67 protein-coding genes, 3 tRNA genes, 1 rRNA gene and 1 pseudogene (1 of these 72 only partly in view) are annotated in these 101,117 nt (G+C 30.7%); 47 read left to right on the forward strand and 25 right to left on the reverse strand.

All coding sequences use genetic code 11. The features are described 5' to 3' along the window. Window positions 1–76, reverse strand: partial view of a TonB-dependent receptor gene (locus HALO113_RS02870; RefSeq protein ID WP_159777587.1) — the start only. 2,300 nt of this gene lie to the left of the window's left edge; 76 of the gene's 2,376 nt are visible here — the first part of the coding sequence; the start codon lies at window positions 74–76; the stop codon falls past the left edge of the window. 260 nt (window positions 77–336) lie between these two features. Between HALO113_RS02870 and HALO113_RS02875 the strand changes: the two genes are divergently transcribed. After that, on the forward strand, window positions 337–1,359 hold the full coding sequence (locus tag HALO113_RS02875; protein WP_159777588.1) for a sensor histidine kinase: 1,023 nt from the start codon (window positions 337–339) through the stop codon (window positions 1,357–1,359). Further along, window positions 1,356–2,078, forward strand: a complete 723-nt coding sequence (locus HALO113_RS02880; RefSeq protein ID WP_159777589.1) for a LytTR family DNA-binding domain-containing protein — start codon at window positions 1,356–1,358, stop codon at window positions 2,076–2,078. The genes HALO113_RS02875 and HALO113_RS02880 overlap by 4 nt, the downstream gene beginning before the upstream one ends. Window positions 2,079–2,326: 248 nt before the next feature. Here the strand turns inward: HALO113_RS02880 and HALO113_RS02885 are convergent, their stop codons facing one another. Both HALO113_RS02885 and HALO113_RS02890 read right to left on the reverse strand, forming a co-directional pair. Beyond that, on the reverse strand, window positions 2,327–2,782 hold the full coding sequence (locus HALO113_RS02885) for a hypothetical protein (RefSeq protein WP_159777590.1): 456 nt from the start codon (window positions 2,780–2,782) through the stop codon (window positions 2,327–2,329). 191 nt (window positions 2,783–2,973) lie between these two features. After that, on the reverse strand, window positions 2,974–3,357 hold the full coding sequence (locus HALO113_RS02890) for a hypothetical protein (RefSeq protein ID WP_159777591.1): 384 nt from the start codon (window positions 3,355–3,357) through the stop codon (window positions 2,974–2,976). A 196-nt stretch (window positions 3,358–3,553) separates the two neighbouring features. Here HALO113_RS02890 and HALO113_RS02895 point away from each other — a divergent pair, with 196 nt between their 5' ends. From HALO113_RS02895 to HALO113_RS02915, 5 genes are all read left to right on the forward strand, one after another. Beyond that, window positions 3,554–4,543, forward strand: coding sequence for a hypothetical protein (locus HALO113_RS02895; RefSeq protein ID WP_159777592.1), 990 nt, complete (start codon window positions 3,554–3,556; stop codon window positions 4,541–4,543). Window positions 4,544–4,547: 4 nt separating this feature from the next. Beyond that, window positions 4,548–4,874 (forward strand): hypothetical protein, encoded by a 327-nt coding sequence (locus tag HALO113_RS02900; RefSeq protein WP_159777593.1) that lies wholly within the window; start codon window positions 4,548–4,550, stop codon window positions 4,872–4,874. A 143-nt stretch (window positions 4,875–5,017) separates the two neighbouring features. Continuing rightward, a complete protein-coding gene (locus HALO113_RS02905) occupies window positions 5,018–6,661 on the forward strand; it encodes an acyl-CoA carboxylase subunit beta (protein ID WP_159777594.1) in 1,644 nt (547 codons plus the stop codon). Window positions 6,662–6,740: 79 nt separating this feature from the next. After that, window positions 6,741–8,408: a pseudouridine synthase gene (locus HALO113_RS02910; protein ID WP_159777595.1), complete on the forward strand. Its 1,668-nt coding sequence runs from the start codon at window positions 6,741–6,743 to the stop codon at window positions 8,406–8,408. 37 nt (window positions 8,409–8,445) lie between these two features. Continuing rightward, window positions 8,446–10,068 (forward strand): M1 family metallopeptidase, encoded by a 1,623-nt coding sequence (locus HALO113_RS02915; RefSeq protein ID WP_159779544.1) that lies wholly within the window; start codon window positions 8,446–8,448, stop codon window positions 10,066–10,068. A gap of 4 nt (window positions 10,069–10,072) precedes the next feature. Here the strand turns inward: HALO113_RS02915 and HALO113_RS02920 are convergent, their stop codons facing one another. Continuing rightward, the gene (locus HALO113_RS02920) at window positions 10,073–11,146 is read right to left on the reverse strand and encodes an AMP-binding protein (protein ID WP_236554582.1); all 1,074 of its coding nucleotides are present in this window, start codon (window positions 11,144–11,146) and stop codon (window positions 10,073–10,075) included. A gap of 1 nt (window position 11,147) precedes the next feature. Further along, complete coding sequence (locus HALO113_RS02925) at window positions 11,148–12,044, reverse strand: CPBP family intramembrane glutamic endopeptidase (RefSeq protein ID WP_159777596.1); 897 nt, start codon at window positions 12,042–12,044, stop codon at window positions 11,148–11,150. A gap of 86 nt (window positions 12,045–12,130) precedes the next feature. Between HALO113_RS02925 and arsC the strand changes: the two genes are divergently transcribed. From arsC to rrf, 4 genes are all read left to right on the forward strand, one after another. Continuing rightward, window positions 12,131–12,472, forward strand: coding sequence for an arsenate reductase (glutaredoxin) (gene arsC / locus HALO113_RS02930; protein WP_159777597.1), 342 nt, complete (start codon window positions 12,131–12,133; stop codon window positions 12,470–12,472). A gap of 82 nt (window positions 12,473–12,554) precedes the next feature. Then, window positions 12,555–15,023, forward strand: a complete 2,469-nt coding sequence (locus HALO113_RS02935; RefSeq protein WP_159777598.1) for a TonB-dependent receptor domain-containing protein — start codon at window positions 12,555–12,557, stop codon at window positions 15,021–15,023. A 138-nt stretch (window positions 15,024–15,161) separates the two neighbouring features. After that, window positions 15,162–15,235 (forward strand) — tRNA-Arg (locus HALO113_RS02940). Window positions 15,236–17,374: 2,139 nt separating this feature from the next. Next, window positions 17,375–17,484: ribosomal RNA gene (gene rrf / locus HALO113_RS02945) — 5S ribosomal RNA — on the forward strand. Window positions 17,485–17,552: 68 nt separating this feature from the next. Here the strand turns inward: rrf and nth are convergent. After that, window positions 17,553–18,188, reverse strand: coding sequence for an endonuclease III (gene nth / locus HALO113_RS02950; RefSeq protein WP_159777600.1), 636 nt, complete (start codon window positions 18,186–18,188; stop codon window positions 17,553–17,555). Between the two features lie 72 nt (window positions 18,189–18,260). Then, entirely contained in the window at window positions 18,261–19,400 is a 1,140-nt protein-coding gene (locus tag HALO113_RS02955) for an acyl-CoA dehydrogenase (RefSeq protein WP_159777601.1), read from the reverse strand. Between the two features lie 91 nt (window positions 19,401–19,491). On the opposite strand from HALO113_RS02955, the gene HALO113_RS02960 reads away from it, so the two are divergent. Beyond that, on the forward strand, window positions 19,492–20,559 hold the full coding sequence (locus HALO113_RS02960; RefSeq protein ID WP_159777602.1) for an anhydro-N-acetylmuramic acid kinase: 1,068 nt from the start codon (window positions 19,492–19,494) through the stop codon (window positions 20,557–20,559). Here the strand turns inward: HALO113_RS02960 and HALO113_RS02965 are convergent. After that, complete coding sequence (locus HALO113_RS02965) at window positions 20,552–21,400, reverse strand: alpha/beta hydrolase (protein WP_159777603.1); 849 nt, start codon at window positions 21,398–21,400, stop codon at window positions 20,552–20,554. The two genes, HALO113_RS02960 and HALO113_RS02965, sit on opposite strands and share 8 nt — an antisense overlap. A 39-nt stretch (window positions 21,401–21,439) precedes the next feature. Then, the gene (locus tag HALO113_RS02970; RefSeq protein WP_159777604.1) at window positions 21,440–22,033 is read right to left on the reverse strand and encodes a TetR/AcrR family transcriptional regulator; all 594 of its coding nucleotides are present in this window, start codon (window positions 22,031–22,033) and stop codon (window positions 21,440–21,442) included. Between the two features lie 174 nt (window positions 22,034–22,207). Between HALO113_RS02970 and HALO113_RS02975 the strand changes: the two genes are divergently transcribed. The 8 genes from HALO113_RS02975 to HALO113_RS03010 all read left to right on the forward strand — a co-directional run bounded on the left by HALO113_RS02975 (window position 22,208) and on the right by HALO113_RS03010 (window position 28,819). Next, entirely contained in the window at window positions 22,208–23,434 is a 1,227-nt protein-coding gene (locus HALO113_RS02975; RefSeq protein ID WP_159777605.1) for a Glu/Leu/Phe/Val dehydrogenase dimerization domain-containing protein, read from the forward strand. A gap of 29 nt (window positions 23,435–23,463) precedes the next feature. Further along, window positions 23,464–24,828 carry a sodium:proton antiporter NhaD gene (nhaD, locus tag HALO113_RS02980; RefSeq protein ID WP_159777606.1) on the forward strand — a complete coding sequence of 455 codons (1,365 nt, stop codon included), beginning with the start codon at window positions 23,464–23,466 and terminating at the stop codon, window positions 24,826–24,828. A 47-nt stretch (window positions 24,829–24,875) separates the two neighbouring features. Next, a complete protein-coding gene (locus HALO113_RS02985; protein WP_159777607.1) occupies window positions 24,876–25,580 on the forward strand; it encodes a MotA/TolQ/ExbB proton channel family protein in 705 nt (234 codons plus the stop codon). Then, entirely contained in the window at window positions 25,580–25,975 is a 396-nt protein-coding gene (locus HALO113_RS02990) for a biopolymer transporter ExbD (protein ID WP_130733986.1), read from the forward strand. Before HALO113_RS02985 ends, HALO113_RS02990 begins: the two co-directional genes overlap by 1 nt. A 156-nt stretch (window positions 25,976–26,131) precedes the next feature. Continuing rightward, window positions 26,132–26,941, forward strand: a complete 810-nt coding sequence (locus HALO113_RS02995; protein WP_159777608.1) for an energy transducer TonB — start codon at window positions 26,132–26,134, stop codon at window positions 26,939–26,941. 130 nt (window positions 26,942–27,071) lie between these two features. Then, entirely contained in the window at window positions 27,072–28,286 is a 1,215-nt protein-coding gene (locus HALO113_RS03000; RefSeq protein ID WP_159777609.1) for a folylpolyglutamate synthase/dihydrofolate synthase family protein, read from the forward strand. 128 nt (window positions 28,287–28,414) lie between these two features. Beyond that, window positions 28,415–28,489, forward strand: a tRNA-Val gene (locus HALO113_RS03005). 245 nt (window positions 28,490–28,734) lie between these two features. Next, window positions 28,735–28,819, forward strand: a tRNA-Ser gene (locus HALO113_RS03010). Between the two features lie 147 nt (window positions 28,820–28,966). Here HALO113_RS03010 and HALO113_RS03015 read toward each other — a convergent pair. Both HALO113_RS03015 and HALO113_RS03020 read right to left on the reverse strand, forming a co-directional pair. Next, window positions 28,967–29,608 carry a DUF6266 family protein gene (locus tag HALO113_RS03015; RefSeq protein WP_159777610.1) on the reverse strand — a complete coding sequence of 214 codons (642 nt, stop codon included), beginning with the start codon at window positions 29,606–29,608 and terminating at the stop codon, window positions 28,967–28,969. Between the two features lie 1,138 nt (window positions 29,609–30,746). Beyond that, complete coding sequence (locus tag HALO113_RS03020; RefSeq protein WP_159777611.1) at window positions 30,747–32,540, reverse strand: DUF6119 family protein; 1,794 nt, start codon at window positions 32,538–32,540, stop codon at window positions 30,747–30,749. Between the two features lie 140 nt (window positions 32,541–32,680). On the opposite strand from HALO113_RS03020, the gene HALO113_RS03025 reads away from it, so the two are divergent. After that, on the forward strand, window positions 32,681–32,899 hold the full coding sequence (locus HALO113_RS03025; RefSeq protein WP_112112673.1) for a helix-turn-helix domain-containing protein: 219 nt from the start codon (window positions 32,681–32,683) through the stop codon (window positions 32,897–32,899). 15 nt (window positions 32,900–32,914) lie between these two features. Next, window positions 32,915–34,528: a hypothetical protein gene (locus HALO113_RS03030; protein ID WP_159777612.1), complete on the forward strand. Its 1,614-nt coding sequence runs from the start codon at window positions 32,915–32,917 to the stop codon at window positions 34,526–34,528. Here the strand turns inward: HALO113_RS03030 and dcm are convergent. From dcm to HALO113_RS03070, 8 genes are all read right to left on the reverse strand, one after another. After that, a complete protein-coding gene (gene dcm, locus HALO113_RS03035; RefSeq protein WP_159777613.1) occupies window positions 34,508–35,689 on the reverse strand; it encodes a DNA (cytosine-5-)-methyltransferase in 1,182 nt (393 codons plus the stop codon). The genes HALO113_RS03030 and dcm overlap by 21 nt on opposite strands. After that, window positions 35,670–37,664 carry an Eco57I restriction-modification methylase domain-containing protein gene (locus tag HALO113_RS03040; RefSeq protein ID WP_159777614.1) on the reverse strand — a complete coding sequence of 665 codons (1,995 nt, stop codon included), beginning with the start codon at window positions 37,662–37,664 and terminating at the stop codon, window positions 35,670–35,672. Before HALO113_RS03040 ends, dcm begins: the two co-directional genes overlap by 20 nt. Then, on the reverse strand, window positions 37,661–38,038 hold the full coding sequence (locus HALO113_RS03045) for a helix-turn-helix domain-containing protein (RefSeq protein WP_201297562.1): 378 nt from the start codon (window positions 38,036–38,038) through the stop codon (window positions 37,661–37,663). The genes HALO113_RS03040 and HALO113_RS03045 overlap by 4 nt, the downstream gene beginning before the upstream one ends. 69 nt (window positions 38,039–38,107) lie before the next feature. Further along, window positions 38,108–38,992, reverse strand: a complete 885-nt coding sequence (locus HALO113_RS03050; protein ID WP_159777615.1) for a hypothetical protein — start codon at window positions 38,990–38,992, stop codon at window positions 38,108–38,110. Window positions 38,993–39,015: 23 nt separating this feature from the next. Next, a complete protein-coding gene (locus tag HALO113_RS03055) occupies window positions 39,016–39,288 on the reverse strand; it encodes a helix-turn-helix domain-containing protein (RefSeq protein ID WP_159777616.1) in 273 nt (90 codons plus the stop codon). A 2-nt stretch (window positions 39,289–39,290) separates the two neighbouring features. Continuing rightward, the gene (locus HALO113_RS03060) at window positions 39,291–39,587 is read right to left on the reverse strand and encodes a helix-turn-helix domain-containing protein (protein ID WP_159777617.1); all 297 of its coding nucleotides are present in this window, start codon (window positions 39,585–39,587) and stop codon (window positions 39,291–39,293) included. Window positions 39,588–39,681: 94 nt separating this feature from the next. Beyond that, window positions 39,682–41,103 (reverse strand): hypothetical protein, encoded by a 1,422-nt coding sequence (locus HALO113_RS03065; protein WP_159777618.1) that lies wholly within the window; start codon window positions 41,101–41,103, stop codon window positions 39,682–39,684. 37 nt (window positions 41,104–41,140) lie between these two features. Further along, window positions 41,141–42,442, reverse strand: coding sequence for a site-specific integrase (locus tag HALO113_RS03070; protein ID WP_159777619.1), 1,302 nt, complete (start codon window positions 42,440–42,442; stop codon window positions 41,141–41,143). A 482-nt stretch (window positions 42,443–42,924) separates the two neighbouring features. Between HALO113_RS03070 and HALO113_RS03075 the strand changes: the two genes are divergently transcribed. Together HALO113_RS03075 and HALO113_RS03080 are read left to right on the forward strand one after the other, a co-directional pair. Continuing rightward, entirely contained in the window at window positions 42,925–43,605 is a 681-nt protein-coding gene (locus HALO113_RS03075; protein WP_370519302.1) for a phage integrase SAM-like domain and Arm DNA-binding domain-containing protein, read from the forward strand. A gap of 159 nt (window positions 43,606–43,764) precedes the next feature. Continuing rightward, window positions 43,765–44,106 (forward strand): site-specific integrase, encoded by a 342-nt coding sequence (locus tag HALO113_RS03080; RefSeq protein WP_370519303.1) that lies wholly within the window; start codon window positions 43,765–43,767, stop codon window positions 44,104–44,106. 23 nt (window positions 44,107–44,129) lie between these two features. On the opposite strand, the gene HALO113_RS03085 is transcribed toward HALO113_RS03080, so the two are convergent. Then, window positions 44,130–44,495, reverse strand: a complete 366-nt coding sequence (locus tag HALO113_RS03085; RefSeq protein ID WP_159777620.1) for a helix-turn-helix domain-containing protein — start codon at window positions 44,493–44,495, stop codon at window positions 44,130–44,132. A 119-nt stretch (window positions 44,496–44,614) separates the two neighbouring features. Between HALO113_RS03085 and HALO113_RS03090 the strand changes: the two genes are divergently transcribed. The 15 genes and pseudogenes from HALO113_RS03090 to HALO113_RS03160 all read left to right on the forward strand — a co-directional run bounded on the left by HALO113_RS03090 (window position 44,615) and on the right by HALO113_RS03160 (window position 56,937). Continuing rightward, window positions 44,615–45,664, forward strand: coding sequence for an NADP-dependent oxidoreductase (locus HALO113_RS03090; RefSeq protein ID WP_159777621.1), 1,050 nt, complete (start codon window positions 44,615–44,617; stop codon window positions 45,662–45,664). A gap of 14 nt (window positions 45,665–45,678) precedes the next feature. Beyond that, window positions 45,679–46,119, forward strand: a complete 441-nt coding sequence (locus HALO113_RS03095) for a nuclear transport factor 2 family protein (protein WP_159777622.1) — start codon at window positions 45,679–45,681, stop codon at window positions 46,117–46,119. A gap of 127 nt (window positions 46,120–46,246) precedes the next feature. After that, complete coding sequence (locus HALO113_RS03100; protein ID WP_159777623.1) at window positions 46,247–47,200, forward strand: bifunctional helix-turn-helix transcriptional regulator/GNAT family N-acetyltransferase; 954 nt, start codon at window positions 46,247–46,249, stop codon at window positions 47,198–47,200. A gap of 2 nt (window positions 47,201–47,202) precedes the next feature. Next, a complete protein-coding gene (locus HALO113_RS03105; RefSeq protein WP_159777624.1) occupies window positions 47,203–47,616 on the forward strand; it encodes a DUF2000 domain-containing protein in 414 nt (137 codons plus the stop codon). Window positions 47,617–47,666: 50 nt separating this feature from the next. Further along, window positions 47,667–48,389 (forward strand): AraC family transcriptional regulator, encoded by a 723-nt coding sequence (locus HALO113_RS03110; protein ID WP_159777625.1) that lies wholly within the window; start codon window positions 47,667–47,669, stop codon window positions 48,387–48,389. A 194-nt stretch (window positions 48,390–48,583) separates the two neighbouring features. Then, the gene (locus tag HALO113_RS03115) at window positions 48,584–49,528 is read left to right on the forward strand and encodes an NAD(P)-dependent alcohol dehydrogenase (RefSeq protein ID WP_159777626.1); all 945 of its coding nucleotides are present in this window, start codon (window positions 48,584–48,586) and stop codon (window positions 49,526–49,528) included. A gap of 16 nt (window positions 49,529–49,544) precedes the next feature. After that, window positions 49,545–50,294: a pirin family protein gene (locus tag HALO113_RS03120; protein WP_159777627.1), complete on the forward strand. Its 750-nt coding sequence runs from the start codon at window positions 49,545–49,547 to the stop codon at window positions 50,292–50,294. A 97-nt stretch (window positions 50,295–50,391) separates the two neighbouring features. Then, window positions 50,392–50,931, forward strand: coding sequence for an SRPBCC family protein (locus HALO113_RS03125; protein WP_159777628.1), 540 nt, complete (start codon window positions 50,392–50,394; stop codon window positions 50,929–50,931). Window positions 50,932–50,972: 41 nt separating this feature from the next. Next, entirely contained in the window at window positions 50,973–51,743 is a 771-nt protein-coding gene (locus tag HALO113_RS03130; protein WP_159777629.1) for an SDR family oxidoreductase, read from the forward strand. A 100-nt stretch (window positions 51,744–51,843) separates the two neighbouring features. Beyond that, on the forward strand, window positions 51,844–52,737 hold the full coding sequence (locus tag HALO113_RS03135; RefSeq protein ID WP_159777630.1) for an NAD(P)H-binding protein: 894 nt from the start codon (window positions 51,844–51,846) through the stop codon (window positions 52,735–52,737). Window positions 52,738–52,760: 23 nt separating this feature from the next. Further along, window positions 52,761–53,843 (forward strand): alkene reductase, encoded by a 1,083-nt coding sequence (locus HALO113_RS03140; RefSeq protein ID WP_159777631.1) that lies wholly within the window; start codon window positions 52,761–52,763, stop codon window positions 53,841–53,843. Between the two features lie 41 nt (window positions 53,844–53,884). Next, window positions 53,885–54,790: an alpha/beta hydrolase fold domain-containing protein gene (locus tag HALO113_RS03145; protein ID WP_159777632.1), complete on the forward strand. Its 906-nt coding sequence runs from the start codon at window positions 53,885–53,887 to the stop codon at window positions 54,788–54,790. 85 nt (window positions 54,791–54,875) lie between these two features. After that, on the forward strand, window positions 54,876–55,724 hold the full coding sequence (locus HALO113_RS03150; protein WP_159777633.1) for an RteC domain-containing protein: 849 nt from the start codon (window positions 54,876–54,878) through the stop codon (window positions 55,722–55,724). Window positions 55,725–55,813: 89 nt separating this feature from the next. Then, a pseudogene (locus tag HALO113_RS03155) lies at window positions 55,814–56,085 on the forward strand (helix-turn-helix domain-containing protein). Window positions 56,086–56,757: 672 nt separating this feature from the next. Beyond that, entirely contained in the window at window positions 56,758–56,937 is a 180-nt protein-coding gene (locus HALO113_RS03160; protein WP_236554583.1) for a hypothetical protein, read from the forward strand. 160 nt (window positions 56,938–57,097) lie between these two features. On the opposite strand, the gene HALO113_RS03165 is transcribed toward HALO113_RS03160, so the two are convergent. Genes HALO113_RS03165 through HALO113_RS03175 form a run of 3 tightly spaced genes read right to left on the reverse strand, consistent with a single transcriptional unit; the run spans window position 57,098 to window position 58,924 of the window. After that, on the reverse strand, window positions 57,098–57,823 hold the full coding sequence (locus tag HALO113_RS03165) for a thioesterase II family protein (RefSeq protein ID WP_159777634.1): 726 nt from the start codon (window positions 57,821–57,823) through the stop codon (window positions 57,098–57,100). Window positions 57,824–57,826: 3 nt separating this feature from the next. After that, on the reverse strand, window positions 57,827–58,492 hold the full coding sequence (locus HALO113_RS03170) for a 4'-phosphopantetheinyl transferase superfamily protein (protein ID WP_159777635.1): 666 nt from the start codon (window positions 58,490–58,492) through the stop codon (window positions 57,827–57,829). Window positions 58,493–58,504: 12 nt separating this feature from the next. Further along, window positions 58,505–58,924, reverse strand: coding sequence for a hypothetical protein (locus HALO113_RS03175; RefSeq protein ID WP_159777636.1), 420 nt, complete (start codon window positions 58,922–58,924; stop codon window positions 58,505–58,507). Window positions 58,925–60,041: 1,117 nt separating this feature from the next. Here HALO113_RS03175 and lgt point away from each other — a divergent pair. The 8 genes from lgt to HALO113_RS03215 all read left to right on the forward strand — a co-directional run bounded on the left by lgt (window position 60,042) and on the right by HALO113_RS03215 (window position 98,848). After that, a complete protein-coding gene (lgt, locus tag HALO113_RS03180) occupies window positions 60,042–60,878 on the forward strand; it encodes a prolipoprotein diacylglyceryl transferase (protein ID WP_159777637.1) in 837 nt (278 codons plus the stop codon). Window positions 60,879–61,399: 521 nt separating this feature from the next. Then, complete coding sequence (locus tag HALO113_RS03185; protein ID WP_159777638.1) at window positions 61,400–67,954, forward strand: type I polyketide synthase; 6,555 nt, start codon at window positions 61,400–61,402, stop codon at window positions 67,952–67,954. 44 nt (window positions 67,955–67,998) lie between these two features. Continuing rightward, complete coding sequence (locus HALO113_RS03190; protein WP_159777639.1) at window positions 67,999–76,677, forward strand: type I polyketide synthase; 8,679 nt, start codon at window positions 67,999–68,001, stop codon at window positions 76,675–76,677. 14 nt (window positions 76,678–76,691) lie between these two features. Continuing rightward, a complete protein-coding gene (locus HALO113_RS03195) occupies window positions 76,692–86,486 on the forward strand; it encodes a non-ribosomal peptide synthetase (RefSeq protein WP_159777640.1) in 9,795 nt (3,264 codons plus the stop codon). Window positions 86,487–86,492: 6 nt separating this feature from the next. Beyond that, complete coding sequence (locus HALO113_RS03200) at window positions 86,493–91,013, forward strand: type I polyketide synthase (protein ID WP_159777641.1); 4,521 nt, start codon at window positions 86,493–86,495, stop codon at window positions 91,011–91,013. A 1-nt stretch (window position 91,014) separates the two neighbouring features. Then, window positions 91,015–96,687 (forward strand): non-ribosomal peptide synthetase, encoded by a 5,673-nt coding sequence (locus HALO113_RS03205; protein WP_159777642.1) that lies wholly within the window; start codon window positions 91,015–91,017, stop codon window positions 96,685–96,687. Then, a complete protein-coding gene (locus tag HALO113_RS03210; RefSeq protein WP_159777643.1) occupies window positions 96,688–97,959 on the forward strand; it encodes an MFS transporter in 1,272 nt (423 codons plus the stop codon). A gap of 148 nt (window positions 97,960–98,107) precedes the next feature. After that, entirely contained in the window at window positions 98,108–98,848 is a 741-nt protein-coding gene (locus HALO113_RS03215) for a thioesterase II family protein (RefSeq protein ID WP_159777644.1), read from the forward strand. A gap of 367 nt (window positions 98,849–99,215) precedes the next feature. Here the strand turns inward: HALO113_RS03215 and HALO113_RS03220 are convergent, their stop codons facing one another. Together HALO113_RS03220 and HALO113_RS03225 are read right to left on the reverse strand one after the other, a co-directional pair. Next, a complete protein-coding gene (locus HALO113_RS03220; RefSeq protein ID WP_159777645.1) occupies window positions 99,216–100,160 on the reverse strand; it encodes a TauD/TfdA family dioxygenase in 945 nt (314 codons plus the stop codon). 18 nt (window positions 100,161–100,178) lie between these two features. Continuing rightward, complete coding sequence (locus HALO113_RS03225; protein ID WP_159777646.1) at window positions 100,179–100,733, reverse strand: DUF6817 domain-containing protein; 555 nt, start codon at window positions 100,731–100,733, stop codon at window positions 100,179–100,181. Window positions 100,734–101,117: the final 384 nt, after the last annotated feature.

The raw sequence follows: 101,117 nt of genomic DNA on the forward strand, positions 1-101,117 counted from the left end.
TTACTTTTTCCTGAGCATTTGATTGTAGTAGAAAAGCAAAAAAGAATAATAAACACACCTTGACTTTGTCTTTCATATTTAACCGAATTAGATTTTGACTTATTTTTCAGCTAAACTATGTTTTTAGATATTTCAAATTATTTCTTTTATACCAAATGAATTATCTTTTATACCAAATTACCTATTTGTTATCTACATAAAAAAAGTTGAGTGATCCGTTTATTATTAAAGTTTGGTATAATAAGTTGGTTATTTTGTATAAATTAAAATTATCTTTAACACGATCCTCTAAATTTGTATTTCAAATACAAAAAACTTGATATAACTCTACTCTTTATGAATGAAAACTTTATATTTCAATTTTTAAACTTAAAAAAGTATAGGATTTACAGACATTTTTTACTCATCATCTTCTTTTGTTTAGCTCTTTTTAATAGCGAAGCTGAGTATATAGAACCTTATGAAACTTATAGTAGAATCATTTCTATTGTAATGTTTTTATTATTAGTGTATGGAAACATGTATTTTTTAGTACCGAAATTTTTATTCAAAAATCTTTATATAAAATATACTTTATCAATTGCTGCAATAATTATTATTGCCACTTTGATTCATAGGAGTAGCAGATATATTTATACTGAAGAGGTTCTTCTGAATAGTTCTCAACAAGATATAAACCTTTTTTCATTTTCATTTGTAATAATAGTGGTAATTGCAGCTTCAGCGTCTGTAAAATTATTTCAAAAATGGGTATCAAATATTCAGCTAATAAGTGAATTAAAGCAAGCTAAAACAAATGCCGAATTAGAACAATTAAAAAATCAGATAAATCCTCATTTTCTGTTTAACATGTTAAATAATGCCAATGTATTAACAAAAAAAGATCCAGATAAAGCATCGCAAGTATTAATGAAACTGAGTGACTTACTGCGTTATCAATTATATGATAGCGCTAGAAATAAAGTTTTATTAACTTCTGACATTCATTTTTTAGAAGACTTTTTAAATTTGGAAAAAGTTAGAAGGGATAATTTTGATTTTTTAATTTCAAAAGAAGGAGAATTAAATGGTATTCAAATACCTCCACTACTTTTCATTTCATTTGTAGAAAATGCTGTTAAACATAATAATGATACCTCTAAATCTTCTTTTGTAAATTTGTATTTTAATGTTCAAAATAACGAACTTTACTTTAAATGTGAAAATTCTAAGCCTTTGCTCAAAGCGGTTACAAAAACAGGTGGTTTAGGATTAACAAATATTAAAAGAAGATTGGAACTATTATATGGTTCTTCTCATCAATTAAGAATTGTAGAAAGTAATGATTTATTTCAAGTAACTTTAACTATAAAATTATGAATTGTATAATTGTAGATGATGAGCCTTTAGCAAGAGAAGCCATGCAAATGCTAATAGAACAATATGGTGAACTTAATTTAATGGGTTCATTCAATAGTGCTCTTTCGGCAAGCAAGTATATAGAATTTAACACTGTACACTTAATTTTTCTTGATATTCAAATGCCTGGGGTAAATGGAATTGAATTTGCTAGAACAATTAATAAAGAAACTTTTGTAATTTTTACGACGGCTTTTTCAGAATTTGCATTAGATAGTTATGAAGTAGATGCTATAGATTATTTAATAAAGCCTGTTAAATTTGAGCGTTTTAAAAAAGCAATTGATAAAGCTTTAACCTATTCAAAATTATTTGATTCTGAGTTAAGCAATAATGCCATTGAAAATTTTACTGAAGAATATTTTTTTGTAAAAGCAGATAGAAAAATGTTTAAAGTCTATTTTAATGATATTCAATATATTGAAGGATTAAAAGATTATGTAGTAATTCATACAGAAAGTCAAAAAATTATCACGGCTATGAATATTAAAACAATAAGTGATTATTTACCTAAAAAATTATTTGTTAGAGTAAGTAAATCATATATAATAAACTCAAAATCCATTGAATCTGTCGATAACAACACCGTTTATATAGGTAAGAATGAAATTCCGATTGGTAATGTTTACAGAGATTCTTTCTTTGAAAATTTTGTAACAAAAAGAATTGTAAGTAGATAAGAATAACTAAAAAATATTCCATTGTTTCTGTATATTTTATGAATAAATAGTTAGTGTTTAACGGAATGATTTTTCTAATATTCTTTGTTTCTTTTTTCAAATTATAAAGTAAACTTAAATCTAAAGCCAATTCATCTACTTGATTTTCCTCTAATGGTTTTTCTCTTATAAAACCTAACAGTGAAGCAGCAATACCAAACAACTCATAAGTATATTTATCATATAAATATTTTCCTAAAGCATAGTTTTTAAATGGGTCTAAAACTCAAGAAAAATAGCCATTTGGAAAACCAGCAAAAGCCATGTAAGAATCTTTCACTGGAATAATTTTTTATTATACATTTTTTATCATAATATAAAAAAGGATTTCCGTTAATTTTTTCTAATATATCTATTTCATATTGTTCAATTTGCAAGTCTTTATCACAAACGTCTGTAAAGTTGCTATTTATAATCTTCTTTTTAAAGTTTTCGATTCCAATAAAAAATTCAGTTGGAATTGAAAGATGACCAATCTGTTTCTTATTTTCAAATGTTTTATTATCAATTTCTGAAATATCATACCCTTCAATTTCGTCCAATTCATAAAACATTTCTGCATGAGAACTAGTATATTCAGCGTGATTTAAATCATCAATCGTTAGTAATATCGTTTTATTAAAATTATTTTTTTTATATTCTATATACTTGCAAGATTTCTTCAAAACTTGAATACTTTTCTATCTGATAATTTGGAAATAAACTAGGTTCAGTAAGAAATGTAACTTTGATTGGTACTTTTTTAATCAATGTTTTATTTTCAAATATAACCAAAGTTTTTAAGTTCTTGAAACTTTATAATTACTATTGAAATAACAAAAATTATTATTAGTCTTGATGCAAAAGAAAAAACACATTACTGAAAGGAATAAACAATTGCACCTGAAGTAGAAGTAAATTCTTGAGATTTAACAATTTCATCGTTTACTTGAATTTCAATTTTAACTGTCTGTATCGTATTGGTTCCATAGCCTAGCGTTAAAACATCTCCTGCATTTACCGTTTTTGTCAATGTTTTTGTATAGGGTAAGACAGGATTAGGAACATCAGTATTTCCTCCTGTTTCATTTTTATATTGGACTAAAGTAGCAGCGTTAGTTGTGGTACTAGTTACTTTATAAGTTATAGAAACTTGTTTTGGATAGGAATTTCCAGAAGAAGATGAACTATCCTCTTTACTGCAAGAAAAGAAAAATGAAACAATAACTGTAATAAGAGCCATTTTTTTTAGTGTTTTCATATAAAGATTTTATTTTGTTTTTACGAATTAAAAAATGTAATGATTAGAATTACTTTCTGGTTTCAAAAATATTTACAACCTAACTAGAATACAATACTTTACAATAGGTAATATTAACTACCTGATTTCAGGTAAAATCAAATAAGAATTCAATTAACAAATTCATTTTTATATTTTTATACTCTAAATAATTGGTATGAGAAAGATATTTTATTTTATACTAGCGAATGCTTTTATTATTTCAATTAATGCGCAGAGATTTAATACTCTAAATGATGATAAGCATTTTATAGATAGTTTAACAATTTTAATACAATCTTCATCGGTTGATAGTATAAAATGTTTAAATAGCTTTAAACTAGCTGATTTGTATAGAAGGAATGGAGATATCCAGCATTTTTATGAATATTTGAAAATAGGCAAAAAAAATATTTCCAAAAGTCAATACTTAAAAGCATCATCACAATATTATTTTTCACTGAAATATTTAGTTAATGGAGATGTTAAGTCATATAAAAATAGTATTATTTCTACTCTACAAAAAATCAAGAAATTTAAGATAAAAGAAAGTTATGAATTACAAGTAATAATTTTGCAAAATCTTTCCATAATTAATAGGATGGAAGATAATGAAAAGGAATCGTTAAGAATTCTTGTTGAAGATGCAATTCCAATCGCATATAAATCGCAAAATGATGAATTAATTGGAGAAGTTGAAAAACATATTGGTATAGCCCTAATGAATAATGAAGAACGAAGTAAAGCAGATGAATATTTTAAGAAAGCGAATAAAAATTTTTCTAACGTAACAAAAAAATCTCCAGTTTTTAAAGAATCTACAATTGAGTTAAATTCAATTGCTGCAGAGAATTGTTTTTATATGAAAAAAATAAAAGAAGGAAAACAATATCTTGATAAAGCACAATCAATTCTAAAAAAATATCCTACATCAAATCTTAATAATTTATACTATTATTCAGAAGGTCTATTATATTTTATACAAAATGACTATCCAAAAGCATTATTAAGTTATAACATGGGAATTAAAAACTCTATTAATACAAATGATTTTCAATCACTTAATAGATTAAAATTTGTTAAATACCAAACTCTTTTTGAACTTAAACGATATAAAGATGCATTTTTTATTATCTTTAGTATTAAAATAGAGTATAAAAGTAAATAAATAGATGAAAAAAGGTAAAAATAATATCGATACAGGTAAATTATTGAAGGATTTTATCTCAAAAAATAAGATTAATAAGTCGGCATTAGGAAAAGAAATCCATAGAGACGCAGTTTCTATTTTAAAATATACCCAAAACAGTAGTATTCAAACAGGTATTTTAATTGAATTATGCCATGCTTTACAACATAATTTTTTTCAGGATATAGCGAATCAATTACCCACCACTTTTACAGTCAAAGAACATAAAAAAGAAGAAATCGAAGCTTTAAAAGAAACCATAAAAGTATTGCAAATTCAAAACGATTTATTAATGAAGTTGAAAGCTTAAAAGAAAAAATATCCAAAATAATAAGCTTCTTTAGATTTTCAAATTTCGACTTTCGACTTTCGACTTTTGACTTTTGACTTTTGACTTTCAACTTTTCTTTTCGTACTTTAGCGAACCAATAAAAAAACAACAACAAAACACCCATGGATTTACAGTTCAATAAAAACGAAGACCATAATAAATTACTCCTTTCCGATTTAAAACAACGCTTTGCCAAAGTAAAATTAGGCGGTGGCCAAAAACGTATCGATAAATTACATGAAGAAGGTAAAATGACCGCTCGTGAACGTATCGATTATTTATTAGATGATAAAGCAAAAAGCATCGAAATAGGTGCTTTTGTAGGTGATGGTATGTATGAAGAACATGGGGGTTGTCCTTCTGGTGGTGTGGTGGTTAAAATAGGTTATATCCAAGGAAAACAATGCATCGTGGTGGCAAATGATGCCACTGTTAAAGCGGGTGCTTGGTTCCCAATAACTGGTAAAAAGAATTTAAGAGCGCAAGAAATTGCCATTGAAAATAGATTACCCATCATTTATTTAGTAGATTCTGCTGGGGTGTATTTACCCATGCAAGACGAAATCTTTCCAGATAAAGAACACTTCGGTCGTATTTTTCGTAATAACGCTATCATGAGCAGTATGGGAATTACGCAAATCGCTGCTGTAATGGGAAGTTGCGTGGCAGGTGGTGCCTATTTACCTATCATGAGTGATGAAGCTTTAATTGTAGATAAAACAGGTAGTATTTTCCTTGCGGGAAGTTACTTAGTAAAAGCAGCCATTGGAGAAAGCATAGACAATGAAACTTTAGGTGGTGCCACTACACACTGTGAAATTTCGGGTGTGACCGATTTTAAAGCGAAAGACGATGCTGCTGCTTTAGACCGAATTAAAAGTGTGGTAGGCAAAATGGGCGATTTTGAAAAAGCAGGTTTCAATCGTATAAAACCTGAAAAACCAGCTCTTGATCCTAAGGAAATATATGGTATTTTACCCAAAGCACGTAACGAACAATACGATATGATGGAAATCATCAATCGTTTAGTAGATAATTCTGAGTTTGATGAATACAAAGCCGGTTACGGCCAAACTATCATTACTGGTTATGCTCGTATCGACGGTTGGGCTGTAGGTATTGTGGCTAACCAACGTAAAATAGTAAAAACCACTGGTGCGAAAACAAAACCAAGTGAGATGCAGTTTGGTGGCGTAATCTATTCCGATTCTGCTGATAAAGCCACTCGTTTTATTGCCAATTGCAATCAAAAGAAAATTCCTTTAGTCTTTTTACAAGATGTAACGGGTTTTATGGTAGGAAGTAAATCAGAACATGGTGGTATTATTAAAGATGGTGCCAAAATGGTAAATGCAGTTTCGAATTCGGTGGTACCCAAATTTACAGTGGTCGTTGGTAATTCATATGGTGCTGGTAATTACGCCATGTGCGGAAAAGCTTATGATCCACGTTTAATTTTTGCATGGCCAAGTGCTGAACTAGCGGTAATGGGTGGTGCTCAAGCTGCCAAAGTGTTGCTGCAAATTGAAGCCGCTTCCCTTAAAAAACAAGGTAAAATTGTAGATGAAAAAGTGGAACAAGAATTATTTGATAAAATTAAAGCGCGTTACGATGCTCAAGTATCGCCTTATTATGCAGCCGCGCGTTTATGGACCGATGCCATTATTGATCCTTTAGACACTCGTACCTGGATTTCCATGGGTATTGAAGCAGCCAACCACGCTCCTATTGAAAAACCGTTTAATTTAGGGGTGATTCAGGTTTAAATTATAATTTTGTCATCCCGAACTTGATTCGGGATCTTTTTAAGATGCTGAAACAAGTTCAGCATGACAACTCAAATATATGCTATTTAATAAATTTCAACCTTTCAAAACTAATATTTCTGGTATTTCTTTACCAGCAAAATTTACGTTTCCTTTTTATTACGAACCGCATGAATTGAGTATTCTAGCTGCAAAAGAGTTGCAAGAATATTTAACTTCTCAAACTGATTTTGAACATAATTTTGGATTACAAGAGGACCAAACGGGTTTAGTCATTGGAAAAATGTTTGGGGTTTTGGTCTGTCAAGATAAAGCAGGAAATTTAGGGTATTTATGGGCTTTTTCAGGAAAATTGGCCGAAAATAATCATCTCAACTATTTTGTACCACCTGTTTTTGACATGCTACAACAAGATGGTTTTTTCAAAAAAGAAGAAGAAGTTTTAAATGCTATCAATCGAGAAATTGAAAGTTTAAAAAAAGACAACAACTATCTTTTCGCTAAGGAACATTGGGCTACGACCCAAAAAAAAGCAACTGAGGATCTTCAAAATCAAAAAGAAAGAATCAAGGATTTAAAAATGGCTAGAGATATAAAGAGACAAAATTTTGCTACAAACGCTACTCCAACTGAAATTGAAGCATTTGAGCATGAACTTTCTGAAGAAAGCAAAAAAGAAAGTATTTTACTCAAAAAAATGACCAAATACTGGAATTATCAGTTAGAAGATGCTAAAAAGGAAATGCAAGTTTTTTCAGATAAAATTACAGAATTGAAAGAGCTTCGTAAACAAAAATCGGGTGAATTACAACAGCAATTATTTGATCAATATGCCTTTCTAAATCAAAACAAAAAACTAAAAAGTATTGGTGCAATATTCGATAATAATCCGCCAGCAGGTTCAGGGGAATGTGCGGCTCCAAAATTATTACAATATGCTTTTGAAAATGATTTAACGCCTATCGCTATGGCTGAATTTTGGTGGGGTCAATCTCCAAAATCGGAAGTACGCAAACACCAACAGTTTTATCCTGCTTGTAGAAGCAAATGCGAACCTATTTTGGAACATATGCTAGAAGGCATTGTTATGGATGACAACCCTTTTTTAGAAAATCCTGCCGAAGGAAAAGAGATAGAAGTCGTTTTTGAGGATACGTATTTAGCAGTAATCAATAAACCCGCTGAATTTCTTTCAGTTCCTGGAAAAAATGTAAAAGATTCGGTATACCAAAGAGTAAAAGAGTTATATCCAGAAGCTACTGGTCCTTTAATTGTGCATCGTTTAGATATGTCTACTTCTGGCTTACTTTTAATTGCGAAATCAGAAGCCGTCTATAAAGAATTACAATCGCAATTTATCAAACGTACGGTTCAAAAAAGATATGTCGCACTTTTGGATGGTATTGTAGCTACCGATGAAGGGTATATTGATTTGCCGCTACGTGTAGATTTAGACAATAGACCCAATCAATTGGTGTGTTATGAGCATGGAAAACCCGCGCAAACCAAATACAAAGTTATCGAACGAAAAGAAGGAAAAACGCGCATTCACTTCTTCCCTATTTCTGGACGTACCCATCAATTACGGGTACATGCTTCACATCGTTTAGGGTTAAATTGTCCTATCATTGGCGATGATTTATATGGTACTAAATCCAACAGATTGCATTTACACGCAGAAGAAATAACATTTTGGCATCCTATTTTAAAAGAAAATATTACTATTTTTGAAGAAGCAGAATTTTAATTACACTGCTACTTACACTACAACCTATCAAGAAAAAATGAAAAATCTACTTATCATAAGCTTATTTTTATTGGTTTACCAAAACACCACAGCACAAAACTTTACTCGCAGAGACTCTTTGCATGGAGGACTCCGTTTTGAAAGAAATTGCTTTGATGTGCAACGCTATGATTTGAATATTAAAATAAACCCAGACGAAAAAAGTATAGTGGGCTATAACGACATTACTTTTAAAGTAGTGGAATCTACTAAGAAAATACAATTGGATTTATTTGATAACATGAAAGTGGATTCTATTGTATGGAATAATAAAAAACTAACTTACAAAAGAGATTATGATGCTGTTTTTGTAAGTTTCCCCAATGAATTAACAAAAAACACCACTGAAAAAGTACGTTTTTACTATTCTGGAAATCCTAAAATCGCTAAAAATGCTCCTTGGGATGGCGGATTTGTATTTAAGAAAGACAGTAATGACAAACCGTTTATTGCAGTGGCTGTACAAGGTACTGGTGCTAGTTTATGGTATCCTGTAAAAGATTCACAAACAGACGAACCCGATTTAGGTGCTTCTATTAAAGTGGCTGTACCCAATGGTTTAATGAACGTATCCAATGGTCGTTTTATCAAAAAAGAAGCGGTTGGAAATGATTATACTCGTTGGGATTGGGAAGTTAAAAACCCAATCAACAACTACACCATTACCGTTAATATTGCCGATTATATTCACATTCATGATGAAATTGAAAACTTAGACTTAGACTACTATGTTTTAAGAGAAAATAAAGACAAAGCCATCGCTCATTTTGATGCAGATGTTAAACCAATGATGGCTTGTTTTCAGGAAAAATTTGGACAATATCCCTTTTGGGAAGATGGTTATAAATTAGTAGAAACGCCTTATTTAGGTATGGAACACCAAAGTGCTGTCGCGTATGGTAATAAATACAAAAAGGGATATTTGGGTAGAGACTTGTCTGGAACAGGTGAAGGAATGAATTTTGATTTTATTATTATTCATGAAACTGGTCATGAATGGTTTGGAAATAGTGTGACCAGTAAAGACATTGCCGACATGTGGATACATGAAGGTTTTACAACTTATAGCGAGACTGTTTTTATTGAATGTCAAAAAGGCTATGAAGCCGCAATGAAATACATTAATGGTCAATCTAAGAATGTACAAAATGACAAACCTATTATTGGTCAGTTTGGCGTAAATAATGAAGGAAGTGGAGACATGTACTATAAAGGAGCTTTACTTCTAAATACTTTACGTCATGTGGTAGATAATGATAACAAATGGTGGTCTATTTTATTAAAATATTCTAACACTTTTAAAAAGAAGATTATAGACACAAAAACCGTAATCGATTTCTTCAATAAAGAAACAGGTCGAAATTTAACTCCAATTTTCAATCAATATTTAAATTATACTACTATTCCTAAATTAGAAATTAAAGGGTATAAAAAACAATTTCAATACCGTTGGGTAACAGAAGAACTCCATTTTGTTATGCCTGTAGATATAATGATAGGTGATAAAAAAGTGCGTTTAAATGCAACCAATGAATGGCAAAAAGCAGGAGAATTTATCAAAGACTATAGTGACATCAAAGTATTAAAAAACCATTTTTTTATTACTACAAATGCAAACTAATAAACTAATTCTGCTTTATCATTTTTAAGGTTTCTATTCGGTTGAGTTTTCCTGTTTCTGTTGTTACAAATTTTGGAATAAAATAAATCGCTTTGGGTTTTTCAAATTTGTTTAAGTTATCAAAAACAGTATCAGGAATACTTTTCTCTTTAGATTCAATCACCAATATTACTTTCTGGCCAAGTTTTTCATCAGACTCACTGGCAATAAAAAAGCGTTCCTTAATAAAACTTTGCAATTTGATTTCAATTTGCTCAGGAAATAATTTTATACCACCACTATTTATTACACTATCAAAACGACCTAACCATATAAACTCTTTTTCATTTACAAGGGTAACAATATCATTTGTAACAATTGGATCAGCTAAAATTTTAGGTGCTTGAATAACTAAACAATCTCTATCGTCTTTAGAAATTGAAATATTAGGTAAGGTTTTAAATGTTTCGGTTCCTATTTTCCTAGCCGCTACATGAGTTATCGTTTCTGTCATTCCATAGGTTTCAAAAGCATTTATTTTTTTCTTTTTTAACTTTTCAGCTAAGGCTTTAGAAACAGGTGCGCCTCCAATAATTATCTTTTTTATATGTCTTAATTTTTCCAAAGAATTTTCCACTTGCAAAGGAACCATAGCAGCAAAATCATACACTTTATCATTATTCAATAAAGGATTGCCATCTACAGTAGTAATATCTAATTCTAAACCAAGTATTAAGGCTCTTACTAACATCATTTTCCCAGCTATATATTTAGCTGACAAACACAATAATGCTGTGTCTCCTGGATCTAAATTAAAAAAATCTCCTGTGGCAAGAGCGGATTGAATCATGGCTCTTTTTTCTAAACGAATAATTTTTGGCACACCAGTAGTTCCAGAAGTTTCTACTTCAATATAGGAATTATCATCTAACCATTCTAATAAAAAACTACCAATATGTTTTTCATAGTCTTCTCCTTCTTTTATAAAACTATACACTACACGACATAAATCTTCATAATTTAAATGATAGCCATTTAATTTAAATCGATTATGCACATTCTTGTGTGTTATTTGATCCAATAATAAAGTATTTTCCATCTTACAGTTCATTTAAATCTATAGTACCTGTTAACTTCTCTTTCCAGTTAGTCCATTTGTAGACTTTAGAAAATAGGAATAATAAAATGGGGAATATAACAAAGATAGGCAAGATTATTTCAAAAGAACCAGAAGGTTCAGAAATATCTTTAAAAATAGAATGCGTTTGAAAAGCAGTCCAATCTGCCGTGACTAACAAAGCTCCAATTAGATTATTTGCAGCATGAAAACCTAAAGCCAACTCTAGACCTTCATCCATAATTGTCATAATTCCAAGAAAAAGACCTGTACCAATATAATATATCATGATGATAGGACCTATTTTTCCTACTTCAGGATTCGCAATATGCATCAACCCAAATAAAACAGCTGGAATTAATAAAGAAATCAATCGGTTTTTAGTTACCACAGCTAAACCTTGCATTAAATTGCCTCTAAAAAGATACTCTTCAAAACTGGTTTGTAAAGGAATTAAAATAAGAGCCAAAACCAAAAAAACAAAAAACTTCTCTGGTTTAAAATTGAATACAAAATTTTCTGGCTGGGCATAATAAGCCACAAAAGTTAGTATTACTGTAATAGTTGTCCAAAGAAAAAAAGAAAACAATATACGTTTAAAATCGACTTTATTTCGAGAAGTCGTTAAACTAGTAATCGATTGTCTTTGCACAATCTTTACCCAAAACCATACAACAAAAAGACCAATAGATAATGGCGAAATCATTAAAATAAATGTTCCGTTTACGCCTATTTGTGATATAGTTTGACGAATGACATCATTGGTATCCACTCCCATACTAAATAGATAATTTATTACCATCAATCCCAATAAACCCATGGGTAAAATAAAATACAATATGGGATGTGCTTTAAACTTTTTAACTTGCGCTAGAAACATATTACTTTCTTTGTTATTATTGGGTTAAAGTTACATATTTTGTAACAAAATATAATATCATTTTCTTTGTAGAAAAAAATACAATCATGATTACAATTTATCACAACCCAAGATGTACCAAATCTAGAGAAGGTTTATGCGAAATTGAAACGTTAAATGAACCCTTCCAAATTAGAAAATATTTAGAGGAACCGTTTACAAAAGAAGAACTAATTAGTGTAATTAATAAATTAGGAATTACACCTCTTGAATTAGTAAGAACCAAGGAAAATATTTGGATAGAAAACTACAAAGGTAAAAACCTAACAGACAACGAAATAATTGATGCATTACTTTTACATCCTAAACTGATTGAAAGACCCATAGTGGTTAAAAATAACAAAGCGGTAATTGCAAGACCTAAAGAAGTCATTAACAAAATCCTATGAAATATTTAACAAACAATTGGGAAATGTAGGTTAAACCTAAGTATAAATTTGCTGTCTTATATGGAAATTAATTAATTCAATCATGTTTAAAAGACTACATTTTTTCTCCTTACTACTAGTAACCACCCTGGTTTTTTCCCAAAAACCAGATGTAAAAAAAATTACAATTTCTGGAAAAATTTTTGAAAAAGGTACCTCATTACCTTTAGAATACGCAACGGTTGTTTTTCAAGATGTAAATAATCCAGAAAAACTAAATGGCGGTGTAACCGATTTAAATGGTAATTTTTCTTTTGAAGTACAAGCAGGTACCTATAATGTTCGTTTTGAATACATCTCATTCAAAACCATCGAATTTAAAAATAAAACATACAATACAAATACCGATTTTGGTACCCTATATTTAGAAGCAGATATCGCACAATTAAAAAGTGTAGAAGTTGTTGCGGAACGTTCCACTGTAGAAATAAAGTTAGATAAAAAAGTGTACAACGTGGGCAAAGACATGATTGTAAAAGGAGGAACGGTAAGCGATGTTTTAGACAACGTTCCTTCAGTTACCGTAGATACAGAAGGAAATGTTGCTTTAAGAGGAAATGAAAACGTGCGTATTTTAATTGATGGAAAACCATCTGGTTTAGCAGGTATCAATATTGCAGATGCTTTAAAACTCTTACCTGCAGATGCTGTTGAAAAAGTAGAAGTAATCACAAATCCATCGGCTCGATATGATGCAGAAGGTGGAGGTGGAATAATAAATATTGTTTTACGAAAAGGAAAAGCTCAAGGATTAAACGGTTCTTTTGTTGTTTCTGCAGGTGATCCAGAAAGTTATAGTGCTAATTCTAGTTTAAACTTTAGAAGTGAAAAATTTAACCTATTTTCAAATATAGGTTACAATTATAGAACCAGTTTAGGTAATTCGTTAACAGATGCTCATTATTTAAGTCCTTCTGCAAATCCAAATAGTATTTTTATCGATGAAAGAAGAACAAATGAACGCTTAAATAAAGGATATAATTCTAATTTTGGTATCGAATTATTTTTGGACAAAACGGCTACATGGACAAACTCGCTAACTATTCAAAATAGCCGAGGTGAAAATCCTGAAGAGGTATTCTTTTATAATTATGACACCAATAGAAACGCAACCTTTACTAGAAATCGTTTTAATGATGAAAGAAGTAAAGATTTGACCTTTGAATATGCAACTAATTTCACTAAAAACTTTAAAAAAGAAGATCATAAATTAACCATCGATATGGCTTTCTCTCAAAATAGAGAAAAAGAAAATTCAATTATTTATGATCAAATTATAGACAACCCAACCAGCTTATTTGTTGAAAGGACATTAAACCCTCAAGATCAAAAAAGAAATCTTTTTCAAACCGATTATGTTTTACCTCTAGGGAAAAATGCTCGTTTTGAAGCAGGTTACAGAGGTAGTTTTCAGAAAAACCTAACCGATTTTGAGATTGATTCTCTAGGTGTTTCTGGTAACTGGATTAGAAATGAAAGATATTCTAATTTATTAGAATACAAAGAAAACATCAATGCTTTTTATGTACAATATGGTTCCAAAATAAATAAATTATCTTATTTCCTTGGACTACGATTTGAAGACAGCAATATTGAAGTAAATTCGATATCGGCAAATGATTACAATACAAAAAAATACAACAACTTCTTCCCTACTGCTACTTTCAATTATGAATTTTCAGAAAGCAGCAACGTAAGTTTAAGCTATAGTAGAAGAATCAACAGACCAAGAGGTCGCTTTTTAAATCCTTTTTCAAGTTACTCTAGTAAAATTAATATTTTTAGAGGAAATCCAGATATTAACCCAGCTTATACAAATTCAATTGATCTTGGTTACTTAAAAAGATGGAACAAGTTAACTTTTAACACCTCAGCTTATGTTAATTTAACCGATGATTCTTTCCAATTTATAAGAAGAGAATCGGGAGTATTTGTAGATGGTGTACCTGTTATCGAATCGACTCCTATTAACTTAGCTACAGAAATTAGAGCCGGATTTGAATTTAATATTAATTATTCTCCTTACAAATGGTGGAAAATAAATACCAATTTTAATTTATTTAGAAACGAAACCAAAGGAGATTATACTTATACCAATTATTTAGATGAAGTGATAGTTCAAAATTTTGATAATACAGCTACAAGTTGGTTTTCAAGAATTTCTTCTAAAATTACCTTACCTTATAAAATAGATTGGCAGGCCAATGCAACTTATATGGCACCCCAAAATAATGCACAAGGAAAAACCAAATCGATGACTGGAGTAAACTTAGCATTTAGTAAAGATGTTTTAAAAGACAAAGGAACAGTTGCTTTAAATGTGAGTGATTTGTTTAATTCGAGAAAAAGACGTTCCGAAACTAATTTAGAAAGTGTAAGCAGTTATTCTGAATTTCAATGGAGACAAAGACAAATTACTCTTTCTTTCACTTACCGATTCAACAAAAAGAAAAATGAAAGAGACAATCAAAGAAGACAAGATGATGGTGGTGGAGATGAATTTATGGGATAAATAAAAAACAATGCAGTTCTTTTAAAAGTAAATCACACAGGTTGAGATACTTAAAAAAAGAACTGCATTTCTTTTATTATTTTTTCTTTTTTTGATTTGCAAATTAATTTAATATAGCTATATTTGCACCCTCAAATAGGCCTCGTGGCGCAACTGAATAGCGCATCTGATTACGGCTCAGAAGGTTACAGGTTTGAATCCTGTCGAGGTCACAAATAAAAACCCTTAACTCTTGAATATCAAGATTTAAGGGTTTTTTAATTTTTAGTTTAACCGACATTTAGCCGTTAATTATTCAACTTTGTTTTTTAAAGCCAAATACGCTTTCAATAGCCTTGTGCCCTATTCTACACAAATTATCTTATAACAAGTAAATAAAAAAGATTTTTTACCCATTACGGAAAACCGTAAAACCGGTTGAGAAAGATTATTTACTTTTCCCAAGAATTTATTCGACTACTATTTATAACCTTGTACGTATAAATACGTACTAAAAACAGTACAAAATACGTATTTATACGTATAGGAATTTTAAAAGTGATAGGGTAAATTTGGAGAAGTGAACTTCATATTAAATCAAAATAGTAGATTGACGTTATTTCGTAGCGAGTATATAGACATTGTGCATCATAATACAATAAACAGCACTTAAATGAATGAACATCAAAAAATATTGTCTTGTTGGCATAAATTAGAACATTTTAGCCCTGCATCAGCACCAAAGACATTGGAAGATAGTATTGAATTATTAACCGACAATGAATATTGGAAAATCCCTCTTAAATCTAAAGACCAAAATAAAACGATTGAGTATTCTATTTTTTTAGGTGTTTTTGACTCTAAAGATGTCAATGACTTTGTAAATGAATATTTCAAAATAAAAGAAAAAGATGAAAATTTTAGAAGTTCAAAAATTTGCTATGCTTCCTTAAAATTGGATGAAAATGGAAAATACATAAATGATTCTTTCGGAATCTCTACTCTTCCTTGGGCATTAAGTCAACTTGAAAAAGATAAAATCAAAAATAATAATTGGGAAAAAGATTTTGATGATATTAAAAATGAATTACTTGAATACATTGAATTAACTTTTAAAGAGACAATTACTAACTCATATGGTGAAATTGAAAAAATATCAAGAATTTTAAATATTAGTCAACTTATACAATTTCAAGACAAGGTTGAAAAAGAATGTAATTGGAGCATAAAACCTAAGAAAGATATATATGTTAAACGAATAGAAAAATTCAAACCTAAAAACAATAAAGATAGTAAACCAACAAGTGATATTCTCAATAGTTTTTATATAAAAGACTTAGAAAAAATCATTACTAATTATAGTGACAAATCAATCCCAAAAGCATTTAAACAATATATAGACGGAAGCTTAAACCACCATTCTGAAAGAATTGATGTATCAAAAAATATTGAGAAATTAAAAGATACTTTATCGCCAAGAAATATTCCTGATGGTTGTTGGCCATCAGAATATACTTTAAGTTTAATGCAGCAATTTGCGGTAAATTCGATTTTTAACGAATTGAAAAATGAGAATCAATCTGGATTATTCTCTGTAAATGGTCCTCCTGGCACTGGGAAAACAACATTATTAAGAGATATTATTGCTCCCATAATTGTGAGTAGAGCGAAAGAATTATTTAAAATATCAAACCCTTCAGATGCTTTTGAAAAGGTAGGACAAATTGAAATTAACGAAAATTATTCGCCTTGGATTTACAAACCTGTAAAATCAATTTCTAACGGAGGTATTGTAATAGCATCTTCTAATAATGGTGCTGTCGAAAACATTTCAAAAGAATTACCTTTAAAAAAAGAAGTTTCAGAAATCTATCAAAATGATATTTCCTATTTTAAAGAAGTAGCAGAAAATTGTATAAACGAAAATAATTGGGGGATTATTTCGGCTGTTTTGGGTAATAAAGAAAACAGAAACAATTTAGTTTGTTCATTATGGTTTAATAATGATTTTAAAGATTTACAGAAAACTTTAAGGGAAAATAAATTAGCAGATAATTTAGAATGGGAAAAAATCAAGAAAATATTTGAAAACAAATTATCTGAAATAACAACCGAAAAAAATCGTTTAGAACTATTTAGTAAAGAATACAATGATTTTGTTTTAACTAATGAAAATTTAAATACATTAAATCAAAATTTAAAGCATATTGAAAAGGATTACAATACATTAAAAAAGGATTTAGAAAATCAAAAAACAAAAATTAAAATTCTTAGTCAAAAGAAATCAGAAACTTTAACTGNGTAATTAGCAATTAGTAACCTGTATTTAGTTAAACTAACTACTAATCACTAAGAACTAGCTACTAAAAGCTTAAGGTGATTATTGCGTCGGGGCTCACCTCTTCCCATTCCGAACAGAGAAGTTAAGCCCGACTGCGCAGATGGTACTGCAATCTTGTGGGAGAGTATGTCGTCGCCTTTCTTTTGAAAACCCTTATCAATTCGATAAGGGTTTTTTGTTTTTATATAGTTTTTAAAATAGAATTCTTTTTACAGATTTGAAATGTTTTTGAAATACGCACAATCTTTATATATTGGACAACTAATACATTTTGGATTTGTAGGTCTACAAATGGTTCTGCCTAAAAAAGAGAAAGCCATACCAATATCATTCCACATTGCATAAGGAAGTCTTTTCATAAGGATTTTTTCAATTTTATTGGCATCTTTATATTCTGGAGTTAATCCAAATCGAGACACTACTCGTAAAACATGTAAGTCAACTATAATTCCTTCTGGCTTTTGATGGGTTTCTCTCAAGATAACATTGGCTGATTTTCGACCAATACCTTTTAATTTAACCAGTTCATCTAGTCTTTTAGGAATAGGTTTGTCTTTTAAAGCACTAGCCGTATCTAAAATCCATTTGATTTTATTAGCATAATTCTTTACACTTGAGAAATAAAGTACGAGATCGGTAAACGTCATCTTAGATAGACTTTGGAAATCTGGATATATCTTAAAGAAAGGCTTGCAAATAATATTTATATTGGCATCCGAATCTTGAGCAGCAAGAATAACCATTATTACAAGTTGATAACTATTTTGAAAATGTAAAGGATGTTTTTTATCTTTATATGTATCAATAAGAGGTTGTAATTCTTTTTGCCAATCTGTAAATAACATTTTTTTCTAAAATTAATAAAAAAAAGAGTTCAATATATACTATTGAACTCTTATAAATTAAGTTGTTGTTTTTTATTTTGTTAAACCTCTTGAAATAACAATTCTTTGAATTTCAGAAGTTCCTTCATAAATTTGAGTGATTTTAGCATCTCTCATCATTCTTTCTACATGATATTCACTAACATATCCATTACCACCATGAATTTGTACTGCTTCAATTGTTGTATTCATTGCAGTTTCTGAAGCAAATAATTTAGCCATAGCTCCAGAATGTGAAATATCTTCTCCATTGTCTTTTTCAGAAGCAGCTTTAAAGCATAACATTCTCGCAGCAGTAATTTGAACATGCATGTCTGCTAATTTAAATGCAATTGCTTGATGTTGCATGATAGGTTTTTTGAATGCTACTCTTTCTTGAGCATATTTTAAAGCCAATTCATAAGCACCTTGAGCAATTCCTAATGCTTGTGATGCAATACCAATACGACCACCATTTAGTACAGCCATCGCAAAATTGAATCCAAAACCATCAGCTCCAATTCTGTTTTCTTTTGGGACTTTAACATCGGAAAACATTAATGAATGTGTATCAGATCCTCTAATTCCCATTTTCTTTTCTTTTGGACCAATTGAAAATCCTTCCCAGCCTTTCTCAACTAAAAAGGCGTTAATACCTTTATGTCCTTTTTCTACATCAGTTTGAGCAATAACAATATAAGTTGATGCTGTTCCACCATTGGTAATCCAATTTTTTGTACCATTTAACAAATAAAAATCTCCTTTATCAATTGCGGTTGTTTTTTGTGATGTAGCATCAGATCCAGCTTCTGGTTCCGACAAACAAAAAGCTCCAATTACTTCTCCTTTAGCAAGAGGTACTAAATATTTTTGTTTTTGTTCTTCACTACAATATTTTTCAATTCCAGCACAAACCAAAGAATTATTTACAGACATGATAACCGCAGCTGAAGCATCAATTTTAGCAATTTCTTCCATTGCTAAAACATACGAAATGCTATCAAGACCTGCTCCTCCGTATTTTGGGTCAACCATCATACCAAGAAAACCAAGTTCTGCCATTTTTTTTACTTGTTCCGTTGGGAAAATTGAATGTTCATCTCTTTCAATGACACCAGGCAATAATTCTGTTTGAGCAAAATCTCTCGCAGCCTGTTGTATCATTATTTGTTCTTCGGTTAGCTTAAAATCCATTTTATTGAATACTATTTAATTATTTTTAAAATCCGTACCAAATGTAGGTATTTATTGCTTATTTTTCAATAACTATTTGTAATTTTAACCCATGTTTAAAGAAAACTACAACGTTATAGGTGTTATGTCAGGAACTTCGCTAGATGGAGTAGATTTAGCCTATATTAATTTTGAGAAAAAGGATGATTGGTCTTTCAAAATATTGTTTTCAGAAACGGTTCATTACTCTTCAGAATGGGTTAATAAATTAAAAAATGGCTTCTATCTTAATAAAAATGAATTAATTTCTTTAAATGAATCCTATACTGGTTTATTAGCTACTATTATTTTAGAATTCATTGAAAAGTATAGTTTAGTTAACATAGATGCTATTTGTAGCCACGGACATACGATTTTACATCAGCCAGAGAATGGTTTTACTTTACAAATTGGAAATTTACCTAAATTAGGAAGTTTGTTAAATTACCCTATAGTATGCGATTTTCGAGTACAAGATGTGGTCTTAGGCGGTCAAGGCGCTCCTTTAGTGCCAATTGGAGATCAGTTATTGTTTTCAAATTATGATTATTGCCTGAATTTAGGAGGATTTTCTAATATGTCTTTTGAATATAATGGCAATAGAATTGCATATGATATTTCACCTGTTAATACAGTATTGAATTATTATGTGAACCAATTAGGGTTGGAATACGATAATAAGGGTAAAATTGCTAAATCAGGTCTTTTAGACATTGATTTACTTGAAAAATTGAATCAGATCTCATTTTACAAAGAACCTTTTCCGAAATCACTAGGAATGGAATTTGTTCATAAATGTATATTTCCAATTATTGATAGCTTTAGTTTACCAATTGAAGCTATTTTGAGAACTTTTGTAGAACATATTGCTTTACAAATAGCACACAATTGTAACAGTAATTCTAAAACAATTTTAATTACGGGTGGTGGTGCGTATCATGAATTTTTAATTGAAAGAATTCAGTATTATTTGCCAAAAGTTGTTTTAGTTGTACCCGATAAACAGTTAATTGAATTTAAAGAAGCTCTTATTTTTGGATTTCTTGGTGTGTTAAAATTAAGAAATGAAAATAATACATTAGCTTCAGTAACTGGAGCTATTCGCGACCATAGTTCAGGTGTGATTTATAATGTTAATTAAGAATAAAATCGAGTACTTTTTGTTCTAAATTTTTACTTTTTAAATTGTGACCTAATCCTTCGGTTAAAATTAATTGACTTTTGTTCCAATTTTTGTTCAATTGAATCGAATAATTCGGATTGGTGTCTTTATCTTCTTTATCATGAATAATTAAGCAGTCTTTATCCAAGTTTGTTGCAAATTTTGAAGCAGAAAAATAGCTAGGCTCGTGTCCCAATCTTTTGGTAAAAGAATGACTAATAATTTCAATTGCTTTTTGTGATAAGCCGAGGATAGATTGGTAAAAGTCAAAAAAATCTTTAGCTTCGCCTGGAGCTCCCATAATTACCACTTTTTTAATGTTAGTTGCATTGTTTTTATAATGATTCAACCAATAAGTAGTTGCAAAACCACCAATAGAATGGCTTACCATATATTCAATTTCTTGGTTATGAAGTATCATTTGATTGATAGCTTTTCCATATAATACGACATGAAGCATTTTTCCTGTGGATAATCCATGAGCGGGAGCATCAAATGCATATACAGTAAAATCATTTTCTATTAGATTCTCAATGTACGATTTCCATCGAAACGAGTGGCTCGCCCAACCATGAATAAATACAATTTTTTTACTACCTTTTCCCCATTTATAGGTTTGTAATTTTTCATTTTCAACAGTTAAGATTTCATTTTTACCCTTCTCTAAAAATTGTAATTGATGTGATTTTACTGTTTTAGCCATTGGATTGCAAAATAATAGGAACCCTTGTTTTTCGAGTTTTTTAGGACTAATGTATGCTAATACATTAAAATAATAACCAACGCTTTTTTGAATAATTTTTTTAATTTTTTTTCTCATAATTAAGATACCAATCGGTATTTTTTTGTTTAAATTTTTTTATAATAAAATGTCTTTTTCTATCCACGTTTTAAGATGTGTAACCACATTTTTAATGTCTTTTTCGGATTGTGTTAATTTGCTCATCATTATACCTCCTTCTAATGAAGCTATTATGACAGAAGCTACTAGTGCTTCATCGGTATTTAACTGAACTTGTTGGTGTTTTTTTCCATTTGTTAGAATGGTCTTAATGGTTTCTTTAAAAACGGTAAGAGTATTTTGGGCTTTGTATTTCAAATCGTAATTAGTGTCATCTACTTCTATAGAAACATTTAATAAAGGACAGCCACCTGCAAAATTTTCATTAATAATATAGTTTTCAAAATGATTTAAAAAAATGAAAAGTTTGTCTTTCGTATTTTTTGCTTCCCTAATTTTTGTTTTTAAATTGGTAAAGATGAAACGAACCATCTTTTCATAAGCTTGTATTTCTAAATTGTCTTTGTTTTCAAAATGCCTATAAATCGCTCCTTTTGTATATCCAGTTGCATTGGTTATATCACTAATAGAAGTAGATTTATAACCTTTAGTGTTAAAGAGTATAGAAGATTCTCTTAAAATTTTTTCTTTCGTTTGTTCTGGCTTCCTCATGTTCAAAGATACCAATTGGTATCTAAAAATAAAAATAAATTGTTGTAAATTTTTAAAAGCAGTAAAATAATGTGAATAAATTGTTAAATAATAAGCTCTTTGAAAATATTACTTTAAAAATGCCTTTTAAAAAAAAGTAAAAACTTAAATTTGTCTACCAATTTTAATATCATAATGAAAGAATTACTTAAAAAATTTGAAAATAAAGAACCAGAAATAGTATTCAATTGGAAAGATCCAGAAACAGAGGCAGAAGGATGGACAGTTATTAACTCATTAAGAGGTGGTGCTGCAGGTGGCGGAACGCGTATGAGAAAAGGTTTAGATATGAATGAAGTGCTTTCTTTAGCAAAAACCATGGAAGTGAAATTTTCAGTATCAGGACCTGCTATTGGTGGCGCAAAATCTGGAATTAATTTTGATCCAAATGATCCACGTAAAAAAGGAGTTTTAGAAAGATGGTATAAAGCAGTTTCTCCATTGTTGAAAAATTATTATGGAACGGGAGGAGATTTAAATGTAGATGAAATTCATGAAGTAATTCCAATGACAGAAGACTGTGGAGTATGGCATCCTCAAGAGGGCGTTTTCAACGGTCATTTTAAGCCAACAGAAGCTGATAAAATCAATAGAATTGGACAATTACGTCAAGGGGTTATAAAAGTTATAGAAAATCCGAGTTTCTCTCCTGATGTGAATCGTAAATATACTGTTGCGGATATGATTACGGGTTATGGTGTTGCTGAAGCAGTAAGACATTATTATTCTATTTTTGGTGGTGATGTGAAAGGTAAGAAAGCTATTGTTCAAGGATTTGGTAATGTAGGTTCCGCTGCGGCTTTTTATTTGGCCGATATGGGAGCAAAAGTAGTTGGTATTATTGATAGAGATGGCGGATTAATTAACGAAAATGGTTTTACATTTGAAGAAATTAAATCACTTTTCTTAAATAAAGATGGTAATAAATTAGTGGCGCAAAATATGATTCCTTTTGAGGAAATAAATGAAAAAATATGGTCTATTGAAGCGCATATTTTTGCTCCATGTGCTGCTTCAAGATTGGTAACTAAATCGCAAGTAGATCGAATGATTGCTTCTGGATTAGAAGTGATATCAAGTGGTGCCAATGTGCCTTTTGCAGATAAAGAAATTTTCTTTGGAGCAATTATGGAAGAAACAGATTCTAAAGTAAGTTTAATTCCTGATTTTATTGCAAATTGTGGAATGGCTAGAGTTTTTGCTTATTTCATGGAGAAAAAAGTACAAATGACGGACGACGCTATTTTTTCAGATACTTCAACAGTAATTAAAAATGCTTTACAAAAAGTATATAATCTTAGTCCAGATAAGAAAAATATAAGCGCTCGTGCTTTTGAAATTGCCCTAAAACAACTTATCTAAAACAAAACCCGAATTTAACTTAATAAAAAATGGAAATTTTACTAATAGTAATATTTGTTCTTGGTTATCTAGCTATAGCTATGGAACATTCTTTAAAAATCGATAAATTAATTCCTGCTTTAGCAATGATGGCTCTGTTATGGGCAATAATTGCAGTTACTCATATGGATGTTTTTGAAGTGGATACGGTGTCTAAAACATTAGTTCCTCATCATTTAGAAGGAATTCTATTGCATCACCTAGGGAAAACTGCAGAAATTTTGATCTTTTTAATGGGAGCGATGACTATCGTTGAAATAATCGATTATTTTAATGGTTTTTCTACAATAAAAACATATATAAAAACCACAAATAAAGTCAAATTGTTATGGCTGTTTACCACTTTAGGATTCGTTTTGTCAGCGATCATAGATAATTTAACTGCTACTATTGTTTTACTTACTATCCTACAAAAAATTATTAAAGATAGAGAGATTCGACTTTGGTTTGCTGGATTAATTGTTATTGCAGCTAATGCTGGAGGAGCATGGTCTCCAATTGGAGATGTAACAACAACTATGTTGTGGATAGCAAATAAAGTTTCTGCTTCTCAATTAGTAGTGCATGTTTTAATTCCTTCTATTTTATGTTATGCTGTACCCACATTCATCGCTTCTAGGATGAAAATTTTTAAAGGGTATGTTGATCAAGATACAGATGGAGATTTAGAGCAATCGAAATTAAGTCCAATCATGTTTTATTTAGGATTAGGAGCTATATTATTTGTACCTATCTTTAAAACTTTTACACATTTACCACCATATGTGGGTATGATGCTATCTTTAGCAGTTGTTGCTGCTTTTGCTGAATATTTTAGTCATACAAAATTCTCTATAGGTGCTGCAACTGCTGGTGATGGTACTGCGTCTCATCATAGTCCAGTACATAAATCGTTATCAAAAATTGAAATGCCAAGTATTTTATTTTTCTTAGGTATATTAATGGCAGTAGCTGCACTCGAATCTTTAGGGATGCTTTTTAATTTCGCTGGAGTTTTAGAAACATCAATGCCTTGGTTAGGAACAGAACTAGAATCCACTAAAATTTCTGATTTGGTTGTAATGTTATTAGGAATGGGATCTGCGGTTATAGATAATGTGCCTCTTGTAGCGGCAAGTATAGGAATGTTTTCAATTGGAACAGATGAGCCTGCTTGGCATTTTATTGCTTATGCAGCTGGAACTGGAGGAAGTATTCTTATTATTGGTTCTGCAGCGGGTGTGGTAGCTATGGGAATGGAAAAGATTGATTTTTTCTGGTATTTGAAAAAAATTGGATGGTTAGCATTAATAGGTTTTTTATCTGGATTTGCAGGATTTATTTTACTAAGAGATTTTCTTTTAAATGTCCATTAATATAATTTTTAAATAAATTTGTCGTTATCCATTATAAATTAATTTGTATGAGTATATTCCTTCAAGTAGATAGTTTAGCTGTAGCCAATCAAGCATTAGTAGAAGATCAACCAGTAGAAAAAACACTTTCCATAATAGATTTATTAACGAGTGGAGGAATAGGTGGTATTTCTATAATGATTGTGTTATTTATATTGTTATTTTTTGCCTTATTTCTTTATTTTGAAAGATTAATGGCAATTAATAAAGCGAGTAAGATAGATGCAAGTTTTATGAATAATATCAAAATGAATATCACTGCTGGAAAAATTGATGCGGCTAAAATGTTGTGCGCACAGACAAATTCTCCAGTAGCTCGATTGATCGAAAAAGGAATTTCCAGAATAGGGAAGCCTTTAGAGGATATTAATACTGCCATTGAAAATGCTGGAAATTTAGAATTGTACAAACTGGAAAAAAATACAGGTATGTTAGCTACAATTTCTGGTGCTGGACCCATGATTGGTTTCTTAGGAACGGTTGTTGGTATGATTCTTGCTTTTCATAAAATGGCAAGCGGTGGTGGACAAATTGAAGTGGGGTCGCTTGCAGAAGGTATCTACACCGCAATGACCACTACAGTAGTAGGATTAATAGTAGGTATTATTGCTTACATTGGTTACAATCACTTAGTAGTAAAAACAAATAAAGTGGTGAATCAGATGGAAGCTAACGCGGTAGATTTCTTGGATTTATTAAATGAACCCGTATAATGAAATTAGGTAAAAATAAAAATAAAGTTTCAACGGAATTCAACATGTCGTCTATGACAGACATCGTGTTTTTGTTGTTGATCTTTTTTATGTTAACCTCTACTATGGTTACTACGAATGCCTTAGATTTGGTTTTGCCAAAAGGAAAAGGAAAAACTGATAGTAACAAAAATATTTCGGTTAGTATCGATAAAGATTTAACTTTTTTTATTGATAAAGATAAGGTAGAAGAAACACAATTGGAAAATCAATTATTGGCTATCCTAGAAAATAATGAAAACAAAGCCATAGTGTTGCGTGCCGAAAAATCGGTTCCTCATGAAAAAGTAGTATACGTAATGGATATTGCGTATAGGAATGGGATAAAAATGGTAGTCGCAGTTAATCCAAAATAATTTTTTGGAGCTGTTTCCTGCTATTCGTTGCAATCTTTTATTTTTTCTACTTTAAGTGATTGGTTGAAGAAAAAATAAAAGGATTTCCACTGCTATCAGGGCTAGGAAAATAGGAAGTAATACAAGTAGTGTCGTATAAAACATAAATGCTGAGAAATGAAATTTCTTGAAACACCAGAAGAAAAAAAATCGTTTGCAATTACCAGTGTGATTTTTGCAATACTACTTTTATTATGTATTTTTCTAGGGTTAACCTATATGGATCCACCACCCGAAAATGGTATTGCTATTAATTTTGGAACTAGCAATGTAGGTCAAGGAGAAATTCAACCTACAGAACCCATACAATCGGCTCCGCAACCTACAGTAAGTGAACCAGTAAAAGCGGTAGAAGAAGAGATTTTAACCCAAGATGAAGATGCACCTGTGGTAGTAACTCCCAAAAAAGAAACTCCCAAACCACCTAAAGAAACGCCCAAAGAGACTCCAAAACCAAAAGTTGAAACACCTAAGCCTTCTCAACAAACCAATAATGCTTTAAGCAGTATTTTAAATGGTCCAAAATCGGAAGGTACTGCACAAGGAGGTCATGGTGATGACGGTTTGCCTGGTGATAAAGGTGATCCAAATGGTAGTATTTATGCAAATAGTTTTTATGGTAACGGTTCAGGTAACGGAACAGGTTCAGGTAACGGAACAGGTTGGGGGTTAGCAGGTAGAAAATTATCTGGAAATAGTAAAAGACAACAAGACTGTAACGAAGAAGGGAAAGTGGTTGTTAAAATCTGGGTAAATAGAAGCGGAAATGTTATTAAAGCAGAAAGAAGTCAGGGAACTACAAATACTAATCCTTGTTTGGTAAATCCAGCTTTAGAAACTGCCAAAAGTTTTAAATGGCAAGCCGATGCCAATGCTCCTGAAACACAAATTGGTTTTGTGGTAGTCAATTTTAAATTAGGAGAATAATTCCAAAAAGCCCTAAATTGTATATATTAGCCCCGATAGAAATAAAAATCCTAGGTTTACCTAGAGATTATAATGTATAGCGGGAAAATGGAAACCAAAAACACTGAATCATTCGCTTCAGAATTTCAAAATGACGTATCAAGAAACTACCGAATGGCTTTTCAAACAGTTGCCGATGTTTCAACAACAAGGTGCAGCCGCGTATAAAAAGGATTTGTCGAATACGCTTTTATTAGTGCATCATCTAGGAAATCCTGAAAACCAATTTCAATCCATACATGTGGCAGGAACCAATGGAAAAGGTTCTACGTCCTCATTGTTGGCTTCGGTATTGCAAGAAGCGGGCTATAAAGTGGGTTTGTATACCTCACCCCATTTAAAAGACTATAGAGAACGCATTCGAATCAACGGAAAGAAAATCAAAAAAGAGTTTGTTGTCGATTTTGTATCTAAAAACAAAGCCTTTTTTGAAGTACACCAACTCAGTTTTTTTGAAATGACGGTCGGTTTAGCTTTTGATTATTTTGCGAAAGAAAAAGTAGACGTCGCGGTAATAGAAGTTGGTATGGGTGGTCGTCTCGATTCTACCAATGTAATTACGCCTTTGGTTTCTATAATTACCAACATCGGTTTGGATCATACACAATTTTTAGGAAATACTTTAGCAGCTATTGCTACTGAAAAAGCAGGAATTATAAAAAAGAATGTACCTGTAGTTATCAGTGAATATGTATCTGAAACTAAAAATGTCTTTTTAGAGAAGGCAAAAATGGAAACAGCACCTATTTATTTTGCACAAGACCAAGAATGGGAAGAACTACCTAGTGTTTTGTTAGGGGAATATCAAAAAGCAAATAAAAAAGGAGTTTTAGAGGTTTTAAGAGTAATAAAAGAACGTTTTGATATTAGTGAGCAACATATTCGAAATGGGTTTTTAAAAGTGATTCAAAATACTGGATTATTGGGTAGATGGCAAGTTTTAGGACAGCAACCTAAAATAGTTTGTGATACGGCACACAATAGTCATGGTTTGTCAATTGTAATGAATCAAATTAAAAGAGAAAACTATAAAGACTTATATGTTGTTTTAGGTGTTGTAAATGATAAAGATTTAGATTCTATATTGCCATTGTTTCCTAAAAAAGCGAAATATTTTTTTTGTAAACCCAATTTAGATAGAGGATTGGACGCTTCTATTTTGCAACAGAAAGCCCAAGTTTTTGGATTAAATGGAGAGGTATGTATTTCAGTTTCAGTTGCTTTTGAAAAAGCTAAGACTGAAGCGACTTTAGAAGATTTCATCTATGTTGGAGGTAGTACATTTGTGGTTGCAGAAATAGTATAAAAAAATAATAAAAAAGATTTGCAAATAATAAAAACTGTCTTATATTTGCACCCGCAAACAAGTTCAACGAACACCTTTAGTAAATAAAGTCTGGGAGTTAATAAAAGAATAACAATTGCAATTTATTGGGGCGATTAGCTCAGCTGGTTCAGAGCACCTCGTTTACACCGAGGGGGTCGGGGGTTCGAACCCCTCATCGCCCACAAAAATTAAATCCTACAGAAATGTAGGATTTTTTATTTATATCTGTTTTCTACTTATTTTGTTTGGTTTTAAATTTAAAGAATTATGAAAAGGCTTCTTTAAAATTGTTAAAATAAAATAGTTTGATAGAGAGGTAGTTATGTTTTTGTGAAAAAAAAGATTAAAATTTTTTTAAAATTCTTTTTGAAACTCGAAAAAGGTTTCTATATTTGCACTCGCAATCAGGAAATGATAGCAACTTATTGGAGAAATGGCAGAGTGGTCGAATGCGGCAGTCTTGAAAACTGTTGACTGTAACAGGTCCGGGGGTTCGAATCCCTCTTTCTCCGCAGAATTAAAACCCTAACGATTGATTATCAATTATTTAGGGTTTTTTATTTGCTAAATATCCCCACATTATCCCCACAATCATTATATTTTGAGCATAAAAAAACCACCCTTTTACAGGTGGTTTTTGAAATAAGTATCTATTAATATTATGAAGCCGTACCAGAGCCGATATAGATACTATTTGATAATTGTGTTTCTTCTGCGTTCATAAACGAAATAAACAACTGTAAATCATCTCCAGCATAGCTATTAGGGATAATCACCGTTTGAGATAAATCTGCCCTTGTAGCTCCTTCTGTTAAGTAAACACTTTCTCCTTTTAATGGATTGTAAGCAACTACCATAACTTTATCTGTTGCCAAAGCATTTCCATCAGTTGAATTATCATCCCAACTAAACTGAACTTGTCCAGGCGTAGTTAAATCAAATACTGGGTTTAATGCTCCTGCAAGATTACCTCTTGACAATAATGCTAAAGAATAATCAATTTCAAAATCAGGAGATACTCCGATAATTGCATTATTCAGGATGAACGACATCGCACTATTAAACTGCGATTTCTTTACAGCATAATTTTTATAACCAATCTTAATGAAATTTAAGTTAGGTTGTAAAAACCTCAACACTAATGCAAATTTTGTTCTTTGATTTACTTGCAATAGCGTTCTCGGATTGGCTACACTTTGAGGTTTAGCTCTAATATAATCAATTCCTTTCCATCTTGCACCAACTACGTTGGCTACCTTACCCGATACTCCCCCAAGAATACCTCTACCAATTTTACCCATTTTTATATAATTTTAAGATTAAAAATTCAATTTTGTGGACTTGGTACGGCTTTGGTATTGATTTTAACTATAACAAATTTATTATTTAAGTATGATTTAGTTTTAAATTTAAACTATATTGTGAAATTTTGTTTCTATTTAGCACTTATTGTTTGTTATTGATTTTCATTTTTAAAATAATCGTTGGTTTATCAGAAAAAAAATCCAAGTATGCCTAAACTTTCAATTCAAAAATTAACATTCGGATAAAACATCAATTTGAGCTGTTTTTTTTGAAAGAATGCTTATCGGAAATGTTCTTTTGAAATCAAGAGTTGTGGCATTCTTTCAAAAAAAATTGCATCCATAGGGGTTTGGGGAAATGGAAGATTTCCCCAACTGAACTTACCGAGTGCGTTGGCAGTAGCGAAACAAGGGTATCGTTTTTTATTTGCTTATCGGGATTTTTCTGATTGCTTTTATAGTTGGCTTGATGCTTCAAACATTCCTTTGAAAATGTATTTTCATTTTAAATGCAAATGTTGTTTAATATCGAATAGCATCAAGACAGCTTAAAAGCAATTTACTACTATCGTTCTGGCAAATAAAAAACGATACTCTTGTGGGCAAATTTGATTTTTGAGGATGCCTGATTGTTCTTGTGAAATGGATTGCTTCTATTTATTGAAAACGTTGTTCAGATACGATATGGCATCTTCAAAAAACAATGAAAACTCTGTTCCTATTTCGGGTGGGTGCGTTGGCTGTGGCGGCTATTTTACATAATGAGCTTATAGTTTCGGTGTGGCTGGGGTTCAGCCATACTGAACTATAATGGCTTATTATGTAACATAGCTTGGGAGTGGTTTTGGCTTTCGAGCGTTGGGAAACAGCTCTTTACTTTTTTTATTGAACAAAAAAAACAATAATAAAATCTAATAAAAAAAGTAATGTGCTGTTATTGCGTTGGGAAAAGCCAAAACCACAGGAGCGTTGGCAGAGCATTGGCTTGGGTGGGTGCAAAAAGGTCAGCGATAGCGTTCCTATTTATTTATTATTATCATTAACGAAATGAAGCAAACAAAGATGTGAGTTTAGGAATACTTGGACTAAACGAGGATTTTGTGCAGATGAATGAGGTAATGGTCATAACTTCGATTTACAGTTTTTCAATTTCTACAATTTTTATTGGGAATGTCAACATATTCATTTCTCTTACACATTGAATTAATGAGTACTTTGCAATGTTTGACTGAACTTTATCAACATTATTTTTTATTTGTGGTATTCTTTTTAATTCTGATTTAAAAGCCATAACGAATTGAATGTTTTTCCCACCTGTTTTAAATTTAGCTTTAAAACTATCTTTGTCGATAAGCTTATCTAAATTTACGTCTTTACTGTTGTAAGCATCAATTATTGACAAAATAAAATCCTCACTACCAGAGTTTCTTTCATTCATAAATCTGCTTGCTGATATTTGAATTTGATTACTCAAATCCCTAATCTTTGCATCAAATCCATTTTTAACGTGAATAAAATATATTGTATTATCATCTTCATACATAATATCACATAGTTCAATATTCTGACCTATTGCTTTATCTAAAACCCAATAGTTATTTTGCAAATGATATTTTCTGTTATAAGCATCTTCATCTTCAGTATCATCCCACTTTTCAGTTATTATTCCAGAATTTAAATAATTATTATCAATCATTCTTGAACATATTTCATTTATTGTATTTGTGAAATTATTCTCGACTTTAAACCATTTTGCATCAATTTGAAAGATCGGTCTATTTTCAACATTAATTTCACAAACAATATGATCTAAAAACATTGCGTGAGTTATAAAATCTTTTTTTCGCATTCCATATAAATGCAAACCAGAGATTACTTTTTTAAATTCTATTAAATTTAAGTTTTCTAAACTTTCGTAAACTAATTTCAATCCATCGTAATATAAACTTTTCCTATTTTGGAAATGATGACCTTTACGTGTTCCTTTAAATTTAAATATATAGAATTCAGCTTCGTAAAATTCTTGTATTTTTGAAGGATGTACAAATTCTATATCTAATTTTTTAGGTGCTTGACCTCTCGCAGCAGAAAATAAATCCATCATATTTTCATACAACTGCAATAAAAGTTCTTCTCTGTAAATGCTTGAAATTACTCCTTTATCCTTAACCTCAACAAAAGATGTTAGAGATTTTTTGGTTTCCGATTTAGAAATTTCATTTATTTTTTTAAAAAGCAGATGTAAAGATTTGAAAGGTATTCTATGCTTAATGTTGAAATATGAACCTATTTCGATGGTAGTAATTCTATTTTCAAACTCAATAAAGTCAAAAACGCTGTCTTTTATTTCTTGCTTTAATACAATGTTTATTTTTGAGGGAATATTTGTGAAATTTAAAATATCAACCAGTTTTAAACCATCTTTAAATATATCTTTCCTTTTCGTAAGTTTACCTGAAATCCCCCTTGTTTCAATTGAAATTACATCTTCATTCAAATCTGTGATAAATTCAAAGAAATCTAATCCAAATCTATGATTTTGAAAACGAATAATTACTCTACTTCCGCCACCACCAACTATTGCATAAATATTATCTTCTACACTTGCAAACATTGCAAAAGAGAGTTGCTGAACTTTAAATACTAAATTATTTGATAAACTTTCTGGTATAAATTTTTTCCAAAAAGCATCCTTTTCCTCTTCATTGTATACATAGGTAAAATAATCAACGCCATCTATTAGTACCGGAACAATCTTCTTATTATAATTTTCAATATCCTTTACTTTTATTCGATGCTCATTGATGATATAATTAATGATTTGCTCATTGTTTTGAAGGTTATGCTTTTTAAATTCATAAAATGATTTATCTATTTGAAATATTTTGATTTCATATTCAGCATTTTCAGAGTTATTAATTTCTTCCATAAAATCTCATTATTTATATCATTCGTTAAATATATAAAATTTAAAATCATTTACTGTTTGAACAAAACAAATATGCTAATTATAGTATGTAGTTTATAAACTATTGATTATTTAGATTTGTGCATACTAAAATTAGCAAAATGAATAAATCAGATATTTTAGAAAAGTTTGGAGAGAAAATAAAAGAGTATAGAAAACAAAAAGGTTTTTCTCAAGAACAATTAGCAGAAAAAGCAAATCTACATAGAACTTATATTGGTATGATTGAACGTGCTGAAAAAAACATCACTTTGCTAAATATCGAGAAAATTGCAAATGCTTTAGATGTAAAAATAACTGATTTAATTAATCAACAATAACCAAACGAATATTTTATGAGAAAAGAAATACTAATCACAAACTATTATCCTGAAAAGTTAAAAGAAGCGAGAGAATTGTCCGGATTATCAATAGAGGATGTTGAAAACGAAGGTTTAGTTGATGCAGAACAGTTAAGTTTATTTGAAACTGACAACCCAATAACACCTATTGATATTTTTCTTTTAGGACTTTTATTAAATCTTTATGAAGATAAAGCAATTGAAAATGGAAAGGACAAACTTGATATTAGTTTAACTTCTGACATTATGTATCCTCATCCAAATGGATTGCAATACCAAAAAGATATTGTAAATAGTGATAATTTTAAAGGATTTCCTTATACAACGAATGCTCAAGGAAATATTAATTGGATGACAACTATAAAAACACCTCAAGGAAAAGCACGAATGGAATTTTGGCAAGAAAAATTAATTTCATTTAATTTAGAAGCAACAAACGTTATGGAGGCAGGTTTTCGTCAAAAGGTGGCATTTCTAAATCATCCTACTAAACAGCACGTTTGCCTTTTCACGGGACAAACTTTATTTATAGATTACCGTTATCCTGCACCGAGCAGAATAGATTTAATAAATAAAAGCTACGATGAAGCCTTTAAATATTATGATTTAGATATTTTACAGTTAGCTTCGGTTCTATATGAAATAGATGAATGTAAGTTATTCTGTGAAGTTTTTAATATTTCAAGTGATTTTAAAGAATTACCTGAATTGATTGGTTATCTGCAAGAAGAGTATATTAATAAAGAAAAAAGAGGATATGTTTCACCAGGAGTTATGAGTAACTCTCCAGACCGTTTAGATGGATTTCATTCCTACAATTCTGATGTAAGAGATGTTTGTGATACAGGCAGAAGAAAGGAAAATCTTAGAAGATATACTCAAGATAGAAGAGTTTATGAAAAATGGTCTGATGGAGATTGGAAAATGGCAGATAGATTATATGCTGAGTTTGTTAAAAATGGAGTTAGCCCCGATCATATTGGTCCAATGTCATTAGGTTTTGCTCATAGACCTAAGTTTCATCCAATGACATCAAAAGAAAATAGCTCTAAAGGTAATAGAATGACATTGAATGATGTCAAAGTATTAATTGCTGACGAAGATAAAGGAGAAACTGTAGTTTCTTGGCATTCAAAATTCATTTGGGATAAATTAAAAAACAAGGTCAAAGTTGATGAAGATGCATTACTACTTAGTTCTTTAATGAGAAAAAATTTACATCACGTACTAATACTTTTATCTATCATATATGAGAAAGGACATCAAAAGTTCCTTGAAGGTTATTTAAATCCAGAGTATTCATTTTATGATTATAAATTTGAAGGGTTTAACCCAATGACAGGTGAGTATAAAAATGTAATTAGAAAAGAGGTAACAGGGAAAAATCAACAAAACAATGTAGAAAGATATTTCCGGATTGCTTTTGATACTTTAGTAGAATATATGACTAAAGAAAATCGTAAGGGGAAAATATGGAATAGTGAGGAAATTGATAAGGAAATTGAATTGATTTTAGAGCCTTTAGCTTCAAAAAAATATGATGAAGCTAAAGACCAACTAAATAAAATATTAAGTTTATTGGCAGATTTAGCAGCAAGTAACTGGTAGCATCAATTTACAATTTTCATAAAATGTTTTAAAGTCAATTTCATTCATCATTAGTTTTTCATAATCGGAAGTTGCTTTATAATCAATATTCGTTTCAAAATCACCACTATCAGTTTTTAATTCAGGTAATCCAGCGATTGCCTGTTTTACTGTTATTGGGTTTGGTAAATTATCATCAGTACTTGAAAATAATATTTTAGGAGATTTTATTTCTTGTTTTATCAAAGAACCAACAATAATAACTCTTTTACGTTTTTGAGGCACTCCAAATTCTTCTGCATTTAATTTGAAAGGTTTGTTTACGTGGTAACCAATCTCTTCAAAAGATGCAATAATTTCTTTAATTGCTTCTCCATTTCTCATACTCAAAATTCCTGTAACATTTTCCATTACAAATATTTCAGGTTTGATTTTATCTACTAATTCTACAAATTCTTTAAATAGTTGATTACGCTTATCTTCTGGATTTCTCCAACCGGCACTTGAAAAACCTTGACAAGGAGGACCACCAATTACAACGCCTACTTTCGCATATCCATTTGTTGAAGCTATTATCTTTTCTTTTATTTCTGGTGATGTTACATCTCCCAAAATTAAATTATTACCATTATCAAAATGAGAATGATTTTGTTTATAAGTTTCAAAATAATTTTTCTCAATCTCGTTAGCTGAAATTAGTTCAAAATCTTCCATAAGAAACCCCTCTGACATACCACCTGCTCCTGAAAACAAATCAACAAAGGTTTTATTTTGAAGAAATGGTTTAATTGTTTCTGCTATTGCTCTTGCTAATAATGGAGGAACTGCATTTCCAATCTGTTTATATTGAGCTGATTTACTGCAATGAAAAACATAACTATCTTTAAACGATTGTAATCTTGCACCTTCTCTTATTGATATTATTCGGTCTTGTGACGGATGTAAATTACAACCATTACCTAATCGATTAAAATAGGTTGTAATAGTATAACTTGGTTTATTGTTATCCAATCTGCCATAGTATGTTGTTCTTCCTCCTGAACGTCTAATTTGCTCTAATCTTTGGGAAGGAATATGTACAGGAATACTTTGCCAATTGCCTCCCTCTGGAATATGTTTAGCCATTTCCCATTCTAAATCACTCAATCTTGGTGCAATATGATTATATAATTTCTTGCTCATATACTGGCTTTAATTTCTTTGTTGTTTTAGTTCCTGTTAGATATTCAGTTTCGATGTTTGTAAGTCCGTATAGCTGACAAATGTAATTGTCTATTTCAGATTGATTTGATACTAAATCTTCAATATCAAAATTATCTAAATCAACAATTGGCAATTCATCTAATTCGTAATTATTAATATGGTTATTGCTACTTGTAATTTTAAAACGCCAATTTAATAAACTACTATTTAGAATATAGTTTAATTTTTGAAGGTCATTCTCATTTCTTGTTGAAACAATGTAATTACAAGAATTTCCAAGAATATCTGTTTTTTCACTTAAAACAAATTTTAATCTTTTATGACTATCAACATTAGAAATCTGCTGACATATTAACCTTTCTTTATTAAAGTCATTATTCTTGTATTCAATTGATTTTTTTGCTAAAAAGCTATCAATTTCAACATACTCACCATTTTTATCTACAACTCCATTTTCTGAAATCATATTTCCTCTAACTAAACGCCAACCAGTATTATCTTTTGTGATGCTTGATTTAAAAAGGGTTAAATCTAATTCTCCTCTACGGTTTCTTATAAATGGAATTTCATTAATCTTTTTATGTTTTGAAATTTTAGACAAAATTGACCAACCTACTTTGTCAATAAGTGGTATTTCAAGATTTGTAGGGAAAATATTTTTAATAGTTTCTATATTAATATCAAATTTAGAATTGTCAATTTCAATATTAATGTTATTTGTTATTCCAGATTTTTGAATATAAAATATAACTGTTGATTGAGAAACATTTTCAAATAGTTTTGCTGCTTCTGGATAATAACGAATAAAATGTAATTTGTGGTTTGTTACTATGTGCTTACGAAGTTTAGCAGAAGTCAAATCTCCAAAAATAGATGACGGACAAATAATTCCTATTTGACCTTTAACTTTAGTAATTCTAATAATCATTTCTATTGAAAGTTGATAGTAATTCAACATTCCTTCAATTGAGTAACTATAAAAACCTGATGTCCTAAAAAATGTTATTTCATTTTGAATTCTATTCTGAAGATTTAAAAAATATCCATTTAGTTTCTTTTCATCCTCCTTTTTATTAGCCTTTAACAAACAGTATGGTGGATTAGAGAAAACTACATCAAAACCTCCTTTAGATAGTGCTTTTTCAAAATCAGTAGAAAGATTTAAGCTATTATTATCATCTTGTAACAAATTAACTTTAGGTACTAATGCGTTTCTATTTAGAATATTAATTTTTAACGCATTTATAATTCTTGTATTTAATTTTTTGAAATATGAAATTACCTTTATTCTTAAAACAGTCAATGCCATTTCATCAATATCAATAGCAAATAAATTATCACAAACTATTTTTTCGAATGTTAAGTAGTACTTTTTGTTAAGTGTTTCCAATGCTTCAAAATAAAACCTACCCGTACCACTTGCAAAATCTAAACAAGTAATCTTTTGAGGTTTTACATTTTCATTAATTGCATTAGAGATACAATTATCTACTATTTCACTTGTAATTTGTTTAAGTGTATATACAGCACCTGTTTCTCGTAAATGATGTTTAGATTTTTTTCTATTGAGTTTACCGTTATTAATTGAAAACTCTGAATTCAAAAAAGCAATATGTAATTCTTCAACAATTTCAGGAACTAAATCAATATAACGATGCGTAAAATCATTAATTTCTTCAATTATATCAAAATCGAAAACTTCATTAAGTGCAGTGTAATGATCTAAATGTTTTTCATTTATATAAATTGTTATTAGTGAATTTATAAGTCGCTTATGAATTTTATAAGCTACATTTATTTCATTAGTTAATAATAGATTAGCATTAACCAAATGTATTTCTGCTTGAGAAGTAGGAGTTATTTCCTCACTTTTGGAGAAAAAATCATTTTGAATTTGCAACGTAATAAGTTGCTCTTCCTTTGTTAGCAAGTAATTTAAAACGTTCGCAATCATTTTTTCTTATTTGTTATAGTTCGTTGATATTGGATTTTGGCTTCTGCAACTTGTAATATTTCTGAAAATGAATTTTCATCTTGAATTTCATAAAATACTATATCACTATAAAACGAAATAAGTAACTCGTCTTTGTCTGCATTAAAGATTTTTGAAACTTCTTCAATCATCTTTATGTTTGGTTTCCTTTCATCTCTTTCAATTTTACTCAAAGTTGATTGGTCAACATCAAGTAAAGCCGCCAATTTTCTTAATGGCATATCAGCTCCTTCACGCAAGTTTCTGATTTTAACTCCAATACTTTCCAAATTTTGCATAGATAAAATATTTCTTGACAAATTATGTCCAAATATACAATTGTTTTTGAAATTCACAATAATTTTTGAAACAAATATTCTTTGCTAAAATTTAATCTGTTTTGAAGTGTAGATAAAAAGTATAAACTAAACCATAATTCTATACTGTGCAGTTTCCAAGTTTATAGTAGTTGGAATTTGCACACATTTTAATAATTGTGTTTTTCGTTCTATTTGCTTTTTGATGTTGGAGTGTAAATTATCAGCACCTATTTTTTTGTTATATAGCTTCTTTTGATTGTTGAATTTATTTCGGTTTCCGTTTTTTAGAATATCTTCCCAGAAGTTGGTATTGAAAAATTTATCATCAATAGCTTTTGATTTATCAAATAATAATACATTATCCCATTCGAGTAACAATGAATTTATTAGTGCATTATAATAATTAATTTCAGTTAGATTTTGAAGCGTAAACAATCCTAAACTGTGAATAAATTTAGCTTGTTTTGTCTTAACTTCAAATCGAAATGTATTATTACAATGGTTTGGAAATTGCACACTTTTGTCGTAGGCTTTTATCTGTTTGTATGCTTCGTTTCCAGCTATTTTGTAGTCAAAGTTTTTAGGTCTGTTAAATGGTCTTTTCTCGTGATAGATTAAATTTAGAATTAAATCCGATACTAAAATGTTTGGATTGATATTTACAGCATATTCTAAATTAATTAGATAACATTTATTCAAATCAAGATTAAAAATAGTTTTGATTTCAATAATTGTATCAATGCAATCTGAAATATAAAAATCATTAGCATTATGAGGTTCATCATTGAAATAACAGTGAATGCTTCCTTTTATTTCCAGTCTGTTTTGATACTTTGTAAAATAAAGGTTCTTGTAACTCTTGGTTACTAATTCCTTAATTTCATCATCAAATCGCTTTTCAGATTTACCCTCATACACTAAAATATTATTGTTCCAAACTTTGTTTATTAGTGTTTCATCAGTGATTTTTATCTTGATAAAATCTATCATTCTCTAAAAAATAAATTTAGCAATTACTTTTTAAATGGTCGATAGTTGTTGTCAAGCATTGTATTAATATCCTGAATTTTATAGACAATTTTATTGTTTATCTGACTGTATGCAATCAATCCTTTTTCTCTCCAATTGGCAGCAGTACCTGGACTAATTTTGAACAGTCTTTGAAATTCATCATTGTCAATAATTACTTTGTCGAATACTTTTTCTTGCTTTTTGCTAACCAATTTGGTTAGTTCTTCCAAGCGTTTTTCGATGTTGTTTAAGCTGTCTTGAAATGGATGGCTCATAGTTATGCTTTTTTAGGATTGATACTAATCAAAGCTTGTTCTATTTCTGAACGCTTATACCTGATGAGGTTTCCAAGTCGGTACGGATTGAGGATTTTCTTTTTGTTCCAATCGGAAAGTGTAACCAAAGATACTTTTAGTATCTCGGCTGTTTCTTGTCGAGTAAGGTACTCTTGCGGTTTGATTGGTTGGAAATTTTGAGCTAACGATTTAAGCTCTGTTCTTACATCTGATAGGATGCTTTCTTTTAATTCATCTGGAGATACTCCAAATACTTGTGTCATTTTACTTTGTTCCATCTTGATATAAATTTTATCGTTTGTGATGGTACAAAGCTATTGTGAGGTTTGCTGTTTCTTATTGTTGGAGTAACTCCAAAAGGTACTCCAGAGGTTACTCCAAGTTGTTTAAAAGTTGCTGAACTTTATCTAAATCCCTTTGATAACCAGCACCTAATTCAGATTTCTTTAATTCGAGTTTTTCAATTGCTGTTTTTATATTCTTTTCGTTTTTCCCTAACAATTGGCTTATTAGTTTTGCTTTTTTAGTGTTTGGTTTGTTTTCGAAAGTGTCAGCACTAAATACTCCTAATTTATCTAAAAGTATGATTGCTTGATTAACCGATAACTGGTTTGCGTTTTCAGTTTCAATGATATTTGTTTCGCTGATAGTCATTTTGGATTTAAAATATTCAATCAATTCATCTGCATAATACTTACAGAAATATTGATAAAAATCTAATTGCAAATAGTAAACTTTATCAGTTTCTTGCGAAAATTTCTCCATATCTTTATAATGAGTATTAATCATTTTATAAACAGGATTATCCTGAATTGAATTATTAAACAAATCAGTTAAATTAATTTGATACTCATTAATCCATTTTTTTATATAATTAAAATCTGCATTTTTGGTATAACTTCTTTTATCAATTTCATTTATTTTAAATTCCAAATGATCATTCCTATTAACTCCTTTCTCTTGAAGCTCTGCAAGTGTTTCGGATTTTATTTCCTTTAAACAAAGTTGCAAATCAATCATAACCCCAAGTGCTGTGCTCTTTCCTAAAACATTAATATCATCAATCAATTCACAAAACTTGTCAAAATAGGTATCTTTCTTGTTCATAGTGCTCACTGGTTGTGATTGTTCTACTTTTAATTTTGCTTTTTTTAGTTTACTAACAGGACTTAACTCTTTAATTTTTTCTAATTCAAATACAAATCGGTGACCAATGTGAAATAATTTGAAAGGCAAAAAACTTAAAAGTTTATATCGTTGAATATGAAAATCTAAAAAATAATCGCTCGAATTAAATGGTAATAAATTTTTAGGACTATCACCCGAATTTAACTTCTGAATTATGCTTTTTATTTCAATATTAGTAGTTGTGCTTGAATAATCTCTTTTTGAAAAAAAGGTTTCTAAAGTTTGTGTATCAGCATCATCATATAAAATGGCACAATATCTGGACTTCTCATTTTCAACATAAAAATCATTTTTAAGTACATTTAATTTCACTTTAGCAGCTTGAATATTAAAATTTAAAAACTTTTCAATTTCTTCATTTTTCCTTTTTGAAACCTCTAAATAAATATCGGAAATTGACTTTTGAAAAAGTGATTTGGCATCATTAATAATTTCGTTTTGCCTTATTTGAATAAATTCGTGAGTTTGTTCATAATACTTTTTATCCTGATAATGAACTAACACAAAATGTTTTTCATAATCTACTTCTTCAGCATAGGGTTGTATGATGAAATCTAAATAATAGTTTTCACCCAATAGGTTAATAAAGTTCGTTACATTCTGCATAAAGGAATTTGAAGGCTTAAATATATTAAACTTTATCTTACTTTACTATTTTCATCTTTTTCTCTTCAATATCCTGTTCTTCGTTTTGCTTATTCCAATAGTCTTTTAATTTTTCGGCTTTCTCGGTATTGGTTATTTTGACGTATTTCAAAAATTGTGTTTCTGTTTGATGTCCTGTAACTCCCATAATGGTTAAATTATCTAATTTTCCATATAGATTTGTGGCAAAGGAACGACGGCAAATGTGTGATGATACTAATTCCCATTTTTCGAAAATCCCTTCTTCTTTTCGCTTTGTATCTTTGTTTATTTTAGAACCTTGTGTTAATTCTGTGAATTTTGCTACTCTGCATAATTCTTTAACGTGTTCATTGAATTTTTGGTCTGAAATGGCTCTTGGAAATCCGTTTCTTTTTTCTAAAATAGCTTTAACTTGTTTGTGAAGTGGAATTGTTACTGTTTGTCCTGTTTTTTGTGTTTCAATTTCAATATAGCCATTTTTGATATTGGCATCTTTCAATCTTAAAAAATCTGAAATTCTTAATCCTGTACGCAATCCAATTATAAATAAATCTCTTGTGTTTTCTAACCTTTCCACTCCTTTAAAATCGTGATTGAAGATTTTATTGATTTCTTCGTCTTTCAAATAAATACTATCAGCAGTAATCTTTGGAACAAAAAAGTTAGGATGCTCAATATGTGGATGAACCGGCAAACCTTTTAATTTTGCATCTCTGGCAATGGTTTTTACTGTTCCGATATAGTTTCCGATTGTTCCTAAATTTATCTTTTGTTCTTGAGATAAGAAATTGATAAATCTATCATAGAAAGTCAAATCTAAATCGGTAAATTTTAGCTTTGTTTTAAAGCGTTCTTCGTACTCTTTTAGCTTATTGAGTGTTGTATTATACTTTGTAATAGTTCCTTTGGCAATTGCCTTATTTTTACCTTTAATTATGCGAGTAGGTGCGTTTTTAATAAACGTATCAATGAAAGGAATGAAAAATATTTGGTCAACGGCTGTTTCGTCAATTGGTCTATTAAAGAAATTTGCAATCTTTTTTCTTAACCAGTGCTTGTCTATAAACTCGCCTTTGCTATTATCGGAATTGAATTCATCAAATATAAATTTTTCAAGTTCTGAAAGTTTTTGATTAACTTCATCTTTTGTAGTATCATCAGCAGTAAGTTTGACTTTTTGTTTAGCTGCACTCCATCTTTTAGGTTCAACCTTTAGATCTGTTGTTGCTGTTAAATCGCATTTTCTGCCATTTTTGAAACGCAAAAGTATATTTGTTGCGTTTTTTTCTCCTTTAATAAGGTAGTTAATAGTTGCCATTGGTACGGAATTATTAGGTTTTTCAACACTTTAAAGATACAAAATTATCCCCACATAATCCCCACATTGACTATATTTATATATAATTTACTTAATTTTACTTAACTATCATTTATTGAAAAACCCATATTTTACAAGGGTTAACGGTTGTTTTAGTAAGATTTAATATGTATAGAAAAAGTAGGTGCTTGTTCCTCTTTCTCCGCGGAAAAAAATCCTAAATGGTGTCAAAACCCCTGAAATCCTATGATTTTCGGGGTTTTTTGCTTTTGCTGATATACCAAATTATTCAAGAAATCTTATCGCTAAAGGGACTAAATCGAGACCCTAGAAAAAACTAGAAATCTAGGGTCTCGCTAAAATCCTTTAACCCTTGCAAACACTGGGTTCAAAGATGAATTAAATAGCTAGTTCACTCATTAAACATCTTGTTTGTTTTCAATTAGGAAATTAAATTGAGTAATAATTAATTGGTCACCACAATGAAAACAAAAATCACACTTCACTTTTATGCCAAAAGCACAAAAGCCAATTCAAACGGACTACTTCCCATTTATGTAAGATTAACAGTTGATGGAAAACGATTAGAGTTTAGTACCAAAAAGTTTGTAGAAAAAACAAAATGGTCTAATGAACTATCCAAAATGAAAGGTGCTTCAGAAGAAGCACGTTCAATCAATAGTTACCTTGATTTGATGAAAGCGAAAGTTTTAGAAGCACAAATGGAACTACTCCACAGAAATGAAGCATTAACAATCGAAAACTTCAAAAGCAAAATATTAGGTACTGAAGAAAGACAAAGAATGTTGGTTCCCATCTTCCAAGACCACAACAACAAAATAAAAGAGTTAATAGGAAAAGAATACGCTCCAGGTACATTAGAGCGCTATGTAACTTCACTCAAGCATACCATTGAATTTATACAATGGAAATACAATATTTCCGACATAGATATTACCAAGATAGATCATGCTTTTATAACCGATTACGAATTTTGGTTACGAAGCGTAAGAAACTGCGCTAATAATACAGCGGTGAAGTACATCAAAAACTTCAATAAAATAATCAAGATATGTTTGGTCAATGATTGGCTCGATAAAAATCCATTTGCAAACTATAATAGAAAAAGACTTCAAAACAGAACGATTGTCTTTAGTACGTGATATTTTCCTTTTTAGCTGTTTTACTGGTTTAACCTAATAGATGTCAAAAACTTAACAAAGTCGCATATAAGCTACGGTATAGATGGCGAACAATGGATATTTACTCACAGACAAAAAACAGAATCTGCTTCTAAAATTCCAATACTTCCAGTAACGCAAATGATAATTGATAAATACGAAAATCATCCACAATGTTTAAATGAAGATAAACTACTTCCTATTCTATCCAACCAAAAAATGAATGCGTACCTAAAAGAAATTGCCGGAGTTTGTGAAATCGAAAAAGAATTAACCTTTCACATCGCCCGACACACGTTTGCTACTACAGTAACACTTACAAATAGTGTGCCTATTGAAAGCGTAAGTAAAATGCTAGGTCATAAAAATTTGCGAACTACCCAACACTATGCAAAAGTGTTGGATAGGAAGGTCAGTGAGGATATGCAGGTTCTGAAGAATAAGTTTTCTCAGATTTCTGTGGCAAATAAAAAAGTAGTCTAAACTGCAAATTTATATATAGAGAGTTACAACTTCAGATTAGAAACCGTGTGCTGTCCATTTTCAATCTGTTTATCCCCCCACTCCTTAAGATAACTAATAAATGGAATTAACTCATTACCTACGTCAGTTAATGAGTATTCCACTTTGGGTGGTACTTCGAGATATACTTTTCTTTTAATTAAATAATCTTGCTCTAACTCTCTCAAAGTCTGGGTAAGCATTTTAGTGGTAATATCCGGCATGGTTCTGTCAAGTTCCCCATAACGAAGAATAGAGTGCTGATGCAAATACCATAGTATTCTTCCTTTGTACTTACCTCCAATTCGTTTAAAAGCATAATCAACTGAACAGGTTGGAGAATCTGGACAAATTTCTTTCTTTTTTTTCATTTTAATTATTTGATAATCAACAATACATTCTTTTAGGTAAGTAGCATACTAAATTGTACATACTTGACACAAAGATATATATAAATTAATTTCGCCCTGTAAAATTTAAATAATTTAAAATGAATTCAAATTTAGAAAACAACAAGGCAAATAATGTTGGTGCTACTTTTATGAAAGCAGTTCGTCAACATGAGTTTGGAGGCCCTGAAGTACTGCGATATGAAGATGCCCCAATTCCACAACTACAAAACGGAGAAGTTAGAGTTAAAGTGAGTGCAATAGGAATTAATCCTCCAGACTGGTATTTACGCGATGGATATAAAATGCTTCCCCCAGAATGGCAACCCGTAGTTCCTTTTCCTGTGATACTAGGAACTGATATCTCTGGTGTTATTGAAGCTATTGCAGAAGATGTCGATGGATTTAAAATTGGAGATGAAGTATATTCTATGGTACGATTTCCAAGCTTCGGCCCAAGCCAAGCATACGCAGAATATGTTAGTGTTCCTGCATCTGAAATAGCTTTGAAACCGAAAGGAATTAGCCATATTGAAGCTGCCGCTGCACCTATGTCGTTACTAACAGCATGGCAGTTTATGATTGAACTTGGTCACAATGTTCAAAATCCTCTTCAACCAAACAAGCACGAACCGGTTGAACTCAAAGGAAAAACAGTTCTTGTAAACGGAGCTGGTGGTGGTGTTGGACATTTTGCTGTACAACTTGCAAAATGGCAAGGTGCAAGAGTTATTGCAGTAGCATCAGGTAAACAAGAATTATTGTTACGTGAATTGGGAGCCGATGAGTTTATTGATTATACAAAGTCAGCTGCAGAAGATATAGTTAAAGATATTGATCTAGTTATCGATTCTGTAGGCGGACATACGACTGGCCGCTTTTTAAAAACGTTAAAGCAAGGAGGGGCTTTGTTCCCAATATTTCCATTAGGTTTTAATGATAACGAAGAAGCAATGCGACTTGGTGTGATTGTTTCAGCTACTCAAGTACGATCAAGTGGAGCACAATTAGAAAAGTTGGCTCAGCTATTGGATAATGGAACTATTAAAGTTGTTATTGATAGTATATTCCCATTAGCAGATGCTCAAAAAGCTCATGAACGTGCAGCTAAAGGTCATATTCAGGGAAAAATTGTGTTAACCGTGTCCTGAAAATATATATAATTATGCAAACAAGTGAATTAGAAGACAAAGTTTTAATTAGAGAACTCACAGATAATCTCTCAATTTTAGGAGATAAGAAAGATTTTGCAAATCAGGTAAAGTTATTTACAGAAGATGCTGTATCAGAAACAATTGTTGAAGGATTGACAATCCTAAAGCTTCAAGGTCGTCAAGCAATGATTGAAGCTTTCGAGACCTTTCTAAAAGAATTTCAAAACGTATATCATCTTAATGGACAACAAGTAATAGATGTAAAAGGTAATATTGCAACTGGGACCTGTTATTGCCACATTACATTGATTAGTACAGAGAATGGGGTCAAAATGAAAACGTCAATTGGTGCCATTTATAAGGATAACTATATAAAAGAAAACAATCGTTGGCTTGTCTCTAAAAGAATAGGAGTATTTGAATGGCAGGATAAAAATATAATTTCAAAGTAATATTAAAACCCCGAAATCTTCTGATTCGGGGTTTTTAGCATCAGGAAACTATGGAGTTTTATTAAAATTGAATGAATCTCTATTTTTATTATATTTGTATAACCAGTTATGTAATTAGAAATACAATATGGATATTTATAGTCAAATAGGCAAAATTGCTTTGGGCAGTAGACTTCGTAGATTAGGAGAACGCATTGCAGAAGAGGCATTTCACATCTACAAACTTTATGATATAGATTTTCAGCCAAAATGGTTTCCTGTTTTTTATGCGTTATCACTTGGTCAAAAGAAAACTATTTCAATCCTTGCGTCTGAAATTGGTCACTCTCAACCTTCTGTAAGCAAAATTGTGAGGGAAATGGTGAAAAATGGAATTGTAATAGAAAACACTGATACAATTGACAAAAGAAAGAATTTTATATCTCTAACTGATAAGGGAATTGAAATGAACTCCAAAATTCAGCACCAGTATAAAGACGTAAATATTGCAATAGAAGAAGCTTTGGCGGAAACAAATAATGATCTTTGGAAAGCTATTGAGGAATGGGAATTTCTTTTGGATCAAAAAAGCTTGCTTAAACGGGTTAGAGACCAAAAGAGACTAAGAGAGTTTGCTTATATAAAGATTGTAGACTATGAGCCAAAATACAATAAGGTTTTTGTTGAACTTAATGTAGAGTGGATTTCGAAGTATTTTAAAATGGAAGAAGCAGACTATAAAGCATTGAACAATCCGGAAGAATATATTCTTAAAAAAGGCGGTCACATATTTGTAGCTTTATATAAAGAAGAGCCCCTCGGAGTTTGTGCTTTAATGAAACTTGATAACAACGAGTACGAATATGAGTTAGCAAAAATGGCCGTATCACCTAAAGCACAAGGCAAAAATATAGGATGCTTGCTTGGTAAAGCTATTATCGAAAAAGCTCGTTCACATGGAGCATCCAAACTTTATCTAGAAAGTAATACAATTTTGAAACCTGCAATCAATCTCTATCAAAAATTAGGATTTGAAAAGGTAGTCGGGTTGAAATCTCCTTATGAAAGATGTAATATTCAGATGGAACTAAAACTTAAATAACAGTGACATACGATAATAAAATAGCGATAGTAATAAAAGATAATTTGGAAACATGGCAAAAACTAAATGTTGCTTCGTTTTTAGCTAGTTCGGTAGCGATCGAATTTCCAGACACACACGGAAAACCTTTTATAAATGCTTCAAATTCAACCTATCTTCCTTTTATAAAACATCCAATATTAATTTTTAAAGCTGATACAGATGCTGAAATCAAAAGAGCTTTTAACAGAGCGAAAGAAAGAGATTTGCACATTGGCATTTATACTGCCGAATTGTTTGCAACAAAAAATGAAGAGGAAAACTTAATTCAAATCTCAAACTTTAACGATGATAATCAAAAATTAGTAGGCATTGTTTTATACGGCGATGCCAAAAAAGTAAATAAAGCGCTTGATGGATTGAAATTTCATTCATAGCGCACCAATATTAAGAATGATTTTTGTTAAACATTTAAAATTAACCAGCAATGAACCACTTTATATTAGGTCTTCAGGCACGTAATCTAACTGTCGAAATACATCATCATTCTGCTTACCAAATTGTACTGTCGAATGACACTCCTTTTAATTCAACCATCAGCGGTAAGCTAAACGAACGTATTCATGGTTTTCTTATAAAGCCCCATGTCCCGCATTTTTGTGTAGCCGAGAAAGGAACGCTTAACGTGCTAAATATAGAGCCATATTCAAATATTGGGTTGCAACTGTCAAACCGTTTTGATGAAAATCAAGAATGCATAGTATTTGATTCGCCTCTAGAAACAAATGCTTTCTTTGAAACTCCAAGAAACAGTCTTGATATTAATAATGTTATTGAAAGCTTGCTTTCTAAATTACCACCTACCAACTACGACGAAAGGGTTACCAAAATTGTAGAATACATAAGGGACAATTATTATAAATCAGACATCACACCACAAACCTTTGCAGATATTGTTTTCTTGTCACCATCGCGCTTAGCATCGTTATTTAAACAGCAAACCGGCAGCAGTTTGTCAAAATATTTGCTGTGGACACGTTTACGTCAAGCAATATACATTACACTCTCAGATAGGGAAAGAAGCCTCACCGATATTGCGTACGACACTGGGTTTTATGATTTGCCTCAGCTCAACAAATATATGTATGAAATGTTTGGGATGCCACCAAAGGCATTAAAATACAGTAGTGATTTAATTCAGGTCTACTAACAAACAACATAATAATATTAGCACTATATGGGTATCAACATCATTTGTTGATACCCTTTTTATTTTGAAAATATTGAGTCTCAAATCTGTAAAAAACACAATAGTGATTTGATACAAGTTTGCCAGTTAGGTTGTTTGCAATTTTGTCTTATCAAAATGAAGTAGTTAAAATAACAAATTTAAAAATTAAAATTATGAAAGCAATTGCCTATAACAAGTTTGGAAACACAGAAGTTTTGCAGACTGTAGAACAATCAAAACCAACAATTCAATCAAATCAGGTGTTGGTAAAAGTAAAAGCATTTTCTATCAATCCTATGGATTGGAAAATTAGAAAAGGTGAAATGAAACTAATGTCAGGTTCGAAGTTTCCTAAGAATACGGGAGTTGATTTTGCTGGGAAAATTGTAGATGCAGGATCTTCTGTTAGTGGTTTCAATATTGGTGACGACGTTTTCGGAGTAGTTAAAAATATGATGAAAGACGGTGCTTCATCTGAATACGTTGCAGTACCTGCATCGTTGGTATGGAAAAAACCTGAAAATATCACATTTAATCAGGCAGCATCATTAGTTGTAGTCGGCACCGCAGCAGTAACTGCAATCGAAAAAATGGGAAAAATCAATTCAAAGACACATATTTTGGTTAACGGTGCCACAGGTGGTTTTGGAATGTTTTTATTGCAACTATTAAAAAAGGCTGACGCACACGTAACTGCCGTTACGAGCACTAAAGGAGTGGAATTTGCAAAAAAATGGGGTGCTAATATTGTCATTGATTATACCACGCAAAATGTTCTTTCCCAAAAAGCTATGTATGATGTTGTTATTGACCTATCTGGCAAATTGGGTTACAAAAATGCAAAAGAAATTATGTTGCCAAAATCCATTTTCCTTAACGTCACTCCTCAGCCTATCGAAATACCATTGTCATTATTAAACAACCTGTTTACTAGTAAAAAACATGTTGTTGTTCTTTCAAGTCCAGGAATCAAATACACCAATATCCTATTGAACGCCTTGAAGAAAGGATTGGATATTGAAATTAATAAAGCATTCCAATTCGACCAAACCAAAGAAGCTTATCAATACGCTGAAAAAGGTGGTAATATCGGTAAAGTTGTCGTGGAAGTAAACTAATTAAATATCAATAATTATGATAACTAAAATAGACAATACGATTAAGTATGGTAAACAGCACGGCGGATTCGGAATTCAGATATTATACCCTGGACTTATCCGACCTGAACTTAACGACACAGGTTTTTCTACAATAGGTCGAATAGATCATGCTCGAATTACACCCGGAACCCTCATCCAAATGCATCCGCATAAAGATGATGAGATCTTAACCTATTTAAGAAGTGGGAAAGTAAAACATCTTGACTCAGAGTCCTATTCTGACGTTATATCAAATCAACGATTAATGATGATGAATGCAGGCGCAAGTTATTATCACGAGGAACTTGTTTTAGAAGAAGGTGGCGTTCTGGAAGGTCTACAAATATTCATTAGACCTGAAAAATCGGGTCTTAAACCACAAGTACAATTTTATCAGTTAACTGATGTATATAGCAATAATCAATGGAGAAAAATTGCTGGCAAAGGCGATGACTTTCCTTTGCAAATAAGAAGCAACACATGGTTATATGACTTGCGACTAGAAAAAGGTGAAGAAATTTTTCTTCCTGAGTCACCAGCGGAAAATGCTGCATTTCTTCTCTATGTATTTAATGGCGAGGTAACAGTTGATAGCAAAATTGTCCTGAACAGTGGTGAAAGTGCATTAATAGAAGAAGACCAACCAACATTTTTAGCGGAGAGAACAAGCGATATAGTAGTGTTTATTACCCAAACCGATGCGATGCATTTTGATGGCGGAATGTACAGTGGTAATTTACAATAGGTCAACTTTCAAAGCAATGATGTAGTATAATTTTTCTTACACAAGGGAATAATAAATTTTGATTACTAATAAAGATAAAACATAAAAAAATAATAAGATGAAAACCAAAAATGGAGAAACAAAAGGTTTCAATAATAGTCCCGAAGTAACCCTTGTTACTACTATTAATTCGCAAATAGACAGGGCTTTCAATTACATTGCTCCAATCAACATAATGCACATTTTTCGAGGGAATAAAATTATTCCCGCTGTAATTGACACTAGTATCAAACAAGGATGGAATAAAGCAGGTTTGCACCGAACTGTATTTTTTAAGGATGGTTCAAGTGCACAAGAAAGTCTTTTGACTGTAAATGCGCCTGTCTCCTTTTCATATAAAAGTGAGCAGTTTACTTCAAGAGTACTTAAAACATTAGTTAGAAGATTTGAGGGAGAATGGAGATTCAAAGATCTAGGAAATCACAAAACAAATATTGAATGGACTTACCGCATAGTTCCGACAAATTACTTCGCAAAAATTATGATAAGGTTGGTGCTAATTAGTGCTTTGCGTTCAGCACTAAAAAATGCACTAAATATAATTAAGAATGACCTCGACAGTGGGCGGTTGGAAAAAGGCAGCACATGGGAAGCCTAATCACAATTCTAGAATTTAATAAAAATTAAAAAAAAGATAAAATGAAAACAGCATTAATAACTGGAGCCAACAAAGGAATTGGCTTTGAAGTTGCAAAAAAATTATTGCAACAAGGATTTATTGTTTATATCGGAAGTTGTGATGTAATCAAAGGTCAAACAGCAGTAGAAAAATTAAGAGCAGAAGGATTTGTAAACGTTGAAGCAATTCAGATTGACGTTACCGATGATCATTCAGTAAATTATGCAAGAACCGAACTAGGTAAAAAATTAGACTCTCTTGATATTCTAATTAACAATGCAGGAATAAGCGGTGTGAAAGTAGATCAAACTGGAAATTTCCTTGAAAAAACATGGACAGCGGAACAAGCTACAATCAACACTTTTAAAGAAGTGTACGAAACAAATGTTTTTGGTGTTGTGCGCGTTACACAGGCTTTTCTAGACTTGCTTAAGAAATCTAAAGAACCACGAATTGTAATGGTTAGTTCTTCGGTTGGTTCACTTACTCAGCAAAGCGATCCTCAATGGCCAATTTATGATACGGCTAAATTTGCGGTGTATGGTTCATCTAAGGCTGCAATGAATATGTACGCTGTACACTTGGCTTATGAACTTCGAGACACCCCATTCCGGATAAATATGGTAGACCCTGGCTATACTAAAACCGACTTCAATTACAATACCGGCTTTAGCACTGTAGAAACCGCAGCAAATCGTATAATTAAATATGCTCTTATTGGGCAGGATGGTCCCACTGGAAAATTTTTTAGTGAGGAAACTAATCCATTAACCGGCGAAATTTCATGGTAATTGTAGATTACTAGCAACTAGAACAGTGATTTGATACAAGTTTTTTCCTCTCAATTACGACAACTTTGTAATGTAATTAATCATTAAAATTTAAACAATAATGAAAAGAAAAATAGTAATACTCGGAGCTACAGGTACAATCGGAAGCAAAATTTCTGAAAACCTATTAAATGAAGGGCATCAAGTTACATTGATTGCAAGAAACACAGAAAAATTAAAGAAATACCATAGTCTTGGTGCCGAAGTTATCTCAAGCGATATCACCAATGTTGAAATCCTGACAGATGCCTTCAAAAATGCAGACAGTGCTTTTCTTATTTTGCCAGATAATGTAAAAGCTGAAAATACCAGAGATTACCAACGACAAGTAACAGGTAAACTTATTGAGGCAATTGAAAAATCAGGTATTAAATATATTGTAAATATGAGCAGTTTAGGCTCTCATATGCACGAAGGTAATGGCATGATGGCTGGAACAGCGGAACAGGAGGTTAGACTGAATCAGTTAACTGACGTAAATGTAATGCACATTCGTTCTGCCTATTTCATGGAAAATTTCTTAAGAACAATTCCTTTAGTAAAAGGCAAAGGTATCAATGGAACTGCAGCCGATGGAGATCACTCAATTCCTATGGTTGCAACAAGGGATGTGGCAAAAATTGCGGCTGAACATTTAGTAAATCTTGATTTCAAAGGTAAGAGCATTCATGCTGTAATGGGACCAAGAGATTATACTATGAGGGAGTTTACAACCATTATCGGAAAAGCAATAGGAAACCCTGCATTACCTTATGTACAGGTGCCTATAGAACAAGCTAAACAAATTTTTTTAGGCAATGGCTTTACAGAAGACTTTGTAGATAATCTACTGGGAATGGCTGTAGGAATTAAAAATGGCATCTTCAATTATCAAAAAAGAGATGACTCAACGACAACCCCTACAACTGCTGAACAATTTGCGAAAGAGGTTTATGTAAATGCATACAACAACTAATTAACAACTAAATAAATTGTAAAATGAAATTATTAGAAAAAACACAGTTAGGGAATCTGACTTTAAAAAACAAAATGGCAATGTCAGCCATGACAAGAAGCCGTGCCGATATCAATGGATTAGTTGGTGAATCAACGGTTGCGTATTATACACAAAGGGCAAGTGCTGGTCTAATATTTACTGAAGCTATCCGAATTAGTGAAGAGGCTACTGGTAGTCCATTTACTCCAGGAATATTTACCGAGGAACAGATTGAAGCTTGGAAGAAAGTAACAAAATCCGTTCATGATAAAGGAGGACTTATCATTGCACAACTTTGGCACACAGGGCGAGCTGGACATTCGATAGATAGAAATGGAAAATTACCGCTTGCACCGTCTTCGCTTCCAATAAATGGGATGCAACACTTCACCTCTCAAGGAATGAAAGACTACGAAGTTCCAAAAGAAATTACTGTTGAAGAAATCAAACAAACCGTAAAGGATTTTGGTCAGGCTGCAAAAAATGCTATTGATGCAGGATTTGATGGCGTAGAGCTCCACGCTGCAAATGGGTATTTGCCAAACCAATTTTTGGCAGAAAGTTCTAACCAAAGAACTGATGACTATGGTGGGACTTATGCGAACAAATCACGTTTCATTATTGAAGTTATGAATGAACTTATTGGTACTGTTGGTGGCGAAAAAGTAGGAATTAAAATTTCCCCTTTTCATCCTTACGGTGATATGGTTATGGATAACCCCGTAGATACTTATACTCACTTGATTATGGAGCTTAATAAGTTAGATTTTGCTTATGTGGAACTAATGAGAAGAAGCCCTTACTTTCCCTCACCCGCGCATTACCCAGCAATTGATGAAATGCAACTTTTCGGTAAAATGATAAAGAAACCAGTTATTGCAAATACAGGTTATGACAAAACTTCTGCGGAAGCTGAAATCGAAAATGGTATTGCTCAAGTTGTTTCATTTGGAACTATGTTTTTAGCTAATCCAGATTTACCAAGGCGCTTCGAACTAAATGCTTCTCTTAATGAACCAGACCGTGCAACAATGTTCGGCGGTGGTGACCAGGGTTATATTGATTATCCATTTTTAAACGAATAATACCAAAAACAGAAATAATAATTAATTTAAAATTTACAGAAATGAAAAATATATTCAAAATTTTAATCACTTTGATGGTATTTCAACTAAATATCACAAATTTAAATGCACAAAACAAGGTTGCAGACAGCACCATGCAAAAAATTAACGGATTCAGAGGGTTCTATGAATCACTAGGAAAAACCTACCCTCCTGATAATACTGTCAGCGTTAGCGAAGAAACAATTTCTAGCGTAAAAACATATTGGTTTAACAAAAATCTGATAAATCAAAAACAGATAATTATTTATCTGCATGGTGGAGTTTACACTTATGGAAGCATAAATGCTTATCGCGCAATGCTCACACATATGGCAACAGCTTTGAAATCATCAATTCTCTATATCGAGTATTCTCTTTCTCCAGAGCATCCTTACCCTACAGCAAACAATGAAGTATTTGGTGTTTATAAAGAACTTACTAAAAAATATCCAAATTATAAAATTTCAGTGATTGGTGACAGCGCTGGTGGTGGACTAGCTATATACTTAGTCAAAGATGCTCAAAAAGCAAACCTACCTGTTCCGGCATCATTAGCTTTGATATCACCATGGATTGACTTAAAATGTGACAACCAGTCCTATACTACCAAACAGGCAGTTGACCCAATTTTAAAGAAAGATTTTTTATTTGGTCATGCTCAAATGTATGCAGCAGGCAAAAAGGAAGCTGATCCAAGTGAAATCAGATTCAAAAAATTTCCTCCTGTATTCCTATTGGTAGGCACAGATGAAGTATTGAACGATGACTCAAGAAACTTCTATTCTTACATAAAACCAATTCAGAAAAAATCCAAATTCAAGGAGTTTGCTGGACAAAAACACGTATGGCTATTTTCACACATTGATTCAAAAGAATCAGTAGAAGCTATGAGTGACATCAAAGAATTTTTATTAGCAAACAATTGATTAAATACAGAAAACAAAATAACCTAGAAAGGCCAATAGTTAACTGTTGGTCTTTTTAAGTTTAATATTAATTAATGATTTAAGATTGAACTCCAAAATAACCAAACTAATTACCGATCTCACAGATCAACTAAATTTCATTGATTTAGAAATCGACAACCTACTTATTCGGTGTGAAAATGCTATTGATATTATCTTGAAAACTATTAATAATTTAAAGCTAATTGTATCTAAATATAAATTTAAAACAGAGACAGAAGAAATTCATTTTTTCAAAGAAATAAAACCCCAATTCACTTCAAAACTTATTTATTTTAATATGATTTATAAGATTGAAATGAAAAGACCTAATGGGGGAAATAGAATTTTAAAAAAATATTATAACAACGAGCTTTTAAAGTTAAAGTCATTCTTCGATAACGAATTGGAATTTTATCAATATTACAGATCAGGGAGCACTTACCTTGATTATAAATACTTCCAGAGAGGTAAATTTGACATTAAACTTGCCCTCGATAATTATTATTTTGAAACTGATACAACATTCAGTACTTCACATGACTTTAAAGTTGCCCAAATTCTAGCAAACGACTTAATTCAATTATACTTAGAAAACCAATTACTTATGATTGAAAATAAAGACAATTCTGAGAAATCACAACGCAAACCGAATATCAAATTGATGTGGACAGGCTCAAAAGTTTCCCTAACTGAATTATTGTATGCATTGCATTCAGAAGGCGTTTTCAATAATGGGGCTGCAGACTTAAAAGATATTGCAGAATATTTTGAACACATTTTTGAGATTGATTTAGGACAGTATCGCCGTGCATTCCTTGAAATAAGGGCTAGAAAGAGCGAAAGAACAAAATTCATTACATCTCTAAATGAAACCCTTTTAAAAAGAATGGATAACGCAGATGATATTATTTAACTAAAAATCGTTCGCAACACCATCTCCGTTGTGAAATAAAACGTTTCAAACAAATCAATTTTGTGTCATAACAATCTAAAACATACGTTATGGCAATAGAAGTAATTACTCGCGAGGACTTAGATGAATTCAGAAGTTTTTTATTGAATGATCTAAAAGAACTCATGCAACCCAATCTCAATAAATAAAGCAATGGTTCAAATCCAATGAAGTCCGTAAACTGTTAAACATCTCTCCAGGAACACTCCAAAACATCCGCATCAACGGAACACTTTCTTATACCAAAATTGGTGGTATCATTTATTACAATAATACTGATATAGAAAAACTCCTTCAGGAAAATAAAGTAAATATAGTGTAACTCAAAAAGCGACCTAAGAGTTTGCAATCGAGTGTCAAATGTTTGAAGAATTGGTAAAAATGAAAAGCTGTTTGAGGCTTTAGCCAAGTTCTTTTCATTTAAGATTTAAGATTGAAATTGATCGCTTAAAATTCCAAGACTTGACTTTTTGTTTCTTTTGTGTCAAGGCAAAAGAAAGATCAATTTAAATCTTTCCATCATGAAAAACTTATTTATAACCGATACTTTCATCATCGAAAACAACACTAAACAATACAACTTTTCAAAGTGTCTCACTTACCTCGAGCAACAGGGTAAAATCCGTTAGGAACAAAAAATTAAAATCTTTCTTGAAGATCAAGATACTATTCTGAAGCTTCTCTTGTATGCAATAAAAGACCAAAATCAAACTCATAAATTAAATATAAATCTCAATAGAAGATTTTGCTGTCGGGTAAAATTGGATGTGGTAAAAGGTAGTTAATGCATTTAATAAAACCGTTTATGTATGTCAAAGACGATTAAAAAATCAAAACCTGTCGAGAAATTTCCTTCGAGTTTGTTAAAAATGGTTTTGAAGCATTATATCCCTATACTCAAAAATCAAATTTACAATTCCGATTAACAGGATATTATTTTGACAATTTAGGTGCAGAACAACAAATCAAACACTTTGGAAACGATTGCAACGTTATGGCAGAAATATTGATTAGTCGCTATGAACAATTTATTGAAAATAGAACTATAACTCACATTACAACAAATCGATCAGCTACAGAAATTGAAAACACTTATGGTAATCGGTTAGGAAGTAGAATGCGGAGCATGTTTAATCTAATAACTTTTGATACTATAACAGATGATAAAAGATAGAAACATGTTTATCTTTCTACTAAAAATTTTTCAAAATGATATCTTTTTCAAATCCGAATCTCTAGGGTTACTACAGTAAAATATTATGTCCACATGTACTGTTCTATGATTTACAGAATATTTAACTCAAGTTAGCTTAATATAAATAATCAATATTAATTTAGATTAAAGATATCTTATTTACATTTTGAAAACATTCATCCATTTCTTTTATAATTTTTTCAGGATGATCAAAGATGAAAAAATGGCCACCTTCGAGACGATTATAACTTAATGGGAATGTTGTTTCTTCCTGCCATTTAAGTGCATCTTCTTGGCTAATATCTTCTTCTGTTCCAGTTATTATTTTGATTGGAACAGAAAGAGGTTCCACTTTCTTATATTCGTTTGTTGCAACAATAGAAAAATCTGCTCTTAGAATTGGCTCGAAAAAAAGCATAGAATCTTTGTCATTTAAAATTTCATGAGGAATACCGCCTAACATTTTCAATTCCATAATGAATTCTTCATAATTTAGGTTTTTTAATCTCTTCATTTTATCCCACGTAGACGGTGCACGACATCCTGTTATAAAAAGACTTTCAGGAAGTCTTTTTCCTTTCGATCTCAACAACAAAACCATTAGATAGGAGATTAGTCCTCCCATACTGTGACCATAGATTATGTAAGGAGAATCAATTTCGTTATTAATTTGTTGATACATATCTTCTACAAGATCATTTACTTCCCAAAGAAGTCTTTCTCCAATGCGAGCTCCTCTTCCAGGGTAATCAGTTGTAATAAATGTGATGTTATCAGGAGCTATTTTTTTAAAAGCATTAAACGAATATTGATTTCCTCCTGCAAAACTAAAACACAAAACTTTATATTTTTGAGAACTTTCCATATTTTATAATTTATCTATTATATTAGAAATATTATCAAATAATACTTCTTCGATTTTAATTTTTTTTTCTTTCCCAGTTGATGCTATACTTGCCTTATATTTGTCATTAATAAAAATAGTTTCTACTTTGTAAGTTTGGTTGTTATAGATAATCGTATCATTGATAACCTCTATTTCGTGCAAGATGCTGATTCCCAATCCTACAGCTTTTACGAGCGCCTCTTTTCTTGTCCAAAATTCAAAAAATTTAGACGTTGGATTTTTGTCTTTTGTAATTATGTACCATTCATTGCAACTAAACTGCTCTTTGTATTCTTCTATATTCACTTCTTTAACTTCTTCAATATCAATTCCGATACTACCCTCAATACAGGCTGCACAAATTGCTATTTTTCCTGAGTGAGAAATGTTAAATTCAAAAGAATAATAAAATGAAGGTTTTCCATATTCATTTAATTGAATATTTGATAAAGATAATATTCCAAAAAGGTTATAATGATGAAGTTGAAACGTTAATAACATTTTTCCGAGAAGTCCCAATTTGCGATCAGTTTCCTTATAAAACCGCCTAATTCCTTCACTCATATTCGATGGTAAGCGGTTTAAACATAAATCATAAGAAACGGCTTTAAATGCATCATCAATATTTGAATAATAAATATTTATCATAAGTTATGATCTTTAACTTTCAAGCGTGCAGTTTTGGAAAGTGGGTAAAATTACCTCGATGATAATCCCATCTGAAATCCCTTTTTTAATGAAAAGTTTAGTGAAATTATTAGGTGAAGTTTCCATCTCAGTATAGAGTTTTTTAGTCTCAAAATTAAGCAGATTTTTATTTAGAGCTAAAATATTTTTCTTGCATTGTAAAATAATCGTTGCCGAAGCATTATATCCTGCTTTCAATTTTTCTTTCTCAAGCAAGCTTAATTGTTTGTTAATCAAATATTTAAAAGGGTTGTTTGTTTTTTTTTCTTTTCGAGTTATATAAGCAACTTTCCTTTGATAAAATTCGTTTTCAATTGCTTCAATAGAAACAGACATTTTCATTCCAATTTTAATTTTTTCAGTCTCAGATTCATCTACATCACCTTCAAACATTATTTTTTATATTTATTAATTTTGTTTAAAAGCCTGTCTTCCAGATATATCAGGACTTTACTTGACGATACCCCGGATAATCACCCCCAATCTCAAAAGCCTGCATTAATATTTTTATAACTTATAATTGAATTATCGTAAGTTGATTTCTTGTAACGATTTGTTTAATCCCATTGACTTTTCTTTAATTTTATTAAGTCATTATTTGTAAAATGTATTTCATGACCTATCGGAAGTTCCTTATAGGCAATAGTTGTTTTCTTCAGGCCAAAGCAAAAACTATTTACTGTATAACATCCTAATCCTTGCATTGATTCTCTTTTGAACTCTGTTCCAATTCTAATTAATAAAACTTACATGGAAATACCCTAAAAGACAGTAAGAAAGGTTCTTAACTTATGTTGACTCACTATTAGATATATTTCGTACCATCGATTTCTATCAAATATGATTTTTATAACTAAATGTTTTATATAATTACTGAATATTAATTTTACTTGATTAAGTGATTTGAACCTTTAAGACCAGTTAAAAAAGCGCATGTTAATTTTGTAAATGGAATATAATACAAAACGAATTTCAAGTCGGCAAATATAACAAAAATCGAAATAGAAAATTATATTTTACCTTTAATTCAAAAAAACAAAAGTATATTTTTCTTCAAAGTTAATTCCGTTGAAATAACACAATGAAAAAAACAAGCACTCTTAAATATTGTTTTTTACGATAACTAATTTACTATTATTATCGAAAACCGAGTGAATTATGTTTCTTTAAGGAATCATTTAATTTCTTTTTGAGTTTACTTCAAGAATTTTAATCATGATAGTATTCGTAATTTAAAAAAAAGTAAGCATTAAGAATCAACATCGTAAAAAAGCAAAATCTAGAATTTTTTAAATTTTGACAGATGGTTGAGGAATTCCAATTTCAAATAGCGAAATTGTAAGAATATTATATTTACAATAATTCTTTTATTCATTTTTATTTTATAGATTCGCAAAGTGTAATTTTGAATTTAAATTAAAAACGGAGACTTACAAAAAGACCAATCTATATAGGTTATTACAGGTTATATTGTAGGATAATTGAATAATTTTTTGTTAAATAATTAAAAATGGGAAGTAAAATAATTAATTGGAATGTTGACCCTGTAATTTTTTGGATAATGGATACTTTTCCGATTAAATATTATGGATTGCTTTTTGCAGCAGGTATAACGGTAGGATATCTAATAATGAAACGAATATATAAAAATGAAAATGTCCCTCTTCAGAATTTAGAGGTTCTTTCGGGATATGTTATTTTAGGAACAATTTTAGGAGCAAGATTGGGGCATTGTTTTTTTTACCAACCAGATTATTATTTTAACAACCCAATAGAAATTCTTTTACCTATACAGAAAATAAATGGAGCTTACGAATTCACTGGTTTTATGGGTTTGGCAAGTCATGGAGGTGTGATAGGTGTACTTATTGCGATCTTTTTATATTGTAGAAAACATAAAGTTAGGTTACTTTGGTTACTTGATAGAATTGTTATAGCAAGTTCCGTTACAGCGGCATTTATTAGGTTTGGGAATTTTATGAATTCTGAAATTTATGGAAAGCCTACTAATGGTAGTTGGGGTGTTGTTTTTCAAAGAGATGATGTTGATTTGATTCCAAGGCATCCGACACAATTATATGAAGCTTTTTCATATTTAACTATATTTGCTATTTTATTTTTTCTTTTTAAATCTAAAACAAATAATAAAACAGAGGGATTAATTTTCGGTTACTTTTTAGTTATGTTGTTTTCAGCTAGATTAGGTATTGAGTTTTTTAAAGAAAATCAAGTTTCCTTTGAAAATAGTATGGTATTAAACATGGGGCAAATTTTGAGTTTGCCATTTATAATAGCTGGGATTATTTTAATTGTCTTGAAATTAAAAATGATTCAGATAAATAAGTAGGCTTATTTTTTTAGGAATCAGGTTGGTTTTATTGGTGTTAAAAATAACTTAAGATATTTCTTCATTATATTTTGCTTTCCTCTTCTAAAAATGTTATCTTTTTGGGAAATTGATTTTGAGTACTGAAAAGATTACGGATGAAATTATTAATTAATATTTGGAGCATAATAAAAAAAAATTATTAGAATACCACTAACTTCCTCATTTAAAAATATTCAATTTTTACACACTTTTAGTTTATTGAAGAGCTATGAACATTCAGTTCGTTGTAATTGTTTATTCTGGTTTTTAATTCAAAATAAACATAAAATAAATCTTCGTTACACTATTATTCTTTAGATGAAACAATCCTAATTTGATGTTAAACTTTGTAAATAATAAATATTATTTTATAATATTTATTGTCACTCAGCAAAAAACAAATGTTAAAATGGATATAAATTAAAAATAAAGAGAAAAACAATATAATTTAAGCATTGATATAAAGAAACTAAATTTTCCAATTAATTTATTTAACAAGCATGAACAAGAATAGACTAAACAAACATAATTTAACTGAAGGAGATTTTAAAAATTCAAAAGACATTGCTATTGTTGGAATGAGTTGCAGATTTCCAGGCAATGCAAATACTCCAGAAGATTTTTGGAATCTCATTGAAAACAAGGTAGATGCAATAGAAGATATTCCGAAAGAACGCTGGGATACAGAACGTTATTACGATCCTGAAAAAAACACCAAAGGTAAAATGTATACAAAACAAGGTGGTTTTTTAAAAGATGTAGATTTGTTTGACAATCTGTTCTTTAAGATATCTCCATTTGAAACAGAATCTCTTGACCCTCAAGTAAGATTAATGCTTGAGTTAGGTTATGAAGTTATAGAAGACGCTGGATTTGATTCTGATAAATTGAAAGGAAGTGCTACAGGTGTCTTTATAGGAATGACCATTGTTGACTATATTGAAAAAGATATTCGCTCTCCAAACCCAACATCTATTAATGCTTATTCTGTAACGGGTACTCAAATGTCATCTGCTTCTGGTAGGATATCATTTGCATTTGGTTTAGAAGGTCCTAGTATTACTTTGGACACGGCTTGTTCGTCATCGCTTACAACAGTGCATCTTGCATGCCAAAGTTTGTTATCAGGGGATTCTAATCTTGCTATTGCGGGAGGAGTAAATCTTATTTTATCGCCTAAATATCATGTTGCCTTTTGTGAACTAAATGCATTGGCAGATGATTCAAGAAGTAAAGCATTTGATGCCTCTGCTAATGGTTTTGTTAGATCTGAAGGTGCAGGACTTGTATTATTGAAGAGATATGAAGACGCTGTAAAGGATAAAGATAACATCTTAGCTGTAATTAGTGGATCTGCAATAACTAATGATGGAACCAGTAAAGGGTATACAGTTCCAAAAATGGAATCCCAAGCAAAAGCGATACGTACAGCAATGGATATGGCTATGGTTGGGCCTGATGATATAGATTACTTTGAAGCACATGGAACAGGTACTCCAGTTGGTGATCCCATTGAGATGGAAGGTATTGTATCTGCATTTAAGGAAAGAAAATCTGATCAGAAATTGTATGTAGGTTCTGTTAAAACTAATATAGGACATTGTGAATCTGCTGCTGGTATTGCTGGACTTATAAAATCGGTACTAGCACTTCAAAACAATAAGATACCTTCCAATCTTCATTTTAACACTCCAAATCCAAACATAGACTGGGCTAATATTCCAGTTCAAATACCTACATCTACAATAAAATGGCTGCCTAATGAAAAAACAAGATATGCTTCAGTGAGTGCATTTGGTTTAAGTGGCACCAATGTCAATGTTATTCTAAAAGAAGCTCCAAAAAGAGAATTTTTAAATAACCCAATTATTAAAGAAAAGGAACAATATATATTGCCTTTAGCAGCTGCAAACAACCCAGCACTCAAAGTGCTAGCAGGACATTATATTAATGCTCTTAATGTTTCAACAGAAAATGAATGGAAAGCTCTATGTGCCGGTGTAGCTTTACACCGATCTCACTTGGGGTGTAGGTATGCTGCAAAAGGCAAATCTAAAGATGAATTGATAAAAAGCCTTAAAGAATGCATCGAGAATGATCTTGGAGTTTCCAGTAATGGTGGTGATAAAAAAATAGTTTTTGTATTTCCTGGTCAAGGTTCACAATGGATTGGGATGGGATGTGAACTAATGAAAAAAGAACAAGTATTTAAAGAATCTATGCACGAGTGCGATGCAGCTTTAAGCCATTTTGTAGATTGGTCATTGCTAGAAGAAATTGCTAAAGATGAAAACAACAGCCGATTTAATGAAGTAGACTATATACAGCCAATACTTTTTGCTATTGAGGTTTCAATGGCAAAGTTATGGGAATCATGGGGTGTAAAACCAGATGTAGTGGTTGGACATAGTATGGGTGAAGTTGCTGCAGCTTATATTGCTGGTATTCTTAGTCTTGATAATGCCGCTGAAATAATTTGTAAACGTAGCTCCCTTGCAAAAACAGTAAGTGGTGAAGGTGCTATGCTACTTGTTGAATTAAGCTTTGAAGAAGCTCAAAAAATTATAATAGGGCATGAAGAGCTTGTTGCCATTGGTGCTTGTAATGGTCCTCGATCAACAGTGCTTTCAGGAAGTTCGTCAAGCATTAATGAAATTGTGACTTTATTAAATGAGAAAGAAATATTTAATCGTTTAATTAAAGTTGATTATGCTTCACACAGTCCTCAGATGGATCAATTGAAACCAAAACTCCTAGAGGAAATTAAAAATATAAACCCAAATAAAGGTTCAGTTCCAATTTATTCAACAGTTCATAATAAAATGATGGATGGAACTGATTTTAATTCACAATATTGGACGGATAACTTACGTAAACCTGTTTTATTCGCTCAAGCGGTTGAACAATTGTTAATAGAAGATGATTGTGTTTTTGTTGAAGTAAGCCCGCATCCAATTCTAGTCCAATTAATTGAACAGGGAATTGAGCAGTATAACAAAGTATCTTCTTATGTTATTCATAGCACTAAAAGAGATATTTCTGAAAGTAACGAATTTATTAATAGTTTTAAAAACCTTTATGAAAATAGCGTTAGAGTTGATTGGACTAAATTTTATGAAAATGCAATTGTTAGTCATGATCAACTTCCAACTTATCCATGGCAAAAAGACCGTTTTTGGATTGATAGTGCTGAAACATCTACAATTGGTTATTCATCTGGAACAATACATCCTTTTTTAGGTAGAGAGATAAAATTTGCAAATGATAAAAATATCATATACTGGGAAAGTGTAATTGATTTAGCTTCTTTGCCTTACCTGAAAGATCATCAGGTTAAAGACACTGTTATTTTTCCTGCGGCAGGATACTTGGAGCTGATTTATGCTGCTATGCGCCAATCATTTGGAATGGGTTTTCATCAAATATGTGATATAAATTTTAAGCAACCTCTTTTGTTAGACACAATTGGGAAAGTAGTCCAAGTAATTATAAATGTAGAACGAAAAAATTGTATACATTTTGAAATCTATAGTGCGAATACAAATGAAGCATCTACATCTTCATGGGAATTTCATTGTCAAGGGAATGCTTTGCTATTTATAAATGAACCTGAACTTTCATCTGTTAAAAATGTTTTTCCTTCAAATTTTGCTGATTTTCCAGCTCATTTCAACAAAGAAGAACATTATAAAATGATGGAAAATGGAGGTGTTTATTATGGAGAAAGGTTCCGTGGAGTACAAGAAATATGGGCAAATTCGGAAATGGTAATTGGAAAAATCAATGCTATAGATAAAATTAAGGAATCAGCAAAGTATTATCATATACATCCCGCTATTTTAGATGCCTGTTTTCAAGTTTGTATGGCTTCACTTTCTAGACAAGAAAAAGACATCAATGAAACTTACTTACCTTCAGCAATAGGAACTTTTTATAGCAAACCTGATGCAAATTTCGAAAAACCTTTATGGGTTCGCATTGACAATGTCAATGAAGCAGAAATTGTTTCAGATGTTCACACTAAGAATATTAAAATCTTTGATGAAGAAGGAAACACATTGATAATTATTGAAGGCTTCTCGTTTAAAAAATTAAAAGAAGAAAATGATCGAGTTGTAAGTGATACTTTTTACAAATTTGCTTGGAATAAAATTGATCCAGATACAAAACAAGCTAACACAAAACAACCAAAAACATGGTTGCTTTTTGAAAACGATGAAAATGTGTGTAAGGATCTAATTGTTTGTGCAAATGAACAAAACGATCGTGTCATAATGGTAAGACAAGCTGATGAATATGCCATGCTTTCAGAAAATACATCACTTGTTTTTGAATTAAATATTAATAAAAAAAATCATTTTCTTGAACTTTTTTTGGAATTGAATCGTCAAGATATTTCAATAACTGATGCCATTTATTTATGGGGTATATCAAAAAATAATTTAAACTGGGATGAAGCTGAACAAATTTATATGGGATTGATTTATTTGATTCAGGCTTTAAATGAAACAAAATGGGAAATATTTCCAAAATTAACCGTACTTACTTCAGGATCTCAACAAGTAATAAGCGATGAGAAAGTAAATATCTTCTCAGCTCCACTTTTTGGAATGACGAGAGTTGCTTTTCATGAGCATTCCGAATTTGATTGTACTAGAATTGATCTTAGTGACAACCCAAAGAATGATAGCAAATTGTTATCTAATATACTTTATTTGGGTTCTGAAGAAAAAGAATTAGCTATTCGGGAAAATAATTTATTTGCTCACCGACTTAACCATTACGAGATTCCGAAATTCAATGATACAAATAACACTAGTCTAAGAACTCTCCCTGCAGACGAGGCTGTTTCATTCCAATTTGTTACTGACGAACCTGGGCTATTAGATAATATTACAGTTAGAGAAACAGAAATAAAAAATCCAAGTGACGATGAGATTGAAGTAAATGTACAAGCTGTTGGCCTCAATTTTATGAATGTGATGTCAGCCTTGGGTATTTATCCAGGTTCTCCAAGAGGATTTCTTTGTTTGGGTATTGAATTTGCAGGGGTTGTTAATAGAATAGGTACAGAAGTAACCAACCTTAAAGTTGGGGATCGGGTGATAGGATTGAGTCCTCAACATGATTGTTTTGGAAAGTACACAATTTGTAAATCGCTACAAGCTGTAAAAATTCCTGATCATATGAATTTTCTTGATGCCGCAACAATTGCTGTGGCGTATGGAACTGCGTATGCATGTTTAATAGCCCATGGGAATCTTAAAAAAGGAGAAAGGGTTCTTATCCATTCTGCTACGGGAGGTGTTGGTATAGCAGCAATTGAGATTGCTAAAAATGCAGGAGCTGAAATTTATGCTACAGCTGGAACTGAAGAAAAGAGAGAACTGTTGAGAAAAATGGGTGTAAAATATGTGATGGACTCTCACTCTCTTGATTTTGTGAAAGAGATTAGAAATTATACAAATGGAGAAGGAATTGATGTTGTATTAAATTCTCTTACAGGTGAAGCAATGATTCAAAGTATTAAGCTACTTCGTGGATTTGGACGTTTTCTTGAAATAGGTAAAAAAGATGTTTATGAGAATAGTAGTTTAAAGATGGATATTTTTAAAGAAAGTATTAGCTATACTTTCTTTGATCTTCATAAAATGTTAAATGAAAGACCTGATTTGGTTAGAGGGCATCTTGATAGTGTAATGGAGCATTTTGAAAATGGACATTACGCAGCAATTCCAAAAACTGTTTTTCCAGCCTCTGCTATGTTAGAAGGTTTTAATATGATGGCTAAAGGACAGCATGTTGGTAAAATTGTTTTCGATTTAAATGATCCATTGTTGATGGTAGAACCAGCCAAAACAATGTTTTCAGAAAATGAAACTTATTTGATTACCGGGGGAATGGGTGGATTAGGTTTTGCTCTTGCAGAATGGATGTGTGAAAAAGGAGCTGTTAATATCGTGCTTGTTGGAAGAAATAAACCTAGTGATGCAAGACAAAAAGAAATTAATAAGTTGATTGCAAGAAAAAAGAATATCTTAGTTCTTAATGGAGATATAAGTAATACTTCAGATGTAGATTTAATCTTGAATAAAATAAGATTATCAATGCCCGAACTAAAAGGTGTCTTTCATGCAGCTGGATCTTTATCTGATAGTTCAATTGCAAAATTAACTGTTGAAACATTTAGAAAACCGATAGATGTAAAGATTCATGGAGCGTTGAATCTTCATAATGCTACATTGAATGATAACTTAAGATATTTTGTTCTTTTCTCTTCAGTAGCATCAACAATTGGTTCTATGGGACAAGCAAATTATGTAGCAGGTAATGCTTTTATGGATGCTTTGTCAAAAGAAAGACAATCACTCAAACTTGCTGTTAACTGTATCAATTGGGGACCAATTGCAGACATTGGTCTTGCTGCTGAACAGGATATCCGTGGTAGCCGACTTGAACAAGAAGGTATCTCTAGCTTTAAAGTAAATGAATATATTGAAGCTATTGAATTGGTATTAACAAACCAATTAACGGATGTAAATGTATTTAATTTTGACCATGCCAAATGGGTAGAGAATAATCCTTCTTATGTAGTTGATAAACTTCTTGATAATCTTGCAAATTCTAAACAGATAATCACTGAAAATAGTTTTGTGCAAATGCTCAAAGAATCTGCTTCATTTGACGAATCTGTCTTAATGATGGAAGTCGAACTTCAAGAAATTTTAGGAGCAATTCTTAAAGCTAATCCAGGAAAAATTGATAAAGACCTTCCTTTCGTTAATCTTGGATTAGATTCACTTATGGCTATTCAATTTAGAAATAAATTGCAAAAATTAATTGGTATTCAAATCTCTATTACTACGTTTTGGAATTATCCAAAAATTCATCTTTTAGCTCAGTATTTATTAAATGAGTTAAACATCAAAACGGAATTGTTTTCAACTGAAGAAAAAGTAATTATGAACTCTGATAAAGAAATTGATCTTTTAATTGAGGAGATGTCTGATTCAGAATTGCTTGAAGAACTGGACCGAGAACTAAATAATCTCTAATAAAATTAGACACTGCAACCAATTAAGAAATAAGCAACACAAGTATGGAAAAGGAACAACTAACTGAAAAACTCAAACAATCATTGAGTGTAATTAAAAAGCTAAAAAATGAAGTTCAGAAGTTAAAGGAAAATGATGGACCTATTGCTGTAATTGGTATGGCCTGCAAATTACCAGGTGAAGTGAACAATACTGAAGATTTTTGGCAATTATTGCTAGATAAAAAGAGTGGAATCGTTGATATTCCATCTGATAGATGGAATGTTGATGATTTTTATGACGAAAATCTTTCTGTTGCAGGAAAAATGTGCGTTCGAAAGGGAGGTTTTATTAATAATGTCGATTTATTTGATGCACATTTTTTTGGGATTTCTCCTATTGAAGCAGAAGCGCTGGATCCTCAACAACGGATACTTCTTCAAACCACTTTTCAAGCAATAGAATCTGCAGGTATACCTACAGACAAGTTAAAGGGCTCATCATCTAGTGTCTTTATAGGAATAGCTTCACCTGAATATATGCAGCAAAGAGCAGCAACAAAGCAATATCATTTAATGGATGTTTATGATGTTACTGGAAATACTCCGTGTACAGCAGCAGGAAGAATATCTTATACCTTCGATTTAAAGGGCCCTAATCTTGCACTCGACACTGCATGTTCTTCTTCACTTGTAGCTGTACATTTAGCTTGTAGCAGTTTGCATAACGGCGAATCGGATTTGGCTATTGCAGGAGGAGTTAACTTAATGTTACAACCAAATGCACATATAATTTTTTCGAAAATGGGAGCTCTTTCTCCTGAAGGGGAATGTCGTTCATTTGATGCTAATGCTAATGGATTTGTTCGAAGTGAGGGCTGTGGTGTTGTTTTGTTAAAAAGATTAAAAGATGCAGAAAGAGACGGAGATAATATCCTTGCTATTATTAAAGGTTCAGCTCTCAATCAAGATGGAAAAAGTAATGGATTAATTGCCCCTAACGGTTTAGCTCAGCAGGAGGTTCTAAAAAGTGCCTTGTTAAAAGCAAATATGACCCCTTCTGAAATTGATTATATTGAAACTCACGGTACTGGTACACCTCTTGGAGACCCTATTGAAATAGAAGCTATAAATAAAGTTTATGGTAAAGACAGAATAAATAAAAACACTCTACATATTGGTTCGGTAAAAACGAATGTTGGACACTTAGAATCAGCCTCAGGAATAACTTCTTTTATAAAGGCTGTTCTTTCCTTAAAGAATAGATGTATTCCTGCCAATCTTAATTTTAAAACCCCTAATCCACATATTGAATGGATGGATTTTGTGAAAGTTCCCATAGAGACAATTAAGTATGATATAGTTGATAAACCTATGGCTGTTGGTATTAGTGCATTTGGCTTTAGTGGTACAAACGCTCATGTGATACTTGAAGAGTATAAAACCAAAATAGACAACTCGGAAGATTCTTCAAAAAAACATATTGTTTTTTTATCCGCTAAAACAGATAAAAGCTTGCTAGATATAGCAACTAGATATAAAACATTCCTTAAAGCTAATAGTCAAATATCACTTTCTGATTTTTCATATACTACAGGAATTGGGCGATCTCACTTTGCAAAAAGATTAGCAATAATTGCGTCTTCAACATCAGATTGTTTTGTTCAGTTAGATCAACTCCAAAATCCTAAAAATGAGAGTATGGTAATTTCTGGACTATTCCCAGAAAGCATAAAGTTAATTACATCATTTTTATTTAGTGGTCAAGGAACACAATATTCTGGAATGGGTAAAGAACTTTATCATAGCCAACCTGTTTTTAAAGCAGCTGTTGATGAATGTATAGAGTATATAGATAAAGAGATTGAATTTTCGTTTTTAGATCTGTTGCTAGGAGACGATATTAAACAAGATCTAAATAAAACGGAATGGGCTCAACCCGCAATTTTCATTATAGAATATGCTCTAACTAAATTATGGGAATATTGGGGAATTAAACCTAATTATGTTCTAGGACATAGCATCGGTGAGTATGCAGCGGCTTGCTATAGTGGAATTTTTAGTTTGCAAGATGCATTAAAACTGATTACAGCAAGAGGAAAATTAATGAACGGATTGAAAAATCCTGGTAAAATGATTTCAATTGTAGCGAATGAAGGGCAAACAAGAATAATCATAGACAAATTTGAACAAGTTTCTATCGCAGCAATAAACGCTGATGATAATGTTGTGCTTTCTGGCGATGCAAAACAGATCGATGAAATCATTTCAATTCATGGAGAGCAAATTAAAATGAAAGAACTTAATGTTTCACATGCATTTCATTCTTCCTTAATGGAACCTATGATTGAGGAATTTAGCAAACTTTGCAAAACAATTACTTATAACACCTCTGCAATACAAATTATTTCATCCGTAACAGGGAAGATTATCACAAATGAAATGAGTACTTCCGATTATTGGGTAGATCATGTAATTAAAACCGTAAAATTTAAGAACGGTCTAGAAACGCTTATAAGCTTAGGAGCAAATGTATTCCTTGAAATTGGTGCAGACACAGTTTTAAGTGGCCTTTCAAAAACAAAAGTTGATCAAAAAACATCTTTAGTAATTTCAAGCCTTAAAAAAAATAGAAACGACAATGAAAATATTCTTTTTGCTTTAGCTCAATTATATGTTAATGGAGCTAATGTTTTTTGGCAGAATTTTTATCAACATTCTAAAAATTCAAAAATAAGTATTCCAACATACCCTTTTCAAACCAAAAGATACTGGCTGGAGAATAACATAGAGAAAGAAATTGCTATACATAATAAACCGAATGAACACCCTCTTTTGGGAAGTAAAAGAAAACTTGCAGGGAGTATAAATACATATATCTGGGAACAGCAATTTAATCTAAAATCAATATCATATCTGTGCGATCACAAAATAGAAAACACAATTATTTTTCCAGCGGCATGTTATACAGAAATGGCTGTATCGGCAGTAAAAGAACTTAGCAGCCAGAAACATATTGAACTTCATACGATTAAATTTGAAAAAGTCTTTATTCTGAAAGATGAAGAAATTTATGAACTTCAAATCCAAGTAAAAAAAGAAGATAATAATTTTCATTTCAGCATTTATAGTAGAACTTTTAGAAAAGAGAAAGACTCTGAATGGGTATTCAGGATGAGTGGAATGGCAATTACAAAAGAAGATACTAAACAAAGTGTAACTCTTGATATAGAAGCAATAAAAAAGAGGTCCTTAAGACAGTTGTCGGGTGCTGCTTTTTATGCTGATTGGTACAAATCTGGAAACCATTGGGAGAATACTTTTAAAGGCGTTTCAGAAATTTGGATTGGTAAAGATGAAATACTTTCGTTTAGTAAAACTCCAGTTGATATACTTGGTCAAATGAAAGATTATCATTCGCATCCTGCATTAATGGATATATGTGGGCAACTGCTTGCTGCTGGAATTGAAGGAACAAAGGAAAGTGCTTTCGTTGGGAAAGGAATAGGTGCTGTAAAAATACATGATCATTTATCAGGCGATGCGTTTTGGAGTTATGCGAAGATATTAAATAACGATGCAATTAATAGAAAACTTATAGGTGATGTTCAGGTGTTTAACTCTGCAGTCGAATTGGTTGCGGAGACTACTAATGTAGAATTTGAATTTATTGGTAGTCAATCAAATGAAATAAAAATAGAACAATGGATTCATGAAGTAGAATGGATCGATATGGATATAATCTCTGAAGCAATAGAACAAAAAGATTCATGGCTTATATTCGATCGTACTAAAATACTAGGGGCTAAATTATTTTCATCAGTAAATCAACATGGACTAAATGCGACTGTTATTGAAGAAATAGAAGGACTTAAAACATGTATTGAAAATAATCAAAAAATTATTTATTTCCCACAAAATATAATTGGAGAATCATCAGATTGCCTTAATGAAATTTATTTAATTATTCAGGAAATTGAAACCATTATAAAAACAATTACTGATTATAATGGTGAAGCAATAAAGTTATGGGTGATTACCCATGGAGCATGGAGCTACTCTCCTGAAGAAAAATTACTACATGCCAGTTTATGGGGTTTTGTCAAATCACTTGAGTTTGAAAATGAAAAAATTTGGGGAGGTATTATTGATGTTGAAAATTCTAATTCAGAAAAATTTAATTTTGAGCAAATTCTTTCTCTTATTTATCGTGAACAAAAGGAAAAACAAATTCTTATTGGTGAAAATTCTATACAAGTTCCTCGCTTGAGAAAAGCAAAAATTACTCCTCCTTCAAACGAACTAAAATTTCGAAAAGATGCCACATATATGATTACAGGTGGTCTTGGAGATTTAGGCCTTCTGACCGCTGAATGGATGGTTAAAATGGGGGCAAGAAGACTTATTCTTACAAGTAGAAATGGCTTGCCTTCTCGAAATAAATGGAAAGATATAGATTCCCTTTCAAAGATTGGTAATAAAATAAATGCAGTAAAAAAACTAGAGCTAAATGGAGTTCATATTGAAATATTAAAACTTGATGTAGCGGACGAAAAAAAAATCTCAACTTGGTATGATGAATATTGTTCTGCCTCTTTTCCCCCTATTAAAGGAGTTATACATGCAGCAGGAAATGTAAGTTATACGCCTTTTGGAGAATCGAATAATCAAGAGGCAATGGAGCAACTTAGCCCAAAAATTTTAGGAGCAATTAATCTGGATAAAATTTTCAATAATGATCTGGACTTCTTTATTATGTATTCTTCAGCATCAGCAATACTTCCTTCACCAGGTTTAAATATTTATGCAGCTGCTAATAGTTTTATGGACGCACTTGCTTTGTCTAGAGCTAACCGTGGATTAAAAACATTAAGTATTAACTGGGGCGCATGGTCTGATACTGGCCTTGTAAATGAAGCTTTAAAAAATCAAAAATCAAGTTATAAGTTAATGAATCTTATTTCGCCAAGTCAAGGGATGAGTGTACTTGAGTTGGTTTGGAATTCATCTCTTGGTAGGTTAGCTGTATTGCCAGTCGATTGGCCATCGTGGACAACTTTATTTCCTTCATCAGCAAATATGCCATTTTTTAATGAAGTGATTGAATTTATTAATCCGATAAGGGATGATAACTCTGTATGGATTGATTTTTTAAATGAATTCAATGGCAATCAGGAAGCCACAATTTTAGAAATTGAAAAATATTTGATTCAAAAAATAAGTGTATTATTGAGACTAGATAAGGGAGATATAAGTACACATATTTCTCTTGCCGAATATGGACTAGATTCAATGATGGCTATTGAACTTAAAAATAAGATAGAAGCTAACCTTAAGGTAATCCTTAGTATGGTTGATTTAATACAAGGTCCTAGTATCAATGAATTGGCTATTATCATTGCTGAACGTCTAAATAACAAAATTGAAACTATTACAGTTGAAGCAAAACATCAAGAATTATCTTCTGAAAAAAATTATAGATTAAGTGCTGGTCAAGAATCCTTATGGACTCTGTATCAAATGAATCCTTCAAGTTCTGCTTACAATGTAGCTTTTACAACAAGGATTATAAATGGTTTGAACTTGGATAAATGGAAAGAAGCAATTGAGATTATTGTTAATCGTCATGAAACATTGCGAATTTCATTTAGTATATCTGAAACAGGAATTCATCAAACTTTGCGCCCTTTAGGACAAAAAAAATCATTCAGTTTTAATCTCATTGATGCAAGTAATTGGGACAATGAGAAATTGTACGAACAGGTTAAATCTGCTTATGAAATACCATTTAATTTAGAAAACGATCCTCTTTTAAGAGTTGATATGTTTGATGAAGGAAAAGGTTCATTTGTCATGTTGCTTACATTGCATCACATATGTTGTGATGGTTGGTCATTATGGGTATTGCTCGATGAGTTGAAGGAAGTTTATTCATCACTTTGCATAAATAAAGAAACCAATCTAACGGAAAAGATTTTCAGTTATTTTGATTTTGTTTCTTGGCAAGATGAAATGCTATTAAGTAATGAAGCTGATAGATTATGGCAATTTTGGAAGAAACAGTTGGAAGGAGAACTTCCTGTTTTAAATTTACCTGTTGATTATCCAAGGAGTTTAACAACTCAAAATGTAGGAGCAACTTATAGATTTGATATTGATAAAGATCTAGTAGAAAAACTCAAGGAATTTTCTAAAAAAGAATCAGCTACACTTTTCATGTCAACTTTAACCTTGTTTAAAATACTACTTTACAGATATACTAATACTGAAGATATTATTATAGGCTCACCAGTTTCAGGTCGTAGTAAAATGGAATTTGCTGGACTTGTAGGAGACTTTATAAATATGACTGTTGTTAGAACAAAACCATCTAATATTCTTTCATTCAGGGAGTATTTAGGAAAAGTAAAACAGACTGTACTTGATGTGCTTTCTAATCAGGATTTCCCTTTCCCTTTAATTGTTAAAAAATTAAATCCAAAAAGAGAAGCAGGGCAAACCCCAATTTTTCAAAGTATGTTTAGTCTACAAAAGCCTCAAAAGTTTGAAGAAATTATTGCACTTATGGAAGGAGATAATGTGAAGTGGGGTGAATTAGAACTTAGCCCGTTTAATATGCCTCAGCAAGAAGGACAATTTGACATCACGCTTGAATTGATTGAGAATAACAACGGCATTGCTGGTGTTTTTAAATATAATTATAAGTTGTTTAACGAAAGTACTATTGTTAGAATGCAAGAACAATATGTAAACTTGATGCGTGCATTTTTAGATAATCCAGATCAGCTTATATCAACAGTTTCTATGCACAACAAAGTGACTGAGGATACGATTCTGAAAAAATGGATCGGTAATAATATTGAATTACCAGAAAAAGGTATTAATACACTTATTGAAGAACAAGTTGATAGAAATGCAACAGCAATTGCATTGGTTGATGGAGATGAAGAGCTTAGTTATTCTGAATTGGATTGCAGAGTAAATCAGTTTGCTGCTTACTTGATATCCAAGGGAGTTAAAAAAGGTGAATTGGTTGGAATTTGTACTGAAAGATCTTTTAACATGGTGATATCTATTCTAGCTGTGCTTAAATCAGGTGCAGCTTATGTTCCGCTTGATCCTGATTTCCCTGTAGACAGGTTAAATTTTATCACTTCAGATTCTAATATCTCTTATCTTATTACAGAAAATAACCACTTTAAGTTATTTGGTGAATTCAGTGGAATTGTAATTGATTTAGATCAAGAATCTAGAAACATTGCAAAACAGTCTTATGAACAAAATAGTATCACTGTGTATTCTGATGATTTGGCATATGTAATATATACATCAGGTAGTACAGGTAGACCAAAAGGAACATTAATTACTCATGGGAATGTTGTTAATTTTTGCAATGGAATGAATACTTCGCTTGGTTCTGATCCAGGAACACTACTTGCTGTAACCACAATTTCTTTTGATATAGCTGTTTTAGAATTGATATGGACTTTAACCAATGGATTTAAAGTTGTTTTGCAAGAGAATAATATAAAAAATTTGGCTACTCCATCTATGGATTCTTTAACAAGTTTAAATGAACTGGAAAATAGTAATCCATTACCTGAAGCACGAGCAAATAAAATTTACAGCATTGTTGAAAATATTATAAAAAATAAAGTATCTCATTTACAATGTACACCTTCATTAATGCGTATTTTGATAAATGACGATAATACTAGGAATGAATTAAAATCGCTTAAAAAAATTATGTTGGGGGGAGAAAAGCTTCCCTTGGAGTTGATAAAAAAAATAAATGCTGTATCTGAAGCAGAAATTTTCAATATGTACGGACCAACAGAAACAACAGTATGGTCATCCGTTAAAAAAATAGACAAACAGGCAGCTAAGATTACTCTTGGTTCACCTATTGACAATACACAATTTTATATTCTTGACTCTTTTCTCAATCCTGTATCAGAAGGAATGTTAGGAGAATTATATATTGGAGGAAAAGGTGTTACGGCTGGATATATAAACAGGCCAGATTTAACCGAGGAAAAATTTATAAAAAATCCATTCAGTGGTTACCACACTTTTTTATATAGAACAGGCGACTTAGTGCGTTATGACAGCAATGACGAAATTGAATATATTGAGCGTGCAGATTTACAAGTAAAGGTAAATGGTCATAGAATAGAAATAGAGGAAATAGAGATTATACTTAACCAGATGCCACAAGTCGAACAGGGTGTAGTTGTCTGTGTGAAAAATGATGAAAATGACGCGCTCGTGGCCTGCATAGTGGTCAGTGAAGGGGAAAAGTTAGATGTCAAGGCACTCCGTTCACAATTAAAAATGGTTCTTCCCTCATACATGATTCCTGGATTTTTTCATATTATTCCTGAAATTCCATTGACTGCTAATGGAAAGATTAATAGGAATGTATTACAAAATTTAGATATAAAAATCTCATCTCAAAATGAATATGTAGGACCGAGAAATGATTTAGAAGAAAAGTTGGTAAATATTTGGAAAGAGCTGTTAAATGTTCAAAGAGTAGGTATTTATGACGATTTTTTTGAGTTGGGTGGACACTCGCTTTTAGCCGTAAAACTTATTTCTGAAATTAGGAAAATAATTGAAGTAGATATTGAAATGAGGCTATTATTTGAATTAACAAACATAGCTTTGATTTCAGAATACATAGAAATGACAAAATTAAATTTACTAGATACTTCTAAAGTTTATCAAAAAATTGAATTATAAAAAACACCAAATTAATGCAAGAAAATAATAGCATCTCAACAATTTTAGCTCTATTAAAAAAAGCAAATGACCATGGAATTATTGTTTCTAAAAATAATGATAAACTTAATTTACATTTTACCGATGATGCCATAATAGATAATGCTATAATAGAAGATTTAAAATTTCAAAAACAGGCAATATTAAATTTTTTGAGCAATCAATTAATGAAACCTAAGGAAGAAGAATTATCAATTTCTGAGTTTGTAAAGTCCAGAAATAATGTCTTCAGCAAAATTCCTTTGTCATTTTCACAGGAAAGACTTTGGTTTGTTGATAAATTTCAAAAAAGTGCTCAATATAATCTGCCAGCTGTTTTTAAAATAAATGGAGACTTAAATATCCAAATGTTAGAGCAATCTTTTAAGGATATTATAAAACGTCACAAAGTTCTAAGTTCTAATTTTAAAGATGAAGACGGAGTTCCTTACCAAAGTGAAATATTGGATATTGATTGGAATATAAAAATTATCAATGATTCAAAAATTAATGACGACAAAGTAATAAATGAATATATACTTAATGAGATTCAGAGGGATTTTGATCTTTCAAAAGATTATTTGATTAGAGGTACGATAATAAACTTTTCTGATGAGGTTTTACTTGTTGTTGTTTTGCATCACATAATATCTGACGGATGGTCAATCCCAATTTTTATTAATGAATTGAGCGAATTATATCGATCAAAAAAAAATAATAGATCTGCTAATCTAAGCGTGATACCAGTACAATATTCGGATTATTCTCTATGGCAAAGAGAGTATTGGGAAAAATTAGTTCTCGAAGATAAGTTGAAGTACTGGGAGAAAACATTGAATGGAGTAACTCCAATAAATTTACCTATTGATTATTCTTATCCTTCGCTTCAAAGTAATAATGGAGATGTTATAGATTTTAGCTTTTCAAAGCAATTAAATGAAAATGTCATTAGTTTTTCAAAACACAATAAAATCAGTGTTTTTATGACTCTTTTAAGCACCTTGAAAATATTAATGTACAAGTATACAGGTCAAAATGATGTTTGCATAGGTACACCAGTCGCTAATAGGAGTCAAAATGAATTGGAAAATCTTGTTGGATTTTTTGTCAATACTATTGCTTTAAGAAGTTATCTTGATGAAAATGATAGCGTTAGTGTCTTTGTAGATCAAATCCGTAAAGTAACTTTAGAGTCATTTTCAAATCAAGATGTGCCATTCGAAAAAGTTGTTGAGCGAGTTGTAAAAGATAGAAATGTAAGTCGTAGTCCAATATTTCAGGTTTTATTAGTTCTACAGAATGAACCTTATGCACAGATAATAAATATTGATGATGTAACTCTAACGCAATTAAAAATAGAAAAAAAGACATCTAAGTTTGATATTACTTTTGAATTCATTCAAAATAAGTCAGGACTTGAATTGAGTATAGAATATTGTACAGATTTGTTTAAACAAGAGACAATAGAGCGCATGGCAAGTCATTATGAACTACTGTTAAACAATATTGTAGAGAATCCGCATCAACAGATAAAAGACCTTAACTTTCTAAGTTTAGAAGAGGAGAAAACATTGACGGCAGATTTCAATGATACCTTAAAGGCATACGACCATGATAAAACTTTAGTCGATTTGTTAAAAATCCAAGTTGCTCAATCGCCATCTGCTATTGCTTTGATTTTTGAGGAAGAAGAATTAACATACAGAGAACTTGATGAACGCTCGAATCAGCTGGCGCATTACCTTCAAAGAAGAGGAGTAAAAAGGGAATCATTAGTAGCAATATGTATAGATCGTTCTATTGAAATGATAATAGGACTGCTTGGAATTATAAAAGCTGGAGGTGCCTATGTACCAATAGACCCTGAATATCCTATCAGCAGAATCAATTATATGTTAGAAGATTCAGGAAGCGAAATTCTTTTGACCAGCTCAGAAAGCTGCCCATTGCCATTAAGTGATGCAGCGATAGATTTGATTTATTTAGACCAAGAGTCAGAGAGTCTAAACAACGAATCGATTTTGCCTCTAGATATTGAAATCAGTGTTGATAACTTGGTTTATGTGATTTATACTTCTGGTTCGACAGGCACTCCAAAAGGAGTTATGGTAGAGCATAAAAATATTGTAAATCGTTTGTATTGGACACAGGAATATTATGGACTGACTCCATCAGACAAAACTTTACAAAAAACATCCTTTAGTTTTGATGTTTCAGTTTGGGAAATATTTTGGCCTTTGATAAGCGGTTCAAAATTAGTTTTAGCAAAACCAGGAGGACAGAAAGATAGTTTTTATTTAAAAAACATAATCACGGAGCAGGAAATAACAACGATTCATTTTGTTCCTTCAATGCTTGAAGTGTTCTTGCAGGACATCAACCTTGATGATTGCAGGACATTGAAACGTGTTTTATGCAGTGGAGAAGAGCTTAAGAAGAATCATGTTTTAACATTTAGAGAAAAATTACCAGTAACCGCATTGTATAACTTATACGGTCCAACTGAGGCCGCTGTAGATGTTACATACTGGCAGGTTCCATTGCATGTAAAAGAGCTCGACATAGTTCCTATTGGCCAGCCGGTTTCAAATACCAGTTTGTACATTTTGGATAAAGATGGAAATACAGTACCCATAGGTGTAGTAGGAGAATTATTCATTGGCGGCATACAAGTGGCGCGAGGTTATCTGAATCTTCCTGACCTAACTAAAGATCGCTTTATTTCAAACCCTTTTCAAGCGAATATTGAATCTAGATTGTATAAAACGGGTGATTTGGCTCGCTGGTTATCTGATGGTACTATTGAATATTTGGGAAGAACAGACAATCAGGTTAAAATTAGAGGTTTTCGAATAGAGCTGGGAGAGATAGAAAGCGTCTTGCAAGAAATACCAGGCATCAAGCAAAGTGTGGTAATTGCTCGAGAAGGAAGTGATTCGAGTAAACAATTAATAGCATATATTGTTTCAGATGGAGTTTTAGATTTAATAGAAGTACAGCAATTTCTTAGAACGCGGCTGCCAGATTATATGATCCCATTATCTATTATAAGTATAGATGAAATTCCACTGACATCTAATGGTAAGATTAATAAGAAAGCATTACCTAAATTTAATGATTCAGTTTTAAATCGCAAAGAATATACTGAGCCTAGAAATGAAATAGAACAAGAAATAGTAAGTATTTGGGGAGAATTATTAAACCTCGACAAAATTAGTATTTACGATAATTTTTTTGATTTAGGTGGACATTCACTGCTTGCAGTGAGGGTAATTTCCTTGGTAAGAAAAAGATTGAATATTGAAACTGAAGTGAAACAATTATTCATTAATCCTACAGTTAAAGATTTTTCAGAGTATATTCAAAAATGTAAAATAATTCCTGTTTCTGCAACAATTGAAAAGCAAAAAAGGACTGAGAACATACCTCTTTCTTTTGCGCAGGAGCGATTATGGTTTATTGATAAAAAACAAGGAAGTGTTCAATTTCATTTACCAGTAGTATTAGAATTATTTGGAAATGTAAATGTTGAAGTCTTATATAACTCTTTTAAAAAAATAATTGATAGACATGAAATATTAAGAACAGTTTTTGTAGAAGATAAAGGAGAAGTATTTCAAAAAATATTAAAAATAGATGACGAATCAGTTTCATTTTTTGAAGAAATTAATACGACTGAAAAAGAGGATTTAAATTATCTAATACAGAATGAGATAGATAGGCCCTTTAATCTGTCAAAAGATTTATTATTGAGAGTGAAGCTATTTAAACTTTCAACTGAAAAATCTTGTTTGCTCTTAGTTATGCATCATATAAATATTGATGGCTGGTCACTGCCAATTTTTGTAAAGGAATTATTGGAAATTTATGAATCCGAAGAAAAAGGAATTGAACATGGATTAAAAGAACTACCTATACAATATGCAGACTATGCTATTTGGGAACGATCTAATACTAATGAAATAATTTTAAATACAAAACTTAAATTTTGGGAAGAAAAACTAAAAGATGTTACTCAATTAAATTTACCTACGGATTATTCACGACCAAAAATTTTAAGTCTAAATGGGAGTAATGCAAGATATAAGATTGATAAAGAGGTAAGTAGTAAGTTAAAAAAATATAGTAAAGAGGAAGGAGTTACCCTTTTTATGTCAATGATGGCAATTTTTAAAGTAATGCTTTATAAATATACTAATCAAGAAGATATATGTATTGGGACATCAGTAGCAAATCGAAATTACGATGAAATAGAAGAGCTGATAGGATTCTTTGCTAATCGATTAGTTTTAAGGAATTTAGTAAAAGGAGATAGTTTATTTAGAGATTTTTTAAATCAAATTAAAGATTCTACGTTAGAGGTATTTAATAATCAAGACGTTTCTTTTGAGAAAATTGTAGAACGAGTTCAGCCTGAAAGGAATTTAAGTAAAAATCCTTTATTTCAAATCGCATTTATATTTAATAATAATGAAATTATTCCTCGTTTAAACATAGGGGAATTAAACGTTGTTGTGAAAGATTACATCCAAAAAATGTCTAAATTTGATTTAGCATTTAATGTGATCGAAACGGACTCTGAATTAGATATTTTTATAGAGTATAATACTGATTTATTCAAGGCTTCAACCATTAATAGAATGTTTGAACATTATAATACTCTTATATCCTCTATTTTAACAAATCCAAACGATAAAATTGATCAATTAAATATTTTAGGAGATGAAGAAAAGCATAAAATATTAGTTAAATTTAATAAGCCTAAAGCTGATAAATTATATGATAAATCATTTATCGAATTATTTAAAGAGCAAGTAAGAATTTCACCCGAGGAAACGGCTCTAGTTTTTGAAAATCAAAGTTTAACTTATAAAGAGCTTGATCAAAAATCAAGTTTACTAGCCAATTACCTTCTATCTAGAAATGTTACGTCTCATGAAACGATAGGTGTATGTTTGAAAAGTCCTCTGCAAATGGTTTTAGCTATATTGGGGATTTTGAAAATCAGATCGGTGTATTTACCTATTGACAGTGAATTGCCAAAAAGTAGAATTAAATTTATAACAGAAGACACAAAATTAAAGTTTGTTTTGACTGATGAATTTTGTCAGAATTTATTTGATTCAGAAGATGATTTAGAATTAATTGACATAGATAATAAAGCAATATTTGAAGAAAATGAATCAACAAAAGAACTTATATGTTTTGATGATTTTATCAATGATGACTTTTACATTATCTATACTTCAGGCTCTACAGGAAAGCCCAAAGGAGTAGTTATATCGCATCATAATGTTTTAGATTATATATCTGGTCTTTTTGAACACACAGATATAACAATGTGTTCTTCATTTGGATTAATGTCAACAATGGCAGCAGATCTTGGTAATACCGTTTTGTTTAGCTCACTTCTCTTAGGCAAAACACTTCATTTATTTTCAAGAGAGTCACTTACTAATGCAAGTAGTATGCATGAATATTTTGAGAATAATAAAGTCGATTGTATAAAAATTGTACCATCTCATTGGAAATCCTTGGAATATAATAATAATATACTTCTGCCTAAACAAATGGTGATTTTTGGGGGAGATAAATTAACGATGGAGATAATTGAAAAGATTAAAAAAACTGATTACCAATGTGTAGTTTTGAATCATTATGGACCAACTGAAACAACTATTGGGAAGTTATTTTATAAAGTTGATTTAACAGAAAAGAAAGGCATTATACCTATTGGTAAGCCATTTACAAATAGTGTTGTCTATATTTTAGATAAATTTAAAAAACCTGTTCCTATTGGAATTGCTGGAGAGTTATTTATTGGAGGAGCAGGAATTTCAAGAGGATATTATAATCGGGCAGATTTAACTAATGAGAAGTTTATAGAGAATCCTTTCTCCGATGATTATAATAGTAAATTATACAGTACAGGAGATCTAGTTCGTTGGTTGTCAGATGGCAACATTGAATATATTAATAGAATAGATAATCAAGTTAAAATAAATGGCTACAGAGTTGAGATAGGTGAAATCGAAAAAGCTTTATCAGAAGTAAAAAATTTAAAGCAAAATGTTGTAATAGTTCGTGAAGAAGATGAAAATAAATCTTTAGTAGCTTACGTAGTTATAGATGGCGATTTTGATAAAGAATTAATTAAGCAACAGCTGAAATTAAAATTACCAGATTACATGATTCCAGCATTAATTGTTAATTTAGAATCAATTCCTTTAACTGCAAATGGAAAAGTAGATAAGAAAATATTATTAGAGAAAGAATTAGCTCAAATAAACATTAAATATGCTGAACCAAGAGACGAATTAGAGCAGAAGTTAGCTGTTATATGGGAAGAATTACTTAAACGAGATAAAATAGGAATTCATGATAATTTTTTTGAGTTAGGTGGGCATTCTTTATTAGCAATTCGAGTTGGATCAAGAATTAAAAAAGAGCTGAAGAAAGATTTGAGCATAAATGATTTGTTTTTGAACCCTACAATTGCATCTCTTTCGGATTATATCAAAGCTATTGAATACTCTAGTAAGTTATCAATTATAAAAATTAATGAACGCCCAGATGATATTCCATTATCCTATTCTCAGGAAAGGTTATGGTTTATTGATAAGTTATATGGCAGTACACATTATCATATCCCATTTGCACTAAAAATAGAAGGATTTGTTGATAAAGATGTATTTGAAGATATGTTTAAAGTTTTAATAAATCGTCATGAGGCATTGAGAACTATTTTTATTGAAAGAGATGGAGCCGTTTATCAGGAAGTAATTACTCCTGATTTGTGGAGATTAGAATATGTAGAAAATTTTCAAATCAATACGCAGGATGATATTGAAATTTTAATTAATCAAGAAATTTATAACCCCTTTAACTTAAATAAAGATTATCCTTTTAGAGTCAAAATTATTAAAGAAAATACAGATCAACATTACATGATTGTTGTGATACATCATATCGCCGCGGATGGATGGTCAATACCAATTTTAATTAATGAATTAAAATCAATTCTCGAATCTAAAATAACAAAAGAACCTCAACAATTAAATGAGTTGCCTATTCAATATTCGGATTATACAATTTGGCAAAGACAATATTTCAATGAGAAGGTGCTGTCAGAGAAAACAACGTATTGGGAAAATAAATTAAAAAATACAGAAACGTTAAACTTACCATTAGATTACAAAAGACCCAATATACAGTCTATTAATGGTAGTTCTGTAGATTTTATTTTTGAAAGAACACTAGTTGATAAGCTAAAAAAAATATCAATAGATTGTGAAATAACTCTATTTATGGCACTTTTGAGTGGCTTAAAAATATTAATGTATAAATATACTGGACAAAATGATATTTGTATAGGTACACCTGTTGCTAATCGGGATCAAAACGAGCTCGAAGGACTTATAGGTTTTTTTGTAAATACAGTTGTAATGAGAAGTCATTTAGATGAGACTTCAAGTTTTCTTGAATTTTCAGAACAAACCAAAACGACTTGTTTAGAAGCATATTCAAATCAAGATGTCCCTTTTGAGAAAATAGTTGAAAAAGTTGTTAAAAACAGAGATTTGAGTACAACTTCATTGTTTCAAGTTTTATTTGTTTTTCAAGACAAATCAGAGATATATGAAATTAATTTAGATGCTACAGGTCTCAAATTCTCAATTCAGAAATTAAAACAATCTATAAGTAAATTTGATTTAATATTCAATCTGACAGAAAATAAGTCAGGACTTGAATTGAGTATAGAATATTGTACAGATTTGTTTAAACAAGAGACAATAGAGCGCATGGCAAGTCATTATGAACTACTGTTAAACAATATTGTAGAGAATCCGCATCAACAGATAAAAGACCTTAACTTTCTAAGTTTAGAAGAGGAGAAAACATTGACGGCAGATTTCAATGATACCTTAAAGGCATACGACCATGATAAAACTTTAGTCGATTTGTTAAAAATCCAAGTTGCTCAATCGCCATCTGCTATTGCTTTGATTTTTGAGGAAGAAGAATTAACATACAGAGAACTTGATGAACGCTCGAATCAGCTGGCGCATTACCTTCAAAGAAGAGGAGTAAAAAGGGAATCATTAGTAGCAATATGTATAGATCGTTCTATTGAAATGATAATAGGACTGCTTGGAATTATAAAAGCTGGAGGTGCCTATGTACCAATAGACCCTGAATATCCTATCAGCAGAATCAATTATATGTTAGAAGATTCAGGAAGCGAAATTCTTTTGACCAGCTCAGAAAGCTGCCCATTGCCATTAAGTGATGCAGCGATAGATTTGATTTATTTAGACCAAGAGTCAGAGAGTCTAAACAACGAATCGATTTTGCCTCTAGATATTGAAATCAGTGTTGATAACTTGGTTTATGTGATTTATACTTCTGGTTCGACAGGCACTCCAAAAGGAGTTATGGTAGAGCATAAAAATATTGTAAATCGTTTGTATTGGACACAGGAATATTATGGACTGACTCCATCAGACAAAACTTTACAAAAAACATCCTTTAGTTTTGATGTTTCAGTTTGGGAAATATTTTGGCCTTTGATAAGCGGTTCAAAATTAGTTTTAGCAAAACCAGGAGGACAGAAAGATAGTTTTTATTTAAAAAACATAATCACGGAGCAGGAAATAACAACGATTCATTTTGTTCCTTCAATGCTTGAAGTGTTCTTGCAGGACATCAACCTTGATGATTGCAGGACATTGAAACGTGTTTTATGCAGTGGAGAAGAGCTTAAGAAGAATCATGTTTTAACATTTAGAGAAAAATTACCAGTAACCGCATTGTATAACTTATACGGTCCAACTGAGGCCGCTGTAGATGTTACATACTGGCAGGTTCCATTGCATGTAAAAGAGCTCGACATAGTTCCTATTGGCCAGCCGGTTTCAAATACCAGTTTGTACATTTTGGATAAAGATGGAAATACAGTACCCATAGGTGTAGTAGGAGAATTATTCATTGGCGGCATACAAGTGGCGCGAGGTTATCTGAATCTTCCTGACCTAACTAAAGATCGCTTTATTTCAAACCCTTTTCAAGCGAATATTGAATCTAGATTGTATAAAACGGGTGATTTGGCTCGCTGGTTATCTGATGGTACTATTGAATATTTGGGAAGAACAGACAATCAGGTTAAAATTAGAGGTTTTCGAATAGAGCTGGGAGAGATAGAAAGCGTCTTGCAAGAAATACCAGGCATCAAGCAAAGTGTGGTAATTGCTCGAGAAGGAAGTGATTCGAGTAAACAATTAATAGCATATATTGTTTCAGATGAAGAATTAAATACTATTTATTTAAGAGATCAGCTAAAGGTGTTTTTACCAACTTATATGATCCCCGAATATTTTATTCAATTAGATAATATTCCGCTAAACAGCAATGGTAAAATAGATAAAAATATTTTACTTAATGAGAATTTGTCAGTCCTTTCTTCAGGTGTAGAATATTATGGGCCTAGAAATGAAATAGATATGAAAATGGTAAATATTATAGCAAGTGAATTAGAAAGAAAATACGATGATGTTGGAATAGATGATAATTTCTTTGATTTGGGAGGGACATCTTTAAAAATGATAAAAATATTAAGTAAAATTAATAGTGAATTCGGGCTTGATGTTAAGATAATTCTACTTTTTCAATATCCAACTATTAGGAGTTTGACTCAAAAGATTTTTTATGAAGAAACAATCGTTGAAGAAAGCAACTCAGAGGATGAGAATATTTCTGAATATCTTGATGATATAATAAATTTAATGAACTAGGAATATATGAAAAATCAAACTAATAGTAAAGATATAGCTATAATTGGAATCTCAGGAAAGTTTCCTAAATCTAGAGATGTTAATGAGTTTTGGAAAAATTTGATTGATGGTGTTGAGTTGACTACTTTTTTCTCTGAAGATGAGTTAAAGAGTTTTGGGATGTCAGATGTTCAGATTAATGATCCTAACTTCATAGGCGTTGAGTCATCAATAGAATCGGAAACATTTGATTATTCGTTTTTTGGATATACACAAGAAGAAGCCTCATTAATGGATCCGCAAATAAGGTTATTTCATGAGCAAGTATGGGTAGCACTTGAAGATGCTGGTTGTAACCCTCATGATTATCTCGAAAGAATTGGAATTTTTGTTGCGGCTAACGATAACCTAAATTGGAGAGTTCATGCATTGACTTCTCAAGGAAGTAATGTTAATCCATTTTATCTTAATCAAATATCTGATAAAAATTATATAAGCACTTTAATTTCCTATAAATTAAATTTAAGAGGTCCAAGTTACTATATAGACACCGCTTGTTCAAGTTCACTCACAGCAGTGCATTTAGCATGTCGAAATCTTTTACTTAGAGAATGTTCTGTAGCCATTGCAGGCGGTATTAGAATTAATACACTTAAAGAGAGAGGTTATCTTTATCAAGAAGGTATGATTTTCTCGAAGGATGGACATTGCAGATCTTTTGATGCTAATGCTTCTGGTACAATTTCAGGGGAAGGTATAGGTGTTGTTGTTCTTAAAAGATTAGATGATGCAATTAGAGATAAAGACTCTATTTATGCTGTAATCAAAGCATCAGCAGTTAATAATGATGGAAGTAATAAAATTGGTTACACGTCACCAAGTGTAGATGGTCAGGCAAATTGTATTAAATTGGCACATGCGATTGCTGGTATTCCTGCTGCTTCAATATCATATATTGAAACGCATGGTACAGCAACTAAACTTGGAGATCCAATAGAAATAGAAGCTTTAAATAAAGCCTTTAATTTCAATAAAGAAAAACATTGTGCTTTAGGCTCTGTAAAATCCAATATGGGACATTTGAGTGCTGCTGCAGGAATAGCTGGATTAATTAAAACCGCTTTATCATTAAAACATAAAATTATTCCTCCCTCATTGAATTATGATGAACCAAATCCTAATATTGATTTTAAAAATGGTCCTTTTTATGTGAATCAAAATTGTCAGGAATGGAAAAGTATAAATCAAGAGCCTTTAAGGGCAGGAGTTAGCTCTTTTGGTATTGGAGGAACTAATGCACATATTGTATTGGAAGAATTTTCTACCAATGTGGAATCATTTGATAATCGTCCTTATAAGATTGTAAGACTTTCCGCAAAAAGCTCAGCATCTTTGCAGAGGTACAAAAATGATTTAATTCCCTTTTTAAAGAACAACCCTGAAGTCAATCTTTCAAATTTATCTTATACTCTTCATACAACAAGGGCTAAATTTGATATTCAGGATTATTTTGTTTGTGCAAATAATCAAGAATTAATTGATTTATTAAAAATTTCTGAGGAAGATAAATTTGTTCAAGAGACTTTTAAAAAGAAAAGGAAAGTGGTTTTTATGTTTCCTGGAGGTGGAACCCAATTCATTAATATGGGCTACAAAATTTATTTATCTGAGCCTTATTTCAAAAAGGTAATGGATGAAGGTTTTGATTGTCTTAAAAGTATAAATGGAAAAGATTTTAAAAAAATCATTTTTAACGAGTCCCTTGATGAATTTCAAAATAAACTAATTAATAATATTGAGAATATACAACCATTACTCTTTCTTTTCGAATATTCATTAGCAAAACTATTCATTCATTGGGGAGTAAAGCCAGACATGATGATTGGCCATAGTCTTGGTGAATATGTAGCGGCCTGTGTGAGTGGTGTTTTTACTTTTGAAGATGCACTGCAAATAATTTCTGCAAGAGGCAGACTTATGAGTCAAGTCGAAGAAGGTTGTATGTTGAGTATAGGAGTATCGGCTGAATCGATTCCTGCTTCATTGTTAGAAAAAGTCTCAATTGCAGCAATAAACTCTCCGGATTCATTCGTAGCATCAGGAACAATTGAACAAATAGTAGAATTAGAAAAGAATCTTTCTTTAAAAGAAGCACCTTTTAGAAGATTAAAAATAGCTATTGCATCTCATTCTGAAATGATGAATCCAATTTTAGAAGATTTAAAAAAGGAAATTAACAAGGTAAAATTATCTAAAGCTGAAATACCTTTTATTTCCAATTTTGATGGCAAGTATATTACTAATGAGCAAGCAATTTCTGTAGAGTATTGGGGCTCTCATTTAAAAAATACAGTTAATTTTTCTAAAGGAATCAAGACGTTGCTGGAAGATGATGATGTCGTATTTATTGAAGTTGGACCAGGAACAGCTTTAACTACTTTTCTTCAACAAAACAATTTGGATAAAATTCATAGAAATATTATTTCTATGAATTTAATTAAACATCCTTTTGAAGAAATTGATGACAACAAAAAATTAATGCAATGTGTTGGAGAATTGTGGAAAGCAGGAATTGATGTGAATTGGAATACTTTTTATGAATTTGAGAAAAATTTTAAAATTTCTGCCCCATCATACTCATTTGAGAAAAATGTTTTCCCTGTAAGAGTAGATCCTTTTAGTAAGATTTTGGAGAATGGTTCTAGAGATATAAAAAAAACAGAAAATGTCACGGAATACATATATAATCAGAAATGGAAGCAAGTAACTTATCTTAGTTTGAATTCACAAGAAGCGTTTGATTGGACTATAGTTTTTGTAAATGATTCAAACTTATCTAGATCGGTACAAAAAAAACTTAAAAATGACTCGAGTACTATTTTTTATGTAAAACAAGGTGAAGAATTCATTAATAATGGAAATGAGTTTTATATCAACATTTTTAATGAAGACAACTATAAACAGCTTTTCGATTATTTATCTACACAAATAAAAGGGACCTGCAGAATTTTACATCTTTGGAATACTTGTGACGAAGTTGATACATATTCAAATGGATCGGTTCGAGCTATTCAGTATAGTGGTTATTTTAGTGTTTTGAATATTGTAAGAAGTTTTGAATTGAAAATTAAAAATTCAAGTTTAACTATAGATGTTGTTATTTCAAATCTTTTTAAAGTTTTTAAACAAGATGAGATAAAATATGAAAAATCTACGGTATTAGGAGCTTTAAAAGTGATACCAAAGGAATACCCACGGATTAAATGTAATTGCATTGAATATGATGCTTTAGAATTTAATGTTACATCAAACAATATTCTTAATTTATTAATTATTGAATCTAATACTTATAGGTCTAAGGAAATAATAGCTTACAGGAAAGGTGAATTATGGGAGCCTAGCTATGAAATGATTGAAGCTAAAAATATTGTTCCAAGCGGCAATTTCAAAAAGAATGGTACTTATTTAATTACTGGTGGTAATGGTGGTATTGGAAGAGTATTTAGTGAATATCTAGTTAATGAGTATGATGCTAATTTAATTTTGGTAGGAAGAACATACCCAGAGGACGATTACTTAGAAAAATTAAATACTGGAAAAAATAAAATCATTTTTATCGAGTCAGATTTGATTGATAAACAAATTTTAGAGTCTAAAATAAGTTTATCAATACAAGAAAATGAGCTAGAGTTGAATGGAATTATTCACTCTGCTGGGGTAGCAGATTTTTATGGATTAATTCAGGATAGAACCAACGAAGAATGTGAAAATGTTTTTGTTGCCAAAATATTGGGAACTAAAAATCTTTACGATATTTCCTTAAAATACGCTTTAGATTTCTTTGTGATGTGTTCGTCAAACTCTTCTTTAATGGCTCCTTTTGGACAAGTAGGGTATATTGCTGCTAATATTTTTCAAAACTATTTTGCACAGGCGCAAAGGTCAGAAAATAAGGTTATAAGTATCTTGTGGGATGCTTGGAAAGAAGGAGGTATGGCTATTGATGCAAGGAAACGTAAAAGTATAAATCAAGAATTAAAAAAGTATTTAGATCAAACAGGAATCACAAATGCTGAAGGAATTAAATTGTTAGAATATTCAATCTTATATAATTTGCCCAATTTTATTGTTTCAACAAAAGATCTTGAAAATTGGATTAACGATTCAAAAAATCTTACAGTAGATAAAGTTATCAAAGAAGTTGAGAAAGCTACTGCTTTTGTAAAAGTTAAAACAGAAAGACCATTGCTAAAGTCCAAGTATGTTGCCCCTACGACTGAAACTGAAAAAATATTGTGTAAAATATGGCAAGACTTTTTTGGAATAAAAGATATTGGAATTAATGATAGCTTTTTTGAGATAGGAGGAGATTCGTTGAAGGCGATGACAATAATGAATACTATAAAGAAAATTTTTGGAATTAACATTTCTCTCAAAGAAATGTTTGTTAAACCAACTATTTATTTTCTAGCAGAAAATATTGATACTATAAATAATATTCACTGCTCTAATAATGTTGATGAATTTTTTAATGAAATAAAAATTTAATATGATTGATTTAATAAAAAAACTGGTAAAAGAAGAAATTTATCTTAAAGTTGAAGAAAACGAATTAATTGTAAAGTTTAAAGGGAACAGTTTATCAGAGCATATTATTGATGAAATAAAAACAAACAAACAAGATTTAATAAAGTTTTTAAGTAATAACGAAGAGAATTATTCAATACCAATATCAAAAGTTCAAGAGAATTATGATTTGACATCTTCGCAGAAAAGATTATGGATACTTAGTCAATTTGAAGGAGGAAGTTTAGCATATAATATTTCAAATGTTTTTGTACTAAAAGGAGATTTTTCTTTTGTTAATCTTGAGACTGCTTTTAAAACGGTTATTCAAAGACATGATAGTTTAAGAACTTCTTTTAAAAAGGATGATAAAGGCGATATCAAACAATTTATATTAGATTATAGTCGGATTGATTTCCATGTTGATTTTCAAGATATTAGTGTAAGTGGTGCGTCATTTGCGAAGAAGATTATTGAAGAAGAGTTTAGAAATCAATTTGATTTGACCCAGGCTCCTTTGGTTCGTGCTAAAATTATAAAATTGTCGAATATTGAACACATTTTGGCTATTACTATTCATCATACAATTGGAGATGGTTTTTCTCTAGATATCTTAACTAAAGAAATTATCCAAATTTATAATGCATTAATTAACAACAGTAAAATATCATTACCAGCATTAAAAATTCAATACAAAGATTACGCACAATGGCTGAAAAGTGATATTGTTTTGGAAAGATTAGAAAAACAAAAAACATTTTGGTTAAAAGAATTTGAAGGAGAATTACCAATATTAAATTTGCCTAGTTTTAAAAAAAGGCCAATAATTCAAAGTTACAACGGAGAAACTATTAGTCATACTTTTGATCAGAATTTTTCAAAAAAAGTCAAAAAATTCGCCAGCCAGCATGATGCTACTTTATTTATGCTTTTAATGTCTGGTGTAAATACTTTATTGCATAGATATACAGGACAAAATGATATAATAATTGGAACACCCATAGCAGGTAGAGAACATGTTGATTTACAAAATCAAGTTGGGCTATATATTAATACCTTGGCTATAAGAACTCGATTTAAAGAAGAAATTACATTTTCAAATTTATTAAAATATCAAAAAGAAACATTATTAGGTGCTTATGAGAATTCGGATTACCCATTAAATGATTTAATAAATCAACTTAAATTTAAAAGGGATGCTAGTCGTTCTGCATTATTTGATGTAATGGTAGTTTTACAAACCCAGCAAGGAATTGTTAACTTGGTAAATCATGATTTAAAAGGTTTAAAGATAGCACCTTATGAGGATATTATTAAAGAGGCAAGTCCTTTTGATTTAACCTTTTCATTTTCAATGATTGAAGATGAATTGCAATTGCATTTGAAATATAATACAGATATTTATGATTTCTTTTGGATTGAAAGAATGATTACACATTTTCAAAATTTACTTTCAAAAGCAATTGATCAACCAGAAAAAGCAATCGATGAAATTGATTATTTAGAAGAATATGAAAAGCATCAGATTTTAAATTTATTTAATGAACAGAATGTATCTTACCCAAAAGATAAAACTATAATTGATTTATTTGAAGAACAAGTTGAAAAAACACCAAACAACATAGCATTAGTTTTTGAAGAAAAAAAGTTTAGTTATTTAGAAATTAATCAAATGGCTAATCAATTAGGTGACTATTTGAGGACTAATTATGATGTCCAACCGGACGATTTGGTTGGTATTAAGTTAGATCGCAGTGAAAAAATGATTTTTTCAATCTTAGGCGTATTAAAATCAGGAGCGGCTTATGTTCCCATAGATTCCAGCTATCCTAAAGAAAGGATTGATTACATTGTTAGAGATAGCGACAGTAAAGTGATAATCAATGATGCAGAATTAGAGTTTTTTTATGAAAATCAACAGAAATATTCTAAATTAAATCTCGAAAAAATTGCCAAACCAAATAGTTTAGCTTATGTAATATATACATCTGGAACCACTGGAAACCCAAAAGGGACTTTACTGGAGCATAAAAATGTTGTGAGACTTTTTTTTAATGAAAAACCGTTATTTGATTTTAAAGAAACAGATGTATGGACAATGTTCCATTCATATAGTTTTGATTTTTCAGTATGGGAAATTTTTGGAGCATTATTATATGGAGGTAAATTGTTGATCATACCTAAAAGTATTGCTCAAGATACCCCAGCATTCATAGAATTATTATATGATCAATCTGTTACAATTTTAAATCAAACCCCTTCGGCATTTTACAATTTAATAGAATTTGAAAAAAGAAAAGAAAAGAGAGAATTTAAATTAAGATATATTATTTTTGGAGGAGAAGCGTTAAATCCATTATTACTTTCTGACTGGTTTAAGAGATATTCTAAAATAAAGTTAATCAATATGTATGGTATAACAGAAACTACCGTTCATGTTACTTATAAAGAAATCAAAGAAAGTGAAATAGAATGCGAACAATCTAACATTGGTAAAGCAATTCCAACTTCAAGCTGTTTAATAATGGATTCATCAAAGCATTTGGTTCCCATCGGAGTTGTAGGTAAGATTTATGTATCAGGAGATGGTTTGGCAAGAGGTTATTTGAACCGACCGGATTTAACAGCCGAAAAGTTTATTAATAATCCATTTCAAAGTGATACAAAAGTTTATAATACTGGGGATTTAGGTAGATGGCTTCCTGACGGCAATATTGAATTTTTAGGGCGAGAGGATCATCAAGTAAAAATTAGAGGACACAGAGTAGAGTTAGGAGAAGTAGAAAATGTATTGTCTCAAATTTCTGGTGTTAATCAGAGTTGTGTTTTAGTAAGGGAAAGACACACAGACATTGGTGTAAACAAGTATATGGTGGGTTACTATACAGCTAATAAGAACTCTCTGGAGGCTCGAGTTAATTATATAAAAGAAATATATAAGGATAAAATAGCAGCAAATAATTTATGCTACGAAGTACTGAATAAAGATTTTAGTGCATTTGCATACCGAAAAAGCGAATTAGAATTTTTACATAAAGAAATATTTCAAACCAATACATATTTATCAAATATAACAATTAACCATGGAGACACTATATTTGATGTTGGGGCAAATATTGGAATTGCGTCACTGTTTTTTGCAAATCAAGCAGATAATCTTACTATATACAGTTTTGAGCCAATCGACCAGCTATTTGATGTTTTAAACATGAATTTATTTATTCATTCTGATAAAGCATGTTTTAAAAATCTCAATTATGGAATTGGGGATAAAAATGAAGATAATGTAACTTTCTCATTTTGTAGAAATAATACAGTTATATCAACTCAATATCCAAATTTAGAAGAAGATAGTGAATTGTTGTCTAGCTATTTAGGAAACGTAAATCCTTTAGCAGATAATAAACAATTAGTAGATTTTATTATTGATTCTCAAGAAGAGGTTTTATGCCAAATACGCACTATTTCAACAATTATTGAAGAGGAGCAAATAGATAAAATAGATTTACTTAAAATTGATGTTGAAAAAGCTGAATTAGATGTTATTAATGGGATTCAAGAAAAAGATTGGAATAAAATAAAACAAATTATAATAGAGGTTCACGACAAAGAAAATCGTCTTGAATTTATAAAATCTACTCTTTTAGAAAAGGGTTATTCTGTAAAGATTGAGCAAGAAATGGATTTGCAAAATTCTAGACTTTATATTATCTATGGTACTAGATTATCTATCGATACCATTTCAAATAAAAAAACTAATAATAAGTTAACCAATAATAATCTGGTCTATGAAACATTAGAAAAGTATAAATCATATGATCCTAAGATAATTATAAGTCCTGAAATAGTACTAAGTTATCTCAAAGTAGTTTTGCCAGATTATATGATGCCGACCAGCTTAGTTGAGTTAGAAAAATTTCCATTAACCCCAAATGGTAAAATTGATAGAAATGAATTGTCAAAAATGGAAGGGGAAGATTTGATAAAAAATGAATATGTTGCTCCAATTAACGAAATCCAATGCAAGTTAGTTGAGATTTGGCAAGAAATATTGGGTATAGAGGAGATTGGAATTAAAGATGATTTTTTTGCATTAGGCGGACATTCATTAATTGGAATGCAAATTATATTTAGAATACAGAAAAAAATAACAGAAGATGTGACAATTAAAGATTTATTTGTAAATCCAACCATAGAGTTGCTTTCTAAAGTTATAGAAGAAAAAAATATAAACGATAATCGTATTAAAGAATTAAAAGAGATTAGTCCTAAAGATAATATAGGAGAAGAACTACATGAAGTTTTGTATAATCAAAAATGGAGGTTTAAAGAATATGAATTAGGTATATACACAGCAAAAAACACAGTAATTAAAACAGAACTTTATAATGTTGATGAAAAAGCTCTATCTAAAACGTTAGAAAGTTTAGTTTTAAGACATGAAAATTTAAGAACATTATTTTGTCGTCGTGGAGAAGATGTTTTTCAAAGAATATATGAGATAGATAATTTTCCAAATAGTCTTAAATTAATTGATATAAGTGAAAGTAAACAAAAAGATGAAGAAATGGCGTCACTTGTGGACACAATTTCAAATCATTTGTTTGATTTTAGTACTGAACAATCTTTTTCATGTAATTTAATTAAATATGAAGAAGGTAAGTACCTGTTTATTTTTGTTGTGGACCATATCATTTGTGATGCTACAGCAATCAAAATATTAGTAGATGAGCTGTATTTAATTTACAATGCTTATAAAGATAATAATGAAAACCCGTTAAAACCTCTTGAATTACAATTTAAAGACTATGTTAAATATCATAATGAGCATTATAAGGGTGATAAATTAAGTATGCACAAATCGCATTTCATAAATCTTTTAAAGAATACTCCTGCTAAATTAAATCTTAAAGAGAAATATTTAGATAATGTATTATTGTTAAATAGTGGGGAAGATGTTCTAAATGAATCGGATATTTTCAAAAAGCATAAAAAAGATAATTTGAATGTTTCAAGAAATGAAATAACAAATGGTGCGTCTTATAAGTTCGTAATATCTGAGGAGATCTTAAACGACATTAAAAGAGCATCTTCTGAATATAAAGTAAGCTTATTTAATTTTATTTTCACTAGTTATAGCGTTTTTTTATCAAGAATATGCAATCAGAATGATTTTGTAATTTTGTCTCCAATATCAACTAGAAGTAATGAAGATTTTTCAAAAATAGTTGGATGGTTAATTGGGAATTTGTTAGTTAGGATTAAAGTTGATTATGAAAAAGATTTTCAGAGTTCATTAATGTTATGCAAAGATCAGCTCATAGAAGCGATGGATCATATTTATTACCAAAACTATGTTGAAGATGTAAATGTCTCATGGAATGATTTAATGTCAGCAATGATTAATGTTATTGCAGACGTTTATAATGAAAGAGATATTAGTGAGGCAAAGTCTTCCCATAGCAACCTGAGTCATCATATACATTTTAACTTATCATTTACACTTGAAATATATAAAAATGGAATTGCTGTTAATTGTAAGTATAGAAAAGATTTTATAAATCCCTTATTGATTGAGCTAATTTGTGAAGATTTTATTGAGGTTTTACGAATTGCTAGTAGCTCTCAAAATATTGAAATCAAAAATTGGGTTTAAATGAAAAAGTTTTTATTATTATTATTATTGGTACTAATATCTTCATTTGGAAATGCATTAACAGGATTTACACTTGGAATTTGGACACTAAATCATACTACATCAACATTGTCTTATGCCTTAATTAGCTTTTCCGCAATTGCACCTCAAATACTATTAAGCCCTTTTATTGGAAGTTTTATAGATCGATGGAATAGAAAAATAATCATAATATTTGGGCAAGCGATTGCTGGTATAGGAACACTAATATTAATTTTTTTAGTAGATAATGATATATTATCCGATTGGTTCATCATTTTGATTGTTTTAGTAAAATCTATTTGTAACGGATTTATTACTCAAGCATATTATGTTTCTACAAAATTTTTGGTTCCAAAAAAGCTCGCAAGGAAAGCTAAAAGCATTGAGCAGATTGGATTTGCCATTATCAGAATTTTGGCACCTATTATAGCACCTATAATGCTTGCTATTATAAGTTTAAAAGGATTATTGTACATAGATTTGTTAACCTATTTTATAACGGTATTTGTTTTCTTATTTTTTAATTTCGGAGAGAGTAGAGAAGAAATCAAGAGAGTTAACTTGTTTAAAGATTCAACAATTGTATTTTCTTATTTAAAAAGTGAAAAAGGTCTAGTTCGAATTTTAGGATACTATTTTATAACTAATTTACCTCTTGGTATGGCATCTGTAATGATTGCACCATTAGTCTTAGATTTTTCAAACGAAATTACGTTAAGTGTAGTAATGTCAATTGGGGGTATTGGTCTTTTGTCTGGGGGCCTTTTTGCATCTTTTTATAAGGGAATAAAAAATCCTGTTGCTGCTGTTTTTAATCTGAATATTTTTATTGGTTTGGTGCTGTTTTCATGTGTTTTTTTATATATTAATTCAGTTTTGCTGAGCATTGTTGCTTTTGTTTTAGCATTTTCCATAACGATTATAAATGTGCTCATAAATTCATTTTGGCATGTTATAGTCCCACATGAACTTGATGGAAGAGTTATGGGATATAGAACGATTATTATGGGATCTGCTATTTTATTATCATACCTTTTAGGTGGAATTATAGTTGATTTTTTGATATTGCCAATTGTAAAATACTTTGATTTTAAACATCTGGCAAACAGCTTGCCAAATAAGACAATAGCAATTATGTTTCTATTTTCCTTATTAGGTGTTTTGAATACTTTGGTTTCTATTAAATATAGAAAAATTAAAAATATAGAAAAATTAGATAAATTATATATTGATTCATTAGAATCGATTTAGGAAATAAATGTGTTTTTTAAATTTATTATCTAGTAAAATTATACGATTAAAAATGACACCAAGTTATTGCCTCATATGGGAATTACTTTTTTCTTTAGCATAGAAAAGAAAATATTCTATACCGTTGCATCTAAAAAATTAGAAATTAATGATGAAAAGCCCAATAATTAAAATTATTGCATTGCCTTTTGCAGGAGGTAATGTATATTCATATCGAAGTTTTGAATTAAAGACCCCTTTAAATTATGAATGGATAACAATTGAACTTCCTGGCAGAGGTAAAAGACTTAATCAGGATTTTATTAACGAATTCAGTCAACAAGTTTTAGATGTTTATAACCAAGTTGTTAATAGTATTGAAAATACAGATTACATTATTTACGGTCATAGCATGGGAGGACTTTTAGGGTATGAACTTGCAAAAATGCTTATTAAGAACAAAAAAAGATTACCACTGTTTTTGTATTTTACAGGCAGAAATTCTCCTTCTGTAGAATTTGAAAAAAAAATATCTAATTTGCCGATGGACGAATTTTGGAATGAAATATTTTTAATGGGAGGGATCTCAGATGAGATTATGAAAAATGAAGATCTCAAATTATTTTTTGAACCAATATTGAGGTCCGATTTTAGATCGATTGAAAATTATAAATACTTAGAAGATGTAGACAAAATGTCTTTACCGATTTTCTTAAGAATTGGAGATCAAGAAAAAATTAAGATGATTCAATTAAAAGATTGGCAAAATGAAACGACAATACCCATAAATATACGTGTTTTGAATGGAAATCATTTTTTTATATTTAATAATTATCAGTTGATTTTAGATGAAATGGTAAGCTTAACTACAGATAAAACAGTTTTGAAACATGTTTTAAGTCCTAAATAAAGCATAATCTAAATAATTTATTTTTCATTTACTCTATTTCTTTGCTTCAGCTTCAGTATCAATCGATAAACCTATATCGAAAACTGAAGGTGAAAGCTCGCTTCAGGTCTTTCATAAAATTATTTCAAACCTTTTTAATTGATTTTAGGAATCGGAAAAATTACTGAACCAATTAAATATTTCATCGAGTTCATTCAAAGAAGCAAATCTAAAACGGTATGAGTCAATGATTTTGTTATGTTATGTATTGAGTATTTTAAATTTTAAGTTAATAATGTTTGTTTGCGAAAGGGCCCATCCGGTACTCTTGAAACTATAGCTTTTTTATCTCGTAAATATCGTTTTTATCATAGTGTCAGAAATATATCTATAACATAGAAACTAGGATTTTTCGTTCTCCTTGAAAAGGTTCTCTGCCATGAGCAATTAAAATATTATCAAGAATTAGTAAGTCACCTTTGTTCCACTTAAAATAAATACTATGTTTTTTTGTTACTTCTCTTATTTCATCAAAGTATTCTAAAGGAATCAAACTTCCATCACCAAAACATGCGTATTGAGGCATACTAAGTACATCATCTTCATAAAAATCCATAAGAGCTTCATATATTTCAGGGGGATTAGTTGAAGGGTGAAATTGATCAGCTTGATTAAACCAAACCCAATCTTTCGAAATATGATGTTGAAGTACAGCTTGTCTGTTTTGAATTAATTGTAAGTTATTATTGTTAAGCCATTTTATGTCAATTTGATTTAATTTGCAATGTTCTTCAACTTCATATTTGTTATTGGTTTCAAAAGTTTTTTGCCAAGAAATCCCAGCACCGATGCCATTATTAAGGTTTCTGATATATTTAACACCTTTATTTTTGAATTCGTTTAGCAATTTTTCAGAAAGATCATTATATATTTTTCTACTGTCAGCAATGACAGTGCTTCCTCCAATATGTGAAGGAATAGAGCAACTGAAAAATAAAAACTTAGGCCAGTTACTGGCATAAGATAGCTCATTATGAAGAGAAATAAATGACTCTGATGGATGTTCAGTCGATGTGTATACTTTATTGTGTAACTTCGTTCTGGGTGAGTTTCCACCAATATAATCTAAACTGTCACCAGGAAAATTAGAAGTACATTTCTCTAGAGAGATTTCATTATCAATGTCATAGCCTCTAAATAAAATTGCACCATTTGTATGAATTAATTTTAATATGATATCAATCTCATCTTTAATGATTTCTTGAAGATTTCTTTTGTCATTTTCTTTTTTATACCATATATAAGGTAAGTTTTCTTCTGTATTAGATAGCATTTTAATATATTTATTTAGTTAGAAAAACAACCTTTTATTTCTGTATTGATCTACTATTTTTTTTAATTCTTTTTGTGCAGGATTACTTAAGTGATTTTTTGCCTCCTGGGATATTCTATCGATGTATTTTAAAGCTCTTTTTTTTCCAAAAAAGAGATGAGGGAATTGCTCAATTAAATTTGCAGCTTCTATTTCAATTAAAGATTTTAGAATTTCATTAGAAATTTTAACATTTTCATCTGTTATTCTATTGTATAATTCTATATTCTCATTATCAATTTGTTGAAGAAATTTTCTATTTGTAACACAAAACAAATAGACTAACTCTTCAGAGTCTACTCCAATAATATCTTGAACCATTACTCGTTTATCTAAATTAATAGATTTTTTCTTAAAAGATGAAGTGCCATATACACTGTGAAATAATCCAGCTAAACAAATCTCCTGAGGGTTGCCCCAATCGCTAAGAACTGTGTAAGTTCCCTTTAAGTGTGTTAATAGATTCCGGCTTGAATGAAAACTATTTTTAAATTTAAGAGTATCCAGTAAAGTAATATACTTTTGATCAATCATCGACTTTGTAATTAAGTATGGTTTATTAATCTCTTTTTATTTATATCAACTAATTACTTTTTCATTACGAAAAATTATTAAATGTCTAAATTATTTGGTTGCATCAAAACCTAAAACTTTATAATTGTAACCGTGAAAATATCCTTTTAAATCTTACATTCAATGGGCAAACAAAAGGTAATTTAATCACTCTATTTATTGCTTTTTTATTTAATATGTCTCGAAATTTTCGCAACTATCAATTATTACAATAGATATCTTACGCAAAAAATATTAGATACGTAATTAAGAAAAAAACATAAAATGCTAATGTAAAAAAAATTAATTCATTATTAAAAAATAATTTTATATTTTAAACTGTACTTTTTTTGGAGAGCTTACATT

This window comes from Flavobacterium sp. 9AF (genome assembly GCF_902506265.1).
Taxonomy (GTDB): Bacteria; Bacteroidota; Bacteroidia; order Flavobacteriales; family Flavobacteriaceae; genus Flavobacterium.

Excerpts from the sequence above, each read along its gene's own strand:
- HALO113_RS02875 (WP_159777588.1), top strand. The coding sequence starts at position 337 with ATGAATGAAAACTTTATATTTCAATTTTTAAACTTAAAAAAGTATAGG.
- HALO113_RS02880 (WP_159777589.1), top strand. The coding sequence starts at position 1,356 with ATGAATTGTATAATTGTAGATGATGAGCCTTTAGCAAGAGAAGCCATG.
- HALO113_RS02890 (WP_159777591.1), bottom strand. The coding sequence starts at position 3,357 with ATGAAAACACTAAAAAAAATGGCTCTTATTACAGTTATTGTTTCATTT.
- HALO113_RS02895 (WP_159777592.1), top strand. The coding sequence starts at position 3,554 with ATGAGAAAGATATTTTATTTTATACTAGCGAATGCTTTTATTATTTCA.
- HALO113_RS02900 (WP_159777593.1), top strand. The coding sequence starts at position 4,548 with ATGAAAAAAGGTAAAAATAATATCGATACAGGTAAATTATTGAAGGAT.
- HALO113_RS02905 (WP_159777594.1), top strand. The coding sequence starts at position 5,018 with ATGGATTTACAGTTCAATAAAAACGAAGACCATAATAAATTACTCCTT.
- HALO113_RS02910 (WP_159777595.1), top strand. The coding sequence starts at position 6,741 with ATGCTATTTAATAAATTTCAACCTTTCAAAACTAATATTTCTGGTATT.
- HALO113_RS02915 (WP_159779544.1), top strand. The coding sequence starts at position 8,446 with ATGAAAAATCTACTTATCATAAGCTTATTTTTATTGGTTTACCAAAAC.
- HALO113_RS02920 (WP_236554582.1), bottom strand. The coding sequence starts at position 11,146 with ATGGAAAATACTTTATTATTGGATCAAATAACACACAAGAATGTGCAT.
- HALO113_RS02925 (WP_159777596.1), bottom strand. The coding sequence starts at position 12,044 with ATGTTTCTAGCGCAAGTTAAAAAGTTTAAAGCACATCCCATATTGTAT.
- arsC (WP_159777597.1), top strand. The coding sequence starts at position 12,131 with ATGATTACAATTTATCACAACCCAAGATGTACCAAATCTAGAGAAGGT.
- HALO113_RS02935 (WP_159777598.1), top strand. The coding sequence starts at position 12,555 with ATGTTTAAAAGACTACATTTTTTCTCCTTACTACTAGTAACCACCCTG.
- nth (WP_159777600.1), bottom strand. The coding sequence starts at position 18,188 with ATGTTATTTACAGATTGGCAAAAAGAATTACAACCTCTTATTGATACA.
- HALO113_RS02955 (WP_159777601.1), bottom strand. The coding sequence starts at position 19,400 with ATGGATTTTAAGCTAACCGAAGAACAAATAATGATACAACAGGCTGCG.
- HALO113_RS02960 (WP_159777602.1), top strand. The coding sequence starts at position 19,492 with ATGTTTAAAGAAAACTACAACGTTATAGGTGTTATGTCAGGAACTTCG.
- HALO113_RS02965 (WP_159777603.1), bottom strand. The coding sequence starts at position 21,400 with ATGAGAAAAAAAATTAAAAAAATTATTCAAAAAAGCGTTGGTTATTAT.
- HALO113_RS02970 (WP_159777604.1), bottom strand. The coding sequence starts at position 22,033 with ATGAGGAAGCCAGAACAAACGAAAGAAAAAATTTTAAGAGAATCTTCT.
- HALO113_RS02975 (WP_159777605.1), top strand. The coding sequence starts at position 22,208 with ATGAAAGAATTACTTAAAAAATTTGAAAATAAAGAACCAGAAATAGTA.
- nhaD (WP_159777606.1), top strand. The coding sequence starts at position 23,464 with ATGGAAATTTTACTAATAGTAATATTTGTTCTTGGTTATCTAGCTATA.
- HALO113_RS02985 (WP_159777607.1), top strand. The coding sequence starts at position 24,876 with ATGAGTATATTCCTTCAAGTAGATAGTTTAGCTGTAGCCAATCAAGCA.
- HALO113_RS02990 (WP_130733986.1), top strand. The coding sequence starts at position 25,580 with ATGAAATTAGGTAAAAATAAAAATAAAGTTTCAACGGAATTCAACATG.
- HALO113_RS02995 (WP_159777608.1), top strand. The coding sequence starts at position 26,132 with ATGAAATTTCTTGAAACACCAGAAGAAAAAAAATCGTTTGCAATTACC.
- HALO113_RS03000 (WP_159777609.1), top strand. The coding sequence starts at position 27,072 with ATGACGTATCAAGAAACTACCGAATGGCTTTTCAAACAGTTGCCGATG.
- HALO113_RS03015 (WP_159777610.1), bottom strand. The coding sequence starts at position 29,608 with ATGGGTAAAATTGGTAGAGGTATTCTTGGGGGAGTATCGGGTAAGGTA.
- HALO113_RS03020 (WP_159777611.1), bottom strand. The coding sequence starts at position 32,540 with ATGGAAGAAATTAATAACTCTGAAAATGCTGAATATGAAATCAAAATA.
- HALO113_RS03025 (WP_112112673.1), top strand. The coding sequence starts at position 32,681 with ATGAATAAATCAGATATTTTAGAAAAGTTTGGAGAGAAAATAAAAGAG.
- HALO113_RS03030 (WP_159777612.1), top strand. The coding sequence starts at position 32,915 with ATGAGAAAAGAAATACTAATCACAAACTATTATCCTGAAAAGTTAAAA.
- dcm (WP_159777613.1), bottom strand. The coding sequence starts at position 35,689 with ATGAGCAAGAAATTATATAATCATATTGCACCAAGATTGAGTGATTTA.
- HALO113_RS03040 (WP_159777614.1), bottom strand. The coding sequence starts at position 37,664 with ATGATTGCGAACGTTTTAAATTACTTGCTAACAAAGGAAGAGCAACTT.
- HALO113_RS03050 (WP_159777615.1), bottom strand. The coding sequence starts at position 38,992 with ATGATAGATTTTATCAAGATAAAAATCACTGATGAAACACTAATAAAC.
- HALO113_RS03055 (WP_159777616.1), bottom strand. The coding sequence starts at position 39,288 with ATGAGCCATCCATTTCAAGACAGCTTAAACAACATCGAAAAACGCTTG.
- HALO113_RS03060 (WP_159777617.1), bottom strand. The coding sequence starts at position 39,587 with ATGGAACAAAGTAAAATGACACAAGTATTTGGAGTATCTCCAGATGAA.
- HALO113_RS03065 (WP_159777618.1), bottom strand. The coding sequence starts at position 41,103 with ATGCAGAATGTAACGAACTTTATTAACCTATTGGGTGAAAACTATTAT.
- HALO113_RS03070 (WP_159777619.1), bottom strand. The coding sequence starts at position 42,442 with ATGGCAACTATTAACTACCTTATTAAAGGAGAAAAAAACGCAACAAAT.
- HALO113_RS03075 (WP_370519302.1), top strand. The coding sequence starts at position 42,925 with ATGAAAACAAAAATCACACTTCACTTTTATGCCAAAAGCACAAAAGCC.
- HALO113_RS03080 (WP_370519303.1), top strand. The coding sequence starts at position 43,765 with ATGATAATTGATAAATACGAAAATCATCCACAATGTTTAAATGAAGAT.
- HALO113_RS03085 (WP_159777620.1), bottom strand. The coding sequence starts at position 44,495 with ATGAAAAAAAAGAAAGAAATTTGTCCAGATTCTCCAACCTGTTCAGTT.
- HALO113_RS03090 (WP_159777621.1), top strand. The coding sequence starts at position 44,615 with ATGAATTCAAATTTAGAAAACAACAAGGCAAATAATGTTGGTGCTACT.
- HALO113_RS03095 (WP_159777622.1), top strand. The coding sequence starts at position 45,679 with ATGCAAACAAGTGAATTAGAAGACAAAGTTTTAATTAGAGAACTCACA.
- HALO113_RS03100 (WP_159777623.1), top strand. The coding sequence starts at position 46,247 with ATGGATATTTATAGTCAAATAGGCAAAATTGCTTTGGGCAGTAGACTT.
- HALO113_RS03110 (WP_159777625.1), top strand. The coding sequence starts at position 47,667 with ATGAACCACTTTATATTAGGTCTTCAGGCACGTAATCTAACTGTCGAA.
- HALO113_RS03115 (WP_159777626.1), top strand. The coding sequence starts at position 48,584 with ATGAAAGCAATTGCCTATAACAAGTTTGGAAACACAGAAGTTTTGCAG.
- HALO113_RS03120 (WP_159777627.1), top strand. The coding sequence starts at position 49,545 with ATGATAACTAAAATAGACAATACGATTAAGTATGGTAAACAGCACGGC.
- HALO113_RS03125 (WP_159777628.1), top strand. The coding sequence starts at position 50,392 with ATGAAAACCAAAAATGGAGAAACAAAAGGTTTCAATAATAGTCCCGAA.
- HALO113_RS03130 (WP_159777629.1), top strand. The coding sequence starts at position 50,973 with ATGAAAACAGCATTAATAACTGGAGCCAACAAAGGAATTGGCTTTGAA.
- HALO113_RS03135 (WP_159777630.1), top strand. The coding sequence starts at position 51,844 with ATGAAAAGAAAAATAGTAATACTCGGAGCTACAGGTACAATCGGAAGC.
- HALO113_RS03140 (WP_159777631.1), top strand. The coding sequence starts at position 52,761 with ATGAAATTATTAGAAAAAACACAGTTAGGGAATCTGACTTTAAAAAAC.
- HALO113_RS03145 (WP_159777632.1), top strand. The coding sequence starts at position 53,885 with ATGAAAAATATATTCAAAATTTTAATCACTTTGATGGTATTTCAACTA.
- HALO113_RS03160 (WP_236554583.1), top strand. The coding sequence starts at position 56,758 with ATGGCAGAAATATTGATTAGTCGCTATGAACAATTTATTGAAAATAGA.
- HALO113_RS03165 (WP_159777634.1), bottom strand. The coding sequence starts at position 57,823 with ATGGAAAGTTCTCAAAAATATAAAGTTTTGTGTTTTAGTTTTGCAGGA.
- HALO113_RS03170 (WP_159777635.1), bottom strand. The coding sequence starts at position 58,492 with ATGATAAATATTTATTATTCAAATATTGATGATGCATTTAAAGCCGTT.
- HALO113_RS03175 (WP_159777636.1), bottom strand. The coding sequence starts at position 58,924 with ATGTTTGAAGGTGATGTAGATGAATCTGAGACTGAAAAAATTAAAATT.
- lgt (WP_159777637.1), top strand. The coding sequence starts at position 60,042 with ATGGGAAGTAAAATAATTAATTGGAATGTTGACCCTGTAATTTTTTGG.
- HALO113_RS03185 (WP_159777638.1), top strand. The coding sequence starts at position 61,400 with ATGAACAAGAATAGACTAAACAAACATAATTTAACTGAAGGAGATTTT.
- HALO113_RS03190 (WP_159777639.1), top strand. The coding sequence starts at position 67,999 with ATGGAAAAGGAACAACTAACTGAAAAACTCAAACAATCATTGAGTGTA.
- HALO113_RS03195 (WP_159777640.1), top strand. The coding sequence starts at position 76,692 with ATGCAAGAAAATAATAGCATCTCAACAATTTTAGCTCTATTAAAAAAA.
- HALO113_RS03200 (WP_159777641.1), top strand. The coding sequence starts at position 86,493 with ATGAAAAATCAAACTAATAGTAAAGATATAGCTATAATTGGAATCTCA.
- HALO113_RS03205 (WP_159777642.1), top strand. The coding sequence starts at position 91,015 with ATGATTGATTTAATAAAAAAACTGGTAAAAGAAGAAATTTATCTTAAA.
- HALO113_RS03210 (WP_159777643.1), top strand. The coding sequence starts at position 96,688 with ATGAAAAAGTTTTTATTATTATTATTATTGGTACTAATATCTTCATTT.
- HALO113_RS03215 (WP_159777644.1), top strand. The coding sequence starts at position 98,108 with ATGATGAAAAGCCCAATAATTAAAATTATTGCATTGCCTTTTGCAGGA.
- HALO113_RS03220 (WP_159777645.1), bottom strand. The coding sequence starts at position 100,160 with ATGCTATCTAATACAGAAGAAAACTTACCTTATATATGGTATAAAAAA.
- HALO113_RS03225 (WP_159777646.1), bottom strand. The coding sequence starts at position 100,733 with ATGATTGATCAAAAGTATATTACTTTACTGGATACTCTTAAATTTAAA.